This window comes from Emticicia fontis (genome assembly GCF_054779675.1).
Genome location: NZ_BAAGXU010000004.1, coordinates 1 through 115,343 on the forward strand (window position 1 = coordinate 1; position 115,343 = coordinate 115,343).

Sequence of the window (115,343 nt, forward strand, 5' to 3'; positions counted from 1 at the left end):
CTTTTCATTACTTCTCTTATAACTAACCATTTACAGTTTTGCCTTTTTCAAATGTTTATACTCTTTCTTGATATTGTCCTATCTATACTATTTTACCTATACCCAAATAGGTATATTTACTTATGGGTCCCGCCAGTCTATAATCTTTGATGTATTGGATCAAAGTGCTTTTACTAGTTCATTGATCTGGAATTTTACTAAGCGGCAATAGGCTTATAACACTTTTTTCAAAAGCTAATTTATGTGTTATGGTGTAATCCTGATAGGATTTTTACTATTTATATGATATTAATACTTCATCAGGTTTAAATTCTCCCAACAACAAATTACATTCTATAACATTAATGTGCTATTTACAGATCCTTATCTATACCGTTACTTTGTCGAACTTTGCTTCTGACAAGCAAATGCACTTGATTAAAATGATTCCTATTATACTAAACATAATCTTTCCATGAAAAAAACACTACTTTCTGTTGCAGTCTGTTTCTTTTGTTTTAACACATTCTCGCAAAGCTCTACCATTGACCCTAATCAGGGAGTTTCGGTGCCCCAGTTTACAACTTCCTTTATTAATGGGTTGATTAATCAGCCTAAAGGGACTATTGTTTTTGACAAAGACTTGAACGTAATGAAATACTGGGATGGTACTGCCTGGGTAAATCTCACAGCTAGTGGAGGCTCAGGTATTGGTTGGGCTGCAAATGGTACTCATATCAGTAATACTAATACAGGCAATGTGGGCATAGGTGTAAACTCTCCTACTGCCAAAGTTGCTATTGTGGGTACAGATACGAATGGGTCTTTAGCGGTATCCGGCTCCTCTCATACCTCTCATTTTAATTATCCGACGGGTGGTTTAGAGAATACTTATATAAGGGGTGGTAAGGCGGCCTCCCATGTTTTAATTAACGATTCGCAAGGATTAGGAAATGTAGGCATTGGAACGAATCTTCCAACGTCTAAGCTTGAAGTAAACGGAAATGGGAGTTTTTCTTATGCCCCAATCAGCTATAATAATCTTTTCAGCGAATATACGAATGGAGGCCTTATCATAAATAATTCTTCGGGATATTCGGGATTTATGAGAGTAGATGCCAGCAATCTTCAAGGATTTAGTGTTAATACGCTTACCAGTAAAAGCTCTCCAGGGAAATTAGTGCTGAATCCTTTTGGTGGGAATGTCGGAATCGGGACAAATTTTACTCCTGAATACAAACTACATCTTTATTCAACAGGTGAGCAATTAGTAAAGGTAGACGGAACAAATAGTCTTTTTGTATTTCATGATAGAACTTCTAATGCTCAATATGGTTTTTTTAGAGCCTGGACAAGTAGCCCTTTTAATCCGGCAGGGTATTATGGTTTTGAGATAGGAACACCACCCGCTACAGGAGGTGATCCGGCTAAGAGGTTATTATTTTCGACCAATTACAGTATCCGAATGGCTATCATGGAAAATGGTAATATAGGTATTGGTGTGAATGACCCGGGCGCTTATAAATTAGCAGTCAACGGAAGCATAAGAGCCAATGAAGTTGTAGTAGAAACAGGATGGGCTGATTATGTATTTGATAAGAAATTCAGATTAAAACCCTTGGAAGAAGTTGAACGCTTTATTGAAGAAAACAAACACCTGCCTGATATACCGAGCGCATCAGAAATACAAAAGAATGGCGCAAAGCTGGCTGAGTTAACTACCAAAATGATGCAGAAAATTGAGGAGCTTACCTTATATAGTATAGAGCAGAATAAAAGAATAGAAAAACTACAAGCCGAACTCACCCAACTCAAAGCCACAAACCGATGAGAAAGCTATTAACATTTATACTGATACTGATAACATTAGCATTGCAGGCGCAAAAAAAACAGCCGGATTGTGGCACAAAGGCTCCGGCTATTCCACGGCCAATTGCCGAAAAAGATATGCAACGCTTTTTACGTTCAATTAATGCCGTGTCTATACCTTATTGGGTTAAAGTGTATTTTACTGTTTTTGCAGATAATAATGGTAGTAATCGTGCGGCAACTGATGCGGATATTCTGAGACAATTTCAGAATATGGTGAATCAATATAATCCGCATGGGATATGCTTTACACTCATGGGGATTCGGCAAATCAATAATTCTGATTTTAATATTCAGGATGCTGACGATGAAGAATCTGAAATGCGCGATATCAGAGTAGCAGGTAATCTGAATATATTCATACACCAGGAATTAGTGTATGGAGCCGATACCCTTAATGGAATTGCGTATGATATACCGAATAATTATGCTTTTATCAGTATGAAGGGAGAAGCCATAGCAAGTACAAGTAACCTTACTACAATGGGGCATGAAGTAGGTCATGTTTTTGGCTTATATCATACTTTTGAAACTGCTTATGGCGCTGAAAGTGTTGCCCGAAGCGGTGGTTGTAAAGATTGTGACGAAGAAGGGGATCTTTTATGTGATACTCCGGCTGACCCTGACGATAGTGATGGTTTTCTTCGATTAAATACTAATGCGTCTTGTATGTATACCGGCACCAGATATGATGAATGTTCTGCCTTATATACACCTGCTGTCAATAATATTATGGCTTATGGCAGGCGTGAATGTAGAAATACATTTACCGCAGGCCAGGGAAATAGAATGCGGTATTTTCTTGCCAATGAGTCTGGACTACTGGATGTACTGGCACAAAATGACAGTGGTATTTATACGGCGGTGACATTTTCGAATACTTCAGGCATGGGTGTTGCCAGAGATAGCTATACTATTCAGACGTCTTCAGGGGCTGTTATATTTAATGGTACGAGTAATTATACTTTTCAATCAAAGAAAGTAATTCTTGGCAATGGCGCTCGCTTATCGCCAGGGAGTGGAGGAAAAGTTATACTCAAAACCAATCCTTATTGTAATTAGCCTGACATTCTCTACATATTCACAGATTTGGTCTAAACTTTAAAAACCAAATCGTTGTTATGACCCTACTGCTATCTTTTATAGAAGTTGGTAGGGTCATTTCTTTTACACCTGAACCAAATGATTTTCAATGATTACTTGTGGAGAATGACACCACAGTATGATTTTACCGAAAATCTTCCCAAACACTTTGGAAACAGGATGTTAAGTTGGAAATTTAGGGGAGGCCTAGTTGGGATGTCCAGTCAGAGACACTTAAAGCTTAGTTTTGGATAATTATTCGCAACTGGCCGTTCGCAACTAGCCGTTCGCAACTAGCCGTTCGCATAGCAACTATTGACATGAAGGAAGAGAAAAAGCTAAAAATGCAAGTAAAGTGGATTTGAAAAAGGTAGACGCTACGGTGACTACCTTTTTGAAAGAAGCGAAACAAGTTCATAGTATATATATAGTATAGTTTTCATTTAAACACCATTGCATGAAAATTCCCGTAAATCTGATTACCGGTTTTTTAGGAGTGGGCAAAACCACTGCTATCAAGCATTTGCTGGCAAGCAAACCCCAAACCGAACGTTGGGCTATTATTATCAACGAGTTTGGCGCAGTTTCTATCGACCACACAGCCATTGAAGAAAAAGATGGCCTGACGATTCGTGAAGTAGCCGGGGGGTGTATCTGTTGTACGGCCAATGTACCTATGCAATATACGCTTACTACTGTTTTGCGTCAGCAGAAGCCCGACCGCATTCTGATTGAGCCTACGGGTATGGGGCATCCTGAGAATATTCTGGATTTGCTTCGAGGTAAATTCATGAAAGATATATTAGATGTAAGAGCCACGATTTGTCTGGTTGATCCTCGTCGATGGGCGAATGCTGATGTTCGAGCCAATGAGACTTTTCAGGACCAGATTAATCTGGCTGATGTATTGATAGCGAATAAAACAGACCTGGCAGGCGAAGAATTAACTGAGGAATTTAAGGATTGGGCAGATTCTTTGTATCCGCCTAAATTATTGATAGCCGATGTAAGCAATGGCGAGGTTGATTTTAACTGGTTAAATATTGAACCATTTGGTGATAGAAAGGCACAGTTCGCGCATGAAGTTCATCATCACCATCCTGCACATGAGGAAGAATTACCTGTGCCAACAGTCGGGAATCCGGTTAAAAAGGAAAGTCACGGTTTAGGCTTGCATGGTTGCGGCTGGATTTTTTCGCCTGATGAGATTTTCAATCTTCCTAAGCTACGTCAGTTTTTTAGTACCCTCAATGAAGTTTACCGGGCCAAAGGAGTTTTCAGAACAGGTAAGGATTGGGTGTTGATCAATGCGGTTGGTGAAGAATTTACAGTTCAATATATTACCTATCGCCGCGATAGCCGGATTGAACTGATTGCACCGGCAAAACTGGATTGGGCTTCTTATGAAGAAAAACTGAATGCCTGTTTGCTTGAAGTTCCGGTTTCTTAGACCTCCATACTATATATATTATACTCGTTGTTGAAATTAATTTTAAGGATTTGATATATCGTCCCTACGAGACTTAGGTTTTAAAAATGACTATTTTTTCTACCGATATGTCGTCCCTCCAGGACTTAAAAAAATCCCGTAGGGATGCTATATCGGTAGAAAAAATAGACTTTTCAGAGATTAATATCCCGTAGGAATAATATATTTTTAATTTCACCTAACGAGTTATATATTATATGTAATACAGAAATTAGCTTTAAATTTGCATTGAGCTTTATAGATGGCCACACCATAACCAACGTTATACGATAGAATTAGAACATACGATATTGAACGACCTATATGCAAAACCTGAAGATTTATAATACACTTACACGCCAGAAAGAAGAATTTAAACCCCTTAGTCCACCTTATGTAGGAATGTATGTCTGCGGACCAACCGTTTACAACTATGTACACTTAGGGAATGTTCGCACCTTCCTGACTTTCGATGTGCTTTTCCGTTACCTGACTGAAATTGGTTATAAGGTTCGTTACGTAAGAAATATTACTGATGTGGGTCACCTGGTGGGTGATGGAGATGAAGGAGAAGACAAAATCGGAAAGATGGCGAAACTGGAGAAACTGGAGCCGATGGAGATTGTGCAACGCTATACCAACGATTTCCATAAGGTATTAGAGCAATTCAATTTCCTACCCCCAAGCATTGAACCTACTGCCACCGGGCATCTGGTTGAACAGATTGAAGCTGTAAAAACTCTGATTGATAAAGGTTTAGCGTACGAAGCAAACGGCTCGGTTTATTTTGATATTAATCAATATAATAAAGAAGGTAATGATTATGGCAAACTATCGGGTAGAATTCTGGAAGATTTGCTGAATGAAACCCGAGAGTTGGATGGACAATCGGAAAAACGCAATCCGCTTGATTTTGCTATCTGGAAAAACGCTAGTCCTGAACATATTATGCAATGGAAATCTCCATGGGGCATGGGATTTCCGGGATGGCATTTGGAATGTACTTGCATGAGCACTAAATATCTGGGTAAGCAGTTTGATATTCATGGTGGCGGTATGGATTTGAAATTCCCACACCACGAATGTGAGATTGCACAAGGGGTTGGTATTACCGGAACTGAACCTGTTCGCTATTGGATGCACTCAAATATGTTGACAGTGAACGGACAAAAGATGTCGAAATCATTGGGTAACTCATTTTTACCTTCTGAACTTTTTGCCGGAAGTCATCCATTACTTGATCAGGCATATAGCCCGATGACAGTTCGTTTCTTTATGTTGCAATCGCAGTATCGTAGTACGCTTGACTTCTCAAATGATGCGCTAAGAGCATCCCAAAAAGGGTATAGACGATTGATTAATGGCTTGCGGATTGTGAAGACTTTGACATTAACTATTAATGATAAAGTAGCAGATAAAATACCAAGCGAACTGATTGATGATACACAAGCGGGCAATGTAGCCATACAAACTGTAGCGGCTCCAGTTGTTAAGGTTGCTATTGACGAAAAGAAAAAACTGGATATCGAAAAAACAGTTCAGGCTTTTTATGAGGCGATGAATGACGATTTGAATACAGCAGTTGCTATCGCTCAATTGTTCAACTTGTTGAAGTATGTGAATATGATTTATATGAATCAGCTTGACCCAAGGGCTTTGGGTGAAGATACTTTCAACTTGTTGCAAGAGAAGTTTGTGTTATTTATGGAGCAGATTCTGGGTATTACAGAGGAACCTTTGACACAAGGCGATGGTATTCTGAGTGGGATGTTGTCTTTATATAAAGAATACAAATCAAGCCAGAGATATGATAAAGTAGACGAAATCAGAACTTACTTCAAATCAAACGGCATGACTATCAAAGATATGAAGCACCGTATTGATTGGGCTTGGGAGGAATAGGATTCCTTATTCGGTTATATAGAAAAAGGTGGCGCTTCTGGGCGCCACCTTTTGGTTGATATGAGTTTATATCTCTTATTCCTCTCCCAAAAACGGATACTTATAATCAGTGGGAGAAACGAAAGTTTCCTTGATTGTACGAGGTTGTACCCAACGGAATAAATTCAGGATAGACCCTGCTTTATCGTTTGTACCTGAGGCACGGGCACCACCAAATGGTTGTTGGCCTACTACGGCACCTGTTGGCTTATCGTTGATATAGAAGTTTCCGGCAGCATCAACCAGTTTTTTAGTTGCTAAATCAATAGCGTAACGATCTTTGGCAAAAATAGCACCTGTTAAAGCATACGGCGAAGTGGCATTCACCAATTCCAGCGTCTTTTCATAATCTGCTGCTTCATATACATAGATAGTGAGTACCGGGCCGAAGATTTCTTCGCACATCGTCACATAATTAGGGTCTGATGTAAGTAAGATGGTTGGCTCAACAAAGTAGCCTTTTGATTTATCGTAGTTACCACCGGCAAGTAAGCTTACTTTATCGCTTTTCTTCGCATTATCGATATAAGTGGCAATTTTATCAAACGATTTTTCGTCAATCACCGCATTCACAAAGTTGGTAAAATCTTCTGTGCCACCCATTTTTATTTCTTTCAGATCTGCTAAGACGTAGCCTTTTACTTCTTCCCAGATATTAGAAGGAATATACGCACGAGAAGCCGCTGAACATTTTTGTCCCTGATATTCAAACGCCCCACGAACTAAACCTGTCGCCAAAGCTTTTGCATCGGCAGATTCATGTGCCATTACAAAGTCTTTTCCACCGGTTTCACCCACAATACGTGGATAAGATTTATATAAATGGATATTCTCACCAATGGTTTTCCAGATAGTCTGGAATACTTTGGTACTACCTGTAAAGTGAATACCTGCAAAATCAGGGTGTTTAAAAACAACATCTCCTACTGTAGGCCCATCAACATATATCAGGTTAATAACCCCATCCGGCAAACCTGCTTCACGGAAAACCTCCATAATCACATTCGCCGAATAGATTTGCGGATAGGCTGGCTTCCAAACCGTTACATTACCCATCATCGCTACACAAGATGGTAAGTTTCCGGCAATGGCGGTGAAATTGAAAGGAGTTAAGGCAAATACAAAACCTTCTAATGGTCTGTATTCTAGTCTATTCCATAAACCGCGTACTGAATCAGGCTGACCAGTATAAACCTGCTCCATAAAAGCTACATTGAAGCGAAGGAAGTCTATCAACTCACAAGCTGAATCAATTTCTGCCTGATACGCATTTTTTGACTGCCCCAACATGGTGGCGGCATTGATTTTTGCACGATAAGGGCCTGCTAATAAGTCGGCCGCTTTCAGGAAAATACTGGCTCTTTGCTCCCATGAAAGCGATACCCAGGCCGGACGGGCAGCCAAAGCTGCTTCAATGGCTTTTTCTACATGAGAAGCGTCTCCTTCACTGGCATAGCCTAATACATGCTGATGGTCGTGAGGAGGAGAAAGTTTAATTTTATTGTTAGTATGTATTTGTTCACTGCCAATATACATCGGTACCTCTATTTGTTTCGAGCGAGCCTCTGCAATGGCTTTTTTTAATGCGAGTTTTTCGGGAGAACCTTTGCCGTAATTCAGAACCGGTTCGTTAACCGGCGTGGGTACTTTAAAGATAGTATTATTCATGATTTGATGAAGGGGATTTTTTGCCAAAATTAGCCGAATTTTTAGATATGTTCGAATAAATCTTTTGTCTGTTTCTATCTATTATAATTCTATAACATTTAAAAAGTAAATTCCGTTTAGTCAAGTCTCCTATTTTAGTTTTTACCTAAATCTTCAAATCTTGAATTTTTTAAGCTATAATCATAATGGAATATCCATTCGTCAATTTCCTTTTTCTTTATCAAGAACTCTTTCAAATTTATTTCTTTGTTCTCTCTTAATTTATTTAATTGCTCTTTTTCAATACGCTTCAATTGTCGTTTTTTAACAATTTCATACAGTTCCAAGTCGTTTTTCCTTTGTTGCAGAATATCTTCGCTATTTCTATTTGGGTTTTCCTGAGTTGTTGTCCTATCAAGACTAAACCCATATCTTTCTATATAATGTATCCTTTGCCCGAATTGATAGAATGGTTCTTGTCTTACATACTGCGTAAACCCTTCACTTATAAACTCAATTTCACCTTGGTGTGTTAGAATTGTCCAGAGTATATGATCTTCATTTTCTGTTCGCTCAATGTCTTCAATTTCTATCGCATCATCAAAGGCCGTTTTTAATTCAAAAGTCAAATGCTTAATCTGTCTGAAAACCAATGTACAAGGTGCTACCCAAAAAGTAAAGGGCAATCCTTCTACTTCTGGTTTAACCCATTGAAAAATATAGTCAATATCTAACTCCAGGTCTTCAGACACACGGATTTTATAGATATAGCTGTCATGCCATCCCATTTGTTCAAAATCAGCTTCTGTCCAGATAGATTTCTCTATTTTGTAGGTCATTTTTAACTATGCGTTGAAAGTGAATTCATCAGCAAAATACTAAGTTTTCATAATTCTTAAAGCATTATTCTTATTTAATTCTGCCTATTCTTAAACATAAAAAAGCCTTGAAAGATGGTATTATCTTTCAAGGCTTTTTTATGTTTTTCTCAATTCTACAGTTACACTATTACAACTTTACTCCCGATAATCTACTAATCTCAAGTTTCGCTAGTATTATCTGATAATCGTATTGTAGCAAACTGAATTTGGCATCTTCTACAGCTGTTTCGGAGGTCTGGATTTCTAGTGGTGTACTTACCCCGTTGGTCAGACGGATTTTAGCCAGTTTCAAACCGTATTCTGCCTGAAAGACATTACGTTCGGCTAGCGCTCTCTTTTGCGTAGCTACTTTTATATCATTAAAGGCATTTTCAATATCACGATTAATCTGCGTTTTTTGTGCTGCCGTATTTTCTCTGGCAGCATCCAGATTAATTTTAGCAATCTGGGTATTGTAAGCACTTCTCTTTCCTGTATAAATCGGGACAGTTAATCTTACACCCAACAAAGTATTAAAACGCCACGCATCAATATTTGGCTGGTAACCATTTTTGATACCCGCTGCTGCATTGGCAGATAATTGCGGCAAATTACCCATAGACGAAATCTTGATTTCTTGCGCTAAAGCATTTTCACGAGCAGCGGCAGTTCTTAAATCCAGGTTATTAACGGTTGCTTCACTGATAGCCCCGCGGGAATCTGCATAAGGATAATTGTATTGCAATTCAGCATTAGCCGGAATCTGATTATGTGCATCAGTACCAATCAAAGCGCTCAGGAAAATATATTGTTTTTCCAGTTGTCCTTGTAAATCTACTACTCTTATTTCGGCATTCTTATAACGAACCTGTGCCTGTACTACATCATAATCAAGGGCATCTCCGCTCTTTAATCTATTGCTGATAATCTTACTGTTTTCATCTACCAATTTTACCTGATCTTGTTGTACAGCAATGGCTTTTTGTAAGTAAATTATGCCATAATATAACTGCGCTACTTGATAAGCTAATGTCTGTTTCAGACCTTCGATGCCTTCACGTTGTTGCTGCATTTCAAGCAAGGTTTTCTGAACTCCAGCTTTGAATCTGCCCCAATCGTAAATCACGTAAGAAGCAGCCACATTAGTATTGTAGTTATTATGTGGTTGAAACTGTAGTTTACCATCAAAACCAGGAATCGGGATAACGGCCTCGGCAATAGGGTCAAGTCTTGTATAGCTGAGTTCTCCGTTTATCTGAGGCTTTGTTCCACTTTGCTGAACTTTGATGCGGTAATCACCTACGTTTAATAATTGTATTTGTTCTTTTATGCGCGACGAACCCTCTAAGGTCATTTTAACCAACGAATTCAGTGTTTCGTTCGGGCTTTGCGCAATGGCTCCCTGACCGAAAAGTAGTAAGATAGCTATGGATATTTTTTGAAATTTCATTTTCGGAAACTTAAATATTTTTTGATAAAATCTATCATTAATGAGATTCTGCAGCGGCTTTGGCTGCGGCAGCCGCTTCGGCGGCGCTTTTCTTTTTGGTTCTGAGCAATACCACTAATGGCAATACACAGATAAAGAAAATCGAGATAATACGGAACGTATCAAGATATGCCAGATAATACGATTGCCTGTCTAAAAGCAACTCTAATTGCCGATAAGCCTGCGCAGTAGCTTGCACCGCATCTCCTGTCCGCGAAAGGAACGACATCTTTATAGCATTGAATCGCTCCGTAAATAGCGGATTGTTCGGTACATAATTGGCTACTAGGTCTGAACGGTGTTGCGCATATTGTAAGGCTACATAGTTATTAGCTAAAGCAATACCGAATGCCCCACCTAACTGACGAATCATATTAGTCAGGGATATACCTGCGCCAAATTCATTGGGTTTTAAACCTGCTACCGAAGCATTAATCAATGGCAATTGCAGAAGTACTGTTCCTAAACCACGCAATAATTGCATTGGATAAAAATCCCAGCGACCCATATCGGTTGTAGCTGTTCCGCTATAAAAACCAAATGCCGCAAATATGATAATCCCAGCTACTACAAACGGAATGGGCGAAGCCCCTGCCGACATACGACGCCCCAGAATAGGAAACATCGGCAAAATGGTAAGCGTAGGAAATAGCAAGGAAAGTCCCGTTTCGTATGGCGTAAATCCATTAATCCGCTGCACCAAGACTGGATAAACGAATACTGAGGTAAATAAACCAAAACCTGATACCATTACGAAAATGCTGGAGAAGGCAAAATTTCTGTTACCAAATATCTTCAGGTTTACTACCGGATGATCGGTATTTAATTCTCTGCTGATAAATCCAACAATCCCAACCAATGCTAATAATGATACTATTGAAATCTCTCTTGATTGGAACCAGTCTTTCGATTCGCCTTTTTCCAAAACATATTGCAAAGCGCCAATTCCAATCATTAACAGAGCAATACCGAGATAATCTATCTTGATTTTATCCTTGTGTTTACCTTCATCGGCCTTTTTAGGAATGTAAAGAATAGTCAGGATCGTAGCTATGATACAGATAGGAACATTGATAAAGAAAATATCACCCCATGTATAATTGTCTACAATATAACCACCTAAAGTTGGGCCAAGGGTCGGGCCTAATACTATACCCATCCCAAAAAGCCCTGATGCCGTTCCTCTATCTTTGGGTGGAAAAGCATCGAACAAAATTGCCTGAGAGGTAGAAAGTAAAGCTCCTCCGCCTATCCCCTGAACAAAGCGCCATAAGACCAATTCCCATAAGCTACCCGAATTACCGCAGAGATAAGAAGCGATTCCAAAGAGTATCATAGAGCCCAGATAATAATTCTTTCGCCCAAAATACTCTCCTAAAAAGCCCGTCATCGGAATGATAATTACATTGGCAATGGCGTAAGACGTAATAACCCAGGCTATATCTTCGATGGTAGCTCCCAGTGAGCCAGCCATCTGGTTGAGTGCTACGTTTACAATCGTGGTATCCAGTAACTCCATAATAGCGGCAGTTACGGTGGTTAGAACGATAATAAACCTTGAAGCACCCTTCACGTTGTTTTCTATTTGATTTTCCATGAAAACGTGTTTATAGAGGTATCTTCAATACCTGCGTGGATTTATTTAATTTTCACCTCTACTTCAAGGCTCATGCCTGCACGAAGTTTATCACGGTATTTTTCTACGCCTTCAATCGCAATTTTTACAGGAATCTTCTGTGTTACTTTCACGAAGTTTCCACTCGCATTGTCAGGAGGAAGAAGCGCATATTTTGAACCTGTGGCATCTGAGAAATCAGCTATTTTACCTTTTAATTCCAAATCCGGAAAAGCATCTAATTTAATAGTAGCTTCTTGACCAATAGCCAGACGGCCGATTTGTGTTTCTTTAAAATTGGCAATTACCCAATATAAAGAATCCTGCACGATGGTGGCTAAAGTTTGTCCGGGCTGGATGTATTGACCAGGCTCAACGCTTTTTCTACCAATTTTTCCGTTTTCGGTGGCATATACTTTCGAGTAAGTTAAACGAAGTTTTTGTTGCTCAATTTTTGCTTTTTGAACATCTAAAGCAGCTTGTGCTTTATGTAGATTACTATTCAGAATATCCAGGCGCGATTTAGAAGCGGCAATATCTTGTTTTTGTCCTTCATACTGCGAATTCAATACATCTAAACTAGATTTGCTATCTTCTGCCTGACGTCTGGTAATGGCATTATCGGCATAAAGACGAGCATCTCTTTCCGAATCTTTTTGTGCTTTGTCTTTGCGCAAAACCGTAGTAGTGATATTGGTTTCGGCAGCACCGATAGTCATACTGGTATTTTTTATGTTAGCCCTTGCATTTTCAACATCTGTCAGCATTTGTTGATACGTTGCTTCCATTTCGGTCAATGCCAGTTGTTGTTCGCGGTCGTCTATATCTACTAATAACTGCCCTTTCTTTACTTGTTCAAAGTCTTTCATGCTTACGCTGCTTACATAACCGCCTACACGTGGCACAACCGGAACGGTATAGGTTTCAATCTGTGCATTATCTGTTGTTTCATACGCTTGGTTGTATTTGTAACGTTGGTAAGCATAGATACCTGCTCCTAAAAGGATTAGTACTAAAATAATACGTGGAATGTAATTTTTGAATGATTTTTTTTGTGGAGTTTCCATTCTTTTCTTTTAGGTAATATTAATGTATAGTTTTCGTTTTGTTAATTAGTCAACCATATTGACGATGCAAAGGTAAACTAAGTTTACTAAATTAGTCAAGCATATTGACTAATTTATTTTTTCTGTTTAGTTTTGTATCTGGAAAAAGAAATCGACAGAATTTACTAATTTTGCAATGCACTGATTATCAGCACATTGAATCTTAACAACACAATGAACGAGGATATATTAAAAGAAGTGGTTCTTTTTAAGGCCATTAAAGGAAAGCTTTTTGGCAAACTGCTGAGTAAAAGTTATCGCTTCATGAACGAGATAGCGAGTGAATATCTAGAAGGTATCGGATACAAAAACTTCAGAATCGGCCATGCTGTGGCTCTGCTTCATATAGATATAGAAGGAACTAATATTAATAATCTTTCTAATAGAGCCTGTGTAACCAAGCAAGCCATGAGTAAATTAATAAAAGAATTGCAGACAGAAGGATATGTTACTGTTGAAAAAGACCATACAGATGCCCGTGCATTGATTGTGCGGCACTCAGCGAAAGGTATACAAGCGATGGTAGACTGGAAGAGATGTATGGAATATGTGAATGAAAAATTTAAGGATATATTAGGTACAAATAAGCTGGAAACATTAAGAGAGATTCTCTATGAACTCGTAGACCACTATGAAGCCTCTACACAATATAATAAGGCCAATGACCTTGGTCATGCCATCATGAGAAAAGACTCGCTGATATTAGAGCCAAACGAAAGGTTCAATAAAAATTAGCAGATTCTTAAATACAGGATTTCTGATAATTCATAAAAACTATGTATGTTAGTAGCTGAAAACCAGTGTCTTAACGGGCAGTCTGATTTTCATGAAAATCAACCCTGACGTTGGACTCATGACAGTTACGCAAATCATACTACTAGTTATCGTTATTTATGTGGTTATCTGTATCATTGCTTATAAGGTACAGGAGTATTTCATATTTAAGCCCGAAAAACTCGCCCCAGATTTTAAATTCAGATACGATGACCATTTCGAAGAATTATTCTTTGATATGCCCGATGGTGCCCGCATCAATGGATTGTTGTTTTATGATATAGGTGAAACTACTAGAGGATTGGTCATTTATTTTCATGGTAATACCCGAAGCATCAAGGGTTGGGCGAAATATGCCAAAGATTTTTTTGCCCATGATTATGATGTATTAATGATTGATTATCGTGGCTTTGGCAAAAGTACAGGTAAACGGCATGAAGATATGATGTATGAAGACTCTCAGGTGGTGTATAATCAGATGCTGAAGAAAGGTTATTCAGAAAAGCATATTGTAATTTATGGCCGCTCTTTAGGTTCTGGATTTGCTTGTAAACTGGCCTCTCGGAATCATCCTAAAATGCTGATTCTGGATGCTCCTTATTATAGCTTTTCACAATTGACTAGTCGGTTTTTACCTTTCCTACCTGTTTCTATGATTCTCCGCTTTTCTATCCGCACAGATGAATACATCAAATTTGTGAAGTGCCCGATTTATATCATTCATGGCACAAAAGATTTTCTAATTCCTTTTCGTTCAAGTGTACAACTGGCAAAACTAGCTCCTCAACATACCCGTTTAGTACCTATCTATGGAGGAGGCCATAATAATCTACCTTCGTTTCCAGAGTATCATAAGCATCTGGAAGATATTTTATTGGATAGATTTGATTTAATTTTTGATAAACAATTCCGAATGGAATAGTTTTGTATTCTGAAATGCTTTTAAACCTACTCAGGAATAATTTCTGCAAATAACAAAAGATACAGTGGTTAAGAAACTTATTACAATTGCCCTTATTATTTACGCTTCCGTTTTCGGGTTGGCCGTCCTCTTTCAACGTTTTATTCTACTTCATCCCGATACCTTAGAGAGAGGTTATGCCTTTGAATTTCCCGATGCCCAAGAGTTTTATGTAGAACCTGAGCCGAAAATCAATCTTAATGCCTTGATGTTTCTCACCAAAGATACAACCAAAAAAGGCGTGGTGATGTACCTTCATGGCAACTCTCGCAACATAAAAACCTGGGGTAAATATGCTAAAGAATTTACTTCTCGTGGATACGATGTCATTATGTACGATTATCGTGGCTTTGGTAAAAGTAATGGCAGGTTAGATGAGGAGAATCTTTTGAGTGATGCCCAAACAGTATTAAAGGATATTCAGCGTCGTTATCCACCAAGAAATATGATTATTTATGGCCGCTCTTTGGGTACAGGCGTAGCAACTAAATTAGCTATGGATAATGAGGCAAAGGCTTTGATATTAGAGGCTCCATATACCTGTATCCCGGATGTAGCCTGGAGTCATGCACCGTTATTTCCCTACAGGAAAGTTTGTGAATTTCAGATACCTACCTATGAGTGGATAACTAAGGTAAAATGCCCAATCTATATTTTCCATGGTACTGAGGACCAGATTATTCCTTACGAACATAGCTTGAAACTGGCGCAGATATTAAAGAAAAACCCCAAGGACATTCTCACAACTTTGGAAGGAGGACATCATCGGGGTTTAGATAAATATAAAGAATATCAAGTCAAAATGGATGAGATTCTTAGATAATTGCTTATCTCAATTTCAAGGTTACCAGACAGGCTACCGCTAATACGATACCAATAATCCAGAAACGGGTAACAATTTTAGCTTCGTGGTAACCTTTTTTCTGAAAATGGTGATGCAATGGCGACATTAGGAAAAGACGATTTTTTTGGGCAAACTCGAGTCCTTTTCGCTTCCTCTGATATTTAAAATAGCTTACCTGCATAATCACAGACAGGTTTTCTATTAAGAATATCCCACACATTACAGGTATTAATAATTCTTTACGAAGCGCCAATGCCAATACAGCAATAATACTTCCCAACATTAAACTACCTGTATCGCCCATAAATACCTGTGCCGGATAAGCATTATACCACAGAAACCCGATACAGGCCCCTACAAAGGCTGTACAGAAAATTACAACTTCCCCTGAGTTAGGAATCATCATGATATTAAGGTATTGCGAAAATACTTTATTACCTGATAGATAAGCAAAAATGGCTAAGGTAAGGCCAATAATAGCCGAAGTACCAGCAGCCAACCCGTCAATTCCATCTGTGATATTAGCTCCGTTTGACACAGCTGTAATGATAAAAATAACGATAATTACATAAGGAATCCAGGCAAGGCTGTCCGGTAGAAAACTCCCAAGTAGTTGATAATCTATTTCATTATTTTTGAAGAATGGAAGCGTAGTTGTTAACGAATGAGTATCTACGTACTTTTGTACTTCACCCACAGCTGTGCTGATTCTGGCTTTTTCATACACTCTGATTTTCACATAGTCATTGAAATACAGAGTCAAGCCAACTATCAGGCCCAAGCCCACCTGCCCCACTATTTTGAAGCGGCCTTTTAAGCCTTCTTTATCTTTCTTGAAAACCTTGATATAATCATCGGCAAAGCCAATCGCACAGGTCCAGAGAGTTGCTATAATCAGCAATACAATATATACGTTATCTAATTTAGCAAATAGTAGAACTGGGATAAGCAGCGATGCTAAAATGATAAAACCGCCCATAGTTGGTGTACCTTTTTTTTGCATTTGGCCTTGCAGACCCAAATCTCGGATGGTCTCACCAATTTGTAATTTTCTTAGATAGTTAATGAGTCTTTTACCGAAAATTGCTGCAATCAAAAGTGAGAAAACGATGGCTCCCATGGCGCGAAACGTGATGTATTGAAACACCCCTGCACCGGGAAAATTAAATGTTTTGTCAAGGTAAGTAAAGAGATAATAAAGCATAGGACATTAAGTTTTAGGAAAGTGTAGCAAAGATAGTTTTTTTTGAAGTTTTCGAAAAAAAAACCTCCTTTTTTTGGGGGTTTCTGCATAATTAAGTTCGAATCCAGATGGATAGGAAATTTACACATTTGTTCTTCTATATGATATATAAAAATTGCAGTACCGAGTATGAGATTTCTAATTTTTCTAATACTTTTTTGACCAATACCTAATGCAAATTTAGCCTTCTCAAAAAAAACCGAATAAATATTTGCCTATACAACGTTTTTTATCTTTTTTTGTAGGGTATTCCATAGGTAGACTAGAATAATATATCAATATATTTAGTAAGCTTCTTTTAAGAAGTATAAAGATTTTGAGTTCCCCGCCAGTCGGGGTATTCATCATAGGTTAAAGTATTTTCGTCTTGGAAAGGCATTCGGGGATCCTGAGTGCCTTTTTTGATAAATAGAAGAGCAGAAAAATAGTGCTGATATCCAAAACCCTATTATTTTTGCATCTTTGTAAACCCGATATTTTAGCTCAAGGGTAATATTATGAAGATACCGCTTTATCGGCAAATCCAGGCTCATTTAAAAGAGAAAATTACTTCCGGGCAATATATAGAGGGGAGTTTACTCCCTTCTGAAAATGACCTTTGCGCTGAGTTCAGCGCCACCCGCATGACCGTTAGGCAAGCATTAAATGAGCTGGTAAAGGAAGGCTATATTACCCGCCAGCATGGCAAAGGAAGTATAGTCGCCTCAATCCGGAAGTCTTTAGGTTTACTTTCACTGAAAGGGTGGACGGAAGTAGTTGGTGCCAGCGACCGGCATGGTACTACTTCTATTTTAGAAGGACCGTTATTGCAAACTATTACCGAGCCTATTTTTAAACATTTACTTCATCAAGAGTTTCATACAGAATTTGTATTTTTGAAGCGTCTCCGGTCGGTAGAAGAATCCCCGGTGATACTCGAAGAAACTTACATTCCAAACGAAAGCCTTTCATTATTGACAGACGAGCCTTTGATTGACGGTTCACTATTTCGTACGCTTTTTATGCGTTACCAGATAGATGTCAATAGTATGCAACAGGAGGTACGGGCTATCGCTGCAACCAAAGAAATTGCTAGCTTATTAAAAACCAAAGTAAAGTCGCCAATTTTGCAGATTCTGAGGCGGTATGGAACCTCGAAAGAGGATTTCTATCTATATAGTCTGATTTATTGTAATACTGAAAAATACGCCATAAGTAGTTTTAACTAACGACACCCCCCACCCCTAAAGGGGGGTTATTATTTAACCAAACAAATTCCCCTTCAGGGGCCAGGGGTTTTTATTCAACTATGAAAAAAATTAAAGTTGCCGTTGTCGGAACGGGTTTTATCGGGCCAGCTCATATCGAAGCTCTACGCCGCTTACCAAATGTAGAAGTAGCCGCCCTTTGCGAATTCAACATTGACCTGGCTACGGAAAAAGCTGCCAGTTTAGGTATTGAACGAGCTTATATTTTTGACGATTTATTGAAACAAGAAGACATTGAGTGTATACATATATGTACACCTAACTTCTTGCATTATTCGCAATCAAAAGCAGCTTTATTAGCAGGCAAACACGTAGTTTGTGAAAAACCTTTAGCTACTAAAATTGAAGAAGCAGAAGAACTGGTAAAAATAGCAGCCGAAACAGGTTTAGTAAATGCAGTACACTTCAACTTAAGATATTATCCTTTAGTCCGCCAAATGAAAACCATGCGTGAAAAAGGCGATTTAGGAGAAATCTACTCAATCTTAGGTTCGTACTTACAAGACTGGTTATTCTATCAAACAGATTATAACTGGCGTTTAGAGCCGGATAAATCAGGTGATTCAAGAGCGATTGCTGATATTGGTTCACACTTATTAGATGTAACTGAATATATCACAGGTTTGAAAATCACTGAAGTAATGGCTGATTTCTCAACGGTTCATAAAACCCGTTTGAAACCATTGAAAGCCATTGAAACCTACTCAGGTAAAATGTTACAGGCTTCTGATTATCAGGAAGTACCTATCAATACAGAAGACCATGCCAACGTATTGTTAAGATTTGATAATGGTAATAAAGGTAGCGTAACGGTTAGCCAGGTTTCTGCAGGTCGTAAAAATCGTTTGAATATCGAAATCTCTGGCTCGAAAGCTAATTTCGAATGGTGTTCTGAAAAGCCAAACGAAATGTGGATTGGTAAACGTGATGGTGCAAATCAGGTTTTGATGAAAGACCCATCATTATTCTACCGTGAAGCAACCAGCTTAATTAGCTTCCCTGGTGGGCACAACGAAGGTTTCCCTGATACTTCGAAACAATTGTTCAAAGAAGTATACGCTGCAGTAGCAGAAGGCAAACAACCGGAAAACCCGACATATCCTACATTTGCCGATGGTCTACGTGAATTATTGATTTGTGAAAGAATCATCGAAAGCCATCGCAAACAAGCGTGGGTAACTGTATAATTCTTTAGTTATACTTATTAAGACGGCAGTCGTTCTTTCAAAAGAATGGCCGCCGTTTTTTATTTCCTTGTATATTTGTGCTTTTAAGAAAACAGGACGCGTAATGAAAATTGGTTTGTTTTTTGGCTCGTTTAACCCTATTCATGTAGGGCATTTGATTATTGCCAATACGATGGCATATACTACTGATCTGGAGCAGGTATGGTTTATCGTTTCACCACAAAATCCTTTCAAAAAAAATAAAGGACTTTTGCATGAGTTTGACCGACTGACAATGGTAGAAAAAGCTATTTCAGATAACTACCGCCTTAAAGCCAATGATTTAGAGTTTTCTATGCCTAAGCCAAGTTATACAATTGATACATTGGCCAAACTTACCGAACGCCACCCTACACACGAATTCAAACTGATTATGGGCGAAGATAATCTGGTTCAATTTGAAAACTGGAAAAACTACGATAAGATTCTGGAATATTACGAATTATACGTGTATCCAAGACCAAACACTCCTGACCATAACTTTAAAACTCACCCTAAAGTCAAATTTATAGAAGCACCTTTGCTAGACATTTCAGCCACCTTTATCCGTAATAGTATCAAAGCAGGCAAGCCCATCCGCTACATGGTGAGCGATGTGGTAGAAGAATATATCCGCTGGAAAAAATTCTACCTCTAATCAGGCATTCACACTTATCTGTTCTGCTAAAATACCGATACCTTCAGTAAAGCTTACAGGTTCATAACCTAACACCTGACGGGATTTGGTCAAATCAAAACCTGTTCTTGGCGGGCGTTTAGCTGGCTGCGTAAACGTAGTAGAATCTGCCTGAGATATGAGTGATTTATCCAGACCAAAATAATCGGCTGTCATTATAGCCATTTCATAAGGTGTCAGGAAGTCTTTGCCTGAAATATTATAAATGCCTTCTGCCTCTTGTTCTGCAATCAAGGCACAACCTTTAGCTAAATCCTCAGCTAATGTTGGCGTACGCCATTGATCAGTAACTACTTTTATATTCTTACCATCCTCCAACGACTTCTTCACCCACAAAATAATATTCGTGCGACTCATATCATGGGCAATGCCATAAACCAAAACAGTACGAGCGATAGCCCAACGAACGTTGCTATTGATCACTATCTTTTCAGCGGCATATTTGCTCCAACCATAAAAACTCAATGGATTGGCCTCTGCGTCTTCTTTATATGGCCCATTTTTACCATCAAAGATAAAGTCGGTCGATACGTGTAGTAAGAAACTATTATTTCTTTCAGCAGCTTCTATCAGGTATTCTACCGCATTTACGTTCTGCTTCCAACAATCATCTTTAGCGGTTTCGCATTGATCTACGTTGGTCATGGCTGCTGTATTAATAATTACAGTTGGCTTTACATGGTCAATTACCTCTTGAACTTGCGCCTTGTCGGTAATATCCATAGCGGTATACGTATAACCCGCTTTAAATGGCAGACGGTTCTCGCCTCTTGCAGTAGCTATTATTTCATGGCCGCCCGTTTTAATGAGTAACTCCACCAGTTTTTGACCCAACAAGCCATTTGAACCCGTAATTAGTATCTTTTTCATATGCAAAATACGTATCGCTAAAAAGCTGATTTTACTGAATTATTATAGAAAGCTCAATATTTTAACTATTAAAAAACAGATTACCAATCCATCTTACTGATACTTATACCCATACAATTTCGTAATCTTCTTCTTCTTCATTTTCTTCACGGTCATTGCCATTTTCACATCTTTCAACGGTCGGTCGGCTTCGTCTCTTGGCTGTTTGGCTATTGAGTCTATTACGTCTAAATTATCAATAACCTCGCCAAAAACAGTATAATTATTATCTAATCTTGGTGTACCACCTATTCCGATATAATCTGCCCGTTGTTCGGTGGTATAATTCATCTGGTTACGACTGGCCGCCATGCTTATTTCCTCATCGCTTAGTTTTTTACCTTGTACAATATAGAATTGACAAGCACTTGACTTTTTCTCAGGATTGCCGTCACGTGCGGCTGCTAATGCCCCTTTTTTATGAACATGATTAGGCTTAAATTCAAATGGAATACGCTCCATATCTCCGCCGCCGCTACCTAATCTATCTCCAGGCTTGGCCTTTCTTGAATCCGGGTCTCCGCCCTGAATCATAAACCCATCAATGACTCGATGAAACAAAAGGCTATCGAAAAATTTCTTATCGACTAATTTAATAAAATTCGCTTTATGGAGAGGAGCATCATCAAACAAAACCATATGCATGGTTCCATTGGTAGTTTTTAAGGTAACGAGGTAATCTTTTTTAGACTTCTTTTGGGCAAATGCTACAAGATTAACCAGCAAAAAACTAATAATAAACAGGCTTTTTTTCATGCTTTTATAGATAAGAGAAGCACAAAAATACAATAATTATCGAAAGGACAAGAATCCCACCAAATTAATCTTAATTCTGTCTGAAACGGCTCTTTTATATATATTAGATACCTTTAGGCGGCTCCCACAATTCTATTTTATTTCCTTCGGGGTCCAGAATCCAGCCAAACTTGCCGTATTCTGAATCCTGTACTTCACCAACAATCATTACCCCTTCTTCTTTCAATGCAGCCATGAGTTCTACCAGATTTTCTACCTGATAATTCACCATAAAATCTTTCTTACTTGGCTCAAAATAAGTCGTTTCTTTTTTAAAAGGGTTCCATGCGGTAGAGGTTAAATCATCCGGATTATCTTTTCTTCTCCATTCAAACACAGCTCCCCACGATTCAGCCTCAATACCCAGATGTTTGTTATACCAGTCTCTTAAAGCATTAGTATCTTCTGATTTAAAAAAGATGCCACCAATGCCTATTACTCGCTTTTCCATAGAAGATAATGTTTAAAAAGTTTTTTATGATAGAACAGGTTTAGACGCGACAAACTCCAGAAAGGCTTCGCTTTTCAGAATCTTCTTAAACCAGAAAGTATACTCCTGTGGGTTGTTTGCTACTTCTTCTATTATGCCTGCAACTGCAACCCACTTATAATCCAGCACTTCTGCCGGATTCACCTCGAAAGTATCGTTATAGACGCCTGTAAAAACATGGTCTATCTCGTTTTCGGTCAGCTGGTTTTCAAAAGTAGTTTTGTAATGAAACTTATACAAAAAATCTAAATCAGCTGTAAAACCCATTTCTTCACCCAACCGGCGTTCGGCAGCAGTTTGTATCTCTTCATCTACATTGGGGTGTCCACAACAGGTATTCGTCCATAGCCCTCCTGAATGGTACTTATCTAAAACCCTTTGATGAATCAATAACTCATGATTATCATTAAAAATTAAAACTGAAAAAGCTCGGTGTAACAATCCTTGCTGATGTACCCAGAGTTTCTCTCCGCTACCTACTTCCTCGTCCGATTCATTCACTAATATTATTTCTGTTGTATCAACACTCATATCTATCTTCTTTTTATACCCAAAACACTTAAGCGATGCAAAATGTTTATTAAGAAATTATTTTAAGATTTTTCCGCTAATAGCTTATCTATCAAACGATTAAAATCACTTACAAACTCATCGTAATAATGCCCCGTTCCCGGTCCTGAGAAACCTGTATGAATCTCTCTCACCTGGCCTTTCTTGTCAATAAAAATCGTTGTCGGGAAACCAATTACTTTATTGAGCATCGGTAAAGTCTTAGAGGCTTCATCTTTATTATTTGTCCCTGCTAGCAGCACTTCATAATCTATTTCAAAACGCTCTTTCATCTTTTTGATTTTCGGGAATGCGAAAGAAGTGTCAGCGCTTTTTTCATAAGCTAATCCGATTACCTCAACCCCTCTATCTTTGTTTTTCTTGTACCAAGGGGCTAAGAATCTGCTTTCATCCATACAGTTCGGGCACCATGAACCCATAATCTGAATAACCACTACTTTGCCTTTATAGGCGTCATCTTTCAATGAAACTTTCTTATTATCTGTATTCGCAAACGAAAAGTCAACAGTTTTATAGCCTTCTTTCAGATACGTCAGTTTTGTTTCGTCTGGCAGTTTAGCACTATCATTCTTTATACCAGTCCAGAATTCAAAGCCAGATGGAGCTGACCAATACCCGCCATTTAATTTATCGCCTTCAATTTTTGCCTTGAACAAATATACGTGTGTACCATCAAAGCATGAAAGTTTCAGACTATCACCAATAATATCACCAGCCAGATAACGATAATCGCCTGTGGTTGTCAGGAAACTACCTTGTACTTGTGACCCAGAAGTTTTAAAAACACCGACTGATTCGGTTGAATCCTGTTTATCTTCAGAGAGGAACAAAACTTCATATTTAGGAGCTAATGACACTTTGGGAGTCTCGTTTATTTCAGAAAAACGATAGGTTTTGCCATATTCTGCTTTAAAAGCACTTTGCACAAAGGTAAAATTCGAACGCATTTTTTTCCAGTAGCCTGTCATTTGGTCACCCTCTACCTTAGCCACAATTTCAGCATCAAAAATCTCCATCGGAATATGCAATGAATCGTCTTTTACGAACGCCTTGTCCATTTTTAGTTTTTCATCCCCATTCAATGCCTGAACTGCATAGCCATCACCTTCTTTTTGTATATCCAGGCCAAAAGGTAACTCGCCTCCGGTGGTTGCAATAGTAGCGCGCCAGATACCCGTTTTCAGGTCAGTAGAATTTTTACAGGAAGCTAAAGCAACCAGCGACAATAAGAGTATTTTTTTCATATTTTCTTCAGATATTGAAAGCAAAGATAAAGATTCGCTTCTATTAGTCAACCAAACAGATAGGCTTTATATTTATCTTTAATGCTATTCATTGAATATATTTCGTTTTGTTTGTCTGTATTATTCAAAAAGGTATACACCGTAGCGTCTACCTTTTCTGAGGCCGCTTGAGTGGCTGATACCTGAAAACCACTGCTGTACCCTACAAAAAGGTACCCACCATATTAGCTTCCTTTTCTGATGTCGGTTTGGTGGTTTGTACTCGGCTACAGAGATAGTTGTTATGCAAATTGTTATCCAAAACTTAGTGTCCCTAAATTTCCGATTTAGAATTGTGCTTTCAAAGCATTTAGGCAGGTTTTTGATATAATCAGACTGTTGGTTATTGCACATAGGTGTAATATTTATTAAAACTTAAAATCAATTGAACATATCAATTCGTCAACTCAAATCGTTTTTTTGTACATTGGTAGAAATAGAATAGTATAGTAGAAGATTAGAGACTAATTTTGAATTGTTTCAGTAGGTTTAACGTTATCAGTTACCGACAGTTATTTACTAACTAATTGCTAAATCTACTTTTGTATTTTTCTTAGTTGAAAAATCCTGAAACAAACCTAAGAGTTTAGAACTATTCTAAATTGCAAAAACTGATGAAAATCATACGTTTTCATAACACTCATATTGTTTTCTGAAGTAAATTTGCAGTGAATTACTGACAGACATGTACGGACACTTTAAAGCAATTACTATTTCTCATAAAAATGCCTCTCTGAATATCAGAGAGCAAATTGCACTTAATGAAGAGGAATGTAAGAATCTGATGCTCAAAATACGTGAGACATTTGAGATTTCAGAGACACTAGTTCTTTCGACTTGCAATCGTACTGAGATTTATTATTATTCGGAAAATAACATCAGCGAAGAAATCATTCGCTTACTAGCTAGTTTAAAAGTTCTCAATTCAAACGAGATTCTCCCATATTTCGATTTTATCAACGATCATAACGAGGCTGTAAACTACCTTTTTGAGGTAGCAATCGGACTACGATCACAAGTTGTCGGCGATTTGCAAATACCAAATCAGGTGAAACATGCGTATCAATGGTCGGCTGATATGCAAATGGCAGGGCCATTCTTACACCGTTTGTTGCATACTATTTTCTTTACCAATAAGAAAGTAGTACAGGAAACAGGTTTCAGAGATGGTGCAGCTTCTACGTCTTATGCTACGGTTGAAGTGTTAGAAAGTTTCTTGCCTTTACTGGCTAATCCTAAAATTCTGGTAATTGGTTCTGGTGAGATTGGTGAAGATGTTTGTAGAACTTTAGCAGATAAAAATTATAAAAATATCACTATCACGAACCGTACTGCGGCAAAAGCAGAAGCATTAGCACAAGAATTAGATTTTAAAGTTTCTGATTTCCTAACGGTTCATGAACAGATACTAGAAGCTGATATTGTGATTTCGTCGGTACGTGTAGAAGAACCTTTGATTACCAAAAATACGCTTAAAAAGAAATCATTAGCTGTAAAATACTTGATTGACCTTTCTGTGCCTCGTAGCATTAGCCCTGATGTAGAAGAACTGGCAGGTATTGTAGCATATGACCTAGATGAGATTCAGCGCCGTGCGAATGAAGCTTTACAACGCCGTATGGATTCGGTGCCACAGGTGCGTAGCCTTATTGCTGATGCTTTGGTTGAGTTCAACAACTGGTCGCAAGAAATGATTGTTTCGCCAACTATTCAGAAACTGAAAGGGGCATTGGAACAAATCAGAAAAGAAGAAATGGCTCGTTTCGTAAAAGATCTATCGGCAGAAGAGGCCGAAAAAATGGAAAAAATCACAGCAAGCATGATGCAGAAGGTAATTAAACTACCTGTATTACAATTAAAAGCAGCTTGCAAACGTGGCGAAGCCGAAACCCTGATTGACGTCTTAAACGACTTGTTCAATCTTGAAAAACAAACGGTCTAATAATCCTTGTATATAAATTGTAAGAAAGCCGATGTAATGTCGGCTTTCTTTTTTTGTGGCTATTGAGGGCATCCTTCTATCTCAGCTTTAAAAATTGCTCCGCCACCCACCACAAAACCTGCCCCATTCTGAGGGGCCAATAAAATAGATTTGGCCGATTTATAAATCACGTTCGCATTGCCCGAAATGATATTCGTAGCCGTAATAGGCTGATTACTTTGCTTTAATAGATATTGTCCATTATAATCGTCGGAGGAACTGGCTAGAGTAAGCGTCTGATTGCAATCGGCCATACAAGCATTTACTGTCAGGTAATCTGATTCAATGCCTTCTACTCCATTCGATGATTCTATTCTGACTTTATAATATTCTCCTTTAGCAATATAAGAGGGAATCACGCCATTGATAGTGGCATTTGTAGCACTACTTTCAAGATTTCCCAAGGCAATTTTCTCCGAAAACGACCCACTGGCATTAGAGATAAAAGCGGTGTATGTAACCGAGCCTGTATTATTGGTAACGAAATTGATAGCAATAGGCGCACCCAGACAAACCGGATTCGGTGCCGCATCAGCCATAATATGTGGAGCAGCCTTGACAATTCGTTTTGTAGCTACTACACTCCATTTACCTTGTTCATCTTTGGCTCTTATCCAAAGTGAATGTACGCCATTAGATAAACTACCATAATTCAGATTGAAATTAACCCCTATAAGCGTAGTTTGTCCTGCTATAACAGGAATATTAATACCTGAGCCCAAACCCGGGTCTGTATCTACAAAATATTCGGCTTTCACAATAGCCGGAGTTAAGCTTGGTAAATTATCCAGTTGTTTCATCAATGGCTCGCTCCATTTTCCCGTCTCATCCTTTGTACGGATATATAGATAATCTGTACCAACTGTCAGACTCGCTGATGGAATTGTAAAATTCACATTGTCTAAACTCGTTTGACCAGTTGTAATAGGAATATTTACTCCCAAACCAATACCCGGGTCGGTATTGATAAAATATTCAGCCTTTACGATAGCAGGTGCAAGTGGTACAGCAATGTTTTCTAATTGTTTCATAAAAACTTCACTCCATTTACCACTTTCATCTTTGGTTCTTATATATAGATAATCTACCCCCGCTGTAAGGCTACCTGATGGAATCGTAAAATTGATATTTGATAGCGTAGTTTGCCCTGCCGTAATAGGAATATTAACTCCTGAGCCAACGCCGGGGTCGGTATTAATAAAATACTCTGCTTTAATGATAGCAGACGTGGGCGCAACAACATTCTCCAGTTGTTTCATAAAAACCTCACTCCATCTACCTGTTTCATCTTTAGTCCGCACATAAACATAATCTGTCCCTGCTGTTAAACTTCCGGAGGGTATCGTAAAGTTTACGTTGCTCAGACTCATTTGTCCGGCTATGACGGGGATATTCACTCCCAAGCCAAAACCCGGGTCAGTATTAATGAAATATTCTGCCTTGACGATAGCAGGTGTAGGTGGCACAACCACATTCTCTAATTGTTTCCTGAAAACCTCACTCCATTTGCCAGTCTCATCTTTCGTTCGTACATATAGATAATCTGTTCCTGCGGTCAGGCTACCAGAAGGAATCGTGAAATTAACATTCGTCAGCGTTGTTTGCCCAGCCGTGATTGGGATGTTCACCCCTAAACCAAAACCCGGATCAGTATTAATAAAATACTCCGCTCTAACGATGGCAGGTGTAGGAGGAATAATAACATTCTCCAGTTGTCTCATAGAAACCTCACTCCATTTACCCGCCTCATCTTTGGTTCTCACATACAGATAATCGGTACCAGCTGTCAGGCTACCGGAAGGAATCGTTAAATTGATGTTGGTGAGCGTTGTTTGTCCGGCTGTAATCGGGATATTCACTCCCGAACCAAAACCCGGGTCAGTATTAATGAAATACTCAGCTTTTACAATGGCTGAATTCGGTGGCGTTACAACATTTTCTAGTTGCTTCATCAAAACCTCACTCCATTTGCCGCTTTCATCCTTAGTGCGCACATATAGATAATCTGTTCCCGCTGTAAGGCTACCTGATGGGATATTAAAACTTACATTATTCAGACTCGTTTGTCCGGCTGTAATCGGGATATTCACTCCTAAGCCAACACCAGGATCAGTATTGATAAAGTACTCTGCTTTTACAATGGCTGATGCGGCAGGACTCACAAGATTATCTAATTGCTTCATCACGGGCTCACTCCACCTACCCTTCTCATCTTTTGTTCTTACATATAAATAATCTGTCCCACCTGTCAGGCTAGCTGACGGAATAGTAAAGTTAACATTAGCTAGAGTCGTTTGTCCGGCTGTGACAGGGATATTCACACCCAATCCAAAGCCCGGGTCAGTATTAATAAAATATTCTGCCTTGACGATAGCAGATGCGGGAGGGTTCACAAGATTATCTAATTGTTTCATCAAAACCTCACTCCATTTACCCGTCTCATCTTTAGTTCTGATATACAGATAATCTGTGCCACCCGTCAGACTGCCTGATGGAATCGTGAAATTGACGTTTGATAAGCTTGTTTGCCCTGCTGTAATAGGAATATTTAGTCCCAAGCCTAAGCCAGGGTCAGTATTAATAAAATACTCTGCCTTGACAATGGCAGGAGTTGGTAGAGGTGTAGCGCCCTGAATCGTTTTTTCAAATACTATACTCCATTTCCCATCATCAGCGCGTGCCCTTATATAGAGTTTATGCGAGCCGGGCGATAAGCTGCCAACAGGAACATTGAAAGTCAGATTGTTAATCTGTTTTTGCAGAATTGGGCTAATCGGCACATTTGTCGCTAAACCTATGCCCGGGTCAGTATCAACAAAAAATTCAATTTTGTTGATATTCTGACCATAAGAATGGATTGTGATTAAAATGCCCATCATTAACCCCCAAAGGCTAATTTTATGATTCATTTTAATGTCGGTTTAGTTACGCTTGATACTGATTGTAATAGGGATATTTCCTCCTGAAGGCGCTCCTTGCGAAAATGCAGTAATCATAGGAAAAGGAGGAATACCCGACAATACATAAGGCTTGGTTCCTGCAAAAACTCCACAGTCAATCCCTCCTACTCCCTTAGTTTTTGCAGGAGAACTGGCATGAAGCACAAAATTATCATCTTCTAAATCATCAATTGTGCGTGGTTCAGGAACAACAAAAATTGTATTTGCTGCGGTAGTAAAAAAGTTATTATTTCCAGGTGTTCCTGTACATCCAACGCAAACATTATTATAAATAGAGGTAAAATTTGAGAATATCAAATTAGCATCTCCATTCTGATAAACGATGTTATTATAAACTAATCCTGAAAAAGTAGCCCCTCCAAAAATAATGTTATTCCTGATAATATTATCATTGCTGGAAGTCTCTACCGAACCCCAAACAATGTTATTGCTGATAACGGCACGATTTACGCTTAGACTGCTATTATCAATGCCCCCTATAATAAAACAATTGAAAACTGTTGAACCACTTAGCGTAGCACTTGAAATACCCCGAAGGTCATTGAATAGACAGTAAGCTATTTCTGTATCACTACCTGACTGACTAATAAGAATGTCTCCAAAAATACCATTCGGTGCTTTTACTTCTAATCCATAAACCTTTGAGCCGGTGGAACCAGAATTGAATGAAATTTGAGCCACTCTTGCTGAACGCTTATCAAATGGGGTATTAGGATTTTTATTAAGCAGATAGCCGGGACCAACGATAACTAATTTTTTACTAATAACTAAAGCTCCATAATTAATATCAGATGGTTCTATATAGATAGTATCGCCAGTAGTTGCTGCTGTATGTGCCGCATTAAAATCAGCAAAAACCAAATTAGTAACCAATGTCACTCCAGGATTATTATTTACCCGACGAATGGTAGCAAATAGCTGAGATACCGTTAACATTAAAAACAGAAGTAAAAGGGATTTTTTCATAGCATTAAATGATTAAATAAAGTTTAGAAATATGTTTTAGCTTCTAAAGCGCAGTTTTAATTACCGGATTTGATTTTTGAACATTCAAAAGTAGAGAGAGGAAAGATTCAAAAAAACTACTAAATGTAGTAGGAGGGTAGTATCTATATACACAAAAACCCCTTGTAAATTGGCCTTACCAGCTTCTTTACAAGGGATTTTATGATATTAATATCTAATATTCCTTACTTCAACTTTTCCAACTCCTCTTCAACAAATGCCATCAACTCCGCAATGTATTCTTTCGAAAAGTCGAATTTGATATTAGCTGCTTCGTAAATCTTACCGATTGGAGCAGTATAGCCCAACTTCAAGGCATTCAGATATCCGGCTAAGCCTTGTTGGGTATCTTGTTTATAATTTCTCCAGACACTAATAGCACCTAGTTGGGCCATACCATATTCGATATAATAGAATGGCAATTCAAAAACGTGTAGCTGGCGTTGCCATACATATTTTTTGAAACGCTCAAAGCCTTTCCAACTAGTCACTGAATCAGAGAATAACTCAAAAATCTTCAACCATGCTTCCTGACGCTCTTCCACGCTATGTGCAGGATTTTCATAAATCCAGTGTTGGAATTTATCAATAGTAGCAATCCACGGCAACACTTCCAGAATATCTTCCAGATGGTCTACTTTGGCACGTTTCAGATCTTCTTCATTAGCAAAATACGCATCCCAGTGTTCCATCGAAATCAGCTCCATCGACATAGAAGCTAATTCTGCTACTTCTGATGGGGTATTACGGAAACTATTGATTGGTAAATCTCTGGTTTCAAAAGAATGGATGGCGTGGCCGCCCTCATGTACCATCGTCACAACATCTCTCAGATTTGATGTAGCATTCATAAAAATAAACGGCACACCGATTTCTTCCAATGGATAGTTATAGCCACCCGGTGCTTTTCCCACACGCGATTCCACATCAAAATGCCCCATTGTACGCATAATACGAATATAATTAGCCAATCGGGCATCAATACTTGTAAAACATTGAACCGTTTTATCCAGCAGATCTTCTCCTCCGGCAAAAGGCTTTAAAGCAGGTTTACCGTCAGTATCAACTTTCAAATCCCACGGGCGCAACTCATCTACTTTCAGTTTCTCTTTTCTTTCTTTGGCCATTTTATCTACCAATGGCACTACAGTTTCAGCAACCGCCTCATGAAAATTGAAGCAGTCTTGTGGGGTATAATCAAAACGCCCCATCGCCGCAAACATATAATCACGGTAATTGGCAAAGCCTGCATTGATCCCCATCTGATGGCGTATGTCTCTTAGCTCATTAAAGAGATTATCCAGTTTTTCATGCTCCTGATAACGACGTTCTGAAATCTTTATCCAGGCATCTTCTCTCACTGCTCTATCTGGCGAAAGCAGAAAATCACCTGCTTTCTGCAAAGTCATTTCCTCTCCATTGATATTCACAGTCATACCGCCAGTAGTTACCTGATATTCAGTTTGTTTGGTTTGTACCTGCGTAGCCAACGGAATATTCTCTTCACAGAAAATCTCTACGGCTTTTTTCATGCCACGAACCGTAATATCAAAACCTTTATCCTGCAATTGGCTCAGGTACGGACTTTCCAAAGCCTTCTTATTCAGTTGGTCATCATACGCTGATGAGTTGGGTAGAATCTGCTCCACGAAAAAATGATAGTCTTTCTGTTTCTCTTCGCTTGCTGTATCACAAGTCATTTTGATATAACGCCAGGCCATATTTTCTGAGAGATAAGACTCTAATTCGCTACGGTCAATAAACCATTGGCGTAAGTCCTGCACATTGTTAATCGAACGACTAACCAGATTATCATATAAGGGTTTTACTTCTTCCCATGAAGTCAACAAAAACTCTTCTCCTATAAATTTGCGGGCTTTTCGCTGAGGGATTATTATTTCTTCCATAATTCTGTTTTTCAATGCTTAAAATGTGGCACAAATATATATCTTTCCAATAATGCTATTTCAATATACTGATATAAATAACAATCGGAGACCGATAAAGATTCGAATGTCTATGCTATCAGGTATTTTGCCTAGTTTTTTATTTTTTTCTACATAGTTTTTCCATTTTTCAATACTTTCGTAAAAATATCTATTAAACTATGAACAAAAAGCCTTTATTAGTAATCCTTACCCTTATCTCGCTGACTATTGCCTGTCATAAAACATTAACCCATACCCCAACCGGCGAAAAATACACACTCAATTACGAAGTCAATCGTTCTGAAAAAGAGATAGAAGCCTATGAAAAAGCTGATGCGGCCATTGGCTTAGATAAACTTCAGGGACAAACCATTTTCTACGGTAGTTCAAGCATTCGTCTCTGGAAAAGTCTGAAAGAAGATTTTGCTCCCCTACCAGTCATTAATCACGGTTTTGGGGGCTCTACTTTCCCTGAAATGACCTACTATGCCGACCGAATGCTGGTAGCCTATAAACCTAAAACAATAGTATTGTATTGTGAAAATGATATGTTCTCAGGCAAAGAAAAATCACCTGAACAAGTGTTTGACGCCTTTGCAGAACTGGCTACGCTGATTCAAAATAAGTTACCTAAAACTAAGGTCTACTATATTTCAATGAAGCCATCCATCTCAAGAAAAGATAAATGGAGTCTTGTTTCTAAAGCTGATGGGATGATTAAAGAATACATGGATAAGCATAAAAATTTCTCTTATATAGATATTGTGCCTGTGATGTATCGCCCGAATGGCACAGTAAATGGAGAATACTTTATCAAAGACAGTTTGCACATGACTCCCAAAGGCTATGCCCAATGGACTTCGGTTGTAAGACCTGTTCTTTTGAAAAACAAGAATTAATAACCACCTACATTCAACCTCTATTCAACATGAAAAAAAGTTTGCTTATTCTGGGTCTGAGCCTTCTGGCAACCCTGGCATTTGCTCAGCCAACCGAGAAACTCATTAAAGTCATTGTTGCTCCCGAGCACGACGACTGGACCTACAAAATCGGAGAACCTGTAAAATTTTCGGTAATGGTATTAAAATACGGGAATCCGGTAAAAAATGCCAAAATCGTCTATCAGATTGGACCTGAGAAATTTGAAACCAAAAAAGACAGTACAGTTTTAAAAGATGGTGTCATCAAATTAGACGGTGGTACCATGAACACCGCAGGCTTTTTAAGATGCACTGTCATTGCTAAGATTGATGGCAAAGAATACAGAAACCTGGCCACAGCAGCCTTCGAACCTGAAAAAATCCAACCTGCGGTAGAACTACCAACTGACTTTACACAATTCTGGGATAAAGCCAAAGCCGACCTAGCCAAAGTGCCTATGGATGCCCAAATGACCTTATTGCCTGAGCGTTGCACAGAAACAGTAAATGTTTATCATATAAGCCTGCAAAATTACCGCGAATACGGCACTGTCCGTTTATATGGCATTCTTTGCGTCCCTAAAAAAGAAGGTAAGTATCCGGCTTTATTGAGAGTACCGGGCGCAGGTGTGAGACCTTATGGAGGAGATATAAAAACAGCCGAAAAGGGAATTATCACCCTTGAAATAGGTATCCATGGAATCCCGGTTACAATGGATCCATCAGTATATACTAATTTAGGCGCTGGTGCTTTAAATTCTTACTGGACATACAATCTGGATAACCGGGACTTATATTATTTTAAACGTGTGTATTTAGGCTGCGTTCGTGCCAACGATTTCTTAGTAAGCCTGCCACAATACGATGGCAAAAATCTGGCAGTCACAGGCGGTAGCCAGGGCGGAGCCTTATCAATTGTTACAGCAGGGCTTGACCCACGTGTAAAATGGACAGCCCCTATTTATCCGGCGCTTTCTGACATGGTGGGTTATCTGAAAGGCCGTGCGGGTGGTTGGCCACATATTTTTGACAAAAACAATCCGCATAATAATACGGAAGCTAAAATCAAGACAGCTTCTTATTATGATGTGGTGAATTTTGCCAAGCAAGTCAAAGTACCGTGTTTCTACTCAATGGGCTTTAATGACGAAACTTGCCCGCCAACATCTATGTGGGCTGTTTATAATGTCATTAACTCAACCAAAACATTGAAACTCTATCAGGAAACAGGTCACTGGACTTTCCCGGAAGAAAATGAGATGGTGATGAACTGGTTATATGATAAATTACTAGTAAAATAACCCAATGAAATTCAACGCCTTTCCTGTGGTTAGATACCTACTGTGTTTGATTGCAGGAATAGTGGCGTATTTACAGAGTCATTATTTCAATACAATTTTCTATTATTCAGGTGCTAGTTTGCTTTTAATATTGCTAACCAGCATTTTTTTTCGTAATCCCCTGCCTAGAGGTGTTTCAGCCTGTTTGCTCTTATTTGTATGTGGTTGGATACTTATTTACCAAAAGACAGCTATTAACAACCCTGAGCATTTTACCAATCAAGGCACTTTTACGCATTATCAGGCGATAATCACTTCTAATGCCGAAATAAAGGCCAAAACTTATAAGGTCGAAGCAGAAATTCAACAGGTTAAAGTTTCAGAAAAATGGCAGAAGGCCACAGGAAAAATTTTGCTTTATTTCAACAAAGCAGAATCCAGAAGACCTCAATATGGTGATGTTTTCCTGATAAAGAATATGCCTTCAGAAATTGATCCACCCAAGAATCCAGAAGAGTTTGATTATCGGCAGTTTCTGCATAATAAAGGCATTTATGCCCATCAATTTTTATGGAATAAAGAATATTTGAAGATAGGCCATACTACGCCTTCGAAAACTCTGGATATTGCTTATAGAGCCAATATCTATGCCGACAGCGTTTTTAAGACTCACTTAAAGACAGTCAATGAATATGCCATCACCAATGCCATGGTAGTGGGTATTCGTGATGATATTGACAGTGATTTGCTAAATGCCTACTCTGCTTCTGGGGCGATTCACGTTTTATCAGTTTCAGGTATGCACGTCGGGATTCTATTCCTGGTTTTATCTGTGCTATTAAAATGGATAAAGACGAATGTAAAACACGGGAATTGGATTTTCACGATTATGGTGTTGCTTCTCTTATGGGCTTATGCTGTTTTTACCGGACTATCTTCTACTGTACTTCGGGCCACTGTGATGTTTTCATTTATACAGATAGGTACGACTATTAACCGACGGCATAATATCTATAATATTCTGGCGGTTTCGGCTTTAGTATTACTCTGTTATAATCCTTACTGGTTGGCTGATGTGGGTTTTCAGTTATCTTATCTGGCTATTTTAGGGATTGTTTACCTGCATCCCTATTTGAATCAGTTAATCAATCCAACCAATCTAATCATCCGGATACTATGGGAGGGGTCCATCGTTTGCTTTGCTGCGCAGTTATTTACAGCCCCTTTGAGTGTCTATTATTTCCATCAGTTCCCGACTTATTTTCTGATTGCCAACCCATTCGTAGCTTTATTTTCTTTTTTCATTTTGCCTGTGGGATTATTGCTACTCATTTTTGCATGGGTGCCTCTCCTCACCAATCTATTGGCTATCATATTAAAATGGTCGTGTTATTTACTAAACGAAACCATCTTTTTTATCGAAAAAATGCCTTTATCAACAATAAAAGGGTTTTCGATTTCAGTACCGGAATTAATAGCTTGGTATGCGATTATCTTTTTAATCATTGCTTTTTTCCGTTATTCTGAATTAAAGTATTTGCGGGTTTCGGTATTACTATTGATTGGCTTGGCATTGTTTAATATTTATGAAGATTATCAACAAAGTGAGCAAAAAGAGTTAACCTTTCACTTTATTCCTAAGCAAATGGGTATTAGTATGATTGATGGAAAATCGGTCGCTTTTATTTCAGATTCGACTGTGATTAATAACCAGAGATTATATAATTTCCATCTGAAAAACTATTATGACGCACAAGGTGTTTCTAATCAGAATCTATTGAATATTGCTCCTTACAGGAATAAACAGGGCATAACATTTCTGGATTTTGAAGGAAAGAAAATTATATGGCTACAAAAGCCTTTTAAAGGTGCTTTGCAAGGAAAAGCCAATTATGTCTTACTATCCAACAATGCCATCAGAAATCTGGCTCCATCTTTTGCTGGTTTTCAAACTGAACTGATTATTGTAGATGATTCAAACAAAAGCTATCTGGTAGAAAAACTAAAACATCAGGCCGATAGTTTGCGTTTAAACTTTATAGTATTGCGTGATGCTGGTGCCTATTCCGTTAAAGGCCATTAAGCATTTTCATTGGTTTATTAATTAACAATAGCGTAGCTTCTAACCCTAATATATGATGAAATTAGTACTTTTTACGATTCCTTTATTTACGCTCACCATCTCATTCGGAGCTTTAGCTCAGGAAGCAGATACCACTACGGCTACCAAACAATTAAGCGAAGTTGTTGTACGAGGCTTTGAAACCGAAAGAAAACTTACCGAAACGGCAGCTTCGGTGGGTGTGCTAACAATCAAAGACATTGAACGATTCCAGAATACAACCTTAGTCCCTGTCTTTAACACTTTGCCGGGGGTTCGTATGGAAGAGCGCTCGCCGGGAAGTTATCGTTTGTCTATCAGAGGTAGTTCTATCCGTTCGCCCTTTGGCGTTCGTAATGTCAAAATTTACTGGAATGATATTCCCCTGACTGATGGTAATGGCAATACTTTTCTGAATGCCATTGATATGAATACGGTGGGTAATATAGAAATAATCAAAGGCCCTGCCGGGAGTATCTATGGCGCTGGAACTGGCGGAGTACTTCTATTGGGGGGGAATAAAGCTGATGCCTCACAAAACACTAAAGAAAAATCAAGGAGTTATATCAGTACCTCATTAGGCTTTGGAAGTTATGGATTACAAAACCGTGCTGTTTCCTGGAATCTGGCTACTGCGAAAGTCAATTCTGTGGTAAGTTACGCCCATGTGCAATCTGACGGGTATCGCGAAAATAGTGCTTTGGTAAGAGATGTACTAAGCTGGCGTTCTAATTTCTTTGCCTCGTCTTATAGAACCTTCAACATTTCAGCTTTATATTCTGATATGCACTATCAGACACCTGGTGGACTTACACAAGCGCAAATGGACGCAAATCCACGTTCAGCCCGACCCTCCACAGCAACTATTCCGGGGCCCATTGCACAAAAAGCAGGTATTTACCAGAAGTTATTCAATCTTGGGCTTTCGCAGGAATATCGTTTTAATGAACACTGGACGAACGTAACGGCCATCTATGGTATGGTTTCGGAATTACAAAATCCATTCATTACCAATTATGAAATCCGTAACGAACAAACTTTTGGCGGACGTACCCGTACTACTTATGCTTTCCGCACAGGTAATTTATCTAATCGCCTGACAATGGGGGGAGAGTTTCAGAAATCAAGCTGGGTAATCCGTAATTTTGGTAATAGAGGAGGAAAGATCGATACGCTACAAACGAATGATAATGTAGGCGCTTTTAATTATTTTCTATTTACTCAGTTAGAAACAGACTTACCACAAGATTTTATTCTGACTATCGGTGCCAGTTACAACCGTGTGAAATATGATTTCTTACGCATATCAGATGCACCAAACATCAAACCAATTGATAATTTCTTACCATCAGCCTTTTTGCCAAGAGTGGCTTTATTGAAGAAAATTAAAGATAAAGTATCCATTTTTGCCAGCATAAGCAGTGGTTTCTCGCCACCTTTGGTGAGCGAGTTTATAGCAGGTTACCAAAGCACCAGTTTCTTACCTTCATTAGCTTCTGAAAGAGGTATCAACTATGAGCTCGGCACAAGAGGCTATTTATTCAATCGTCGTTTATCTTTTGATGCCACAGCCTATGCCTTCCGCCTACAAAATACAATTGTACGACGCGTAGACGAAGCAGGAAGAGAAATATTTACCAACGCCGGAGGCACTTTACAGAATGGGCTGGAAGTTTCCTTAAATGGTTGGCTAATAAAAAATACAGAAGCCAAGCCGATTCAGGAATTACGCCTCTTTACCAGCTATACCTTAGCAGATTATCAGTTTAAAAACTACAAACAATTGCAAACCGACTTATCAGGCAAAAGCCTGACAGGTGTACCTCGTAATGTATGGGTATCAGGCTTAGACATGACTACCAAACCCGGCTTTTATCTGAATTCAACCATCAATTTTACCGACCGCCTGCCAGTAAATGATGCCAATACTGTTTATGCCAATAGTTATTGGTTACTTAATGCAAGAGTAGGTTATCAGAAAACATTCAAGCCTCTGGCAATTAATCTGTATGTAGGCGGTGATAATTTGCTAAATCAACTATACAGTCTTGGTAATGACTTAAATCCTGTAGGAAACAGATTCTTTAATCCCGCTCCCACTCGAAACTGGTTGTTTGGGGGGAATGTGAGGGTATTTCTTTAAAATGAAATGGGGCTTTTGAAGCCCCATTTTTTATTTATTTACCCGCCTTCACCATCTTCAAACAAACCGGCATTGATACCTTTATCTCCTTACCTGTTGGCGTTAAAGTTCCTTTTACCGCATCGCGTTTAAAAAGTACAATATTATCACTATCCTGATTGGCAACCAATACCCATTTGCCACTTGGGTCAATCATAAAATTACGTGGAGTTTTACCAATAACTGGCTCATTAGTAATATACGTCAGTTTACCCGTTTTCTGGTCGATACTGTAAACTACCACATGGTCGTAAAAACGATTAGAACCATATAAAAACTTACCATCAGCCGAAATATGAATATCCGCACAAGAATTTTTGCCACTATAATCTGCTGGCAAGGTCGAAAGCGTTTGTTTTTCTTTTAGCGCTCCATTAGTATAATCATAAGCCGTAACGGTAGAATTTAATTCCTCAATCACATAAGCCCATTTGCCATTCGGGTGAATCGTAAAGTGGCGAGGGCCTGCGCCATCGGCTGTTTTAGTAGCCGCAGGTGTTCCGGCAGTTAAATGACCAGTTTTGGCATCCAGTTTATAGCTCACAATTTTATCAATGCCTAAATCCGGCACAAATACGTCAATATTATTAGGGGCAATGTTTACTGAATGTACGTGAGGCTTTTCCTGACGGCTGGTATTTGGGCCTTTTCCCTCATGGTTAATTGTTTGTGTGGGTGCTCCTAATGAACCATCCGCTTTTACAGGTAGTACCGTCAGGTTTCCACCCATATAATTACCCACTAAAGCCCATTTTCCTGTTTTGTCGATAGAAATATGGCACGGGCTACCTCCCTCTGCTGACTGCGTATTCAGTTTTGTCAGCTTGCCTGTTTTGTTATCAAATCCATAAGCGTTTACAGTACCGTCTTGTGTTTCACCTACGGCATAAACAAACTTCTGGTTAGGGGCAACAGCAAGAAAAGTAGGATTTTTAAGTCCTGTAGTTTTATCAACGACTTCTGAGAAATCTCCGGTTTGTGTATTGAATTTATACACATACATGCCATCGCTTCCTTTGTTAGTATAAGTACCTACGATTAAGTAATAATCGTTTCCTTGTGAATAGCTATCAAATGACATCATGAGCAGAAAAGATAAACAAGACAGACAAATATTTTTGATTGACATTTTGAAGATAGGTTGAATAGTTTTGAATATAAAATCTGTCAAATATAGAGACTTTTTCGTTTTTTTGTGTGTTTACCGCTTTCAAATACAAATATGCAAAACCTGATAATTACTACCGTACAAAGCGAAGCCGATGTGAGAGGAATTCTGGCGCTTCAACAAAAAAATCTAAAGAAAAATCTAACTGCTGAGCAGATTGAAAGTCAGGGGTTTGTAACAGTTGAGCATGAATTTTCTGTTCTGAAAGCCATGAACGATGCTCAACCTAGTGTCATTGCTAAAGATGGTGATACAGTAGTAGGCTATTGCCTGGCTATGTTGCCTAAATTCAGAAATGATGTACCAGAAATCAGAAGTTTGTTTGATACCATTGATTTGATTGAGTTTGAAGGCCGACCTTTAAAGGAGTTTAATTATGTAGTAATGGGACAAGTGTGCGTAGGCGACGGCTATCGAAGCATGGGTCTTTTTGATGGTATGTACAAGAAATTACGGGAAGAATTATCGGATAAATATGAGATGTGTATCACCGATATTTCATCAAGAAACCTGCGTTCGCAGAAGGCTCATACTCGTATCGGATTTCAGAATATCAAGGATTTTCATGATACTGAACTGAACGAAATATGGCGCGTTGTACTATGGGATTGGCGTGTTTAATGTCAGCAATAATCAGATTGTAGGGGTGCTGAAACCATCGTAATTTTGATATAACAAAACAATCAGAAAAGATGGAAACTATCGAAAATCAAGAAATTATAGATTATAACAGAATAGAACGCGCTATTCATTTTATTGAAGAAAACTTTCAGAACCAACCCAGTCTGAAAGAAGTCGCCGACCATGTAGCGCTTTCAGAATTTCATTTCAACAGACTTTTCAGCAAATGGGCAGGTACAAGCCCCCAACGCTTCATGCGTTTTCTGACAAAAGAATTTGCCAAAGAAAAACTGGCTCAAAGTGATAATTTACTGGATGCTACTTTTGAATCAGGCTTATCAAGCACAAGCCGTTTACACGATTTATTTGTAAACTATGAAGCTATGACTCCTGCCGAATTCAAGTCTAAAGGCGAAGGGCTGACAATTCATTATGGCATCCATGAAACACCTTTCGGCGAATGTCTGATAGCCGTAACGGGCCGAGGAATTACAGATTTGCGTTTCCTTGAAAATGAAGACAAAGAAGAGGTAATCCTGGAACTCAAAGAAGATTTTGCCAAGGCTGAAATCATTTTCGAAAATAACTTTACCAAGCCCTTTATTGAGCAGATATTCTATGAAACCGAGAATACAGATTCACCTGTTACACTCTTATTGCGAGGCACTAATTTTCAGATAAAGGTCTGGGAAGCATTATTAAAAATTCCTTTTGGACAAATAGTAAGCTACGAAACCATTGCCCAAACCATCGGTCAACCAACTGCGCAAAGAGCTGTAGGGACAGCTATTGGTAGCAATAGATTAGGTTATATTATTCCCTGCCATCGGGTATTGCAAAAAGTAGGAGGCATTGGCGGGTATCGTTGGGGTACCACTCGAAAAAAGGCTATCTTAGGGTGGGAAATGGCTAGAGCTTAAAAGCATTATGCTTTCCTTTCCAAAGGAGATATTCCTTTCTCATACAAACAGCACAGGGGCGATAACCAGCGTTAATCGCCTCTGTTTCGTTTTTAAAGAATACCCTGTTTTCTACTTTCATTCTTTTACCTGCTCTGCAATTCAGTTTGCCATAGATTTTCAGATTCTTATTTCCGCCAAAAGCTATTTCCCCATTTTGTATTTTTAAAAATAACGCCTTTGAACGTGCAAAAGCATTATCGCCTAAATCTTTATGTCGTATCATTGCGCATCATGAAAGATGATTCCCAGATTGATTCTTTCACCACTGCGTACCTCACTTACCCCATGCCGCATAATGGTGCGATAATAGCCTTTTGTACCCAAAACCGGACGAAAATTAGTAGTAAAAATCACAGCTTCACCCCTATTAGGTTGTAATACTATCGGTTTCGATTGCATACGCGGACGATTCTCTACTATCACAAACTCTCCACCTGTATAATCTATCTGTGCCTGCGTCAGAAAGAAAACTATCTGAAATGGGAAATAGACTTCCCCATACAAATCCTGGTGCAAAGCATTCCAATCGCCTTTATTGTATTTCAGTATTAACGGTGTTGGACGATTCTGTCCCACCTGATGGCATTTCTCTAATAGCTCATCTAATTGAGTTGGAAAAACCTCACTAATACCCAATTTAAACATCCATTCATTCGCCACCTTAGCTAAATGCGGATAAATAGATTGACGTAAGTCTGTGATAATATCAGGCAAAGGATATTTAAAGTACTTATACTCCCCACTCCCAAACTGATAACGCTTCATATTGATAGTACTTCTATAAAGTGTATTATCGTCATACGATGCCGCTAATTGCATACATTCTTCGTCTGAAAGAATTTCAGGTAAAACGGCATAGCCTTTCTCATTCAGGCTTTCCGTATGTAGCAACCAATCTAAACTTTCTATGCGTTGTATTATTGTTTCTGTCATGTTACCCGTATTTGTTTCAGCAAAAATGGAGAAAGGATTCGTGCGGGTCGAGCCGAATCTTGCTCTATTAGCAGAAAAAGCAAAAAACAGACTGCTATATTAAGTTCAGTATGCGTATTTTTGAAGGATAATCGACAAACGCATGAGTACAGAAAATTTACAACCGACAGAAGAAACACTTGACCCAGCCAATTGGGATAAGATAAGAGCTTTGGGCCACCGGATGCTTGACGACATGATTGATTATCTGCAAGGCTTACGCGACAAACCCGTATGGCAACAACCTACTGCCGAGGTAAAAGAAGTACTCAATCGCTCGCTCCCCCAACAAGGTCAACCCGTAGAAGAAATCTATCAGGAGTTTCTTTCTTATATCCTGCCTTATAACAAAGGCAATATCCATCCACGTTTCTTCGCATGGGTACAAGGCAACGGTACGCCTTTAGGTATGCTAGCTGATATGCTGGCATCAGGTATGAACCCTAATACAACCATAGGCGACCATGTAGCTATGTATGTAGAACAACAGGTAGTAAATTGGTCGAAAGAAATGTTTGGATTTCCTGAAACCGCCAGTGGCTTATTAGTCAGCGGCGCGACTATGGCGAATCTTACAGCCTTAACGACAGCCCGAAACTCACTACAAGACTTACATATAAGAGCAAAAGGAACAGATGATAAACTGACAGTATATTGCTCGGCAGAAACCCATATCTGTGTCATAAAAGCTACCGAGGTATTAGGCATAGGTAGTGAGCGCACAAGGATAATCCCTGTAACAGAAACTTTCCAGATAAATGTGCCTGCATTAGTAGCCAGGATTAAAGAAGATATTGAAGCAGGTTTCAGACCTTTTTGTGTCGTGGGAAATGCCGGAACAGTGAATACCGGAGCCATTGACCCATTAGAAGAACTCTATCAGATATGCAAAGAATTTGGCTTATGGTTTCATATTGATGGAGCATTTGGCTCATTAGCCAAACTCACGCCCACATTTGCAGAAAAACTAAAAACCATTGAAAAAGCCGATAGTCTGGCTTTTGATTTTCATAAATGGCTACACGTCCCTTATGAGTCTGCCTGTGTTTTAATCAGAGAGAAGAAATTACATCAGGCCGCTTTCTCTTCAGTGCCTAATTACTTGTCGGCACATGAACGCGGTTTAGCAGCAGGACCAGAGCCATTAACCAATTACGGTATTGAATTATCTAGAAGTTTCAAAGCATTGAAAGTCTGGATGTCGTTGAAAGAGCATGGTATTCAGAAATATAGCCGACTAGTACAACAGAATATCGATCAGGCTCAGTACTTAGGGCAAAAAGTATTACAAACGCCGCACCTAGAATTACTGGTTCCGGTAAGTATGAATATTGCCTGCTTCCGTTTCAATGATGGCAAGCATTCAGAAGAAGAACTGAATCAACTCAATAAAGAGATTCTGATGCGTTTGCATGAATCAGGCATTGCGGCACCATCTTATACCATTATTCAGAGTAAATATGCTATCCGAACCAATATTACCAATCATCGTACTCGTCTGGAAGATTTAGATTTATTGGTAAATACCATTTTAGACATTGCTATTAGCCTTTTGATAAAAGTCGTCGAGTTTGACACCAATAATCCAGCGCACTATCTAGCTTTCAAAGAAATCAACTATGCCTGGATTAATAAATATTTCAAAGTAGAACAAGGTGATTTGGATTCATTAGAAAATCCTGTAAAGTATTTCATAGCCACAGGTGGCGCAGTTTTATTGGCTTGTAGAGGTGATGAAATTTTAGGGACTACGGCTCTAAAACCAATTGGCGATAATAGCTTAGAACTTTGCAAAATGGGCGTAAGCGAAGCCGCCCGCGGCTTAGGCATTGGGCATGCCATTGGCGAAGCTGCCATTGCCAAAGCAAAAGAATTAGGCGCCAAAAGATTATATTTAGAAACCAATTCAAGCCTTAGTCCGGCTTTGAATTTGTATAAAAAACTGGGTTTTTCGAGGGTCGAAGATTTTACATCACCCTATGTAAGAGCTGATGTAGCCATGGAAATGTACTTATAGTTTTTCATGAAAAACTATTATCTTCGCACTTTCAAATAACCAAAGTAATCAAAGCTCTAAAGTAATGAGAAAAAAAATCGCCGCTGGCAACTGGAAAATGAATAAATCTTTTGAAGAAGGTCAAATCCTTTTGTCAGAAGTAGTTAATATGGTGAAAGACGAAGTGGTTAACCCAAATGTACAGGTTGTACTTTGTGTTCCGTTTCCTTACCTAAGCACTTTCGGAAAATTGATTGATACCCCTAAAGTTTCTTTGGGCGCACAAAACTGTTATCCAAAAGCTTCTGGTGCTTACACAGGTGAAGTTTCTGTACCAATGCTACAATCAGTTGGTGTGGGGCACATCATTATTGGTCACAGCGAACGCCGTCAGTATTTCAATGAATCTGATGCTTTCGTAGCCGACAAAGTGAATGCTATTTTAGAAGCAGGCTTAACGCCGATCTTCTGCTGCGGTGAAACCCTTGAACAACGTAACGAAGGTATTCATTTCGATTTCGTGAAAGGTCAGTTAACTAATAGCCTTTTCCATTTATCATCCGACGATTTGAAAAAAGTAGTCATTGCTTACGAACCAATCTGGGCTATCGGTACAGGTGTAACAGCATCGAACGACCAGGCACAAGAAATGCACAAAGTTTTAAGAGACCATTTAGCGGCTAAATACGGTGCAGAAGTAGCTGAAGAAATCAGCATTCTATATGGTGGTAGCGTAAATGGTGCCAATGCACAAGAGCTTTTCGCTTGTCCTGACGTAGACGGTGGTTTAGTAGGTGGCGCTTCTCTGAAATCAAGAGAATTTGTGAATATCGCTAAGTCATTCTAAGATATATAAAAGCGTGCTATGGATGCCATAGCACGCTAATCAATCTTCTTTTTCCTCCGCGGCTGCAAAAAATACAAAATACCTCCTACCGAAGCTACCAAGAGCACAATCAATAATATCTTCTGCAAATTCCCCTCATTCGGGTTCTCTAATAGTCTTCTGATTTCTTTGGCCTGATAACCCGTCCAGATTGCTAAAACCGTGCGTGGAATCATTCCTAAGAAACCGCCCAAAAGTATATTTTTCAACTTTGCGCCTGATAAGGCAAATACAAAGTTTGTTAAAGCAAAAGGCAAAACAGGTGATAATTTGGCGAAGAAAATAATCTTCAACTCCTGCTCCTTGATATTCGTCAATATCTCATTAACCCGTCTATTCTCTGATAGATAAGTCTTGAAACGGTCTTTATCTAACCAGCGGGTTACCATATTTACCAGAAATATAGCTGCCATATTTAATACAAATACAGGCAGAATGGCGTGCCAACCTAAGAAATAGCCAAAAACTAATGCTAAAAACGTAGGTGGTGTAATGGCAATTGCAGAGGTAATGCAGCAGATAAATGTGATAATTGCCCAGATTTTCCCATCATATCCGCCAATTTCTGTTTCACGAGAAACTACCCAAAAGGTAATAATAGAAGTAAAGATAAGGGGAACAATCGTTAAGAAAACCGATGAAATAAGAGCAAAGGAATATTTTCTGATTTGTTTCAAGCGTGGCAAGGAATTTAAGCCGCAAAATTACAAATTAGAAAAATCGAATGCTATAATTAAAACAGAAATCCATAACGTATCACAATAGGTGAGTTGTTACCACCTAAACCTTGTGGACTAATAAATCCTTTATTTGGATAACCAAGATTATACATTAAAGCAAGATAGCCTCCTCGCTGCCCTTGGCGCCCCTGGTAGAAACCTGCACCTATGAGTGGAGAGCCTTCCCATTTCTTTTTACCATCAGGAAAAGGATTTGTCGGATCTGGAATATATGAATAGAACTGATGAGTATAAGCATTCATCATTTCATATTCGGCTTGTGCGAAAATCGACCGGAATATTGGCTGACGAACAAAAAGTTTCGGACCATATACAAAACTGCCACTACCATTGAATACGCCCTGATAAATCAGATTAGCTCCTAATCCGACTACGGTTCCTTTATTGCTCACCTCATAACCCACCATCGGTGAAACATCTATATAGAATGCACCCCAGAAGCCCAACCAGAAGTTTCCACCATAGCGTAATTTATCTTTCCAGGCGGGTTTGGGTTGTTCAAAAAATGCAGGTTTTTCTTTTTCTTGTGGTTCTTCTTCCTGCGCAAATGCAATAAATGTACAGGTAATGAGGGTAATGGTTAAAAAAATTTTACGCATGTGTCAATGCAGTGGTTTCTTGTAAAAAATCAGGCAGTTTAATGGTCTCTAACAATCGTTCTTCGAGCATATTTGCCCACTCTTGTAAATAAACGATTACATCTTCCCGAACATTGTGGCGCAAAGAACGTTTTTCTACAGGTAAACGCATTAAGATTTCATTATCTGAAAGCTTTTCCAGATTCTGTAAATCCTCAATTGAAAAGCCTGACGTTAATAGATCAAAAATTATCAGATCAATTGGCATCGTACTGGTTTCGCAATAGTCGTTTAACTGTTCATTCCAGTCTCCGTTGCCCTGCATGGCATAGGCGTGAATCTCGGCTTTGGTTCTATGCGTAACTTCTTGTGCCAGATTACCGCAATTGCAACTACCCATGTGTCCCCACATATATTGGCTACCACTTTGCAATTTAGCAGCCGTGCGACGAATCGCTTCTATGATTTCTGTTTTTGCTTGTGCCATGATTACATCTATTTAACACCTTTATCTGCCTCCCAGGAACCTTGTAATTTACGGATATATATAATCTGCCCTGTGTGATACGCATTATGCGTACCAATATGAGCAATAGTCGAATACTTTTCTTTCAATTTAGCCTCATCTGCCGTCTCTACAAACTTCTCTAAATCTGCCAGAACTACATCTAATCTTTTAACGACATCCTCCCAACTTTTTTTATCAAAATTAGTAAATGTTCTATCATTATCCCCATCAAATTTAGCCACCTCATCTCCTTTAAAACTGGCTAATACACGCGCATTCCAGAATAATAAGTGATGAGCCAATTGCCCGATTGAGTGATTGCCTTTGCCATCATTCCAATTAGCTTGTTCAGCCGTTACACCTTCTAAAGCAATATTCACAGGCACAAACCAGTCTTTATCGGTATGTGTTGTTTTCAATTGCTCTAACAAAATAGATTTGAGTGTTGGTTCAGTTTTGCTTTGTGCCATAGCCAATTGAGTGATAAGGAGTAGTAGAAGTATCTTTTTCATAATAATAAGGTTTTAATTATGAAATTACGATTTCTACTGGATTGTGGCAAGAAGGGAGTAAAAAAATTATATAGACATTACTAAATTACTGTTCATCCATTATCGTAGAGACGACTGGCCTATGAATATCAGGCAAATGTATATTGTCTCATTCTTCAAATAGTATTTCCAGGAAGGCAAAGACCAATGAAGACGAGGTAGCGACCTACCGCAGCATGTCGTCTCTACGAACTGCAAAAAAACTAAATCAAGACAATATCATTGGCATTAGCCACCTCAAAATTCTGGGTTTTCAGGTTCTCTAATAATTCGATTGATGGTACTTTGGTACGCGCTACCCCAACCATCACGCCATGACTATCAGTTATCTCTACAACCTCCCCTGCTTCGAAATCGCCTTTTACTTTTTTGATACCTACGGCCAGCAGGCTGCTACGCTTCTGTAAGGCTTTCACAGCTCCGGCATCTATCTGCAAGGTACCTACTGCAACACTTCCGCTAGCCAACCATTTATTGCGGGATGACAGATTAGCCGCCTGCGCCGAGAACTCGCTTCCTGCCTCACCTTTCATGGCTTTCAGGATACCATCTTCGGTTTTCATACCAAAGATTATTACCCGGATACCCATGCGGGTTGCCAGTTTGGTAAAGGTAAGCTTAGATGCCATCCCACCAGAGCCCAAAGCAGATTTACTATTATCAACCAGCCCTAGTATCTGATTATCAATCATTTCTATTTTTCTGATGATGTTTTTCTTCTGGTCTAGTAAACCACCTACAGATGTACAAATCATCAGGGTTTCGGCGCCAAAGCCAGTAGCAATCAGCGTTGCCAGCTCATCATTATCCGAAAATCTTAGCTCACGGTTACTTACTACGTCATTCTCATTAGCGATTGGAATAATGCCATTCGCCCATAATTCCTGATAGGTTTCTTTTAATTGTAAGAATTGCTCGCGGTTCCCAAAATGCTGGCGCTCGCATAAACTCTGGGCAATCTGGATATTGTATTGAGAGAAATATTTAGAATAGATATTCAAAAGAAGCGGATTCCCGATAGCTGCGGCAGCTTTTCGCTCAGCAATTTCGCCCGAATAGTTTTTAATAAAATGTTTCCCTGCCCCAACTGCTCCTGACGATACGAGTACGATTTGATAACGGGCATGGAGTTCTGAAACCTGGCGGGCTATATCGGCAATGATGGTTTCGTCTGGCTCGCCATTGCTTTGAGTAATAGAGGCTGTTCCGAATTTAATAACAAGGGTAGGTAACTGACTCATGTAATAGGGTGCTTAACGAAGGTTTTATCCTTTAACGACTGTTGTTGTCTCTCTATAATCAAAAAAGACGCAAGGTATTGCGTCTTTTTTGATTTATTGTGATGATTTGATCTCTAAACTTTCGCAGGCTCTGCGAGCGGCTTCCTGTTCGGCTTTTTTCTTGTTCCAACCACCACCAGTACTGATGGCCTCACCGTTTACTTTTACCTGAGCCACAAATTCTTTGTGGTGGTGTTTACCGTTTTCCTGCACAATCTCAAAAACAATTTTTTTGCCTTCTTGCTGTGCCCAACTTAAGAGAATACTCTTATAATTGGTATTGGTCTGAATAACCGTATCAAGGTCGAAGTAATTGGCAATCAGTTTTTTCAGAATAAAAGACCTTGTAAAGCGGAAACCTTTATCTAAATAAATGGCACCAATGAGGGCTTCCATCGCATCACCATACATCGACGTACGATTATGGGCAATACGCTGGCCATCAAACTGAATCAGTTTTTCCAAGCCAATTTTACGAGCTACCTGATTCAAAGATTCCCGGTTAACAATTCTTGAACGAATCTCAGTCAGAAATCCCTCGTCTTTAAAAGGGTATTTTTTGAACAGATATTCGGCTACTATCATACCCAGCACCGAATCGCCCAGATACTCTAATCGCTCATTAGATTCGCGAAAACCACCGATATTTGTCTCTTTTGAGGCAGAGGTATGTCTAAAGGCTAACTGGTAAAGCAAAGGATTACTCGGCTTTTCACCAATAATTTGCTCTACTGCTTTCCTAAACTCACGTTCTTTAGAACTTGATTTGAAAATTCCCCAAAAATTACTAGCCTCCGACAACACGATTCGAAATTAGATTTTCTTAAATATTAGCGTAGCATTATGACCGCCAAAGCCAAAACAATTACTCAAAACTACATCTATTTTTTTAGATTTCGCTACATTCGGAGTTAAATCTATTCTTGGGTCGATTGTTTCATCGACATTGAACAGATTTATGGTTGGTGGAACCATCTGATGTTGGATGGCTAAAACCGCCGCAACAGACTCTACTGCGCCTGCCGCTCCAAGTAAATGGCCTGTCATTGACTTGGTCGAACTAATACTCATTTTATAAGTATGATCGCCAAATAATTGCTCTATGGCTTTGATTTCCTGTGGATCACCCAATGGTGTTGATGTACCATGCGTGTTGATGTAGTCAATCTCTTCCGGCTTCATATTGGCATCTTCCAATGCATCCTGCATCGACAAGAACGCACCGTATCCTTCCGGATGTGGCGCCGTAATATGATAGGCGTCTGAAGACATACCACCACCCACAATTTCACAATATATTTTGGCTCCACGGGCTACGGCATGCTCATATTCTTCCAGAATCAATGCTGCACCACCATCGCCTAATACGAAACCATCACGGTCTTTATCGTAAGGGCGAGAACCGGTTGCCGGATCATCGTTTCTTTCAGACATGGCGCGTAAGCCATTAAAACCACCGATACCCGCTTGGGTAATAGCGGCTTCTGAACCTCCTGAAATACAAAGATTGATTCTACCTAAACGGATATAGTTAAAAGCGTCTATAATCGCATTATTGGTAGAGGCACATGCCGATACAGTAATGTAGTTAGGCCCACGGAATCCATATCTGATAGAGATTTGTCCCGAGGCACTGTCGGCAATCATTTTTGGAATAAAGAACGGGTTAAATTTCGGAGTACCGTCGCCACCAGCAAAGTTGATTACTTCTTCTTCAAAAGTTTTCAACCCGCCAATACCTGAACCCCAGATAACACCGGCTTTGTTTTTATTGATTTGTTCTAGGTCCAGTCCTGAATCTTTAATAGCTTCATCTGATGCTACTATAGCGTACTGGGCGAACAAGTCCATTTTACGGGCTTCTTGCCTTGGAATAAACTGTGTAACGTCAAAATTTTTGACTTCACAAGCAAATTTTGTACGGAATTTACTGGCATCAAATTTCGTGATAATGGCTGCGCCACTAACACCGTTTGATAATCCGTGCCAGAATTCTTCTACCGTATTCCCGATAGGCGTTATAGCCCCCAATCCTGTTACAACTACTCGTTTGAAAGCCATAAAATGAGGTTTGAAGTTTCAAAGTTATAAAGTTTCAAGTTTCAGGCTAATATCATGAAACTTGAAACCTGCAACTCGAAAATTATTTAGAATTTTCTTCCAAGTAAGTAATAGCCTGACCAACGGTCTGGATATTTTCTGCTTGGTCGTCTGGGATTGATACGTTGAATTCTTTTTCAAATTCCATTATCAATTCCACAGTGTCTAATGAATCTGCTCCTAAATCATTTGTGAATGATGCTTCTGGAGTTACTTCTGACTCATCAACGCCGAGTTTTTCTACGATAATTTTCGTTACTTTAGATGCAATTGCTGACATTTTGAACTGTAGTTTGGTGAAAAACGACTGCAAAGAAAATGCTTTTAACTGAAAACAACAAAATACACGAAAGTTTTTTAGTATCAGAAAACTTCCGACCTTTGTATTTGTTTTGTATTAAAACAAATAAATACGAAAGAAGTTTTGGGAAAAAGCATTAGAATAAAAATATTTCATTACTTAATTCCGAAAAACCAATTAAATAATAGGTTTAAAAATTTATTAAAGTGCTGAAAGTCAATCAATTAAAAAATCAAGATTTAGGAAATTTTTTCCTGATAGCCGGGCCTTGTGTAGTAGAAGGGCGAGATATGGCTCTGGAAATTGCCGAGAAAGTAAAAGCCATAACCGACCGTCTGGAAATTCCTTATATTTTTAAGGCTTCTTACCGGAAAGCCAACAGAACCAAATTAAATTCGTTCACAGGCATTGGCGACGAACTAGCCTTAGGCATTTTAAAGGAGGTTGGTGAGACTTTCTCTCTGCCAACTATTACTGATATTCATGAGTCACACGAGGCAGCTCTGGCGGCACAATATGTAGATGTTTTACAGATTCCTGCTTTCTTGTGCCGCCAAACTGAATTGCTGATTGCAGCGGCAGAAACAGGCAAAGCAGTCAATGTAAAAAAAGGACAGTTTATGCATGGCTCAGGAATGGGTTTTGCTGTAGAGAAAATCAACGCCATTAATCCTGATGTACAGGTAATGCTTACCGATAGAGGCAACTCTTTTGGTTATTCTGATATAGTAGTTGATTACAGGAATATTATTGAAATGCAGGCTTTTAACGTGCCCGTAGTAATGGACTGTACGCACTCGCTACAACAGCCTAATCAATCGTCTGGTGTAACAGGAGGGAATCCTGCTATGATAGAGACCATTGCCAAAGCGGCCATTGCCGTGGGGGCTGATGGAATTTTTATTGAAACGCACATGAATCCATCAGTGGCAAAGTCTGATGGGGCTAATATGTTGGCTTTAGATAAGCTTGAGGGGCTATTGGAGAAACTCGTGAGAATACGAGAAGTTGTTCGCAAAAACTAGCGAATTAATAATAAAAAAGCCTCCTTAAAGCGTTTTTTTTCATTTCGGGTCTATATTTCGCCATTAAATAACAAATAGGAATTGTATTTCTTTTTTTCAGAAAAGATTTTTTATTTTTGTTAGCTTAATGCCCAATATGACTCCCAATCACTTAATATTTCTCATGCAAATGGCAAAAAAGAAAGATGCTCAGGAAGAGCCGGAACAACAAATTAATATCGAACTATCAGAAGAAATGGCAGAAGGGGTGTATGCGAATCTGGCAATGATTGCCCATTCAAATACTGAGTTTGTGATAGATTTTATTCGTCTGATGCCCGGTGTACCAAAAGCAAAAGTAAAGTCACGCGTGATTCTGACTCCAGAGCATGCGCAACGTTTACTGACTGCGCTACAAGACAATATTTCGAAATACGAAGATAATTTTGGCACGATCCGTCAGACTAACGAACCAATGCCATTCCCGATGAATTTTGGAGGCCCGATGGGTGAAGCTTAATTCTGGTTTCATACTATAAAACAAAAGCCTTAGAAGTGATTCTAAGGCTTTTGTTTTGAGCAACAAGGCGCTACTCCTCTGTAATCTATAAATTTTATTTTTGACCTGAAAGAGGTCACAAGTTCAGTCTTTCTTGCCTCCAATATATTTTCAATGGCCGAAAAAAGATCAGTATTTATCATATTGACAATGAGGTTTTAGTGGGTACTAATAATTGTTAAATTTAGATTCCTTATAAAAACATCTGTGTCTTTATAAGCCAATAGTGCCATATATCTGATTTTCGACCAGATTCAAATCCATGCCAATGCTGATTCGTTTTACCTAAGCCAGCGTTTTATCATGCCCTCTTAGTATATTAGTTTGATGCGATAAAATATCAGTATTACTAATACTAGTTTCAATGAGGATAGTATTTAAGTATTTTTACTTATTTTTTCTTAATAAATGGCATAATTTTTGCTTATTTTCTCAAAACGCTGCCATTATCCCATACACAATTCTATAAAGACTCCACCTCTGAGTTTACTAAAGCCCCACTTCCTAAGAAACACCTTAGATTATTGCTTGAAGCTTACTTAATCTATATACATAATACTTAAAAGATTACTTTGTGTTGACGACGATAAAATTACTTTAACCTTTATTAAAGCCTCTTCCGCTGAACAATTAATCAATAGAATGAATGGCAAAGAAGCCATTGATTATTACAGCAGCAAAAGCTAAGAAACCGAATTATCCGATGGTTATTGATTTTTTAACGAAACCTCTAACTACTCATGCACTGAAACCCCTGCCTTCAGGGGAGTAGAAATTTTATGATTATTTTTTCTTAGAAATTAACCTCAAATACCCCTATCACCTTCAAAGTTTTAGCAAGGCTGATAATTAAAACAATCTTTTTGCTCGTATGAAAGTTAACACTCTTCAACAGAATCTTCCCTCTTCTTCATTAAAAAATCCCGATTATGAAGATTTGCTGATCCACTACACTGAAGACAGTTTTTTGATTATAGATACAAACTTAATCATAGTCAATTTTGGCCTGAACTTTAAAGAACAATACCAGAAATACTTCGGTAGGATAGTGAAAAAAGGTGACAGTATTCTGGACTATGCACCCGAAGGCAGAAAAGAAATCGCCAGAAGTTTTTATATGCAGGCTATGGAAGGTCAAGTACTCGAAATCGAGGTAGATTTACCAATGGCCGATAATACAATAGTGAATTGTAGAAATAAGTACAAACCTATCTATAACAAAAAGAAGCAAATTGTAGGCATTTTTGTCTCGGCTTTTGATATATCTTTTATCCGAAAGGTAGAAACAGAACTCCAGCAGAATGAGAATAAATACAGGACAATTGTAGAAAACTCATTAGATGCGTTCTTTTTGGGTAATCTTGAGGGCGAAGTTCTCGACGTCAATGATTCTGCTGTTGATATGTTTGGGTATAACAAAGATGAACTTAAGAAATTAAACAGAAAAGTATTGATTGACCACTCTGATGAAAAGTTTTTACATTATTTGGAAGAAAGGAATAAAACCGGGAAGATACATGGTGAGGTTACCGCTATAAGAAAAAATGGCGAGCGATTTCCAGTTGAACTTTCATCAGTTACCTATAAGGAAATCAATGACGAGGTAAAGGTTGGTACTTTTATTCGCGATATAAGTATCAGGAAAAAAAGCGAAATGCTATTAGAAATAAGTGAAAAGCGTTTCAGGGCTTTGGTAGAAAACTCTTCTGATATTCTTATTTTAAATGAGGGAAGCGGAATTATACAATATGTAAGCCCGGCATTTGAAAAAATCACCGGAATTACCTATTCAGCACTTCAACAAAACCCGAGATTATTTGCTTTACGTTTACACCCTGATTATGCTGATCAGGCCAGAAAGATTTTTTTGGAGGCGCTTGCAAAACCTGGTGTTCCCATCGCTTGTGTTTTACAATTTCAACATGAAGATGGTTATTGTATATACTTGGAGGGTTTTGTGACCAATATGCTGAACGATGAAAACGTAGGGGCGGTAGTTTCAAATTATCGGGACGTTACCGAGCGGAAACTAGCCGAGGCACAGGTTATTAAAAGTGAAAACCGTTTCAGGGCACTGGTTGAAAACGCAAGTGATGTGATTATCCTAGGCAACGAAAAGGGTATTGTACAATATGTGAGTCCTGCATTTGAAAACATAACAGGCTTCACACTAGAGGATGCTAAAAACAACCCTGACTTATTAAGGGAAAGTTTACATCCGGATTTTCAGGAAGAAGCCATAAGAACTTCTTTAGAAGCGATTCAAAAGCCGGGCGTTCCTATTCCCCGCTTGTTGCAGGTAAAGCATAAAGATGGCCATTATCTGTGGCTTGAAGGTTTTATTACCAATCTTCTGCACGATGAGAACGTAGGTGCTATGGTTTCTAATTACAGAGACATCAGTGAACGAAAAGTAGCCGAAGATAAACTGATTAAAAGTGAAAATCGTTTCAGAGCCTTGGTTGAAAAAGGGGAGGATATCATTGTCATGACCAACCCGGATGGAATCATCACTTATGTGAGTCCTGCATTTGAAAAACTAACGGGCTATGACAGCGACGAAGTGAAAGGCAAACTGAACCTGTTATTCATGCATGAAGAGCAGGCCAAAGCAACCAACACTATTTTTGAAAGCTTATTGAAACAGCCGAAGCTTTCTGTACCAAGGCTAAACCGCCTAAAATGCAAAAACGGAGAATACAGATGGGTAGAAGGATATATCACTAATCTTTTACATGATGACAATGTACAGGCTATTATTTCGAACTACATAGACGTTACAGAGCGCAAAAAGACTACAGAGCTGATCAGACAATCTGAAACTAACCTGAAAACTATTTTTGAAAATACTTCCGAAGCATTTGTATTGTCAGATACCGATGGGGTGATAAAAGCGTTTAATACTAATGCCCGGTTGTTTGGTTTTCTCAATACCGACAATGAAATGATTGAAGGAAAGCATATTTTAGATATTGTTGCCAACGATAGAAAAGTTTTCATTCAATCTCTCTTCGATAAAGTATTGCAAGGTGAGATTATTCAATATGATCGGCCATATATACAAGGTGATAGCACACTATGGATTGATTACACGATCAGGCCTGTCATTGAAAATGGGCAGATAAAAGGTATATGCACTACAGGTAGGGATATTACAGCAAGAAAAGTGGCAGAAGAGGAAATAGCGAAAAGGGAGATAAAGCTCAGGTCTATCCTTGCAAACAGTCATGACTTACTGTTCCTTTTTGATGTTGAAGGTAAAATTGAGTTTCTCAGTCCGGCTATTCAGAAGGTCTTTGGCTACACGAATTCTGAAACAGAAATACCTAATATTCTTGAAAGAATTCATCCTGATGATTTAGAAAATGTAATGATGCACTTAAACAGGGCTTTCACCATTCCTGAAGTTCCGGTTTTAGTTGCACTAAGAATACTTAATAAAGACGATCATTATCTCTGGCTTGAAGGAAAAATAACCAATATGTTAAACAAACCTGAGATTAAAGCCTTTGTGGCTAATTTCAGAGATATAACTGAGCGTAAAGTATTTGAAGAACAGCAGACACTTCTGGTCTCAATTATTAATAGTTCAGATGATGCCATAGTGAGTATTAATGCTGATAAAAATATACTAAGCTGGAATAAGGGAGCAGAAAAGATGTTTGGCTATAACGATAAGGAGGTAATCGGTAAAAGTATTTATCAGATAGTTCCAACTAATCGTTATTACGAAGAGGAGGAAATTTTTGGCAGGATACGAGAAGGCAAGCCTGTCAATCATTATGAAACCCAACGGCTAAATAAATGGGGAAGATTGCTGGATATATCATTAACGGCCTCGCCTATTAAAGATAGTAAAGGAAATATTACAGGAATATCAAAAATTGCCCGTGATATTTCTGAAAAAAAGAAAGCTGAAGAACAAATCAGCAATAATGAAAGACGTTTCAGAAGCCTTTTACAAAACAGCAATGATGGGTTGAGCTTGCTGGGTGTTGATGGGGTAATGCTTGAAATAAGCCAGACAGGGAAGAAAATTCTGGGTTATGATGACAGTGAATTGATCGGAAAAGCCAGATTTGACCTGATTCACCCCGATGATCTGGAGCTCGTTTCTCAAGCCTTTGTAGATGTAGTAAATGACCCTGAAAAAACCAGATTCTTCGAGTATCGTAGTCTTTGCAAAGATGGTCTGTATAGCTGGCTGGAAGCCAGTTGCCAAAATTTGCTGAATGATGCGGCTGTGGGTGCTATTGTGGTGAATTTCAGAGATATTACCGAGCGGAAAAATCAGGAAATTGAGCGTGAACAACTGATAATTAACCTGAATCAGAACAACAAAGATTTAAGAAACTTCTCGTTCATTACGTCTCATAATTTAAGAGCGCCTTTATCTAATCTGTTAGGATTTACTCAATTGCTCGAAGATATACCTATTGAAGACAAAACGCTGAACGCCATTATTGATGGCTTCAGAACATCGACAGTTCAATTGAATAATACCGTTAACGACCTCATAAATATTCTGATAATCAGAGATAATAATTCTATTGAGCAAAAAGAGATTGGTTTTGATCAGATGCTATCTCAGGTTAAAAATCAACTAAACTATCTGATTCAGGAAGCGCAACCTGATATCGAAACCCTGTTTGTGGATGCGCCAAGTGTCACGTTTAATGAGACTTATCTGGAAAGTATCCTGATGAACCTCATAACCAATGCCATTAAGTTCAGATCCAATGATCGTAAGTTAAGAATTAAGATTGAAACCCAAAAGACCGACGAAGGCATAGTACTTACTTTTGCTGATAATGGCATCGGGTTTGATGCCGAACGCCAGAAAGACAAAGTTTTTGGCTTATATCAGCGTTTTCATGTCCATCCCAACGGCAAGGGCTTAGGCTTATACTTGATTAAATCTCAAATAGAGAGTCTGAGTGGTACGATTGAAGTTGATAGCGCTGTAGATATAGGTACTACCTTTAAGCTGAGATTTAAATCATTTTAGAATTAATGATGAATGGAATCAGTACATTTTCAGAAACATTGGCAACAATAATATACAATAATCAAGACCGCTTCTGAGGTGTCAGGTCTTTCTACCTAAATAAATGTCTCAAAAAATATACCATTAAAGTAAAAATCTGGCACAAGAATTACCAATAATTGTATAATTGTTGGTAGTTCTTATGCCAGATTTTATACTAATAAAATTCGTAGACCCCTTTTTAGGAATTAACATCTTTAAAACTCAATTCCTAATCTTAACACTATTCGCTTATATTTCCTTACCTCATTGGACTCCGACCAATACACTTCATTTCCATTTCTCTCCATCTCATACTCGGCCCTCTGGAAACGATAACCTATATTAATCAACCAGGCAGAGCCGTTTCGCATTGGCAATCTATACCCTATGGTTGGGCTTATTAATAAACCACCTTTTGTATGAAAACCTGTATTATCTTCATTTAGCCAGATAGTTGAATAGCCTGCGTCTATTCCTGCCTGTAAACTGCTTCCTCCTTCTTTTTTCTGTAGTAGACTTCTGCGTACGCCCACCGCTAAAGGCATTAGTACAGTTTCTCCGTAGCCATCAACGCCTATAGTAATCCCTGCTGCTGTTTTACGGTCGAGATAAACGCCGTTGAACGTCTGCATTGACATATTTACTTTATTCTTTATTTGATACTGATCAGGATAGTTACCAGGATAAGTATAAGGATACCACCCTCCATAATAATTGCTCTGAAATTTGAGTCTTCCGAATAATCCTCCGAATTCGGTCATGTTCACAAACTTATGCTTGCGGAAGAAACTTCCTTTTTCATCCTGTGCCTTTGCGGTATATGTGCACGCCAATAACATCACGAAAATCAGGATGATTTTACCTATATATATATGTATGTTCTTCATTTTGATGCTGATTCAAGGTTTAGGATGCTGTTTTCACCGGGATTTTACTTATCAACTTCATATCTTTCGGATTCGAAGTATCGTATTGGTATAACCCATCTTTACCAACCATCAATAAGTGCTTCCCTCCCAACGGAATCACATCAAAGGCATTAATATCTTTAATATGCTGTTGTAGTTGTATACTCATGGCACTGCTTGCATCAAAAGATTTCAAGCCAAACTCGCCTTCACAAATAAACAGGCTCGGAAAATCTACGCCTAATCCGGCAGGATGCTGCATTTCATAAGTTTTAAGTAACCGTGGAGAATAGATATTTGTTACATCAATTACATCCAGACGATTAGGCGCTACACCACATAAACCCGTGCGCAGCGTAACATAGGCAATATCGTTGGCTACCACTACAGGGTCACAGGCGCGGGCGTGTTCAAACATCGTTACACGCTCAGGTTTAGCAGGATTCCTATTGTCGAAGATATACATACCTGTGGTTGAACCAATGAATAGCTTATCCTTGTATGGGAAAATAGTCTCAATACCCCACCCCAGATTGATTTTATTCTCCTGAACGGGTTGAGTTAAGTCTTTGATATTGAAAAGAATCAAATCATTCTGCGAAACCGTATAAAGAAAATCATCATAGATAGTAAATCTTGCCATTGACCCACCCTGACCTGTACCACTAGCCGAAGGGCTAGTAGGGCCTTTGGAGCCAGCATAAAAACTATTAAGATCATAGTAGATAGGATTAGGATTCACTATCTGAAAACCGCAATTGGTACGGATTTTATCCGTAATAATCTTTGTCTCGTAATCCGTTACAGTCTGATTGCCGGAATTGTACGACCAGCTAATGCCATCGGCTGTTCCGTAATTAAAGACATCTTTTACTCTACCTGTTTGTTTGATATTCTTCGGGTCTGTAATATCAAAAGTTACAACATCCATATAATTATCGGCGTAGAGAATATTGTCTTTTACTGCCATATCTATCACTCCCGGAATTTTCAGAAAGGCGATATTCTGTGGTTGTTGCGGATTAGAATTATCAATGATATGCAGGCCTTTCTTTAGCTCATTAATAAAGATAAAATTATCTTTTACATAGATTTTGCCAAGGTTCACCAACTCCTGTGGACCTTGTGAAGAAATCTCATTCCGAATCTTGTCTACCGTTAGCACAAAAGGTGCAGTTGTGCGGTAGGTGCGGGTTGTCTCGCAGTCGTCAGTGCAAGAGATATTGCCAATAGCTGTGGCAATACTCAGCATGAACGCAAGACATTTGAAGTAGTTTTTTCTCATAGTTTATTGTAGGTATAGAAAAGAAAAAATGCCATGCGTAGAGATAAGCATCTGTATACGACATGGCACTTTAACGAATTTATTTCAATTTAATCTTGGTCAGTTTCAGTGGTATTCCTGGATATAAAACAGTATTATTTGTTTGAACCACTTGTTTTACTTCTCCGCTGAATATGATTCTGGTCTCGTGTTTGCCTTTTAATTCAGCTGGCAGATTAGCGGCTGTAAATCTGTGAGAAGGTAGCGCCGCACACGACAATGGATCCATCACTCCTTCCACTACAATCACTGTCAGTTGGTCGTTTACTTTCATCAGATACCCTTCTTTATTATTAAAGGTCTCGATAGTTGGCAAGTTGTCAATATCACTTACAGGTGATACGTCTATGTCTTTTTTTGTGCAAGCCCAGAAGAGCATCGTGCACAAGCCGAGCATCCAGAGTTTTTTCATACGTTTAGTTTATTATTTTATTAGAGGTTCGAGATTTTTCCTGTAAACAGAATTGTATTCGATTGTTTTTCGCTGATAACAAACAAAAACGGACGATTACAAACCACTGTCGGATATACCGGAACAGAGGTAGTTACCACACCTATTGTTGTTACGGCCGCTGCTTCTGTTCCTTTTTCATCAATGCCTACATAGGTATTTTGTTTTACCATCCCTACCATGAGTTTGCCGGCAGGGCTCGCAATTTTTGATAAATCAGCACCCGTAGTGAAAGCTGCTTTAATACCCATATCCATCAACACTTTTTTCAAATCTGTTTCATATTCTAAAGTGAATTTTGGTAAGCCTACAATCACTTTTTGCTCACGTAATGCCCCATTCAATGCCTGCCACTCACCTGTTGAAAGGCTAGCTAAAGCGGCATCTGTCGATTTATCCGGAAGAATGACTGTCATTACATAGTTGCCATCACCATACGGCAATTCAACGGCCTGATAATTATCACGTTTGGCATACTTCACATTTTCGGTCATGTTCATCATCTTCACGCTTTTCACACCTTTTGTACCTGTGAAGTTTTCATCCTGCGTATTCGCTTCTTTAAATTGTGTTTTCCAATCGCCTTTGAAATACAGGGCATTCATCAGGAATAATACCTGATCATTGTTAATCTGGTCTAATACTTTCTTTATTTTACCATTTGTATTATCGCTCGCCCAATTATTGATCTTATTTACTGTCGCTTTATCATCAAAGTTTTCGCCGAATACACCTGCATTGAAATTGGTTTTCAGGTTATCCAGATAAGATGGCTCTACCTTGAAAGTATTTCGATACCAAACCGAGTTGGCAATCGTATTTTTTACTTTCGGATCGCTCAATGGCAGGTTATCAATCAGATCTTTGTAGATACCGTTGGTAGTAGCCATATCAGACGATACTCTCAAAGCTTTCTGAATCTCCTCTTTTGTCTGATTGTCAGCCCCATTCAGCAACATACCTAAAGCAATGTGCAAACTCAGTGGAGAAACAAAGTAGCTTTTATCAGCTTCCTCAATGGCATTATGTTTTTTCCAGAAATCAAAAGCGAATTCGCTCGTCTGGTCTGAAAAAGCAGCCGGAATAGCCTTTAGCTCATTATTGGCTTTTATGGTGTTGGGGTCTACTGTATTACCTTTATTATCACAACTGGCAGCAGCTAGAGAGCAAACAGCAGCGAGTATGGCAATTTTAAGCGTTTTCATATTTGGTTTATTTAATAAATTAGGTTATTGAATTTACTTACTTTTTCTCAAAATACATCACTTCGCCGGCAGGCTTAGCCAAATAAAGCACCAACGTGTTTTTATCCTTAAAATCATATCTGTCTACATTTCTCAGACTCTCATAATAAGTCATTTCAAAAGCATTGGCTTCGGGAGTACCTGCTATTTTGGTTGTGCCTAATACCGGAAATTTGATTGTTTTTTTCCCTTCATCTAAGTCTGCATCAGCAAAATAAAAGTTTACCGAGCTTCTGCCATTGATGGTTACTTTATTCTGCTCTTCATTCTTAATCTCCAACGACACATCATATTTAGGCGTTACCCCATCAGTATAGCTCTTGAATTTCCATTGCCCTAACAGACTTGAAGCCCTTAAAGCATCAAACGACGCACTGGGTGCATCTATTTGTTCACTTTCGCATGAGGCCAGAAATAAACTGCTGGCCATCAATAAGATCATTACTTTTTTCATTTTACCGAATCTCTAAATTTTTATGTGAATTCCTGACAAATTAGGTATAACCGCTGTATCATAGGATAGCCTTTACTCAGTCGGTCAAGGGAATAAACAAACGAGAATGTTTTTCCCCTGACATAAACAATCGTTTTGACTGAGGCTCAGTACCCTTTTCAATGATATAGATACTTATTATTTAAAAATGGTTGGAAAGGAAATGATTTTTCTGATTGAAAAACTAAAAAGTAGATATTGCCAACAAAAATAGATGCAGAGACCACTCTACTCTAATTGAGAATTTGAAGGTATTACTTTACGGTTTTGCCACAATGTACACAAGGTTATCACAAGACTACAATATATGAAAAATCGTTACCTAAATAGAATTATGTAACATCGTGCATATCGTGTACTTTGTGGCAAAATTTTATAGGTAAGTATGAGTATAGGTAAATTCTGACGATTTGAAAAATCGTGATACATTTATCAAAACCGCTTCAAAACCAACTCACTAACCGTCTTCCCGATAGATAATGAAGAAGTCGCCGCAGGAGATGGCGCGTTACAAACGTTCACAGCGCGCTCGTTTTCGAAGATGGCAAAATCGTCGAGCAAGCCCCCATCATAATCACAAGCCTGGGCTCTTACACCTGCTCCGCCCGGAATCAGGTCGTCTTCCTGAATTTCAGGGATTAATTCTTGTAAAGCTTTGGTAAAGGCACTTTTTGAGAAAGAACGATACATTTCGCCTAAACCTGTGCGCCAGTATTTAGCTGCTACTTTCTGAAAACCTCTCCAGGTAAGGGTCTCAAACAGTTCGCCGAAATGAATATCCAGTTTCTTATATCCCTCACGACGGAAAGCTAAAACAGCATTAGGCCCAGCCTCAACTCCTCCATGAATCATACGTGTAAAATGCACACCCAAAAACGGGAAATTAGGGTCAGGCACCGGATAAATAAGGTTTTTAACCAGATATTGTTTTTCAGGTTTTATCTCAAAATACTCCCCTCTAAAAGGGGTAATTCTTAGTTTATTAGCTCTCGCATCAGTCATCTGGCCTACTTTATCAGAGTAAAGACCCGCACAGTTTACTACCAGTTTGGTTTCGTAAGCACCTTTATTGGTATTGACTATTGATGTATTGCCTTTATCAGTGATACCTTCTACTTTTTCGCCAAAAACTATTTCGCCGCCCAATTCCTGGGTTTTCTTTAGGTACTTTTCACAAACTTCGGTGTAGTCGATGATTCCGGTTTGGGGCACAAAAAATCCTTTTAGTCCGTTTACATGTGGCTCATATTCTTTCAATTGTTCTTTATTCAGCATCTTGAAACCATCCAGACCATTTTGTGCACCTCTTTCAAAAAGTCCATCAAGAATAGAGATTTGTTCAGGGCGGGTGGCTACAACCACTTTTCCACACAAGTCGTATTTAATTTCTTCTTTGTTGCAGAAATCCAATAGCATTTCGTAGCCTCTGATACAATTGATAGCTTTTAAACTACCCGGCTTATAATATAGACCCGAATGTATAACCCCGCTATTATGTCCTGTCTGGTGTTGGGCAACCTTATTTTCTTTTTCGATAATCAATAATTTCAATGCCGGATTCCCCTGTTTGATTTTCAAAGCAGTAGCCAGCCCGACAATTCCTCCACCAATAACAATTACATCGTAGGTCATATTCAAATATAGAGAGTAGTTTTTTATGCAAATATAGGGCAAAACCACCTTTTTATTTCTGAACTTGTTCAAGGTTTTATTTTTCTATTCGTTTTTCCAATAATAGGCTGTCAGAAAAGTTTAATAAATAAACCACAAATACGTATGAAATACTTATTATTTATCAGCCTTGGGTTATATACCATTAGCTGCACTCAAACCCTGGCCAAAGAGAAAATATCACGAGATACATTGACTGATAAATCAATTGTAGCAATTATTCCTTATAATCCGACTGAAGTTTGGGTATTTGAAAATGGGAAGTCCACTGAATTAACAACTATTGAGATGGACAAAATTGAAAGATTATTAGAGGCTTATATACGTGAATATAATGTCCCACAACTAAAACGATATAATCAGTGGAATGAAGCATTTCCTAAGGAGCATTATAAAAAAGAAAAATTTATTATTGATTTAAAGCGCTATAAACGACAGTATGTAGCTATTATTAATGCTAAAGGAGAAAAAGAAGTATGGATTAATTGCTTTTGTAGTAATCCCAAATACTGGGAAAAGTATATCGTAGAAGTGCTAGATGGAGGAAATTGTTATTTCAATCTTAAAATTAATCTAACGAAAGATACCTATTATGACTTAATAGTCAATTGAGATGCTTAAATATCTAACAAAAAACGCCATCCATAAAGACAGACGACGTTTTTGCTGAAGTTTAGGGTAAACAGAATTCTAAGGATCAAGCGGATCGTATGGATCCATGTGCAAACACTCAATTACCGGGTAAAACTCAATCACATGATTTGATAATTGTTTTTTACGGGTATAAGGCGTATAACCTAGTTCGCGCATATTTCGCGCATCAAAACTGTCTGCAGCAGAGTATTTAGTTTGGGATAGTGAAGTAACAAATAACGATGGCATATCCACTGGAATACCATAATGAATCATCAGACGAACCGAGTTTCTGATATTGGTCGTAGTATGTCTTGCCTGTGGCTCAGCAATAATGGCTGAAGCCGGAATATTATATTTCTCCATCAGGTATTTCTTCATTTCTACCGCCTCGCAATAAGTCGTTTTGAAAGGATAGCAATAACCACCTGTAGGGATAATGAATGGTGCCTCGCCTCTCAAATAGCTGCGGGCAGCCGCATCAGCATGCAGTTTTCCTTCATGGCCGATAGGTATTTTTAGCTCAGGGCCAGCTCCCGGAAGTACGATAGCAGCATATTTATACTTCTTAAAGTCAGTTTTCTGAATCTGGTCATAAGCTGCTTTATTGACACCTTTCTCTAAAGGTTCCAGACGTGCTGGCTCATCACGGTCATTCGCCTGCATCAATTGCATGGCTACGGCCAAAGATGGTTTATAGAAAACATCCAGGCTATTACTGCTTTCATCAAGAGATGCCATCATGTCTTTCAACATGATACGATAAGAGCGAGAAGTTACGATATAGCTCGCTGAATCAATGTGCGGGTATCTCATTTTCTTACCTAAACCAAACTGATTGATGATATAGTCCATCCCATAAAAACATTGATTCCATGCTTTGGCTAATAATACTTCATTTGATAAACCAACAAAACGTTGATAATAACCTGAAGGACGTAAATGTCCGTCAATGATTTTATCAAAAGCCTTTTTATTGGCAGCATAAACTGCGCTCAGTTCTTTAGCTAATGCAGCGGTATCTGGTTTCCAGAAGAAATCACTTAACAACGATACCGGATGGTAACAGGTATCTGCCACGTGAGCTTTTATTATCTCAACTTTCTTTTGCAAAAAGTTTTTAAAGGTTTCGTTACCTATCAATATGGTTTTAACTTCAGGCGTTTTCTCGATAACTGTAATCAGATAGAAGTTTTTATCTACTGTTAAATCACCTGAAGAAAGCGGGCGGTAATTCTTATTGTATCCCTGCCCTGCCACATTCATGATGAACAGGATAGAGAAAGAGAGCGTGTAGAATAATTTTGTTTTCATAATGGGTCGATATTAAAATTAAAGAGGGTAATGCTGAATCAGCATTACCCTCTTATTAAAATCAATAACCTGGATTTTGATACATTTTTACAGGATCCAATTTCTGCTCATCAAAAGGAATCGGGAAAAGAACATCCTTTGTTGATACGTTTTTCAAATCCGAAATACCATAATCAGCTGCATTTTTAGCCTTCATATAGTCTACAAAACCTTGAGGATTATCACCAAAGGCACGAAGCAAATCAAACAATCTATGGTTTTCAAAAGCCAGCTCAGATCTGCGCTCGTGAAGGATAGCCAATTTCAAGGTAGGGTATTTTGCATGATAAGCTGCATCAGCGTCTGACACGGCGTATTCCGGCAAGCCTGCACGTTTACGAGCCTGGTTCAGATAACCAATTGCTTCGTTCGTGTTTCCTAATCTTTCGTTTACTTCAGCCAACATTAATATGATGTCTGCATAGCGCATCAGAATAAAATCATTGCCCCCCCAACCATTGGCAGCAGCTGCATCGCTTAAGTCACGATATTTGGTAATAAACCAGGCTTTTGCACTAGCATGATCTGCATATTTCACCGAGAAATCTTTTCTGATATCACCAGTTTCATATTCATTTACTACATCAGGATTAATAAAGAATCCACGGCCGGTTGATGGTCTCTTAGAGTTGATTGTTTCACCAATCGATTGATTACGATAAGCCAGACCAGAGGCATAGTTCTGATCGCCTTGTCTATAAACAATCTGGAAAATAATTTCAGGATTCGTATTCTTTTTTGCTACATCAAATACATCAGCATACGGAATCTCCGATAATTGTCCAAAAGTTCTCATGCCATAAGCAGCTTCCAGATATTGTTTCGCTTTTGCAAAGTTTGCTGGTTTTTCAGCAGTCAGATTAGACCCCATTGTCAAATAAACCTGTCCTAATAAACCATTGATAGCTGCTTTACAAGTACGGCCTTTATTTCCTGCATCCTGAATATTCGGCAAGTCTGAATTTAATGCCGCTAATAAATCTTCTGTGATTTGTTTATAAACCAATCCTTTTTCTACTCTGAATGTACTAGCAATGATTTCGTCATACGAAGTGGCAAATTTAGTTACCATCGGTACATCTCCCCATTTGCGCACCAAGTGGAAATAGGCTAAAGCACGAAGGAAAAGCGCTTCTGATTTATAGATAGCACGGTTCTTTTCGGTAGTAAATTTAATTGCCGGATTGTCAATATTTGACAATACATAGTTAGCACGTGACACGATTGTATACAAAGCATTCCAGTGGCCTGTCATTTCAGGGTTCGTAGGTACTAAGGTAAAGTTAGTAAACTGGAATGGTGTACCTGCATTCGATTGGTTATCTGTACGACCTGCGTTATCCGAGCGTTCTTCGCTATACAAATCGCTACCTTCTCCAATAGCACTATTGCTACGGATGGCATTATATACACCTGCTACTGCTTTCTGAACATCTATTTCTGAAGAGAAATATTTATCGCTGGTAATCGCATTCGGGTTCTCTATCTGCAGATAATCTTCGCACGATGAAGATATCAATGCAATAAATATGAATAGTAAACTAATTTTTTTCATGATCTAAGCTTGTTTTAGAATTGTACTTTTAATCCGGCGTTGAATGATCTCATCAACGGATATTTACCATAATCAACACCCGGAGTCAAGTTTGATCCGTTGTTATAATCTACCTCAGGGTTATAGCCTCTGTATTTCTGGAATGTGAACACGTTATCAGATGAAACGTAGATACGTACATTTGAAATCGTATTTTTTGTCAACTCAGCCATGTTCCAGTTGTAACCTAGTGTGATATTGGTGATTCTTAAGAATGAACCATCATTCAGATAGAATGTCGACAAACGTGTACTATTACTTTGAGTACCACCACGTGCCGCACGATATATTTCGCCATTACCAGGGTTTTCAGGCGTACGGAAACGTTGATCTACAATCGCATATTGGTTACCCGAACCTTCCATGTTCAGGTTATAATAGTTTTGGCCATCCAATACCATATTGCCTTGTGTACCGTTAGCAGAGATAGAAAGGTCAAATTTCTTATAACGTCCTGAAACGTTGAATGCATAAATGAAATCTGGATAAGGATTCCCAATGATAGTTTTATCAAGATCATTCACAATACCATCTTTGTTTGTATCTTCAAACAACAAGTCACCCGGTTGAATTTTAGTACTTTGTGAAGCAGAGCGGGCAGGAATATTATCGTTTACATCAGGGCTGTTGTTGATAGCATTTGCCTCTTCCTGATTTTTCACCATACCTATTACTTTAAATCCATAGAACATACCAACTGGTTGGCCTTCCATTGTGATATGGGTATCATAACCACGTTCAGCACCACGGGTAAGGATAGTAGAAGCACCACCCAGGTCAAGTACTTTGTTACGGTTTATTGAGATATTTCCACTGGCACGTAATTCAAAATCTTTAGATGATAAGATAATTCCATCCAATTGTAAATCGAAACCACGGTTGTTGATTTTTGAATCAGGCAAGTTGGTCAACATAGTTGTAGAACCCGATACCGCCGTAATTGATTTTGAGAACAAAAGGTTATAAGTATAACTATCGTAATAGTTAGCAATTACTTGTAAACGGTTGTTGAACAAGCCTAAATCTAAACCAATGTTTGTTTGTGAAGTTGATTCCCAACCTAATTTATCATCACGGAAGGCGCCCGGATACATCGCTGTCTGTACAGTATTTCCAATCACAGTACCTGATTTACCTACTACCTGTTGGAAGTTGTAAGCACCAATACCATTATTTCCACTTATACCCCAGCTGGCACGGAATTTCAATGAAGATTTTTCGCCTAGCATATTTTTATAGAACGCTTCGTCAGAAATTGTCCATCCACCAGAGATAGATGGGAAATAAGCCCAACGGTTTTTAGGACCAAATAATGAGGAACCATCTCCACGGAAAGAAGCTGTAATATGGTAACGATTCAAATAATTTGCATTGAAACGTCCGAAACCAGAAGCCATTGCATATTGGGTAATACCAGTACTGCCACCTCTTGTAAAGTTTGCAGGATCAGAACCACCACCAGTGATATAAGGTACTTTATCATCCGTAAATCCATTCGCTGTTACGTTGATTACATCAGTAATATGCGATTGAGACGAAGCACCTAACACACCACTAAGGTTAAAATCTTTCAGTCTTTTATTGTAGTTCAAAGTAAATTCAGTCAGATAATCTCTTTCATCTGTACGGGTATTTTGCGCATTAGCTGCGGTAATTGCCTGTGGAGAGAAAGGAGGGTTCACACCTGAAGTGATACTTGTCGGACGATAGTATTCCCAGTTATTGGTATAATTATAGGTTCCAAAAGACAATTTAGCTGTCAATGCATCCATGATTTTATACTGTCCGTACACGTTATACGTAGATCTCGTTGTTTTACGGGCATTTTTTACCATTTGCGTATATGCCATTGGGTTCTCGATGTCACTCTGGAAAGCATAGTCGCTCGACTGAGATGACATTTCGTATTGTGCCAAGGTACCATCAGCGTTATATGGTTTCAGGAATGGCAGGTAAATCAAAGCTGCCATCGTTGGGCTTTGGTGGAAACGACCTTCAGTTACCTCATTGCTTTTGGTATCTGTATATGCCATATTAGCACCAATAGTTATTCTTTTAGAAATATCCAGATCAATGTTCGAACGCAAGTTGTATTTTACCATATCAGTATTACGCATAATACCATCCTGATTCTGATAACCTCCTGAAACGGCATAACGAACGCCTGTACGTCCACCAGCAATCGATAGATTGTGTCTGTGGTTTCCTGCATTACGGTATAACTCATCCTGCCAATCAGTATCGTATTCAGGTTTTTTGATTGTACCCGAAGCAAAATCATACATATAATCAGGAATTCTGATAGTATTCGCGTTTACGTTGTTTGTACGTGTGGTACGAACAGTGTTGTTGTCTTTTACGTATTCGTCAGACCAAACTTTACCTTGCGAAATCATCAAATCTTTGTACGTCTTATTGTGTGCATCTACGAATAAGTCAAAGAATTGTGCGGCATTTAATACCTTTACTTTACGAGCCAATTGGTTGATACCAAACTGATAATCGTAAGTTACCATTGTTTTTCCTTCTTTTCCTCTTTTGGTTGTAATCAAAACCACACCACCCGAAGCTCTTGAACCGTAGATAGCGGCCGAAGCAGCATCTTTCAATATTTCAACCGACTCGATATCTTCCATATTCAGGAATAAATCTCCGTTAGCTGGATATCCATCAATTACATATAATGGATCTGAGCTCGCATTGATTGAGCTGGTACCACGCACACGGATTTTTGTAGTACCGTAAGGAGCACCACTTACCTGCGAAATCTGAACCCCGGCTACTTTACCTACTAAAGCCTGACCAACTGTTGGAGTAGTAAGGTTTAGCTCACTTGCTTTTACACTGGCAATGGCGCCAGTAATGTCGCTCTTACGCATCGTTTGGTAACCTACTACTACAACTTCCTGCAATGAACGTGCATCCGCTTCTAATGCCACGTTTACATCTGAACTCACAGGTACTTCTGCTACTTTGAAACCTATAAATGAAATGACAAGTGTAGTTGCATTTGCAGGAACGTTTATTGTAAACTCCCCTTTTGCATCAGTCAGTGTTGCTGCCGATGTTCCTTTTGCTTGTACCGAAGCTCCCGGCAACGGTTGTCCTGTTTCTGCCTCCGTAACTTTACCTTTGACCTGACGACCTTGCGCGGCCGCAGGTAACGTATAGCATGCAAAAATTACGAAGCATGCCAACGTTTTGAGAATTGTTTTGAATACTTGTTTTTTCATTGTTAGATGATTTAAAATAAACCGCAAAACAAGCAAGCTACTATTAACACGAAATGACCTCTATGTAATCTAATTGTTATGAAAATGGCCAAAAAAGGGCAAAATAGTAGTAAAATCAGAGATAGTATGAATAAAAAAAGAGGCCGCTTTTTGGGCGGCCTCTTGTGCTATTTTTATTGTTATGGAGTACTCTGTTTATTATGCTGGAACAGCTTAATTTTTAACAGCCATTCCTTTTTGCTGAATCATGTCGTCCATTACATTGATTGACTCGTTCAGGTAGACATCTTTTTTAAGGTATTTTACCCAGAAATCGTTGCGGTCTTTTTTCAATGTATCCGAATTAATGACAGTTAAATCTACCGGAAGATTCTCAACCGATAAATCATCTTTCAGTTTCGTTAAGTCACGCACTTTGCTCGAAACGTCTTTGATTTCTTTTAACTGTACTTTGTATTTGGCCAATTCTAACGAACGTGAAGTTTTACGATTATCAGCCAGAATATTGGTATTGTCTTCAATGGCTTTAAATACATTATTAGCGGCCAGACGGTCTTTGCTTTTTTGTTGTAACAAGGTTACATCCGGAGCCGCTTGCCATGTCTGATAGCTTGCTTTCGGCATCTCGTCCCAAACCAATGCGGTTGGAGAATCTTTCTCGCGCATTTTGTAGGCTTCATATAAACCTGTCAATACAATGTCTGATTCTACGCCTTTCAATTGCGTAGCACCACCATTCACACGGTAATATTTTTGCAAAGTTAAATGCACTGCCCCTAAATCGCCTGCGCCACTGCCATTGCCCTGACCACCTACCGGGAACGCTCTTTGTACAGTGCCTTTACCAAAAGTAGACGACGAACCAATGACGATACCACGTTTATAATCCTGAATAGCCGAAGCGAAAATTTCAGAAGCCGAAGCACTACGCTCGTTTACTAATACTGCCAACGGGCCATCATATAAAACAGATGGGTCATTATCTCCCATTTGCGATGGGCGACCAGCACGGTCACGGATTTGAACTACCGGACCAGTTTTGATAAATAAACCTACCATATTTACTACTTCCTGCAAGCTTCCGCCACCATTATCACGAATATCCAGAATGATGCCGTCTACGCCTTCTGCTTTCAGTTTTTCTACTTCTTTCGCTACATCTTTCGAGCAACGCGCTGCTTGTGGGCGATTAAAGTCTGCATAGAAAGCCGGTAGATCAATCAAACCGATTTTATTTTTACCTGATTTGATAACAACGCTTCTGGCAAAGGTTTCGTCAAGTTTCAACTCTGCACGGATAATCGGCACTACTTTATGTGTACCATCAGGTTTCTGAATAGTCAATCTCACTTCTGAACCCTCTGCTCCACGAATCACTTTCACGGCATCATCTGTTGTAAAACCTGTAATATCCTCCGGCTCACCAGCACCCTGCGCTACTTTCAGAATAATATCATTGGCTTGAATCTCTCCCGATTTCCAGGCTGGGCCTCCGGCACTTACACTTCTGATTTTAATTTTATCATCTTCCTGCATCAACAAAGCACCGATTCCAAAGAAACGACCACTTAGTTTCTCATCAAAAGCACGTTTTTCTACTGGTGGGAAGAAATCAGTATGCGGATCCATCTGGTTGGTAATGGTATTCACCAATACGGCAAACCTTTCGTTTTCGTCAAATTTGTTTTTAAGACGATCAAAATACTTATCCATGGCCTTTTTCACTTTCGCACGAGATTCTTTCTCTAAGGTTTCATTGTTTTTGGCAACAAAATCTTTTTTATCTTTATTCTTCTCCTGTTGGTCGAGCAAGTCGTTGTATCCTTGTAATACCTGCCATTTCAGGTATTTTCTCCAACGGTCTTTTCTTTCGTTTTCGTTCGAGGCAAAATCTACTTTATCCCAGTCCAACTCAATGTTTTCGTCTTTATCAAACGTAAACGGTTTTTCGATGAGTTGTTTGTAAATATCTTCTGCTTCTACAATACGAACTTTATAAATCTCATCCAGTGCTTTGAAGAAATCTAAAGACGCGCCATGAACCTCATCGTCAATCTGGGTATCGTATTTACGAAGTTTGCTAATATCTTTTTCTAATAACACCCTTTTGCTCGGGTCTACACGTTTCAGATACTCAGTAAATATTTCTTTAGAGAATTGGTCGTCAATTTTTTTCGGACTATAGTGCCCTTGTTCAAGCATGGCACCTACCGTGCGTAGGATAGTTTCGTTTTTGGTTGGTGGATCATCGTTTAATGACTTGGCTGAAATAAACACAGACGCAACGATACCACCCAGAAGAGCTAATGACAAAATATGCGGCTTTCTCATAGATTAAATCTCCTTCGGTTAAGTTATACTTTCAATTAAATTTTCCTGACTCAAAAATCAATCCAATTTATAACGAAAATTTAACAAATAAATTTCCTTTGATTGGTGAAAAATGATAAAAGGACATTTTTATGTATAAACGCCTACTGGAAACATTGCAGGGTACTCTCAAGCCCCATACCGCGAGAGCCTTTAATCAGGACAAAAGAGTTTTGTATCTGCTTGTCTAATAACCAGTTATGTAACGAAAATTTATCAGGAAAATAATAGGCTTTCGGAAGCGGTTCAAGGGCTGATGCCATCAGTTTTCCGGCTAAAACTACCAGAGCAAAATCGCCTTTAGCTACTAATTCACCGATGGCTTTATGCTCGGCCGGAGCTTCATCTCCCAGCTCCAGCATATCACCCAGAATCACTATTTTTTCCTTGTCTGTTTTCAGGTTAATAAAGTTCTGTATCGCTGCCGACATTGATGATGGGTTAGCATTATATGCATCCAATAAAATACTATTAGTTCCCTTCTGAATTATCTGCGAACGGTTATTATCAGGGTTATATGCACTGACTGCTTCTGAGGCATCTTTAAGACTCACGCCAAAGAAATTACCGATAGCGATGGCGGCCGCGATATTCTCAAAATTATACCAACCGGGTAGATTGGTAGTATAAGTATGTGGGTCAAGATGTGGCTCCTGCGTAGAGAAAATAACCACAGGAGAATCTTTGACTAATACAATTTTATTGTCTTTCAGGTATTCAATAGTTTGATTGAATTTTCTGGTATTTGCCATAGAAACCAGCGTTTCATTCTTCGCATTCAGAAAAACAGTTCCGCCTGATTTCTCTAAAAAATCATATAATTCGCCCTTGCCTTTTTTTACACCTTCTACCCCACCAAAGCCCTCTAAATGCGCTTTACCCACATTGGTAATAAAGCCATGTGTAGGCTCGCAAATTGTACATAAATCTCTGATTTCGCCCTGGTGATTAGCTCCCATTTCTACGACTGCTACCTCGTAACTATCATCCAATCCTAAGAGTGTAAGTGGTACTCCTATATGGTTATTCAGATTTCCCTTGGTATAATACGTCTTATACTTTTTTGATAAAACTGCCGCTACTAATTCTTTAGAAGTAGTCTTCCCATTAGAGCCAGTCAAGCCAATAAATGGAATACTGAATTGCTGACGATGATAATTGGCCAACTTCTGCAAAGTATACAATACATCATTTACTAATATACAAGCCGGATCAGTAGCATATTTTGCTTCGTCAATCACCACATATTTTGCCCCTTTTTCGAGTGCTTCTTTGGCAAACTCATTAGCGTTGAATTTATCGCCTTTGAGTGCAAAAAACATCACTCCCTCATCAATCTTACGTGTATCTGTCGAAACACCTGTACAGGTCTTAAACTTCTCGTATATTTCAGCTATTGACATTACTTTCTATCTTGTATAATTTCAGAATATATTTTGCTGTAAATTTAGAAACTGTTTGAGTTAAATTTTATGAATCAAAATGAATTATTTTTTGTAAAGACAAGACAATAAAAACGGAGTTTAGCAGAGCTAAATGAGGATTTTAATAGCGCAGGATTTACGGAAAATAATCATTTTGAGCATAACAAGATTAACTCAAACAGTTTCTTACTAGTAAACTTGAAAATTGCGTTCAAAGGTTTATCCTTTTATTAAATTCACATACCCTAAAAAACAAAAAGCCCCCGAAAACTCGGAGGCACTTATGTCTATTAACAAAAAACACGATTGCTATTTATTGCTCACTATTCCCTTAGGGTCAACAACTTTATCAAATACTTTAGAGCCATTGGATAGTAAGATGTGGAGCTCCTGCGTATCATAAACCGCTCCGAATTTCTCTTTTAGATTTATCTCAAGTAAGTGATCCATTTCTGCTGCACATTCTACTCCTGTACCTTTTTCTAAAGTAACGACAAGAAAAACTGTTAGCGGATATGATTTCCGCATAATTCCATCCCACACTACTTTATAATTGCTTTTGTCGCAACCCCCACTCACCCATATCTTTAAAATGTCATTTTCACGTTTGATGTCTTTTATTTCAAAATGGCGCGGAGCACTGCTGGTACGTGCGCTCAATAATCTGTTATACTCTGCTTCATTTACCTGGAAAGCCACTCCATTGGGAATTGGCTCAGTACCTTTCGATTTACAAGCAGCCATGACTATTATTAATAACAGGCAGGCAAGTAACAGGATTTTTTGTCTGGTGTTTTTCATAATTATATGTGTAAATAATAGTTAAATGTATATTTTAATGAAGGATACTTTTTTAGGTGAAGTAGTTGGAACTATGTATCACGATTTTTTAAATCATCGCCAGAGATGATGCGATCTGAATAATAAAATTCTGCCGAATTTTAACGATTTGAAAAATCGTTATACAATTTTAAAATGCCTATTTTTGTCTTTCGTTTCCTAGCTGCCCACATTAATATGTATTATAAAGTACTCTTTCTCCTGTTCTTCATTCATTTCCATTCGTTTTCCCAGCGTATTCCGGCCGATTCAATTCAGGCAGATATTAAAGCGAGTCTACAATACCTGAGTGCCAAACAATGCACACAAACCATTGAGGGAAAACAATACGCAGGTGAATGGGAAGCGCATATGCGCATGGAAGGTTTTATCTTGCTGCTAGGCCATAAAAGCAATTATCGGGATTCCAACTGTTTTACAATGGCAGGCATTCATAATATTCTGGCTGAAATGTATCTGGCAGATACTTCTCAGAAAATGATTCTGCCGATGTTACAAAAAGTATTTCCTGAAGTTTTGAGTTATTCTACCGGAATAAGATTCAATTTCTGGAAACAGCTTCCCCCTAACCGTGATTTACTATTAGGAGCTGAGCCAAATCCTGCGCCATTGGTCAGACGACCAACTACTTTTAAACTGGAAAAGAGATTTATTAATAAAGCAGCCAACGTAGAAAACGATGCCGACGATACCTCTATGGGAAATTTGGCAATCTGGTATCATAAAAAAATATTCGGTGTAGATTCTCTGAAAACCGTTAAACCTAATTTATTCGACAGCTATCTTGATAAAGACCGCAAGAACAGGCATTGGTACAATTATCTCTATCACGGCTTCAAAAAATCAGGCGCTTATCTGACATGGTTGGGCGATGAAGAAGAATTTGATAACTGGAATATCACTAAAGCAGTCTGGCATAATCTGGTTTTTTATCTTCCTTACAGCGTTTGTTTTCCGCATGCCTATCAACCTTATATTCCCTGGGGAACGAATGATGTGGACGTAGTAGTGAATGCCAATGTACTTACTTACCTTGCCAAAAGCGGATTGACACAAAAAAGTAAAGGCAGTGAGGCTGCGCACCAATTAATTGAAAAACACGCCAAACGAGGCAGATGGGCACGTATGGGTATTTATTATCCGAATCGCTTTCATTTTCATTATGCTGTCAGTAGAGCTTTTGCTGCCGGAGATACGGCTTTAGCAAAAACAGGTCAATATCTCTTAGATAACCTGACTAAAACTCAACAAGCAGACGGAAGTTATAAAAGCGATAAAAAAGTAAATAACCACGATCGGATACAATCTACGGTTTATGCCGCATTGAGTTTATTATATCTGAAAGAAGCAGGTATGAATGTGCCCTCAACTTTAATTGATAAATCAATGGCTTATTTACGTTCACAAAGAAATTCTGAGAATCAGGAAACTTACTGGCAAGGAGGTGTATTTTTTTCAGGAGGAACAGTGGTGAGGAAAACCCTTTTCTTTACTTCCGATGCGTATACTACGGCTTTAGTAGCATTGGCATTTCAGAAATATAGGCAATTGATGTGATTACATATTATTCATCACCAACTTCGTTTTGTCGGTTATTTTAATCATTAATACCGTGCGGGCGCTACCAATGGCAATGGCAGTATTATCAGAGGTAAAAACGGTTTCGTAGATATTAAAAGCCTTATTCAATTTTACACCATGCACCTGATAATTACCTGACTTATCATCAAGCACTATTTGTCCGTTTCCAGCTGAATAAATATCGTATTTATTACCTTCTACTCGTCCCCAGATAAGCCCGGATGTTGGCAATATCTTTTTCTCGTAATTGCTATAAATTCTTCCTGTCTTACCCATCCAACCACCTGTTACTACATAGTTGTCGGCATCCAGAAACTGGATTTCATGGAAGATACTATTACCAATCTTGTTTTTACGCTGCCACTTCTCCCCTTTCAATTCGTATAAATGGGTTTTATTCGGGGTATACATCAAAGCATATACCTTTTTATTAAAAGGATTGTATTTGACACACCAAACCATCTTGAAAGGATTCGAATAGATTTTCCTCCAGGTAATTCCACCATCAACCGATTTCAGAATAAAACCATTCGGAACTGTCTTTTTTGAATGTGCAATGGCTGAGCGCCCTCCACAAATATAAATTTCCGATTCACTCACCACTACCATATTGTAGAAACAGGCATTTTCATAGCCTTTTACTTTGATAGTCTCCCAGTTTTTTGTCAAGAGGTTATGTTTGTAGATAATCCCTTTATCACCACAGGCAATAATCGTTTGCTCGTCAAACTTATCGAGTTTATAAATATCCAGTTGCTGACTTGGGTAAGATATATTAGAAAGGTTTCCTTCTGCATCTATAGATTTCAGCGTACCATATTTACCTCCAATCCAGAATTTATCTTCTACAGGGATAATATCGTAGTAAGAAGAATCAGCATAGGTGATTCCCTGTTGAAGAACTTTAATAGACACATCTTGTGCTTTAGTATGTAAGCATAAGAATAGCATTAAAAAGCCTAACGCTATTTGAGCGGCAAATTTCAAAAAAGGTAGAAGTCTGTTATATAGGGTATATTTAGTGTTTAGTTACAAAAATAGGTATATACCGCGACTCTTCAAAGTGCAGAATTAATTTTCATGGCCGTATTTATTATAAGGCAGGAATATTATTAAAATAAAGCTATTTTTGTCTTCGTACTCAATAAAAGTCTAATTGTATGGTTCTTCTTCACAAACGACTTACCTTTGTCTTAACAGCTTATTTTATCTTATTTAGTATGCCAGGCTTTGCACAAATGCAGGATTTTTCAAAAGCTTTATTCGATCAGTACGAAACCTATAAGGAAATGGCCATTACCCATCGCCGCTTCAAGCATAAAGACCTTGTGCCCTTGATTCAAAAATTACCCTTTGAAAAACAGGTAGTCGGAAAATCGTTTGAAGAAAGAGATTTATACCAGATAAAATTAGGTACGGGCAAAACCAAAGTATTATTATGGTCGCAGATGCATGGCGATGAGCCAACGGCTACCATGGCATTATTAGATATATTCCGCTTTTTTCAAGCAAAAAATGATGGTTTTGATGCATTAAGACAAAGTATTTTAACTAATACTACGCTCTACTTTGTACCCATGCTCAATCCTGACGGGGCTGAACGTTACCAAAGACGCACGGCTACCGAAATAGATATGAACCGCGATGCGCTACGTTTCCAAACGCCAGAGGGAGCTTTATTGAAGAAATTGCAGGATGAGCTAAAACCTGAATTCTCGTTCAATTTGCATGATAAAAATACTCGTTACAGCGCAGGTAAAAGTAATAAACAGGCAACTGTTTCTTTCCTGGCAACGTCGTTTGATATGAATAGAAGCTGGAATCCTACCCGCATCCGGGCCATGCAGGTAATCTGTGGTATGAGTGAAGCATTGAAAAAATTTATTCCGGGGCATTTGGGGCGTTGGAATGATGAACACGAACCCCGTGCTTTTGGAGATAATGTAGCTAAATGGGGTAGCAGCTTAATTTTGATAGAGTCAGGTGGATACAAAGAGGATACGGAAAAACAGTTTATAAGAAAGCTGAATTTTGTAGCAATTCTGACAGGTTTACAGGCCATTGCTGAGCAATCGTATACACATTATCAACTGGCAACTTATGAAGAGCTACCTAATAATGACCGTTATCTATACGACTTATTGATTCGTAATGCGGAGTTTAATTATCACGGTAAAATAGTAATCAAAGATATTGCCATTGACCTGATAGAAAAAAATAGCAACAATGCCACGAGTTTTACCATAAAGAGCGTTATTGAGGATATGGGCGACCTTTCTACCTTCTGGGGTATCAAAGAAATTGATGCTACCGGACTACAGGTGAAACCTCTGGCCGATTTTCCTGACTTAATAAAGAAATACGCTTTGTCAAAAGAAGACATTCAGGATAGAGAATTGAACTTAGACGAGAAAGCAAACTTTGTATTGACGCAGGGCAACGAAGTTAAATACGTAATTTTGAATGGACAAATTAAATAGCATGCCCGGCAAAAGCCGTGTGGGTAAGTATTATTACCTTTTCTTCTTTTTACTCTTAGCAAACACCACTGTTTTTGCGCAAAACGGCTATGTATTAGGTAGAGCCATTGACAAAACCACTAAACAAGGAATTCCGTCGGCTACTGTGGTCAATAAAAATACCAAACAAATCACCAGAACCAGTGATAATGGTAATTTTCTGGTAAAAGCATCAAAAGGGGATTCTATCAAGATTTCGTCTGTCGGGTATAAAAATGCAGGTATCGCGTGGGATGGGGTAAATATGGAGCCTGTTATTGAGATGCCACAAGATGCCATTGTATTGCCGGAAGTAACCATCAAAGACCGACGTATAGAAATCATCAGAAAACAGATTGATGATTTATTGGCCGCGCCGGAAGCCTCTACTAAATTGAAATGGAAAGATATTTCTAACCTGATTACGACTAATACCTCCTCGCCTGGTGGAGGCATAGGTATTTCAATAGATGGCTTATATGACCTTTTCAGTAAAGAAGGCAAGAGCAGACGTAAACTGGAAGCGATGAAACAGGAGGATCTACGCAAGCTTCTGGTAGAATACAGATATAGTTCTGAATACGTATCTTATGTAACGAAACTAAAAGGACAGGAATTAAAAGATTTTATGAAATTCTGTAATTTGCCGGATAATTTTGTCTTGACTGCCAATGATTACGACCTGACTTTTCAGGTATTCAGATGCCTGGACGAATTTAAGCATCGCTACCGTTTTTAAACAAACCATTACACAATCCATTTATACAATGTCCATGAAAAAACTCGCGTTTTTCCTTTGCTCTATTCTATTGGTTAACTTTACCTATGCTCAGACTATCGAAAGACTTCATTGCGAATACTTCGATAATCCTATTGGTTTAGATACGCAAAAACCTCGCTTATCGTGGCAGATTAACGCTACAACTCGTGGTACCAAACAAACCGCCTACCAGATATTAGTAGCAGATACCGAAGAAAACCTGAAAAAAGATAATGGCAATGTATGGAATTCGGGCATGGTAAAATCTGACCAGTCTTTATGGATTACCTATGCCGGAAAAGCCTTGGAATCGCGCAAAAGATATTTCTGGAAAGTAAAAATATGGAATGAGAAAAATAAACCCACTATTTATAGCGAAACTGCCTGGTGGGAAATGGGACTCTTACAAACAAGCGATTGGTCGGCACATTGGATTGGGAAGAAAGGTACAGAAGGCAAGCCCCCTAAAGCAGTTGAATTACAAAAAGAATTTCAGTTAGCCAAAAGAGCCACCAGAGCTAGAATCTATGTGACAGGCCTAGGGGCATATCATCTGATATTTAATGGTAAAAAAGTCGGACAAGATGTATTGACACCCGGTTGGACAAATTATCTGAAAACGATTCATTACCAGACTTATGAAATTGATGGAGAAGACCTGACCATCGGCACAAACTTTATTACGGCAACACTTGGCAATGGCTGGTGGAGTAGTGGCTTAGGCTGGGGCGGCGGCAAATTTGCTTATAGCGAAGGGCCTTGCCGCTTGTTGTTTCAATTAGACCTAGAGTTTTATGATGGCTCCCGCCAGACTGTTATATCTGATGGTAGCTGGAAAACCCGTTTATCGCCTATCGTATCCAATTCATTATATAATGGAGAAATATACGACGGGCGACTAGAATACGGCAAGGAATGGGAGAATGCCACAATACTAGACGATTCAGAAAATAAAACCACTTTATTCGGCCCAAAACCGGAAGATAACCGCAATGATGAAGCGGAGACATTTAGCACCAAAAACACAAAGTTAATTGCCTCTGTTGCACCACAGATTCAGGTGATGCAGGAGATAAAAGCAGTGAAAATCACAGAGCCTCGCAAAGGGCATTATGTATTTGATTTTGGTCAGAACTTAGTAGGCTTTACCCATCTAAAAGTTGAGGGCAAGGCAGGAAAAGAGGTAGAAATGAAATTTGCTGAATTACTGACAGATAAAGGCTTAGCCGACCAGGCCAATTTGCGTAGCATCAGACCTACTGATAAGTATATTCTGAAAGGTTATGGTGTAGAAGAATGGGAGCCTAAATTTACCTACCATGGCTTTCGCTATTTAGAAGTTGAAGGTTTGCCTAAAAAACCGGATGAAAATACATTAATAGCAAAGGTTATTCATAATAAAGTGCCGTTTACAGGTAGTTTCACTACTTCAAACGATTTGCTCAACAGTATCTATAAGAATATTACCTGGGGGCAACGAGGGAATATGCACAGTGTGCCTACTGATTGCCCACAAAGAGATGAGCGTTTAGGCTGGATGGGAGATGCACAGATATTTGCGCCAACGGCCAGCTATATCATGCAGATGAATGGCTTTTTCGCCAAATGGGTGAGAGACATTGCTGATTCACAGCATTCATCAGGCTATGTATATGATGTAAATCCTAAAATTGTGGTAGGTGGGCCATCAAAACCTGCATGGGGAGATGCGATAGTGATTGTACCTTACCGTATGTATCAGTTTTATGGCGATAAACGCATCATTGAAGAGAATTATGAGGCGATGAAAAACTGGGTTGAATACATGAATAATCACCCGAACACCAAGAAAGACGGCATCTACTATTTTCAGGCAGGCGATTTTTATGGCTATGGCGACTGGGTACCAGTAGAGGCTTCTCCTACTAAGCCTATCGGTGGTAGCTATCAGTTTTATTCAAATAAATTATTAGCTGAAATGGCCAAAGCCATTGGCAAAACTACCGATGCTCAGAAATATGCCGATGTGGCACAAAAAGTAGCGGATAAGTATAACGAGATTTATTTTGATGCCCAAAGCAAAAACTATGAAGGCAAAACTCAGGGAGCAAACCTGATTCCGCTAAGCCTAGGCATTACAAAACCTGCCGACCGCCTGGCAGTGGCTCAAAACGTAGCGGCAAATGTAAAGGCTAAAAATGACCATTTAACCACCGGATTCCTTTCAACAGAAATGCTTTTGCCAAGCTTGAGCGATGCCGGAGAACATGAACTAGCGTATAAGGTAGCCACACAAAAAACTTATCCAAGTTGGGGTTATATGGTAGAAAAAGGCGCCACTACCATGTGGGAATTGTGGAATTCAGACACTGAAAAACCTGAAGGCATGAACTCTCGCAATCACTTTGCTTATGGTTCAATCGGAGAATGGTTTTATTCTTATCTGGCCGGTATCAAGCTCGACCCCACAAGTGCTGCATTTAAGCATTTTATCATTGCGCCAATGCCCGTGGGAGATTTGAAATGGGTAGAGTGTCAATATGAGTCAAGCTATGGCCCTATTACTTCGGGTTGGAATTTACAAGGCGCAAAATTCGTATTAAAGGTAACTGTTCCGGCCAATACATCAGCCCAGATTCAATTGCCATTATCGGGTAAAACGAATGCTATTATTAAAGAATCTGATAAATTGATATTATCAGGCAATAAAGCCCCTAAAATCAAAATTCCGGGTATTACCTTCGTAAAAATTGAAAATAACAGGGCCATCTTTGAGGTATTGAGTGGGAATTATGCCTTTTCGGTGGAATAGATAAATGACAAATCCTGTCAATCGACGGGCGGATAAATTTTATATGTAATATATTTGTCAGCAATTACCAACATCATTTCAAACATATCCTATGATCCTAAGCGACATCCTATATAAAGTATCGTTAAAAGCAGTTTCGGGCAAAACTGATATTGAAATCAACAATATCGTTTTCGATTCCCGTCAGGTAAAAGACGGCAGTCTTTTCGTAGCCATTGGAGGCACGCAGGTAGATGGACATAATTTTATCGGGAAAGCGATTGAATTAGGTGCCTCAACTATTCTTTGCGAACGCCTGCCAGAGGAATTGAACGAAAGTATAACCTATCTGCAGGTAGAAAACTCAGCTCGTACGATGGGTTTAATCGCTGCTAATTTTTATGGAAATCCATCAAAGAAATTGAAACTGGTGGGTGTAACTGGTACCAATGGCAAAACCTCAAGTGTAACCTTACTTTTCCGTTTGTTCAGAAAACTCGGCTATCGTTGTGGTTTGCTTTCTACCGTACAAAATCAGATTGATGATGATATTATCCCTTCTACCCATACGACCCCTGATTCTGTAAAAATCAATGAACTATTATACGATATGGTTCAAAAGGGAGTTAGCTATTGTTTTATGGAAGTTAGCTCTCACTCAGTAGTACAGGAACGCATTGCAGGTCTTCATTTTGCCGGAGGAATCTTTACCAATATCACCCACGACCATCTTGATTTCCACGAAACTTTTGATAATTATATAAGAGCTAAAAAAGGTTTCTTTGACCAATTACCAGCTTCAGCTTTTGCCTTGGTTAATACCGATGATAAAAATGGCAAAATCATGATTCAGAATACTGCTGCCCGCAAAGAATCTTATTCTTTAAAAAATATCGGCAGTTTCAAAGGTAAAATTCTGGCTTGTGGTTTATTTGGTCTGCAAATGGATATCGATGGCCGCGAAGTATGGTTTAAATTAATCGGTGCTTTCAACGCGTATAATCTCTTGGGAGTATATGGAGCTGCTGTTCTTTTAGGCGAAAATCCTGATGAAGTGCTGATGCAATTGTCAGACATTCAACCGCCAGCAGGTAGATTTGAGCAAGTGGTTTCACAAAATCATATTGTTGGGATTGTAGACTATGCCCATACACCTGATGCACTGAAAAACGTTCTGGAAACAATAGTAGATTTACAACAAGGCGGTAATCAGCAGATTATAACCGTAGTAGGTTGTGGAGGTAACAGAGATGCCACCAAACGCCCGATTATGGCCGAAATTGCCTGTAAATTGAGCAACCGTGTGATTCTGACATCTGATAATCCCAGAAATGAAGACCCGTTCGCTATTCTTGGGCAAATGGAGAGTGGTGTACCTATAATCTATGTCAATAAAGTACAAACGATTGAAGACAGACACCAGGCTATTTTTGAGGCAGTAAAAATCGCCCGTCCACAAGATATTATTTTAGTAGCAGGCAAAGGCCACGAAACTTATCAGGAAATCAAAGGCGTGAAACACCATTTTGATGATAAAGAGGTGCTTCAGGAAGCCTTTGATACAATCTGGAAGAAGTAGTTTTAAAATATAAAAAGCTTAAACGGGGTTTGGTATGACAATATCAAACCCCGTTTTTTTTTGTATCCTGTAACCTTCTATAAAACAGGAGGTTTCCAGAAAAATTATGAAATAGACTACTCAAAACTTATTCTGTATGAAGCTTTACCTATCATTCGCTAGCGTATCTTTTTATCTCTCAATATTTCTAGTTTCTTCGGGCATCAAAGCACAAAACAAATCTAATGAAATTGATAGATACGTTCAACAATATGTAGCGAATGACTTATTTAATGGTAATATCTTAGTCGTTCAGAATGATAAAACAGTCTTTCAGAAATCATATGGTTTTGCGAATAAAGAGTGGAATATTGCCAACGATGCAGATACAAAATTCCGGATTGGCTCAATAACCAAGCAATTCACAGCTATGCTGATTATGCAATTGAAACAGGAAGGAAAATTGAATCTTCCGGATAAAATCACTACCTATCTACCCTGGTATCCTAAAGAAAATGGCGATAAAATTACGATTCATCATTTATTGACACATGGTTCAGGCTTACCTAATTATACAGAAAGTGCCGATGCGATGAATGATATTAATACGCATAATTATTCGCCAGAAGAAATTGCTAAAAAATACTGCATCGGACAACCCAGATTTGAACCCGGAACCAAATTTGAATACTGTAATACGGATTACTTCTTGTTAGGATTAATCATAGAAACCTTAACCAACAAGCCCTATGCAGAAGTAATACATGAAAAAATACTGAATCCGGCAGGGATGAAGAATACAGGCATGGATAGTCCAAAGCAATTGGTAACGAATCGTGCTTCGGGATATACTTTTGGTTTTGATGGGTATACCAATTGCGATTATATCAATCCGGCAACGGCGACTTATGCAGCAGGAGGCTTATATTCTACTACACAAGACCTTTATTTATGGCAAAAAGCTTTATATGGCGATAAGCTGCTTTCGAAAGAGAACAGAGAAATCATGTTTACACCTAATCTGGGTAATTATGGTTATGGGCTTTACATCGTAAAAACAAAAGCAGACACCATTATCGGGCATAATGGTGGGCTACAAGGTTTTTCATCAAGTATGCTGCACTTTTCTAAAGATAAAATAACAGTCATCGTTTTTGATAATACAAGAGTAGATAAGCGTGGCAATCTAGAAAATATAACAGCGGGCGTCGTAAGTATCTTACAAAACAAAGAACCTGTTCCATTTCTAAAGTCGATGCAAGTAGCCATTATTAAGAAAATGGACAAAAGTAGTGGCGAAGAGTTGATAACATTTTATAAAAAACTAAAGGGGGAAAAAGCAGCATACGATTTCTCAAAAGCAGAGTCTTTTCTGAATAATCTAGGCTATCATTTATTACAGAAGAATCGGGTAAAAGATGCTATAGCTTTCCTGAAATTTACGACGGAGGAATATCCTGAATCTTCTAATGCCTTTGATAGCTATGGAGAGGCGTTAATGAAAGACGGGCAAAAAGATATGGCGATACAAATGTATAAGCACTCACTTGAATTGAATCCTAAAAATAATAATGCTGATGCTCAATTAAAAATCCTTGAGCATCAGCTAAAATAAAAGAGTATCTCTTATGGTTTCTTAGGCGCTGGTTTCTTTGCTGCTGGTGTAGTGGCAGCAGGAGTTACTGGTTTTTTGGGTGGTGGTGTAGTGCCCATTTTAATCAGAATAGCATCTGATAGATTGTCTCTATCATTATCGTTGGCATATAACAACACCGGAGTTGACTCTCTGTTGGCTTCATCAGGATTTCTTCTGAAAACGATTTTATATCCTTTTTCAGCAGCTACTTTCTTGGTAGCGTCTGTTACTTTATCTCGAATATCTTTGTACTTGGTCTGAATAAGGGTTTGTAGCTCTGTTTCAGCAGCACCCTGAAAATCGTCCATTGATTTTTTCAGCTCCTGCACTTCTTTTAATGAGGCATTTAAGGATTCAGTCGTAAGTCCTGTTATATCTTTTAATGACTTCTGATAGGCAGCAAATTTTTCCTGATAAGTCAAATTCTTCGCCTGCAACTGTTTTGACAATTCCTCTCGTTTAGTACCTACTTCAGTCTGTAAATCTTTTATTTCTTTCAGATTTATCATGACATAATCATCATATACATAACCGATTTTAGGAATCTGAGCAAAGGATACCTGACTAACAAGAGCGACAATCAGAACAAGAAATATCTTTTTCATTGGGAGGGTTTAAGTAATTTTTTATCAAAATTAACTAATAAATCTGATGAAAAAAAGAACACGCCACATAAGGCTTATGCGACGTGTCTATTAAATAAGAAAACGATATAAATGCTTAAATTCTCTTCAAAATTTCTTCACCGATAGCATCTGTACCCAAAATCATGTCTTTTGGTGTAGAAGCATCTGCAATATCTCCAGTGCGGAAACCTGCTTTCAATGTTTGCTCAACAGCTGAAATAATAGCTTCGCTTTCAGCTTTCAAGCCAAAAGAAATATCTAACATTAAAGCGGCTGATAGAATCGAAGCCATTGGGTTAGCTAATCCTTTACCTGTAATATCATGCGCCGAACCGTGAATTGGTTCGTAAACACCTGTGCTATCACCAACTGATGCCGAAGCCAACATACCCATTGAACCTGCAATCTGTGATGCTTCATCGGTCAATATATCACCAAAAAGGTTGGCAGTAACGACCACATCAAATTGTTTTGGATTTTTGATTAGCAACATGGCAGCTGAATCAACAAACTGATGCTCAACTGTTACTTCCGGGTATTCTTTGGCTACTTTTTGTACAGTTTCTCTCCACAAACGGCTGGTTTCTAATACGTTTGCTTTATCTACCGACATTACTTTTTTACCACGGGTCATAGCAGCATCAAAAGCTTTGCGGGCAATACGTTCTACTTCATAACGGCTGTATTCAGCAATATCGTAAGCAGTATCACCATCGTTTTTGCGGCCTTTTTCACCGAAATAGATATCTCCTGTTAATTCACGGAAAAATAGAATATCAGAACCTTTCAGAATTTCGGGTTTGATGCTTGAAGCACCTAATAGTTCATCAAATAATTTGATAGGGCGTAGGTTGGCATAAAGACCTAGTTCTTTACGCATTTTCAATAAACCTTGCTCCGGACGAACTTTGGCAGTTGGGTCATTGTCGTATTTCGGGTGACCAACGGCTCCAAAAAGTACGGCATCAGAAGCACGCATTTTTTCCAATGTTTCTGCTGGTAGTGGATCACCAGTTGCTTCGATAGCTACGTGACCGATCAGGGCTTCGTCATAAGTAAATTCATGACCGAATTTCTGAGCGATTTTTTCAACTACTTTTTTTCCAACGGCTGTTACTTCTTGCCCGATACCGTCTCCGGGAACAACTAAGATATGTTTTTTCATTTATTTTTGATTATTTTGACTCGCCTTAAAAAAGCTAAAGCTAATAGGATTTACTATTTTTTTATCCCATTTGATTAGACCTCAAAAAATAAGTGCTCTTAAATCTATGATAAAAACATCGTTAATGACACGCAACGTAGAGACAGGGCAATGCTCTGTCTCTACCAATTCAGGCATTCGATGGAACGTTTATTTCTTGAAACCTAATCAAATGGGGTCTATTGATTCAATTGCCTCCTGCTTTAGCTGGAGGATTAATAAATTGTATTCTCTTAATTGGCTTTGTCCAAATTTTGTATTGAAACTCCGTGGTTAAAACTCTATTTTAAAATTGAATCAAATTAAGCATTTTTTGAGTGGCTTTAATGGCTGAAACCGTCTGGTCAGAATCAAGGCCACGAGTTTTGAATTCTTTATTGTTATGCTCCCATGTAATGATAGTTTCACAAAGCGCATCGGTTTTACCACCAGGCGGAATACGTACAAAATAATCTGTCAGCATCGGCAAAACTACCTTCTTTTTGACATAAATCTTTTTCAACGCATTCATAAAAGCATCATACTGACCATCACCCTGTGCACTTTCTTCAAAAATATGACCATCAATTTTAACCATTAGGGTAGTAGACGGACGAAGATTTTTTGAGTGAGTTAGCACATAGTTGATAACTTCTACCCTTTCTTCAATAGCATTAGAATCTAACACATCAGAAATAATATAAGGTAAGTCTTCTTTAGTAACCACCTCTTTTCTATCTCCCAATTCAATGATACGCTGCGTAACTTTCTTTAAATCCTCCTGAGAGAGTTTAATCCCCAATTCTTGAAGATTCTTCTCAATATTAGCTTTACCAGAAGTTTTACCTAAAGCATATTTACGGGTACGCCCGAAGCGTTCGGGCATCAGATCATTGAAATAAAGGTTATTTTTATTATCACCATCTGCATGAATACCTGCCGTTTGAGTAAATACATTCTCCCCTACTACCGGTTTATTCACAGGCACACTAAACCCTGAAAATGTTTCTACAATTTTACTGATCGAATACAGAGATTCTTCCACAACAGAGGTTTCTATCTCGGGGAAGAAATCATTCAATACAGCAATAGTACTGGCTAAAGGGGCATTGCCAGTTCTTTCGCCCATACCATTTACAGTCAGATGTAAGCCTTTAGCTCCTGCTTTGATAGCCTCCATCACATTGGCTACGCTTAAATCGTAGTCATTGTGCGCATGAAAATCAAAATGTGTATTGGGGTAACGCTGAACTATAGCGTATATAAATTCAAACGATTCTTTAGGGGTTAATACGCCTAAAGTATCTGGTAAAAGCACCCGTTCAATCGGTTGTTGAGTAAGAAAATCCAGGTATTGAAACACATAGTCAGGAGAATTTCTCATGCCGTTGCTCCAATCTTCCAGATAAACATTGCATTTGATTCCCTGCGATTTTGCTAAGGCAATTACCTGTGCTATTTCTGCAAAATGCTGTTCTGGTGTTTTTTTAAGCTGATGGGTCAGATGATTCAATGAGCCTTTAGTCAGCAGGTTCATTACCCTAGCACCTGCTTCCAGCATCCATTTTACCGAAGTATCTCCATCAACAAAGGTTAGTACCTCTATTTTATCCAACAATCCGTTTTCCGCTGCCCATGAAGTGATTTTTTTTACTGCCTGAAACTCACCATCCGATACCCTTGCAGAAGCCACCTCCAGGCGATCAACTTTTACTTCTGTTAATAATATCTGAGCAATGGTTAGTTTCTCGCTGGAAGAAAAAGACACTCCGCTGGTCTGTTCGCCATCGCGGAGTGTTGTATCCATTATTTCTATATATTTCATTTTGCTGTTGCTTAAAGCAGTGGTTTTGTTGTCTCCTTTATGAGTTATTCTTAATAGAGACTTGCCTCAGCAAATGTTTTTATCTCGCTTTTCATGGCTTGCAGATAATCAATATCATCGTAGCCATTAAGCATATTATGTTTTTTGTATCCGTTGATAGCAAAACTTTCGTTTTCACCTGTCGATAAGATAGTAATCGTTTGCTCAGGTAGGTTTACTTCTAATTCTGCTTTCGGGTCAGCTTCTATCGCTTTGAAGATTTTGTCCAGAAACTCAGGACTTACCTGTACCGGCAATAAACCAATGTTGATAGAGTTTCCTTTGAAAATATCGGCAAAGAAACTAGACACCACACAACGGAAACCGTAATCGTAGATAGCCCAGGCAGCATGCTCACGGCTTGAACCACTCCCGAAGTTACGGCCACCTACAAGGATTTTACCGGAATAAATCGGGTTATTCAATACGAAATCCTGTTTTGGGGTATCATCACCATTATAACGCCAGTCTCTGAATAAGTTATCGCCGAAGCCTTCACGTTTGGTTGCTTTTAAAAAACGTGCAGGGATAATCTGGTCAGTATCTACGTTTTCGATAGGCATAGGTACTGCTGTGCTCGTAAGCACGGTAAATTTATCGTAAGCCATTTGTCGTAATATTTTTGAGCCAATGCAAATCCCGTTGAAGCACTTGCATTGAGCAGTAAGTTAATGTTTAGATTAATTCTCTTGGGTCAGTTACTTTACCTGTAACAGCGGCAGCGGCAGCTACTAATGGACTAGCCAATAAAGTACGTGCGCCTGGTCCCTGGCGACCTTCGAAATTACGGTTTGAGGTAGATACCGCATATTTACCTGCAGGAATCTTGTCGTCGTTCATAGCCAGACAAGCCGAACAACCTGGTTGACGTAATTCGAATCCGGCTTCGTTCAAGATATCTAAAATTCCCTCTTCTTTAATTTGCGACTCTACAATATGAGAACCCGGTACTAACCATGCCGTTACGTTATCTGCTTTTTTACGTCCTTTTACAATAGATGCAAAAGCACGGAAGTCTTCAATACGACCATTGGTACAGCTTCCTAAGAAAACGTAGTCGATTGGTTTACCAACAATCTGCTCATTTTCTGCAAAGCCCATATAACCCAATGATTTTTTGTAGCTGGCTTCACCATCTTTTACCTGATTAGCCAATGGGATATTTTGAGAGATACCAGTACCTAAGCCAGGGTTTGTACCATAAGTGATTTGTGGTTCAATATCCGCGGCATCGAAATTATATTCTAAATCGAATGTTGCGCCTTCTTCTGTTGGTAAGGTTTTCCAGTAAGCTACTGCTTTGTCCCATGCTTCACCTTTTGGTGCTAATTCTCTTCCTTTCAAATAAGCAAATGTCGTTTCATCAGGAGCAATCATGCCACCTCTGGCACCCATTTCGATAGACATATTACAAACCGTCATACGACCTTCCATCGACATATTTTTGAATACATCTCCAGCATATTCTACAAAATAACCTGTTGCACCTGCAGCAGATAATTGAGCAATAATATATAAAGTTACGTCCTTAGGCATTACCGCAGCACCTAATTTGCCATTAATCGTCACACGCATTTTCTTAGGTTTAGGTTGCATGATACATTGCGAAGAAAGTACCATTTCAACCTCTGAGGTACCAATACCAAAGGCAATTGCGCCAAAAGCACCATGCGTAGAGGTATGAGAGTCACCACACACAATCGTCATACCCGGTTGAGTGATACCATTTTCTGGTCCAACTACGTGTACGATACCATTTTTTGCATGCCCTAAACCCCAGTGAGAAATACCGTATTTAGCAGTATTCGTTTCTAATGCTTTTAACTGGTTAGCTGAAAGCGGGTCTGCCACCGGGAGGTGTTGGTTGATAGTTGGCGTATTGTGGTCGGCAGTAGCAAATGTACGTTCAGGGAATAATACATTGATTCCTCTGGTTTCAAGGCCAAGGAAAGCTACCGGGCTGGTTACTTCATGAATAAAGTGACGGTCGATGAAGAATACATCTGGACCATCTTCGATTTTACGCACAACGTGAGCGTCCCATACTTTGTCGAATAGTGATTTTGGTGTTGACATTTTATATTTAAGCGTTTTTTTCTGTTAGTGTATAGGCCAAATCCTTTTACGGAAATTGAACAATACAAAATTGAGTATAAAAACTCAATAAGGATTAACGAAATACGCCCAAAAAATAGTGTTTTTAGCTCAATGGTTTTTCTTGGGCGTAAAACCGTATTTTTCTTTGAATGCTTTGATGAAGTGAGAAACGCTCTCGTAGCCTATTTCAAGACTTATTTCAGAGACGTTTTTAGAAGTGTTTTGTAAAAGAAAAGAAGCATATTCCAGCCGTTTGTTTTTTATCCAGGCTGCGGGAGAAGTATTAAATTGTTGCTCAAAATCTCTTTTGAATACCGAAAGGCTTCTGCCGGAAATACGGGCTAATTCTTCAATTGATAAAGGTTTCAGATAATAGGTTTCAAGCAAATAGCCCAAATCTATTTTTTGCCCCTGATATATCTTGAACAATGTTCGTTTAAATTGATTGCTGCGGTCGAGTTCTAGTAGGTGAAGCATCAATTCGGTGAATTTCAGTTTTAGAAACTGATTCATCAGATTAGTTCTGGCGCTGAAAAAAGGGATTAATGAATCGACGAATTTGTCGAAGTTTTCTGTGCTTTCTAAACTTAATATCTGTTCAAATGGCCCCTCGGTTGCATCTTCAAATAGAGAGAGGTTTTGCGCAACAAATTCTTTTAGCAGATTTTCGGGAAAGAAAAAAACAAGGCTACGGTAATTGGTATCAATCGATTCATTCATCGAATAACAACCTCGCTGAAAGAAAAGAATCTGCCCTTTTTGTACATGAATATCCTGTGTAGGAGAAATAAACTTCTTTTCGCCTTCCAAGACATAAACAATGGCATGTTCTTCAAAAAAAATTTCATTACGAGATGGATAGACATTATTGCGATAGGCTACGAATGTCATATCCTGAATCTTTAATGATTCAAACTCATTAGAACTGATGGAAGAAGGAACCCGAAGCATGGCTAACTAACGTTTTTCAGCCCTCATTTTCATCAAGGCTTTATTTGAGAAAACGAATTCTTCTAATTCCGGCACGGTAGTGTCGAGTATAGTCTGGCTATTGCCCTCCCATAATTTCTTACCTTTATAAAGAAACATAATGTAATCACCAATTGAGAGTACAGAGTTCATATCGTGCGTAATGATAACCGTAGTTGTGCCATATTCTTCTGTTATCTCTTTAATTAGCTCATCAATTTTGATAGAGGTAAGTGGGTCAAGGCCAGAGTTGGGCTCATCACAAAACAGATATTTCGGGTTCATGACAATTGCCCGCGCAATACCAACCCGTTTTTTCATACCACCAGATATTTCAGAAGGCATACGGCTGCCTGTTCCCTCCAAACCTACACGCTGCAAACAAAACTCCACTCGGTCTTTCTTTTCGCTTTCCGGCATTTCAGTAAGCATATCCAATGGAAACTGGATATTCTGATGTACTGTCTGCGAATCAAATAATGCCCCCCCTTGAAAGAGTACACCCATTTCACGACGAATCGTTTTCTTTTCTTCTTCTTCGCCTATATAGAAATCACGGCCATCATAAAGCGTAGCACCGAGTTCCGGGCGCACCAGATCGAGCATACATTTCAGCAATACACTCTTTCCTGTACCACTGGCGCCAATCACGAGGCTCGTCTGACCTTTTTTAAATACACCACTAACATTATCTAATATCTTACGGTCGTTGAAAGACTTCGAAATGTGTTTGATTTCTATCATATAATCTACTATCTTCTGATTTGACTTTAACTATAAAACCGACATTCTACGTTAATAATTCTGCCAATAAGTAATCGGCTATTAAAACCGCGATACAGCTATTTGTTACGGCAGCAGTACTCGCCTGCCCTACTTCCAATGCCCCACCACTGGTATAATAACCTTTAAAAGCCGAGATAGTAGAAATAAGGAAACCAAATACGAAGGCTTTGATAATAGCTATGAAAACATTAAAAGGAATAAACGAGTATCGGATACCGTAGATATAATCTTCCGGAGTAATAATGCCTGTTAAAGTTCCTGCCAGATAACCACCCATAATACCTAAGAAGCCGGAGAGTATAGCTAATAAAGGAAAGGTAAAAATAGAAGCTAAGAGTTTAGGTAATACCAGATAAGAAGCTGAATTGATACCCATTACTTCCAAAGCATCAATTTGCTCCGTAATTTTCATCGTTCCTAATTCGCCTGCAATATTAGACCCCACTTTTCCGGCCAATACCACACACATAAATGTTGAAGAAAGTTCGAGGAGGGTCATATCCCGCACGATATTACTTACAATGTATACGGGTATTAACGGGCTTACTAAGTTTGCCCGGGTTTGCACGCAGGTTACCGCACCGATAAAAATCGCTACGATAGCCACAATAAAAATAGAACTAATACCAATATTTAAACATTCGTCTAAAAACCTATTCCAGTATACTCTGAACGTCTCTCGTCTGGTAAATAGTTTTCCCAGAAATATTAAATACCTTCCTACAATAGAAAACATAATTTTAAGCTAAGTTTTTAACGATATTTGCAAAGATAAGCAATTGTTTAATAACGCATTTTAGTTGATGAATTTATATTCAAAAACCAATCCAATCATAAAAATCAATAAATAACCAGATAATGAGCCAGAAACTAATAGTTGTTACAGGAGGTACAAGAGGAATTGGCCGGGCAATCATTAAAATATTTGCCAGAAACGGGTTTGACATAATAGCATCCGCCCGTAAAAGAAAAGATTTGCAAGAATTGCAGAGTTTCATCAATACTGAATTTAAAGTTAACTGCTTCACCTATGCGGCTGATCTGGCTAAAAAAGAACAAGTAGTCGGCTTGGTAAATTTTATTTACTCTCTTAACCGACCTGTTGATATTCTGGTAAATAATGCTGGTAACTTTATTCCCGGGAATATTTATGAGGAAGAAGATGGCGTATTAGAAAATCTTATTGAAACCAATCTTTATAGTGCTTATCATCTGACACGGGGCTTGGTAAAAGGCATGATTGCACAAAAAAACGGACATATATTTAATATGTGTTCGGTGGCAAGCCTGATGGCTTATCCGAATGGCGGATCCTATAGTATTTCTAAATTTGCCTTATTGGGTTTTAGTAAGGGCTTAAGAGAAGAAATGAAACCATACAATATAAAGGTTACCTCGATTATGCCCGGAGCAGTATTAACTGATAGTTGGGCAGGCGTAGATATTCCGGAAGAAAGATTTATGAGTGCGGATGATGTAGCTAAAACTATCTGGACAGCTTATAATTTATCGGATAGTGCCGTGATTGAGGAGATTGTGATGCGACCGCAGAAAGGGGATTTATAATTCGGAAGACGATTAAAAAATCGTTATAAACAACAAAAGCCAGCTCTGACGCTGGCTTTTGAATATATGAATTACCAATAAACTATTCTCTCAAGAAAGGATAATCCGACTGCACATAAATATCATCAAATGCAGTTTCTGCTTTAGGGAATGGAGATTCTTCAGCAAATTTCACGGCTTCTTCTACCTTCGCTTTCACACGGTTGTCGATTTCTTCCAATTCTGCTTCTGTAGCAATACCATTCTTTAAAATACGATCTTTGCAAAGTTCCAATGGGTCACGGCTTTTCCACTCTTCCACTTCGTCTTTTGTACGGTATTTTTGTGGGTCAGACATTGAGTGTCCACGGAAACGATACGTTTTGAACTCTAAGAAAGTTGGGCCTTCGCCTGATCTTGCACGATCAGCCGCACGTTTTACGGCTTCGTGTACCATTTCAACGTCCATCGCGTCAACTGGCTCTGCCGGCATATCGTAAGACTCGCCGATAGTATACAACTCTCTTACGTTAGATGTACGAGCTACAGAAGTACCCATCGCATAACCGTTGTTTTCAACAATGAAAATAACCGGTAATTTCCAGGTCATCGCCATATTGAAAGCTTCGTGTAAAGCTCCCTGACGAACGGCACCATCACCAAAATAACACATACAAATGTTTTGTGTGCCTTTATATTTTTCAGCGAAAGCGATGCCTGCACCTAAAGGAATCTGCGCACCTACGATACCATGACCACCGATAAAGTTTTTCTCTTTATCAAAAATGTGCATCGAGCCACCCTTGCCTTTGGTTGTACCTGTTTCTTTACCATAGAGTTCGGCCATTATTTTATTAGGGTCTGTACCTAATGCTAATGGATGACCATGATCTCTATAAGCAGTAATCCACTTATCGTCTTTAGTTAAGGCTGAAACCGCTCCTGAAGAACAAGCTTCCTGCCCGATATATAAGTGACAAAATCCACGAATCTTTTGCTGACCATACAACTGTCCGGCTTTTTCTTCAAATTTTCTTTGAAGATACATAGACTCGTACCAATACATATATGTTTCCTTGCTGTATTTTACCTTTGGTGCTTTTTCTTTCGTAGCTGCCATCTGAATCTATTTTGCTTAAAATTTATAAATGCTTTTTTGCTTAGATGACAGCAAATTTAGGAATTAAATCATTATGGATGAAAAATATTGAGATATTCTATTGATTTATGTAGGCAATTCAGGCGAATTAGTGCATTAATTTTTTCTAAATTCTACCGGAAAGGCATAAAAAAAGCCTCTGAACAAATCCAGAGGCCTCTCACATCAGTATTAAGAGATAACTATACTTTGATCTCTACGTCAACACCACTTGGTAATTCCAATTTCATCAACGCGTCAACAGTTTTCGGGCTAGCCGAGTAAATGTCGATCAGACGTTTGTAAGTACATAACTGGAACTGCTCACGTGATTTTTTGTTAACGTGCGGAGAACGTAGTACAGTGAAGATTTCTTTGCGAGTAGGCAATGGAATTGGTCCGCTTACAACGGCTCCTGTAGATTTTACAGCCTTCACAATTCTCTCAGCCGATTTGTCCACTAAGTTGTGGTCAAATGACTTTAATTTGATTCTGATTTTTTGTGACATTGGTTCAAAGATTTTTAGATGAACCCCTCCGAAAGAACCATTTGCTTCAGAAAAGGGGCAAAAAATACGTCGATTTTTTCAACGCGGGTGCAAAGGTAAGAAAAATTTTGGAAAAAGAAGAATGGAGAAAGAAAAAAGTGAAATAAAAAGGTGAGAAATAAGCGATTACAATTTATGAATTGACAGTCTTATGTTCCGGTGTAATCCTAAAATATTTCACCTCAGCTTTCACCTCCTCTAAAATCTTTTGTGTCCTTTCAGGGCGAGCATCCGTAATAAACACCTGTCCGAAAGTATGGTTATTAATACTTTCTACCAGACTATGAATTCTTCTATCATCCAGCTTATCGAAAATATCATCTAATAGCAGAATCGGCTTGGTCTCTCTCAATGTTTCAATCATTTCGAATTGAGCCAAACGAAGCGCCATCACAAATGATTTCTGTTGACCTTGTGAGCCAAATTTTTTGATAGGATACGTATCAATCTCAAATATATAATCATCCTTATGAATCCCTTTGGTTGTTCGTTGCGCTCTTACATCCGTTTGTCTGTTCAGGCGGAACTCCTGTGGAAACTCACCGCTTGCTACCTCAGATTCATAAATAATCTCTACTTCTTCCCTGCCATCGCTGATAATTGAATAGTGTTTCTTGAATATCGGCAGAAAACTATCTATAAAGTTTCTTCTTTGTTTATAAATACGTAAAGCTAATTTTACCAAAGGGTCAGAGTAGGTATCCAGTAAATCCTGGTCGATGAAGTTTCGCTCAGCAAATATTTTCAGCAAACTGTTTCTTTGCTCTAAAATGCGGTTGTATTGCTGATAGTCATTCAGGTACTCATTATCCATCTGTGAGAGTACACCATCAAAAAAGCGTCTTCTTTCGTCGCTTCCTTCTTTTATGAGTTCAGTATCATCCGGCGCAATCAACACTACTGGAAATTGACCGATATGGTCAGAAATCCGCTCGTAAGGTTTCTTTTCGTGCATTAGTATTTTACGCTGACCACGTTGAATAGAGCAGGTAATCTGATGGGTGCGGTTGTTTTTTTTGAAAATCCCATCAATCAGCATAAACTCGGTATCATGATTGATATTGTGTGCATCCTGGTGATGGATAGAGCTTTTGCTAAGGGCAAGAAAATAGATGGCATCGAGCAGATTGGTTTTTCCACTTCCATTTTCACCAACAATACAGTTTACTTGTGGAGAGAAATTAAAAGAGGCTTCTTCGTAATTTTTAAAATTAGAGAGATAGATTTTTTCTAAAAACATTCTGCGAGTTTCAATGACCAATATTTAACGCTATGGAGACTATTTATTCCTTAACAATCCGTACTACGAAATTACGAAATTTTTCCCAAATTTTTACTTTATTTGTACTCAGACATTAACTTAACCTATGCACTTATGAACAAAAACACCCTCCTTTATTTCATTGCTGCCGTAGCCGCTACCGGCGGACTCTTATTTGGTTTCGATACAGGCGTTATCAATGTAGCGCTTCCTTCATTGAGAGCACAATTTAAATTTGACGAACAAACAGAGGGCTGGATTGTAGGCGCTGTTTTAGCAGGTGGTATGCTAGGTCCTTTTATCAGCGGGCCTTTAACCGATATTTTAGGTAGAAAGAAAATAAACGTTGTTGCTTCTTTGGTCTTCATATTGGGCTCTGTTATTACCGCTGTTGCACCGAGTATTGCCTTTCTTATTATTGGTCGCTTATTTCTGGGCTTAGCCATTGGTATTGTAGCTTCTACTGTGCCCTTATATCTGGCCGAAATTGCCCCGACCAATATGCGAGGGCGACTAGTAACTTTCTTTCAACTGGCTATTACATTGGGTATTCTGCTTTCTTTTGTAGTAGGTTATTTCTTTGCTGAGCATGCAGATGGTTGGAGAAGTATGTTCTGGGCAGGTTTTGTTCCGGCTGCTATCTTGTTTCTGGGTATGTTATTCGTACCTGAAAGTCCTCGCTGGCTCATTACCAAAGGGCGGGAAAAAGAAGCGCTTGAGGTATTGAATCGCTTGCGTGACCCCGATCAGGCTAAACACGAAGTTGCTCAAACCAAGAGAGTGATAGAAAACGAAAAGCATAATAAAGGCAGTTGGAAAATGCTATTCAGCAAACGTCTGCGTACGCCTTTATTTATTGCCATTGGTATTTTCTTTATTCAGCAGTTTTCAGGGATTAATGCGATTATTTATTTCTCGACTGATATTTTCAAAAAAGTATTTCCCGAAGGTAATATCGCGGCTCTGGCTACGGTTGGAGTTGGGATAACTAATTCAATCGCTACAGTATTTGCCATTATGTTTTTAGATAGATGGGGACGGAAACCACTTCTTTATACGGGACTTATTGGTACGGCAATTTGCCTTTCTACTGTCGGATTAGCTTTCTTCCTGAAGGATTCCTTAAATCCAGGCTTGCAACAGATTATGTTAGTAGGTGGAGTATATACCTATATTATTTTCTTTGCCATTAGCTTAGGGCCTTTAGGCTGGTTATTGATTTCGGAGATTTATCCATTAAAAATCAGAGGGTTTGCTTCAAGTATGGGTAGTTTCAACCACTGGGTTTTTGATTTTTGTGTAGCTTATACCTTCCCGATTATGGCGGCGACCTCTTTAGGTACTAATGGCGGCATATTTGGTATTTATGCAGTAGTAGTAGTTTTAGGCCTACTTTTCGCCAAATTTATTGTTTTTGAAACTAAAGGCATGAGTCTGGAAGATATTGAAGAGAAATGGAAATATAGTTGAACTTAAAAGAAGACTGATGGTTTCAAGATGTAAAAAAGAGATTTACAAGAAATGAAATATTTAAGCATCAAATATTTAAAAAAGTATTTTATACTGGTTTTAAATATTATTTCACTTTGTGGAGTGTATGATGGCATCCATTATATACTTATCCATTATTATCAAATACAAATATTTAACATACCTGGTAGTTTTCCTGTAATTTGTTGGTTATTATCTTATTTTATTATTCCTTTTTTAATGTATTATTATACTCTAAAAAAGGAGATGTTAATGAAGATACCCGGTATAATTTATCTATTTTTTTGGATTGGAAATCTATGGCTGTTTTATAATACTGCTTTGCAAAAGTAGTATTATAATTTAATTGTTTGATTTATTCTTCGCTATAAGCAACCGTACCTTTTTTACGTTATATTTTAATTCAGCTTTAATACACCCTTCTTTCACAAGCCAGGAGACTACTAATAGTGTTTCTTGGCTTGTTTATCTAGTAAATTCTCCGTTTTATACCAAAATAATATTCTACTTTTATTAATAATATTGTCCTGAAACAGGGGGGCTATCTAAAAAAAATACAAAATCCTTGCGTAAGATTTTGCTTTTGCAAATCAGAAGTATTAATTTTGCGTCCCAAAACGGGATGGTAATGTTTTCATGCCTCATTTCGTTTCAATCTATCTAAATTTTAAAATACTCCATAAATGGCTAATATTGGTAAAATCTCACAAATTATCGGCCCCGTGGTTGACGTGAGCTTTGAGGGTAAAGATTCTTTTATCCCCCCTATTCTTGACGCCTTGTCAGTAGAAAAGGCAAATGGTCAGAAAGTTATCCTTGAAGTACAACAACACCTTGGCGAAGACCGCGTTCGTACTATTGCGATGGACGGAACAGAAGGTTTACAACGTGGAATGAATGTCACTCACCTTGGATCACCGATCACTATGCCAACAGGCGATGCGATCAAAGGTCGTTTGTTTAACGTAGTTGGTGAAGCGATTGACGGTTTACCACAAGTTACTACTCCGGGTATGTCAATCCACCGTGCGGCACCGAAATTTGAAGAATTAGCAACTTCAACTGAAGTTCTTTTTACTGGTATTAAAGTAATTGACCTTCTTGCCCCTTACGTAAAAGGTGGTAAAATCGGTTTGTTTGGTGGTGCGGGTGTAGGTAAAACCGTATTGATTCAGGAGTTAATTAACAATATTGCCAAAGCTTACGCAGGTCTTTCAGTATTTGCCGGTGTAGGTGAGCGTACACGTGAAGGTAATGACCTGCTTCGTGAGATGATTGAATCTGGTATCGTGAAATACGGTGACGCATTCAAACACTCAATGGAAGAAGGTGGCTGGGATTTGAGCGTAGTAGATAAAGAAGCTTTGAAAGATTCACAAGCAACGTTTATCTTCGGTCAGATGAATGAGCCTCCGGGAGCACGTGCACGTGTAGCTTTATCGGGTCTTACAGTTGCGGAACACTTCCGTGATGGAGATGGCGAAGGCAAAGGTCGTGATATTCTTTTCTTTATCGATAATATCTTCCGCTTTACCCAAGCTGGTTCAGAGGTATCTGCCCTTTTAGGTCGTATGCCATCTGCGGTAGGTTACCAACCAACATTGGCAACCGAAATGGGTAACATGCAAGAGCGTATCGCGTCTACCAAACGTGGTTCAATTACATCAGTACAAGCGGTATATGTACCTGCCGATGACTTGACTGACCCTGCTCCTGCAACAACCTTTACCCACTTAGATGCTACTACTGTATTAAGCCGTAAAATCTCTGAGTTGGGTATCTATCCTGCCGTGGATCCACTAGATTCATCTTCACGTATTCTTTCTGCTGCTGTATTGGGCGACGCTCACTATAACACAGCACAACGTGTAAAAAACATTTTACAACGTTATAAAGAGTTACAAGATATCATCGCTATCCTTGGTTTGGAAGAGCTATCAGAAGAAGATAAATTAATCGTATCTCGTGCACGTCGTGTACAACGTTTCTTATCTCAACCATTCTTCGTAGCTGAACAGTTTACAGGTTTAAAAGGCGTATTGGTTGATATCAACGATACAATCAAAGGCTTTAACGCAATTATGGACGGCCACCACGACAATCTTCCTGAATCAGCTTTCAACCTGGTTGGAACAATTGAAGATGCCGTTGTGAAAGGCGAAAAATTGATTGCAGAAGCGAACAAACAATAATCATGAATTTAGAGATAATTACCCCCGATAAAAAAGTCTATACTGGCGAAGTAAACGCTGTTTCTTTCCCTGGTAGCGAAGGTCGTTTTCAGGTTTTGAAAGACCATGCTCCTATTGTCAGTACACTTGCCAAAGGTGATTTGGTGATCGAAGCAAATGGCAAAAAACAAACATTTGTTGTAGATGGTGGCGTGGTAGAAGTAGTAAAAAATAAAATTCTGGTACTTGCCGAGGCAGTAGCTTAATTTTCTTTATAATATTCAAAGAGGCGTGGACACCCATGCCTCTTTTGTTTTTTATAGGATTGTGAGTAATTTTAGGAAAAAAATTAGTGATTTAGTGAATGAGCGAATTAGTGATTATTTTTAATTGCGAATCATTAATGGTTAATAATTGTTTTATCTGTGTTTACTGTGCAAGATTCACTTTGTGAAGTGATTAATCATCGCAACGACCTAATCACTCATTCACTAAATTGTTCAATCACTCAATAGTTCATCATGCTCATAGACAATCATGGCAGGCCTATCAATTATCTGAGGTTAGCAGTTACAGACCGCTGTAATCTGCGATGCTTTTATTGTATGCCCGAAGAAGGCATTCAGTATCTGCCAAAGCCTCATTTATTGAGCTATGAAGAAATGATTAGATTAGTGAGCATTCTGGCCGAAATGGGTATCAGTAAAGTACGGATTACAGGAGGTGAGCCCTTCTTAAGAAGAGATATTATGCCTTTTCTCTGGAAACTATCAGAGATAGACGGGATTAATAAAATCAATATTACGACTAATGGGGTATTAACCGCTCCCTTAGTGCCAGAATTGAAAAAGCTGGGCGTAAACTCAGTAAATCTAAGTTTAGATTCTCTTGACCGCCAACGTTTCTATGAAATTACTCGCCGGGATGAATTTCCGAAAGTATGGGAAACATTAGAGACGCTCTTAGCGCATGATATTCCTGTAAAAATTAATACAGTAGTCATGTCCGGTAAAAATGACGAAGATATTCTATCAATGGTAGAGCTGGCAAGAGATCAGAATGTATCCGTAAGGTTTATTGAAGAAATGCCTTTTAATGGCGCAGGTCTTCGCCCTGACCAGATTCAGAATTTCTGGAGTTATGGACGGATAATGGATTTAATCCGTTCAGATTATTCTGAAATCTATCGTTTACAAGACGAGCCTAATTCTACCTCTTATAATTACCAGATTCCGGGCTTTAAGGGGAGCATTGGCGTTATTGCTGCTTTCAGCCGCACTTTTTGTGGCACCTGTAATCGTATCAGGGTAACGCCTACTGGTGTTTTCAAAACCTGTTTGTATGATGATGGTGTTTTTAATATCCGAGATATGATGCGTCAGAAACTTTCTGATGAGCAAATTAAGTTATTAATTAGCGAAGCACTTCAAAGCCGTGCTTTGGATGGCTTTGAGGCCGAAAGAAACCGTAAAAATCTGGTTTCAGAGTCTATGACAACCATAGGTGGTTAGAATATTCGAAAAAATTTATTCCATATAATTCTTAAATTTCAAACGGGTCGCCGTAACGAAAACAAACACATGTTAAAAGCTGAAATGATTACCGATAAGGGAACAATGCTTATCGAATTCTACGAACAAGATGCACCTATCGCAGTCAATAATTTTGTAACACTTGCTAAAAAAGGATTCTACGATGGTTTGAAATTCCACCGCGTAATTCCTGATTTCATGATTCAGGGAGGAGACCCAACCGGAACAGGCGCAGGTGGCCCTGGCTATACTATTGAGTGTGAATTAACCGGAAATAATCAATATCACGACAAAGGCGTGCTTTCAATGGCACACAGAGGCCGTAATACAGGTGGTTCGCAGTTCTTTATCTGCCACAACCGCTCTAACACCGCTCACCTTGACCGTAACCATACTTGTTTCGGAAAAGTTGTAGAAGGTCTTGATGTGGTTGACGCGATCCGTCAGGGAGATAAAATTCAAAAAATCAACATCACTGAAACAGAGGCATAATATTTGTAAAAGTTTTGTTAAAAGCTGCCTGAGATGAAATTTTTCAGGCAGTTTTTTGTTTAATTAGAACAACGGGGTTTTTCATACCCAACAACAAACTACTCTATGCAAGAAAGTAATACATTGATTGGATTTCTACTCACTGCGTTCTTAGCAGGCTTCGCCTCTATCTTCATGCCTTGTATTTATCCGATCATGCCTATGACGGTTAGTTTCTTTACGAAACAATCGCAAGGTACCAGCAAAGCTACATTCTATGGTTTATCTATTATGTTTGTCTTTGCGTTGATAGGGTTGGTTGCTACACTTTTCGGTGCACCATTCCTTAATTTCATCAGTACACACTGGATTCCCAATCTTATATTTTTCGTCATTTTCATCATCTTTGGTATTTCTTTGTTAGGAGCGTTTGAAATTGTGCTGCCACATAATATGGTGAATAATATTGATAGAATGTCTGAAAAGGGTGGGCTATTAGGTATCTTTTTCATGGCACTTACATTGGTAGTAGTTTCTTTCTCTTGCACAGCCCCATTTGTAGGTTCTTTATTAATTCTGGCAGCGAAAGGTGAAGTATGGAGACCACTTTGGGGTATGCTAGCTTTTGGGCTACCATTTGCGGCTGTTTTTACTTCATTAGCGATGTTTCCACAATGGTTGAAAAGTCTGCCGAAATCAGGTGGTTGGATGAATGAGATGAAAGCCGTTTTTGGAATTCTGGAGTTTGCTCTGGCTTTAAAGTTTTTGAGTAATATTGATTTAACCTATCACTTCAACCTTATTTCGCGTAATCTTTTCTTAGGTATCTGGATTATTATTTTTGCAGCAATTGGTTTGTATATATTAGGTGTTATCCGCTTGCCAAAAGACAATAAGGTTACTAAATATAGTGTGCAGAGAGTTGTTTTTGCGCTTATCTTTTTTGCCTTTACAGCTTATATGGCTTCGGGCTTTATCAAAGGTCAGGAACTAAGCCTTTTATCGGGTTTATTGCCTCCTAAGACTTTGAATACTGCCGTGGCAGATGGTTCTAAGCTTCGTGCCCTTCCGCACGATTTACAGGGCTTTTATGACTATGACGATGCCCTGGCTTATGCCAAAGAAGTAAATAAACCTATATTCATTGATTTCACCGGTTATGCTTGTGCCAATTGCCGGAAGATGGAAGAGAATGTATGGCCAAAACCAGAGGTACTTGAAAGGCTTAAAAATGAGTTTGTGATTGCCTCTCTGTATGTAGATGATAAAAAGGCATTACCAAAAGAAAAACAGTATACTTCTAAATACGATGACGAGTTGAAAGAAACCATCGGCGATAAAAACATGGACTTAGAGATTACCAAGTATAACAACAATGCACAACCCTATTATGTGATTGAAGATACTAATGGTAAGCTGATTGTGAAACAAGCTATTGGTTATAGCTCAAAAGAAGACTTTGTTAAATTTCTGGACGAGGGGATTAATAACTTCAAGAAGTAAGAGGAGTAAACAAATGTTCAACTTCTAATTCGGTAAACCTTGCCTTGTGGCTGATAGCTTTTTTAAGCTTCCGCATATAGTCTGCCTTGCTGATTTCTATGGCTCCAAAACGGCGTACGTTATCGTTGATGAACTGAGTATCCAATAACTCAAACTTTTGTTTTCTGAGCAATTCCATCAGGTAATTGAACGCTATTTTGGAGGCATTCGGCTCTGTATAAAACATCGATTCACCAAAAAACGCTGCGCCTATAGATACACCGTATAATCCTCCAACCAAACGGTCATCCAGATAGGCCTCTACGCTATGCGCAAAGCCAATCTGATGCAGACTTGTATAGGCATCTATAATTTCATCTGAAATCCAGGTATCCTCAGAGTCTCTGCGTGGTTGAGAGCACGCTTCCATTACTCCCCGGAAATCATGATTAATACGTATCTCGAATAGATTTTTATTAATAACCGGCCGGAGTGATTTGGGTGGTTTATAAGTGTCTATCGGTATAATAGCACGTGGGTCAGGAGAGTACCAATAGAGCGTACCATCAGAATCGGCCATCGGGAAAATTCCATTGATATACCCATAAATCAAATCATCAGCGGATAGTGTAGTCATTTGGTTGTTAGCAAGAACACTAACAAAGATAAGAAAAAATTTGAGAAAAACTATAAAAATCCACCTTTTCTTCTGCAAGAATCCTTAGTTTTTCTTCACTTTTGGCGACTCAAAAATCATCTTCCCGCGCTCATCATATTCTCTGATAGTATAGGCTTCAAAGGCAGTATCAAAGCAGTCTTTGCCATATTGTACTTCTTTTTTACGACGGTTTCCGGTAGGATAATACTCTACCCATTGGCCTACTCTCACGCTATCATCCATCATTCCCTGCTCTGCCAATGTTCCACTTTCATTAAATAAGAAGTATTCACCCGTCACCTTATCAAAATTTCTAGGAAGCACTTCTTTAATTTTCTTTTGTGATTCATCATAATAAGTGATACTAGCATCACGAGAAAAACCTTTATCGTAATATTCTTTATTCAGTAGATTGTAATTTTTATCATATACTTCCCAGCGACCGTGTTTCGTACCCATATAGTACCATCCTTCTTCTACTAATAAATCGCCTAAATATTTCTTGAAAGGCCCGTGCATCAGGTCATTTTTTTCTTTATCTCTTCCAATCCCCTCTACAATCCTATTTGCTTTGTGGTCGTACCAATATAAACGGCGGCTATATAAATCAGGTTGTTTGTATTCTCTTAATGTATAAAACTCGCTATAAGTCATTCGGCTGCCACTTCCCTGGCGAAGCACTTGTTTTTCTACTTTCAAACCCTCATAATCGCGCCCATTAAATTCTTTCTTCATGCTTTTCAACTCCTTCTTTAGCTTCTTGAAGTTCTTTGAGATTTTCAGACCTAAATCAGGCAAAGTTTCAGTAGCAAATTTCTTGGCATCTTCCGGGTTCGAAACACTTAGATTAGGAGAAGCTAATGAACCGTCTTTGGAGCCCAAGGCAGAGGAGGAAACACCACCAGAAGCGGAAGCACCTGCTGATAGCTTAGGGCCACCACTTACCTGAACAGCATCTTTTATAATATCTTTCGCCTTTCTTTTTTTTGCAGTCGGAACCGAACTCGGAACAGTACTTGGGCTCGTTGTTTGTGCCACAGCATCAAGGCCACTAATAATGCCTGCACTTAATATGATAATGGGTAGAACTCTCATTTTTTGATAAACGCCATTTTACTTCTAAACTTAAACGACCGGAGTTGAAAAAAATTTTAACTATACCCATTTTTTGGGATATGTCTGTAAAAATAACACGTTTCATGCCAGATTCCCTCAAAAATAAACAAAAAAAGCAGAAGCACATGCCTCTGCTTTTTATCACTACACTTACCTAAACCCTAAAACTCCATGGGAACACTCACTTGAGTGGTATCCCAGGCGATGGTTAAAACCTTATCATCAGTAGTGATTGTTAGCTTTTCAACCGGAGTCGACAATGTTTTGGTAGGTACTGTTACTTCCGCTACGTTTTTGTCTTTGATTTTTTCGTAACCATAAGCACCCCATTGTTTCAACTCACTGTTTAATATGATTGTCCACTCTTTCTCTCCTAATTTAGAGAAAAGTGTATAAGTACCTGCTTTTACTGCTTTGCCACCAAATTTAACGTCTTTGGCAAATGTAATTTCTGTTGCTTCATCTGCACCTGTTCTCCACACTGTTCCAAATTTTTCTAAGCCTCCAAAAATTACACGTCCTTTCTTTGATGGTTGTCCATAACTTACTTTCACGTTTTTACTTTCAGCTGTCACATGTGGACTTGCCTTTTGAGCAAAAACTAATGAAGTAATCGAAAATAAGAATGAGAGTAGTAATACTGTTTTTTTCATAGTAAAAAGTTAAATTAGTTATGGTATTTGATATATGATTGATTAACGAAAAAATATGACATTTAGTTTATACTCCTCTGGAATTAAAATTATTTATCCGGAAAGCCTAGTCCCTACTTTGTCTGTTTTTCACAAAAGCTATTTCTTGTGTTTATTCTTTGGTCTTTTCGGCAAACATTTTTGCCATTTCTCTCGGATTGGTCGGCGTAGCATTAATTTTATCCGATTCAACCAGACCATCTCTTAAACGAACAATTCTATGAGAATATCTGGCAATATCTTCTTCGTGTGTTACCATCACAATCGTATTACCCTTTGAATATAGCTGGTCGAACAGCTCCATGATTTCGTAAGAAGTCCTGGTATCAAGGTTACCAGTCGGCTCATCGGCTAATAAGATACTCGGGTCGTTCACCAGTGCTCTGGCAATAGCCACACGTTGGCGCTGACCACCGGATAATTCATTCGGTTTATGATGTGCTCTGGTTTCAAGTCCAACGCTTTTGAGTATACTCATGGCCTTTTCGGTGCGTTGAGATTTGGTATAACCTGCGTAAATCAAAGGCAAGGCCACATTCTCTAAAGCAGATTGACGAGGCAAAAGGTTGAATGTCTGAAACACAAAACCAATTTCTTTATTTCTTACCTCCGCAAGCTCGTTCTCACTCATACGGCTCACATCATTATTATTTAATACATATCGCCCACCTGTCGGAGAATCCAGACAACCGATGATGTTCATGAGTGTAGACTTTCCAGAACCTGATGGTCCCATGAATGCGACATATTCTCCTTTATCGACTGAAATGGTAACTGACTTTAGGGCATCAATTATTTCGCTACCCATAATGTAGCGTTTAGAAATATTGGTAGTCTCAATTATTTTCATTAGATACTATGAATGAGTGAGTACGTGAGTGCATGGAGTATTTAGGTGCTACCCCACTATTTCAATTCAAATATATTTCATCATTCAAAACCAACCTTGTTTTTTTCCATCAATGCTTTTTGGGCTTGATAGGTGGAAAGAAACGCTTGATAATCGGTAGCGCTTGTCAGTAAACGGAGTTTCTCCAACCCATCTTCTGCATAGTTGTCTACGCCTATTTTTAAAGATTGCAGCACATATAACTTCCATAATTCTGCACTATTATCATTTACCTCCAAGGCATTAAAAACAAGTTTATACGCATCATTGGGCTTATTGAGTTTTGTATTGTAAAACTCAATGGTCTTGCTGATAATAATTGGATTCAGCGGACTGTTTTTTAATGCCTTATCAAAATCAGCTTTGGTTTTAGCATTTTTCAATAGTTCTTCTGCCTGAGCCTGTTGGTATTCAGGTATACTAACCACGTAATCCTGTTTTTGTAAAATATCTACCGATGCCTTATCTCCGGCTCTCGTCAGATGCACGATGGCTTTATCGAATACGCCTTGTTGCAGATACCACATTCCCACTACCTGGTTATACAATTGTTTTTTCTTAGTTGAATCATTAGCCAGAACTGTCAATTGTTTAATACCTTCTATCGTATTCTCTCTATAATAATTCTGCGAAGCAATGGCAAACGCTAAATCTTCATAAAAACTCTGGTTAATCTCTTTCTGTTGAATTTTCTGTAAATCTTTACCTGAAAACGGCGCTTTCGCAGAAGCCACTGTAGTAAGATTATAAATTAAAGCAAATTGACTTACGTTTAATGCGGAATCATTTCCTAGCTTTAATGTAGAAGTACTTATATCCTTTTTCTCTTGAGCCGAGGCCGATTGGTTAGCCAATAGGCTAAGAGAAGTATTTTCATTTTTTAGGCTATCTCCTTTACCATATTTTAAACGAAAAGCTAATAAATTGGCATCAGCCAAATCACAATCTATACAATTCTCCTTTGCTTTGTTAAGATAATAAAAAGTTGAATCCGTTACTTTGGTTTTTTCATATAACCATGCCAGATTAGTTAATAATTGCTGATTCTCCGGGAATTTCCGAACACCCTCCTGCATTGTAAACAGGGCATCAAAAAACATATCTTTCTCCTGCAAGACTTTGCTCAGTCCTGCATAGGCATAAGGACTTGGAGTCTTCTCTAAAGCATTTTTCAGAAAAGCCCCCATATTATCTTTATCATTCGCTTCCATTGCCAAGGTAGCCAGCGCATAATTTGATTTATGATTTCTTATATCGTTATGTGTGGCTTCTTTATAAAAGGTTTCAGCATAGGCTAAATCACCGCTAGCTTTGTAGAAATCGGCAATGGTATTATAATAGCCCGCTGTTGCCTGATAATAGGCATAAAAGTTTTTTAAAGAAAGCAAGGCAACAATACCCACCAATGCACCTAAACGAAACAGAGAAAGCTCTAAAAATTGTGGTCTGTACAGGATTCTATGAATAGGCAAACCTTTCTGCATGGCTTGTATAAAGTTAAGCACCACATACATAAAAAAGGCAATACCCACTACCAGATGAGCTGTGATAATAAAACTTTCGACGGCATCTATCAATGGGTCATTTCCGGTAGCATAGGCCAGGCTGATAGTTGCAGAAGCGATAATAGCCAAACCAAAATATAACCAGGCACCGATAGTTCTGAAATTAAAATGTGCTGATTCGTCCGTAGCCTCTCTGAAACCCCAGACACCTAAAACCGTTGAAATCACAAATAATACAATCGGGCTTATCGCAAGAATATTCCAGTCGATATACTTATGTCTTTCTAAATAAATCAGTAAAATATTAAGCAGATAGATTGACGAAACAATAATGAATTGATTCAAGGAGCTTTTCCCTCTGATACCCGAATTGGAAACTATCCAAACTAAAGAAGCAACAATCTCATGGGAGATTAATAAAATAAATAATACAGTAAAAACAACGGCAGACAATAACCCATAAGAAGCCACTGCTAAGAACGGATGGCTGATTTTAGAGAAATACTGAATGATACCTCCGGCTAGAATTGTCATTATCAAAAAACCTGTAAACCTTTTAGTAAAGCTGGCTTTAACTGCATAATTATTAAAGTAAAAAGCTAATCCGGCAAATCCGGCAAACGCCACCAGAAAACCAGCCTGATTTGTCAGGTTAAAAACATTTTCTATTCTGAAAGTGACAAACACGGCCGCTAAAGCTACCATTCCACCTAAAAACCAATAACGTGGCAAAGCAGAGAAGGCTGCAAGTAATAGATTAAGCCCTAGAATAAAGAAGGCCAAAAATATATAGGTTGCCACCGTATTGGTTTGCATGAGAGAAGCCAGAAAGCGCTCTTTCACCAAATAGGCATTGCCGTTAATCGTATATTTTAGTTCACCATCTGAAAAGCTATTGGTAACAGTAGGTATCTCATCTAACTCACTCAGCACATCCCAATGGATCACATTATTCAGGCCACGATACCAGTATAGACCCAATAAAGCTAGTGAAAGCAATAAGACAGTTAAAAAACAAACGCATATCAATTTTTCTGTTTTAGACCAATTTTGCCAAAAAAACAAACGATACATAGAGGTTTAGAAAGTTTTCCACGTGAAACACCCACTTATCCACAGGTTATTCACATGGCATGATAAATATTTGAGCCGTGAAGATAACGCAAAATCTTTGCGTTGATTATATTTGTGCTTCTAAAAAACCAGCAGACTGACAATGACATTACACAAAGAGGGTACAGGAACCATTTCTCTAACAATTATCGGCTTAGTGATTCTTAACGGATTAGTAAGATACTTTTTACCAGACAATGCTCTTGTGCATAATATCCTTATTGGAGTTAGCATTGTTTTTCTGATTATTATTCTTCAGTTTTTCCGCAAACCTACACGCCGGACAACCATTAACTCTAAACACGTAATTGCCCCTGCCGATGGCAAAGTGGTAGTGATTGAAGAAGTAGTTGAGACCGAATACTTTAAGGGCCCACGCCGCCAGGTTTCTATTTTTATGTCGCCTATTAATGTGCATATCAATTTCAATCCTATTTCAGGTGTTGTTTCTTACTTTAAATATCATGCCGGAAAATATCTGGTGGCATGGCATCCGAAATCAAGCACGGATAATGAAAGAACAACTATCGTAGTAAAACATGATAATGGTACAGAGGTACTTTTCCGCCAGATAGCCGGAGCATTAGCTCGTCGCTTGTGCTGGTATGTAAAAGAAGGACAAAAAGTAGAACAAGGTACTGAATTTGGTTTTATCAAATTCGGCTCGAGAATTGATATTTTCTTGCCACTTGATGCTAAGATATTGGTTAATATCGATGATCGTCCTGTAGGCGGTGAGACTGTAATTGCTGAGCTTGCCGGACAATATAAATAAAACCTCTTTTTAATTCTGCTGACCCATGGCGCAACACAATGAGACCGGAAATAAAGCAGAAGAAATGGCGGCAACCTTTCTACAAAAGGAAGGGTATATGATTCTGGACAGAAACTATGTATTTGGCAAAGGAGAAATAGATATTATTGCCCAGAAAGACAACTGGTTGATTTTTGTAGAAGTAAGAGCCCGAACCGAAGTTATATATGGTTTCCCGGAACAGACCATTTCAAAAGCCAAAGCCAGTCTTATCATGAAAACAGCCGAAAACTATGTGTATCAGAAAGACTGGCGTGGCAAAATACGTTTTGATATTATAGCGATTATTGTCGGAGAAAATTTTGAAATCCGACAATTTGAAGATGTGTTCTTCTAAAACAACTCTCCCATTCTATACTTCGGCAGAATATTCAAATGTTTGTAGGCTTTTTCAGTAGCTTCTCTTCCACGTGAGGTACGTTTCAGATAGCCTTCCTGAATCAGGAATGGTTCGTAAACCTCCTCAATTGTTTCAGCCTCCTCTCCTACTGCCGTGGCAATGGTTGATAAGCCAACGGGGCCACCTTTAAATTTCTCAATGATAGTTTGCAGAATACGGTTGTCCATATCATCCAATCCATCGTGGTCAACATCCAGCGCCGTTAAAGCTATTTCTGCAATTTCAATCGTAATTTTCCCATTCCCTTTTACCTGTGCAAAATCGCGGGTACGTCTGAGCAGATTATTGGCAATACGTGGTGTCCCGCGGCTTCGGCGTGCGATTTCAAACGCACCCTCGTCTGTAATCGGTGTATTGAGTATATACGAAGAGCGTTTGACAATTTTAGAAAGCAACTCAGCATCGTAATATTCCAAACGGGAGTTGATACCAAAGCGGGCACGAAGCGGAGAGGTCAATAAACCTGCACGAGTAGTTGCACCAATCAAAGTAAATGGGTTAAGGGTAATCTGCACACTTCTAGCATTTGGCCCTGAATCCAGCATAATATCTATCTTATAGTCTTCCATAGCCGAGTAGAGATATTCTTCTACTATCGGATTCAGGCGATGGATTTCATCAATGAATAGTACATCAAAAGGCTCAAGGTTAGTCAGTAAGCCAGCCAGATCGCTGGGTTTGTCTAAAACAGGACCTGAGGTTATTTTGATATTGGTGCCTAGCTCGTTAGAGATAATCAAAGAGAGCGTAGTTTTACCTAAGCCCGGCGGACCATGTAACAGTACATGGTCAAGGGCTTCTTTTCTTTGCTTAGCAGCTAAAACAAAGATTTTTAAATTTTCAAGAATTTTATCCTGTCCTGTAAAATCATCAAACGAAAGAGGTCTTAATGCTTTTTCTATTTCTTTTTCTACAGGCGAAAGCGCTTCCTTATCTCCTTTTATATAATCTTGTCGCATGAAATCTGTGAGAAACCTCTCTTTTTATTTATCAAATATACAATTTTTCTGCTGGTTTCTACACAAAACCCTTTTAAATGATCGTGTAAAAGGGTAATCAGCTAAATTCAATCATTAGCTAATTACCCTTTCAAAGATATAAACAGAGAAGAATATACCTGATGTGTTTTTTGAAGAATTTCTATTTCACCAGTAGAATGCCCCCCGTCTTGGTTATTTTCGGTCGGTATGGAAAATAGAGACTTTTATAACTTACTGTAAAGGCATAAAGCATCGGTGCCATCATTTTGCCTTTATAGGTACCATCCCAAAGTCTATCGGGTTCTAGCGATTCAAAGATAATCTCACCCCAACGGTTGAAAATCTTCAAATCAAATTCTGTGATAAACTCATTAGGTAATTCAAACTTATCATTAATTCCATCACCATTAGGTGTAAAAATTTCCGGCACAAATACCTGTGGTTCACAACCTTCTTTTACTAATGTCGTATCAGACGTAGCACAGAATACATTTCCACTTCTTGAAACAAACTTATTCGCAACCTGAACACTATATCTTGCCAAGGCACTTACGGTGATAGTTGGAGTGGTTTCAGACGTTGGTCTCCAAAGGTATTGAGGATCATAGGTTCTTTGGGCTTTCGGGTCTAAAACCATAGTAGCTCCCTTAAGTACACAAACAAAAGCAGAATCCGGAAGATTGATTATTGGAAGCGGCTTAATATAAACCGTATCTGTTACTACAAATGTATTACATTTCTCTTTGAGCGAATTTCCTAAAACCTGAGTAAGAATAGGGATATTTAAATTTTTACTAATGAAGGTTTCAGAGAATACATCTACAGTCATTTTAATGATGTATCTACCCTCCTTTTCGTAGGTATGAGACGTTTCGGTTCCTTTTCCGGTTGCGCCATCACCAAAATCCCAGGCTACCTCACTTTTCATAGGGCTACATATCCCCTGAGTTTTAAAGATCGTTGGTTGCCCTTGACACGTACCTTCAAAGGTTGCACTTAGTTTTTCACCTTCCTGTATTTGTTTGGCATGTACTACATTCGGAAAACCAAAATGGCTTGTCCCTAATACGTCGGCTCCGAACCCATCTTTAATAGGCACATACCCTACCAGAGCGGCACCACCCACTACTTCGGGTTGTGAGATATAAGGAATCAGGTCACTACCATCTATAGCCATATAGATGGCTCCGCCCCCACCTGCATTGGTTGGCCCCATCTGTAAAGCTCCATAAGCATTCGTTGCCGACTCATCAATCTTAAATTTATTGGCATTAATAGCAACCGGATCTTTCAGATTCAGATTCAGTTGATACAAATACGATTTTATATTTTTAGAGGGATCTCCTCTTAATGTCGTATAAAGTTTCTCTCCATCCTGCGAAAACTCCAGCCCATATACCATCGGTGGCGCTTCCGTTTTTAAATCTATAGTCAGGCTCAATTTCAATTCTCCCGTTTCACCGTCTATATCATAGACCTCGATGTAGTTTTTTCCATCTTTTACTATTGCCATTGCCAGCTTATCACCACCCGGTGATATACGCATATAGCCTGTTGTATCTGATGGAACCATTCCTAAAGTCTGAATTTTCTCGGTTGCACCAGTGGAGTCAACTTTCAGTACTCTGAACTCATTGGTTTTACTATCGTGGGTGTAAACAAAGAAACCTGATTCGTCCTGTGTTTTCTTCGCCGTAATCTGCTGACTTGTGGTAAGGCTTACAGGAATGTTTTTTTCTACTACTGCTCCTTTCCCATTGTCTCGCCGTAAATCAACGATACTATAAGACAACAAACCAGTATCTTTATTTAGTGTATATACGTAATACAAATGATGGGGACACTCATTACAAGAACTCTTTGGAATAATAAGCGACGATTGCGTAGAGGTATTTGTCCCACCCAGATCGCTACTGGTTAAAGGCGCAACAAAGGCCAGCGGTTTGTCGTCACTACCATATATTTTTATACCATCTGTATAAAA

Annotated in this window: 95 protein-coding genes (1 of these 95 running past the window's edge); 39 read left to right on the forward strand and 56 right to left on the reverse strand. The window is 38.7% G+C overall.

The features are described 5' to 3' along the window. The first annotated feature begins 454 nt into the window (after positions 1-454). The 4 genes from ACYVFA_RS02655 (at position 455) to cysS (ending at position 6,301) form a co-directional block, all read left to right on the forward strand. Positions 455-1,810, forward strand: coding sequence for a hypothetical protein (locus ACYVFA_RS02655; RefSeq protein WP_460470246.1), 1,356 nt, complete (start codon positions 455-457; stop codon positions 1,808-1,810). Continuing rightward, positions 1,807-2,910 carry a zinc metalloprotease gene (locus tag ACYVFA_RS02660; protein WP_460470247.1) on the forward strand — a complete coding sequence of 368 codons (1,104 nt, stop codon included), beginning with the start codon at positions 1,807-1,809 and terminating at the stop codon, positions 2,908-2,910. The genes ACYVFA_RS02655 and ACYVFA_RS02660 overlap by 4 nt, the downstream gene beginning before the upstream one ends. 478 nt (positions 2,911-3,388) lie before the next feature. Continuing rightward, positions 3,389-4,381, forward strand: a complete 993-nt coding sequence (locus ACYVFA_RS02665) for a CobW family GTP-binding protein (RefSeq protein ID WP_460470248.1) — start codon at positions 3,389-3,391, stop codon at positions 4,379-4,381. Positions 4,382-4,723: 342 nt separating this feature from the next. Further along, entirely contained in the window at positions 4,724-6,301 is a 1,578-nt protein-coding gene (cysS, locus tag ACYVFA_RS02670) for a cysteine--tRNA ligase (RefSeq protein ID WP_460470249.1), read from the forward strand. Between the two features lie 75 nt (positions 6,302-6,376). Here the strand turns inward: cysS and pruA are convergent, their stop codons facing one another. The 5 genes from pruA to ACYVFA_RS02695 all read right to left on the reverse strand — a co-directional run bounded on the left by pruA (position 6,377) and on the right by ACYVFA_RS02695 (position 13,018). Next, positions 6,377-8,008 (reverse strand): L-glutamate gamma-semialdehyde dehydrogenase, encoded by a 1,632-nt coding sequence (pruA, locus tag ACYVFA_RS02675; RefSeq protein ID WP_460470250.1) that lies wholly within the window; start codon positions 8,006-8,008, stop codon positions 6,377-6,379. Positions 8,009-8,142: 134 nt separating this feature from the next. Beyond that, entirely contained in the window at positions 8,143-8,826 is a 684-nt protein-coding gene (locus ACYVFA_RS02680) for a hypothetical protein (protein WP_460470251.1), read from the reverse strand. Between the two features lie 169 nt (positions 8,827-8,995). Continuing rightward, a complete protein-coding gene (locus ACYVFA_RS02685; RefSeq protein ID WP_460470252.1) occupies positions 8,996-10,297 on the reverse strand; it encodes a TolC family protein in 1,302 nt (433 codons plus the stop codon). A gap of 37 nt (positions 10,298-10,334) precedes the next feature. After that, positions 10,335-11,933, reverse strand: coding sequence for an efflux MFS transporter permease (locus tag ACYVFA_RS02690; protein WP_460470253.1), 1,599 nt, complete (start codon positions 11,931-11,933; stop codon positions 10,335-10,337). A gap of 41 nt (positions 11,934-11,974) precedes the next feature. Beyond that, a complete protein-coding gene (locus tag ACYVFA_RS02695; RefSeq protein ID WP_460470254.1) occupies positions 11,975-13,018 on the reverse strand; it encodes an HlyD family secretion protein in 1,044 nt (347 codons plus the stop codon). A gap of 213 nt (positions 13,019-13,231) precedes the next feature. Between ACYVFA_RS02695 and ACYVFA_RS02700 the strand changes: the two genes are divergently transcribed. From ACYVFA_RS02700 to ACYVFA_RS02710, 3 genes are all read left to right on the forward strand, one after another. After that, positions 13,232-13,792 (forward strand): MarR family winged helix-turn-helix transcriptional regulator, encoded by a 561-nt coding sequence (locus tag ACYVFA_RS02700; RefSeq protein WP_460470255.1) that lies wholly within the window; start codon positions 13,232-13,234, stop codon positions 13,790-13,792. A gap of 118 nt (positions 13,793-13,910) precedes the next feature. Continuing rightward, a complete protein-coding gene (locus tag ACYVFA_RS02705) occupies positions 13,911-14,753 on the forward strand; it encodes an alpha/beta hydrolase (protein ID WP_460470256.1) in 843 nt (280 codons plus the stop codon). Between the two features lie 64 nt (positions 14,754-14,817). After that, positions 14,818-15,615 (forward strand): alpha/beta hydrolase, encoded by a 798-nt coding sequence (locus tag ACYVFA_RS02710; RefSeq protein WP_460470257.1) that lies wholly within the window; start codon positions 14,818-14,820, stop codon positions 15,613-15,615. 4 nt (positions 15,616-15,619) lie between these two features. On the opposite strand, the gene mraY is transcribed toward ACYVFA_RS02710, so the two are convergent. After that, positions 15,620-16,840, reverse strand: coding sequence for a phospho-N-acetylmuramoyl-pentapeptide-transferase (gene mraY / locus ACYVFA_RS02715; protein WP_460470258.1), 1,221 nt, complete (start codon positions 16,838-16,840; stop codon positions 15,620-15,622). Between the two features lie 536 nt (positions 16,841-17,376). Here mraY and ACYVFA_RS02720 point away from each other — a divergent pair. The 3 genes from ACYVFA_RS02720 (at position 17,377) to nadD (ending at position 19,989) form a co-directional block, all read left to right on the forward strand. Further along, on the forward strand, positions 17,377-18,087 hold the full coding sequence (locus ACYVFA_RS02720) for a GntR family transcriptional regulator (protein WP_460470259.1): 711 nt from the start codon (positions 17,377-17,379) through the stop codon (positions 18,085-18,087). A gap of 80 nt (positions 18,088-18,167) precedes the next feature. Then, positions 18,168-19,313 (forward strand): Gfo/Idh/MocA family protein, encoded by a 1,146-nt coding sequence (locus tag ACYVFA_RS02725; RefSeq protein WP_460470260.1) that lies wholly within the window; start codon positions 18,168-18,170, stop codon positions 19,311-19,313. A 103-nt stretch (positions 19,314-19,416) separates the two neighbouring features. Then, positions 19,417-19,989: a nicotinate-nicotinamide nucleotide adenylyltransferase gene (nadD, locus tag ACYVFA_RS02730; protein WP_460470261.1), complete on the forward strand. Its 573-nt coding sequence runs from the start codon at positions 19,417-19,419 to the stop codon at positions 19,987-19,989. Here nadD and ACYVFA_RS02735 read toward each other — a convergent pair whose 3' ends face one another. The 5 genes from ACYVFA_RS02735 to ACYVFA_RS02755 all read right to left on the reverse strand — a co-directional run bounded on the left by ACYVFA_RS02735 (position 19,990) and on the right by ACYVFA_RS02755 (position 24,036). Continuing rightward, positions 19,990-20,898, reverse strand: coding sequence for an SDR family oxidoreductase (locus ACYVFA_RS02735; protein WP_460470262.1), 909 nt, complete (start codon positions 20,896-20,898; stop codon positions 19,990-19,992). It lies immediately after the preceding gene. 93 nt (positions 20,899-20,991) lie between these two features. Then, the gene (locus ACYVFA_RS02740) at positions 20,992-21,693 is read right to left on the reverse strand and encodes a peptidylprolyl isomerase (protein WP_460470263.1); all 702 of its coding nucleotides are present in this window, start codon (positions 21,691-21,693) and stop codon (positions 20,992-20,994) included. A gap of 103 nt (positions 21,694-21,796) precedes the next feature. Continuing rightward, entirely contained in the window at positions 21,797-22,183 is a 387-nt protein-coding gene (locus tag ACYVFA_RS02745) for a VOC family protein (protein WP_460470264.1), read from the reverse strand. Positions 22,184-22,207: 24 nt separating this feature from the next. Beyond that, the gene (gene idi / locus ACYVFA_RS02750; RefSeq protein WP_460470265.1) at positions 22,208-22,753 is read right to left on the reverse strand and encodes an isopentenyl-diphosphate Delta-isomerase; all 546 of its coding nucleotides are present in this window, start codon (positions 22,751-22,753) and stop codon (positions 22,208-22,210) included. 62 nt (positions 22,754-22,815) lie between these two features. Then, positions 22,816-24,036 carry a peroxiredoxin family protein gene (locus ACYVFA_RS02755; protein ID WP_460470266.1) on the reverse strand — a complete coding sequence of 407 codons (1,221 nt, stop codon included), beginning with the start codon at positions 24,034-24,036 and terminating at the stop codon, positions 22,816-22,818. Between the two features lie 724 nt (positions 24,037-24,760). Between ACYVFA_RS02755 and hemA the strand changes: the two genes are divergently transcribed. Beyond that, positions 24,761-26,017, forward strand: coding sequence for a glutamyl-tRNA reductase (hemA, locus tag ACYVFA_RS02760; protein WP_460470267.1), 1,257 nt, complete (start codon positions 24,761-24,763; stop codon positions 26,015-26,017). 59 nt (positions 26,018-26,076) lie between these two features. On the opposite strand, the gene ACYVFA_RS02765 is transcribed toward hemA, so the two are convergent. From ACYVFA_RS02765 to ACYVFA_RS02775, 3 genes are all read right to left on the reverse strand, one after another. Beyond that, on the reverse strand, positions 26,077-28,965 hold the full coding sequence (locus ACYVFA_RS02765; protein WP_460470268.1) for a 3-coathanger stack domain-containing protein: 2,889 nt from the start codon (positions 28,963-28,965) through the stop codon (positions 26,077-26,079). Between the two features lie 12 nt (positions 28,966-28,977). Beyond that, positions 28,978-29,982, reverse strand: coding sequence for a hypothetical protein (locus tag ACYVFA_RS02770; protein WP_460470269.1), 1,005 nt, complete (start codon positions 29,980-29,982; stop codon positions 28,978-28,980). A 224-nt stretch (positions 29,983-30,206) separates the two neighbouring features. Continuing rightward, a complete protein-coding gene (locus ACYVFA_RS02775) occupies positions 30,207-31,928 on the reverse strand; it encodes a M3 family oligoendopeptidase (RefSeq protein WP_460470270.1) in 1,722 nt (573 codons plus the stop codon). A gap of 200 nt (positions 31,929-32,128) precedes the next feature. On the opposite strand from ACYVFA_RS02775, the gene ACYVFA_RS02780 reads away from it, so the two are divergent. The 4 genes from ACYVFA_RS02780 to ACYVFA_RS02795 are packed head-to-tail and all read left to right on the forward strand — an operon-like array spanning position 32,129 to position 38,393. Then, positions 32,129-32,848: an SGNH/GDSL hydrolase family protein gene (locus ACYVFA_RS02780; RefSeq protein WP_460470271.1), complete on the forward strand. Its 720-nt coding sequence runs from the start codon at positions 32,129-32,131 to the stop codon at positions 32,846-32,848. A 29-nt stretch (positions 32,849-32,877) separates the two neighbouring features. Further along, a complete protein-coding gene (locus ACYVFA_RS02785) occupies positions 32,878-34,170 on the forward strand; it encodes an acetylxylan esterase (RefSeq protein ID WP_460470272.1) in 1,293 nt (430 codons plus the stop codon). Positions 34,171-34,174: 4 nt separating this feature from the next. Then, positions 34,175-36,232, forward strand: coding sequence for a ComEC/Rec2 family competence protein (locus ACYVFA_RS02790; RefSeq protein ID WP_460470273.1), 2,058 nt, complete (start codon positions 34,175-34,177; stop codon positions 36,230-36,232). A gap of 52 nt (positions 36,233-36,284) precedes the next feature. Beyond that, positions 36,285-38,393 (forward strand): TonB-dependent receptor, encoded by a 2,109-nt coding sequence (locus ACYVFA_RS02795; protein ID WP_460470274.1) that lies wholly within the window; start codon positions 36,285-36,287, stop codon positions 38,391-38,393. 34 nt (positions 38,394-38,427) lie between these two features. Here ACYVFA_RS02795 and ACYVFA_RS02800 read toward each other — a convergent pair whose 3' ends face one another. Further along, positions 38,428-39,561 carry a lactonase family protein gene (locus tag ACYVFA_RS02800; protein WP_460470275.1) on the reverse strand — a complete coding sequence of 378 codons (1,134 nt, stop codon included), beginning with the start codon at positions 39,559-39,561 and terminating at the stop codon, positions 38,428-38,430. Positions 39,562-39,654: 93 nt separating this feature from the next. Between ACYVFA_RS02800 and ACYVFA_RS02805 the strand changes: the two genes are divergently transcribed. Both ACYVFA_RS02805 and ACYVFA_RS02810 read left to right on the forward strand, forming a co-directional pair. Continuing rightward, positions 39,655-40,221: a GNAT family N-acetyltransferase gene (locus tag ACYVFA_RS02805; RefSeq protein WP_460470276.1), complete on the forward strand. Its 567-nt coding sequence runs from the start codon at positions 39,655-39,657 to the stop codon at positions 40,219-40,221. Between the two features lie 71 nt (positions 40,222-40,292). Beyond that, a complete protein-coding gene (locus ACYVFA_RS02810; RefSeq protein WP_460470277.1) occupies positions 40,293-41,141 on the forward strand; it encodes a methylated-DNA--[protein]-cysteine S-methyltransferase in 849 nt (282 codons plus the stop codon). Here the strand turns inward: ACYVFA_RS02810 and ACYVFA_RS02815 are convergent. Next, the gene (locus ACYVFA_RS02815) at positions 41,131-41,406 is read right to left on the reverse strand and encodes an Ada metal-binding domain-containing protein (protein WP_460470278.1); all 276 of its coding nucleotides are present in this window, start codon (positions 41,404-41,406) and stop codon (positions 41,131-41,133) included. The two genes, ACYVFA_RS02810 and ACYVFA_RS02815, sit on opposite strands and share 11 nt — an antisense overlap. Then, positions 41,403-42,116: a 2OG-Fe(II) oxygenase gene (locus tag ACYVFA_RS02820; RefSeq protein ID WP_460470279.1), complete on the reverse strand. Its 714-nt coding sequence runs from the start codon at positions 42,114-42,116 to the stop codon at positions 41,403-41,405. The genes ACYVFA_RS02815 and ACYVFA_RS02820 overlap by 4 nt, the downstream gene beginning before the upstream one ends. 142 nt (positions 42,117-42,258) lie before the next feature. Between ACYVFA_RS02820 and ACYVFA_RS02825 the strand changes: the two genes are divergently transcribed. After that, on the forward strand, positions 42,259-44,172 hold the full coding sequence (locus ACYVFA_RS02825) for a GNAT family N-acetyltransferase (RefSeq protein ID WP_460470280.1): 1,914 nt from the start codon (positions 42,259-42,261) through the stop codon (positions 44,170-44,172). Between the two features lie 64 nt (positions 44,173-44,236). Next, positions 44,237-44,998 (forward strand): triose-phosphate isomerase family protein, encoded by a 762-nt coding sequence (gene tpiA / locus ACYVFA_RS02830; RefSeq protein ID WP_460470281.1) that lies wholly within the window; start codon positions 44,237-44,239, stop codon positions 44,996-44,998. Between the two features lie 35 nt (positions 44,999-45,033). On the opposite strand, the gene ACYVFA_RS02835 is transcribed toward tpiA, so the two are convergent. The 8 genes from ACYVFA_RS02835 to ACYVFA_RS02870 form a co-directional block, all read right to left on the reverse strand. Then, positions 45,034-45,714 (reverse strand): TVP38/TMEM64 family protein, encoded by a 681-nt coding sequence (locus ACYVFA_RS02835; RefSeq protein WP_460470282.1) that lies wholly within the window; start codon positions 45,712-45,714, stop codon positions 45,034-45,036. A 56-nt stretch (positions 45,715-45,770) separates the two neighbouring features. Beyond that, the gene (locus ACYVFA_RS02840; protein WP_460470283.1) at positions 45,771-46,376 is read right to left on the reverse strand and encodes a hypothetical protein; all 606 of its coding nucleotides are present in this window, start codon (positions 46,374-46,376) and stop codon (positions 45,771-45,773) included. Further along, positions 46,369-46,842, reverse strand: a complete 474-nt coding sequence (locus ACYVFA_RS02845) for a hypothetical protein (protein ID WP_460470284.1) — start codon at positions 46,840-46,842, stop codon at positions 46,369-46,371. The genes ACYVFA_RS02840 and ACYVFA_RS02845 overlap by 8 nt, the downstream gene beginning before the upstream one ends. 8 nt (positions 46,843-46,850) lie before the next feature. Then, entirely contained in the window at positions 46,851-47,375 is a 525-nt protein-coding gene (locus tag ACYVFA_RS02850; protein ID WP_460470285.1) for a DinB family protein, read from the reverse strand. Between the two features lie 242 nt (positions 47,376-47,617). Further along, the gene (gene proB / locus ACYVFA_RS02855) at positions 47,618-48,655 is read right to left on the reverse strand and encodes a glutamate 5-kinase (RefSeq protein WP_460470286.1); all 1,038 of its coding nucleotides are present in this window, start codon (positions 48,653-48,655) and stop codon (positions 47,618-47,620) included. 93 nt (positions 48,656-48,748) lie between these two features. After that, a complete protein-coding gene (gene rnc, locus ACYVFA_RS02860) occupies positions 48,749-49,468 on the reverse strand; it encodes a ribonuclease III (RefSeq protein WP_460470499.1) in 720 nt (239 codons plus the stop codon). A gap of 39 nt (positions 49,469-49,507) precedes the next feature. Beyond that, a complete protein-coding gene (gene fabF, locus ACYVFA_RS02865; RefSeq protein WP_460470287.1) occupies positions 49,508-50,755 on the reverse strand; it encodes a beta-ketoacyl-[acyl-carrier-protein] synthase II in 1,248 nt (415 codons plus the stop codon). 82 nt (positions 50,756-50,837) lie between these two features. Then, entirely contained in the window at positions 50,838-51,074 is a 237-nt protein-coding gene (locus ACYVFA_RS02870; protein WP_116983079.1) for an acyl carrier protein, read from the reverse strand. Positions 51,075-51,304: 230 nt separating this feature from the next. Between ACYVFA_RS02870 and kdsA the strand changes: the two genes are divergently transcribed. From kdsA to ACYVFA_RS02890, 4 genes are all read left to right on the forward strand, one after another. Next, complete coding sequence (gene kdsA, locus ACYVFA_RS02875; protein WP_460470500.1) at positions 51,305-52,120, forward strand: 3-deoxy-8-phosphooctulonate synthase; 816 nt, start codon at positions 51,305-51,307, stop codon at positions 52,118-52,120. Between the two features lie 169 nt (positions 52,121-52,289). After that, positions 52,290-52,619 (forward strand): DUF3467 domain-containing protein, encoded by a 330-nt coding sequence (locus ACYVFA_RS02880; RefSeq protein ID WP_116983386.1) that lies wholly within the window; start codon positions 52,290-52,292, stop codon positions 52,617-52,619. A gap of 685 nt (positions 52,620-53,304) precedes the next feature. After that, positions 53,305-53,430, forward strand: coding sequence for a hypothetical protein (locus ACYVFA_RS02885; protein ID WP_460470288.1), 126 nt, complete (start codon positions 53,305-53,307; stop codon positions 53,428-53,430). 99 nt (positions 53,431-53,529) lie between these two features. Next, positions 53,530-57,666 carry a PAS domain S-box protein gene (locus ACYVFA_RS02890; RefSeq protein ID WP_460470289.1) on the forward strand — a complete coding sequence of 1,379 codons (4,137 nt, stop codon included), beginning with the start codon at positions 53,530-53,532 and terminating at the stop codon, positions 57,664-57,666. A 236-nt stretch (positions 57,667-57,902) separates the two neighbouring features. On the opposite strand, the gene ACYVFA_RS02895 is transcribed toward ACYVFA_RS02890, so the two are convergent. The 6 genes from ACYVFA_RS02895 to lhgO all read right to left on the reverse strand — a co-directional run bounded on the left by ACYVFA_RS02895 (position 57,903) and on the right by lhgO (position 63,739). Further along, positions 57,903-58,574: a hypothetical protein gene (locus ACYVFA_RS02895; RefSeq protein ID WP_460470290.1), complete on the reverse strand. Its 672-nt coding sequence runs from the start codon at positions 58,572-58,574 to the stop codon at positions 57,903-57,905. Positions 58,575-58,593: 19 nt separating this feature from the next. After that, the gene (locus ACYVFA_RS02900; RefSeq protein WP_460470291.1) at positions 58,594-59,880 is read right to left on the reverse strand and encodes an LVIVD repeat-containing protein; all 1,287 of its coding nucleotides are present in this window, start codon (positions 59,878-59,880) and stop codon (positions 58,594-58,596) included. A 79-nt stretch (positions 59,881-59,959) separates the two neighbouring features. Next, positions 59,960-60,331 carry a hypothetical protein gene (locus ACYVFA_RS02905; protein WP_460470292.1) on the reverse strand — a complete coding sequence of 124 codons (372 nt, stop codon included), beginning with the start codon at positions 60,329-60,331 and terminating at the stop codon, positions 59,960-59,962. Positions 60,332-60,351: 20 nt separating this feature from the next. Next, positions 60,352-61,575 carry a serpin family protein gene (locus tag ACYVFA_RS02910; RefSeq protein ID WP_460470293.1) on the reverse strand — a complete coding sequence of 408 codons (1,224 nt, stop codon included), beginning with the start codon at positions 61,573-61,575 and terminating at the stop codon, positions 60,352-60,354. A gap of 37 nt (positions 61,576-61,612) precedes the next feature. Next, the gene (locus ACYVFA_RS02915; RefSeq protein ID WP_460470294.1) at positions 61,613-62,068 is read right to left on the reverse strand and encodes an META domain-containing protein; all 456 of its coding nucleotides are present in this window, start codon (positions 62,066-62,068) and stop codon (positions 61,613-61,615) included. A 471-nt stretch (positions 62,069-62,539) separates the two neighbouring features. Next, positions 62,540-63,739 (reverse strand): L-2-hydroxyglutarate oxidase, encoded by a 1,200-nt coding sequence (gene lhgO, locus ACYVFA_RS02920; RefSeq protein ID WP_460470501.1) that lies wholly within the window; start codon positions 63,737-63,739, stop codon positions 62,540-62,542. A gap of 144 nt (positions 63,740-63,883) precedes the next feature. Between lhgO and ACYVFA_RS02925 the strand changes: the two genes are divergently transcribed. Continuing rightward, positions 63,884-64,390 carry a hypothetical protein gene (locus tag ACYVFA_RS02925; protein WP_460470295.1) on the forward strand — a complete coding sequence of 169 codons (507 nt, stop codon included), beginning with the start codon at positions 63,884-63,886 and terminating at the stop codon, positions 64,388-64,390. A gap of 78 nt (positions 64,391-64,468) precedes the next feature. Here ACYVFA_RS02925 and ACYVFA_RS02930 read toward each other — a convergent pair whose 3' ends face one another. The 6 genes from ACYVFA_RS02930 to ACYVFA_RS02955 form a co-directional block, all read right to left on the reverse strand. Beyond that, positions 64,469-65,725: a YdcF family protein gene (locus ACYVFA_RS02930; RefSeq protein WP_460470296.1), complete on the reverse strand. Its 1,257-nt coding sequence runs from the start codon at positions 65,723-65,725 to the stop codon at positions 64,469-64,471. Positions 65,726-65,786: 61 nt separating this feature from the next. Continuing rightward, positions 65,787-67,319, reverse strand: a complete 1,533-nt coding sequence (locus tag ACYVFA_RS02935; RefSeq protein WP_460470297.1) for a RagB/SusD family nutrient uptake outer membrane protein — start codon at positions 67,317-67,319, stop codon at positions 65,787-65,789. Positions 67,320-67,333: 14 nt separating this feature from the next. Further along, the gene (locus ACYVFA_RS02940) at positions 67,334-70,591 is read right to left on the reverse strand and encodes a SusC/RagA family TonB-linked outer membrane protein (RefSeq protein ID WP_460470298.1); all 3,258 of its coding nucleotides are present in this window, start codon (positions 70,589-70,591) and stop codon (positions 67,334-67,336) included. A 213-nt stretch (positions 70,592-70,804) separates the two neighbouring features. Further along, positions 70,805-72,922 (reverse strand): carboxy terminal-processing peptidase, encoded by a 2,118-nt coding sequence (locus ACYVFA_RS02945; protein WP_460470299.1) that lies wholly within the window; start codon positions 72,920-72,922, stop codon positions 70,805-70,807. 143 nt (positions 72,923-73,065) lie between these two features. Beyond that, the gene (locus ACYVFA_RS02950) at positions 73,066-74,364 is read right to left on the reverse strand and encodes a UDP-N-acetylmuramoyl-tripeptide--D-alanyl-D-alanine ligase (RefSeq protein ID WP_460470300.1); all 1,299 of its coding nucleotides are present in this window, start codon (positions 74,362-74,364) and stop codon (positions 73,066-73,068) included. A 330-nt stretch (positions 74,365-74,694) separates the two neighbouring features. After that, positions 74,695-75,186: a hypothetical protein gene (locus ACYVFA_RS02955; RefSeq protein ID WP_460470301.1), complete on the reverse strand. Its 492-nt coding sequence runs from the start codon at positions 75,184-75,186 to the stop codon at positions 74,695-74,697. 174 nt (positions 75,187-75,360) lie between these two features. Here ACYVFA_RS02955 and ACYVFA_RS02960 point away from each other — a divergent pair, with 174 nt between their 5' ends. Continuing rightward, positions 75,361-76,782 (forward strand): prenyltransferase/squalene oxidase repeat-containing protein, encoded by a 1,422-nt coding sequence (locus tag ACYVFA_RS02960; RefSeq protein WP_460470302.1) that lies wholly within the window; start codon positions 75,361-75,363, stop codon positions 76,780-76,782. On the opposite strand, the gene ACYVFA_RS02965 is transcribed toward ACYVFA_RS02960, so the two are convergent. Next, complete coding sequence (locus tag ACYVFA_RS02965) at positions 76,783-77,721, reverse strand: WD40/YVTN/BNR-like repeat-containing protein (protein WP_460470303.1); 939 nt, start codon at positions 77,719-77,721, stop codon at positions 76,783-76,785. Between the two features lie 245 nt (positions 77,722-77,966). Between ACYVFA_RS02965 and ACYVFA_RS02970 the strand changes: the two genes are divergently transcribed. From ACYVFA_RS02970 to ACYVFA_RS02990, 5 genes are all read left to right on the forward strand, one after another. Beyond that, positions 77,967-79,286 carry a M14 family zinc carboxypeptidase gene (locus ACYVFA_RS02970; RefSeq protein WP_460470304.1) on the forward strand — a complete coding sequence of 440 codons (1,320 nt, stop codon included), beginning with the start codon at positions 77,967-77,969 and terminating at the stop codon, positions 79,284-79,286. Further along, on the forward strand, positions 79,270-80,043 hold the full coding sequence (locus tag ACYVFA_RS02975) for a peptidase associated/transthyretin-like domain-containing protein (protein ID WP_460470305.1): 774 nt from the start codon (positions 79,270-79,272) through the stop codon (positions 80,041-80,043). Before ACYVFA_RS02970 ends, ACYVFA_RS02975 begins: the two co-directional genes overlap by 17 nt. A gap of 34 nt (positions 80,044-80,077) precedes the next feature. After that, complete coding sequence (locus ACYVFA_RS02980; protein WP_460470306.1) at positions 80,078-82,855, forward strand: family 78 glycoside hydrolase catalytic domain; 2,778 nt, start codon at positions 80,078-80,080, stop codon at positions 82,853-82,855. 91 nt (positions 82,856-82,946) lie between these two features. Beyond that, positions 82,947-84,413, forward strand: a complete 1,467-nt coding sequence (locus ACYVFA_RS02985) for a Mur ligase family protein (RefSeq protein WP_460470307.1) — start codon at positions 82,947-82,949, stop codon at positions 84,411-84,413. Positions 84,414-84,549: 136 nt separating this feature from the next. Further along, positions 84,550-86,007 carry a serine hydrolase gene (locus ACYVFA_RS02990; RefSeq protein ID WP_460470308.1) on the forward strand — a complete coding sequence of 486 codons (1,458 nt, stop codon included), beginning with the start codon at positions 84,550-84,552 and terminating at the stop codon, positions 86,005-86,007. Between the two features lie 11 nt (positions 86,008-86,018). Here ACYVFA_RS02990 and ACYVFA_RS02995 read toward each other — a convergent pair whose 3' ends face one another. The 8 genes from ACYVFA_RS02995 to ACYVFA_RS03030 all read right to left on the reverse strand — a co-directional run bounded on the left by ACYVFA_RS02995 (position 86,019) and on the right by ACYVFA_RS03030 (position 94,289). Then, positions 86,019-86,633, reverse strand: a complete 615-nt coding sequence (locus ACYVFA_RS02995) for an OmpH/Skp family outer membrane protein (RefSeq protein ID WP_460470309.1) — start codon at positions 86,631-86,633, stop codon at positions 86,019-86,021. Between the two features lie 115 nt (positions 86,634-86,748). Beyond that, entirely contained in the window at positions 86,749-87,819 is a 1,071-nt protein-coding gene (gene leuB, locus ACYVFA_RS03000) for a 3-isopropylmalate dehydrogenase (RefSeq protein WP_460470310.1), read from the reverse strand. Between the two features lie 325 nt (positions 87,820-88,144). Beyond that, positions 88,145-89,662 carry an alpha-isopropylmalate synthase regulatory domain-containing protein gene (locus ACYVFA_RS03005; protein WP_460470311.1) on the reverse strand — a complete coding sequence of 506 codons (1,518 nt, stop codon included), beginning with the start codon at positions 89,660-89,662 and terminating at the stop codon, positions 88,145-88,147. A 50-nt stretch (positions 89,663-89,712) separates the two neighbouring features. Further along, on the reverse strand, positions 89,713-90,309 hold the full coding sequence (gene leuD / locus ACYVFA_RS03010; RefSeq protein ID WP_460470312.1) for a 3-isopropylmalate dehydratase small subunit: 597 nt from the start codon (positions 90,307-90,309) through the stop codon (positions 89,713-89,715). A 67-nt stretch (positions 90,310-90,376) separates the two neighbouring features. Continuing rightward, the gene (gene leuC, locus ACYVFA_RS03015; protein ID WP_460470313.1) at positions 90,377-91,777 is read right to left on the reverse strand and encodes a 3-isopropylmalate dehydratase large subunit; all 1,401 of its coding nucleotides are present in this window, start codon (positions 91,775-91,777) and stop codon (positions 90,377-90,379) included. Between the two features lie 129 nt (positions 91,778-91,906). Continuing rightward, the gene (locus ACYVFA_RS03020; protein ID WP_460470314.1) at positions 91,907-92,749 is read right to left on the reverse strand and encodes a helix-turn-helix transcriptional regulator; all 843 of its coding nucleotides are present in this window, start codon (positions 92,747-92,749) and stop codon (positions 91,907-91,909) included. Between the two features lie 6 nt (positions 92,750-92,755). Further along, positions 92,756-93,511, reverse strand: a complete 756-nt coding sequence (locus ACYVFA_RS03025; protein ID WP_460470315.1) for an ABC transporter ATP-binding protein — start codon at positions 93,509-93,511, stop codon at positions 92,756-92,758. 46 nt (positions 93,512-93,557) lie between these two features. Continuing rightward, positions 93,558-94,289, reverse strand: coding sequence for an MlaE family ABC transporter permease (locus ACYVFA_RS03030; protein WP_460470316.1), 732 nt, complete (start codon positions 94,287-94,289; stop codon positions 93,558-93,560). Between the two features lie 122 nt (positions 94,290-94,411). Here ACYVFA_RS03030 and ACYVFA_RS03035 point away from each other — a divergent pair, with 122 nt between their 5' ends. Then, positions 94,412-95,119 (forward strand): SDR family oxidoreductase, encoded by a 708-nt coding sequence (locus ACYVFA_RS03035; protein ID WP_460470317.1) that lies wholly within the window; start codon positions 94,412-94,414, stop codon positions 95,117-95,119. A gap of 82 nt (positions 95,120-95,201) precedes the next feature. Here ACYVFA_RS03035 and pdhA read toward each other — a convergent pair whose 3' ends face one another. The 3 genes from pdhA to recF all read right to left on the reverse strand — a co-directional run bounded on the left by pdhA (position 95,202) and on the right by recF (position 98,024). Next, positions 95,202-96,218 carry a pyruvate dehydrogenase (acetyl-transferring) E1 component subunit alpha gene (pdhA, locus tag ACYVFA_RS03040; protein WP_460470318.1) on the reverse strand — a complete coding sequence of 339 codons (1,017 nt, stop codon included), beginning with the start codon at positions 96,216-96,218 and terminating at the stop codon, positions 95,202-95,204. Positions 96,219-96,439: 221 nt separating this feature from the next. Then, complete coding sequence (gene rpsJ, locus ACYVFA_RS03045; protein ID WP_101724935.1) at positions 96,440-96,745, reverse strand: 30S ribosomal protein S10; 306 nt, start codon at positions 96,743-96,745, stop codon at positions 96,440-96,442. 172 nt (positions 96,746-96,917) lie between these two features. Further along, positions 96,918-98,024 carry a DNA replication/repair protein RecF gene (gene recF / locus ACYVFA_RS03050; RefSeq protein ID WP_460470319.1) on the reverse strand — a complete coding sequence of 369 codons (1,107 nt, stop codon included), beginning with the start codon at positions 98,022-98,024 and terminating at the stop codon, positions 96,918-96,920. A 135-nt stretch (positions 98,025-98,159) separates the two neighbouring features. Here recF and ACYVFA_RS03055 point away from each other — a divergent pair, with 135 nt between their 5' ends. The 6 genes from ACYVFA_RS03055 (at position 98,160) to ACYVFA_RS03080 (ending at position 105,213) form a co-directional block, all read left to right on the forward strand. Further along, the gene (locus tag ACYVFA_RS03055) at positions 98,160-99,515 is read left to right on the forward strand and encodes an MFS transporter (protein ID WP_460470320.1); all 1,356 of its coding nucleotides are present in this window, start codon (positions 98,160-98,162) and stop codon (positions 99,513-99,515) included. Between the two features lie 704 nt (positions 99,516-100,219). Further along, on the forward strand, positions 100,220-101,728 hold the full coding sequence (gene atpD, locus ACYVFA_RS03060) for a F0F1 ATP synthase subunit beta (RefSeq protein ID WP_460470321.1): 1,509 nt from the start codon (positions 100,220-100,222) through the stop codon (positions 101,726-101,728). Positions 101,729-101,730: 2 nt separating this feature from the next. Further along, a complete protein-coding gene (atpC, locus tag ACYVFA_RS03065) occupies positions 101,731-101,973 on the forward strand; it encodes an ATP synthase F1 subunit epsilon (RefSeq protein WP_116983117.1) in 243 nt (80 codons plus the stop codon). 255 nt (positions 101,974-102,228) lie between these two features. Then, positions 102,229-103,218, forward strand: a complete 990-nt coding sequence (moaA, locus tag ACYVFA_RS03070) for a GTP 3',8-cyclase MoaA (RefSeq protein WP_460470322.1) — start codon at positions 102,229-102,231, stop codon at positions 103,216-103,218. 69 nt (positions 103,219-103,287) lie between these two features. Continuing rightward, positions 103,288-103,731 carry a peptidylprolyl isomerase gene (locus ACYVFA_RS03075; protein WP_460470323.1) on the forward strand — a complete coding sequence of 148 codons (444 nt, stop codon included), beginning with the start codon at positions 103,288-103,290 and terminating at the stop codon, positions 103,729-103,731. 105 nt (positions 103,732-103,836) lie between these two features. Continuing rightward, positions 103,837-105,213: a protein-disulfide reductase DsbD family protein gene (locus ACYVFA_RS03080; RefSeq protein ID WP_460470324.1), complete on the forward strand. Its 1,377-nt coding sequence runs from the start codon at positions 103,837-103,839 to the stop codon at positions 105,211-105,213. On the opposite strand, the gene aat is transcribed toward ACYVFA_RS03080, so the two are convergent. From aat to ACYVFA_RS03105, 5 genes are all read right to left on the reverse strand, one after another. Continuing rightward, positions 105,203-105,829, reverse strand: coding sequence for a leucyl/phenylalanyl-tRNA--protein transferase (gene aat, locus ACYVFA_RS03085; RefSeq protein ID WP_460470325.1), 627 nt, complete (start codon positions 105,827-105,829; stop codon positions 105,203-105,205). The two genes, ACYVFA_RS03080 and aat, sit on opposite strands and share 11 nt — an antisense overlap. Before the next feature lie 84 nt (positions 105,830-105,913). Then, positions 105,914-106,945, reverse strand: a complete 1,032-nt coding sequence (locus tag ACYVFA_RS03090) for a toxin-antitoxin system YwqK family antitoxin (RefSeq protein ID WP_460470326.1) — start codon at positions 106,943-106,945, stop codon at positions 105,914-105,916. 182 nt (positions 106,946-107,127) lie between these two features. Beyond that, complete coding sequence (locus ACYVFA_RS03095; protein WP_460470327.1) at positions 107,128-107,619, reverse strand: DUF2911 domain-containing protein; 492 nt, start codon at positions 107,617-107,619, stop codon at positions 107,128-107,130. A gap of 151 nt (positions 107,620-107,770) precedes the next feature. Continuing rightward, on the reverse strand, positions 107,771-108,508 hold the full coding sequence (locus tag ACYVFA_RS03100; RefSeq protein ID WP_460470328.1) for an ABC transporter ATP-binding protein: 738 nt from the start codon (positions 108,506-108,508) through the stop codon (positions 107,771-107,773). Positions 108,509-108,588: 80 nt separating this feature from the next. Beyond that, positions 108,589-111,051: a tetratricopeptide repeat protein gene (locus tag ACYVFA_RS03105; protein WP_460470329.1), complete on the reverse strand. Its 2,463-nt coding sequence runs from the start codon at positions 111,049-111,051 to the stop codon at positions 108,589-108,591. Between the two features lie 217 nt (positions 111,052-111,268). Here ACYVFA_RS03105 and ACYVFA_RS03110 point away from each other — a divergent pair, with 217 nt between their 5' ends. Continuing rightward, entirely contained in the window at positions 111,269-111,940 is a 672-nt protein-coding gene (locus ACYVFA_RS03110) for a phosphatidylserine decarboxylase (protein ID WP_460470330.1), read from the forward strand. A gap of 25 nt (positions 111,941-111,965) precedes the next feature. Next, positions 111,966-112,316 carry a YraN family protein gene (locus tag ACYVFA_RS03115; protein WP_460470331.1) on the forward strand — a complete coding sequence of 117 codons (351 nt, stop codon included), beginning with the start codon at positions 111,966-111,968 and terminating at the stop codon, positions 112,314-112,316. Here the strand turns inward: ACYVFA_RS03115 and ruvB are convergent. After that, on the reverse strand, positions 112,313-113,338 hold the full coding sequence (gene ruvB, locus ACYVFA_RS03120) for a Holliday junction branch migration DNA helicase RuvB (protein ID WP_460470332.1): 1,026 nt from the start codon (positions 113,336-113,338) through the stop codon (positions 112,313-112,315). The genes ACYVFA_RS03115 and ruvB overlap by 4 nt on opposite strands. A gap of 181 nt (positions 113,339-113,519) precedes the next feature. Then, positions 113,520-115,343, reverse strand: the 3' portion of a protein-coding gene (locus tag ACYVFA_RS03125; RefSeq protein ID WP_460470333.1) for a PKD domain-containing protein. The gene runs 861 nt beyond the window's last position; 1,824 of the gene's 2,685 nt are visible here — the last part of the coding sequence; its start codon lies beyond the right edge, outside the window — the gene reads right to left on this strand; the stop codon is at positions 113,520-113,522.

Excerpts from the sequence above, each read along its gene's own strand:
- ACYVFA_RS02980 (WP_460470306.1), top strand. The coding sequence starts at position 80,078 with ATGAAAAAACTCGCGTTTTTCCTTTGCTCTATTCTATTGGTTAACTTT.
- ACYVFA_RS02720 (WP_460470259.1), top strand. The coding sequence starts at position 17,377 with ATGAAGATACCGCTTTATCGGCAAATCCAGGCTCATTTAAAAGAGAAA.
- ACYVFA_RS03075 (WP_460470323.1), top strand. The coding sequence starts at position 103,288 with ATGTTAAAAGCTGAAATGATTACCGATAAGGGAACAATGCTTATCGAA.
- ACYVFA_RS03025 (WP_460470315.1), bottom strand. The coding sequence starts at position 93,511 with ATGATAGAAATCAAACACATTTCGAAGTCTTTCAACGACCGTAAGATA.
- ACYVFA_RS02725 (WP_460470260.1), top strand. The coding sequence starts at position 18,168 with ATGAAAAAAATTAAAGTTGCCGTTGTCGGAACGGGTTTTATCGGGCCA.
- cysS (WP_460470249.1), top strand. The coding sequence starts at position 4,724 with ATGCAAAACCTGAAGATTTATAATACACTTACACGCCAGAAAGAAGAA.
- ACYVFA_RS02700 (WP_460470255.1), top strand. The coding sequence starts at position 13,232 with ATGAACGAGGATATATTAAAAGAAGTGGTTCTTTTTAAGGCCATTAAA.
- ruvB (WP_460470332.1), bottom strand. The coding sequence starts at position 113,338 with ATGCGACAAGATTATATAAAAGGAGATAAGGAAGCGCTTTCGCCTGTA.
- ACYVFA_RS02845 (WP_460470284.1), bottom strand. The coding sequence starts at position 46,842 with ATGGCACAAGCAAAAACAGAAATCATAGAAGCGATTCGTCGCACGGCT.
- ACYVFA_RS02815 (WP_460470278.1), bottom strand. The coding sequence starts at position 41,406 with ATGATACGACATAAAGATTTAGGCGATAATGCTTTTGCACGTTCAAAG.
- ACYVFA_RS02790 (WP_460470273.1), top strand. The coding sequence starts at position 34,175 with ATGAAATTCAACGCCTTTCCTGTGGTTAGATACCTACTGTGTTTGATT.
- rpsJ (WP_101724935.1), bottom strand. The coding sequence starts at position 96,745 with ATGTCACAAAAAATCAGAATCAAATTAAAGTCATTTGACCACAACTTA.
- ACYVFA_RS02660 (WP_460470247.1), top strand. The coding sequence starts at position 1,807 with ATGAGAAAGCTATTAACATTTATACTGATACTGATAACATTAGCATTG.
- ACYVFA_RS02905 (WP_460470292.1), bottom strand. The coding sequence starts at position 60,331 with ATGAAAAAACTCTGGATGCTCGGCTTGTGCACGATGCTCTTCTGGGCT.
- ACYVFA_RS02850 (WP_460470285.1), bottom strand. The coding sequence starts at position 47,375 with ATGAAAAAGATACTTCTACTACTCCTTATCACTCAATTGGCTATGGCA.
- ACYVFA_RS02810 (WP_460470277.1), top strand. The coding sequence starts at position 40,293 with ATGGAAACTATCGAAAATCAAGAAATTATAGATTATAACAGAATAGAA.
- leuB (WP_460470310.1), bottom strand. The coding sequence starts at position 87,819 with ATGAAAAAACATATCTTAGTTGTTCCCGGAGACGGTATCGGGCAAGAA.
- ACYVFA_RS02745 (WP_460470264.1), bottom strand. The coding sequence starts at position 22,183 with ATGGAAAAGCGAGTAATAGGCATTGGTGGCATCTTTTTTAAATCAGAA.
- ACYVFA_RS02780 (WP_460470271.1), top strand. The coding sequence starts at position 32,129 with ATGAACAAAAAGCCTTTATTAGTAATCCTTACCCTTATCTCGCTGACT.
- ACYVFA_RS03035 (WP_460470317.1), top strand. The coding sequence starts at position 94,412 with ATGAGCCAGAAACTAATAGTTGTTACAGGAGGTACAAGAGGAATTGGC.
- ACYVFA_RS02665 (WP_460470248.1), top strand. The coding sequence starts at position 3,389 with ATGAAAATTCCCGTAAATCTGATTACCGGTTTTTTAGGAGTGGGCAAA.
- tpiA (WP_460470281.1), top strand. The coding sequence starts at position 44,237 with ATGAGAAAAAAAATCGCCGCTGGCAACTGGAAAATGAATAAATCTTTT.
- idi (WP_460470265.1), bottom strand. The coding sequence starts at position 22,753 with ATGAGTGTTGATACAACAGAAATAATATTAGTGAATGAATCGGACGAG.
- ACYVFA_RS02915 (WP_460470294.1), bottom strand. The coding sequence starts at position 62,068 with ATGAAAAAAGTAATGATCTTATTGATGGCCAGCAGTTTATTTCTGGCC.
- ACYVFA_RS03115 (WP_460470331.1), top strand. The coding sequence starts at position 111,966 with ATGGCGCAACACAATGAGACCGGAAATAAAGCAGAAGAAATGGCGGCA.
- proB (WP_460470286.1), bottom strand. The coding sequence starts at position 48,655 with ATGAGTCAGTTACCTACCCTTGTTATTAAATTCGGAACAGCCTCTATT.
- ACYVFA_RS03095 (WP_460470327.1), bottom strand. The coding sequence starts at position 107,619 with ATGAAAAAAACAGTATTACTACTCTCATTCTTATTTTCGATTACTTCA.
- ACYVFA_RS02705 (WP_460470256.1), top strand. The coding sequence starts at position 13,911 with ATGACAGTTACGCAAATCATACTACTAGTTATCGTTATTTATGTGGTT.
- ACYVFA_RS02755 (WP_460470266.1), bottom strand. The coding sequence starts at position 24,036 with ATGAAAAAAATACTCTTATTGTCGCTGGTTGCTTTAGCTTCCTGTAAA.
- ACYVFA_RS02820 (WP_460470279.1), bottom strand. The coding sequence starts at position 42,116 with ATGACAGAAACAATAATACAACGCATAGAAAGTTTAGATTGGTTGCTA.
- ACYVFA_RS02840 (WP_460470283.1), bottom strand. The coding sequence starts at position 46,376 with ATGCGTAAAATTTTTTTAACCATTACCCTCATTACCTGTACATTTATT.
- lhgO (WP_460470501.1), bottom strand. The coding sequence starts at position 63,739 with ATGACCTACGATGTAATTGTTATTGGTGGAGGAATTGTCGGGCTGGCT.
- ACYVFA_RS02940 (WP_460470298.1), bottom strand. The coding sequence starts at position 70,591 with ATGAAAAAACAAGTATTCAAAACAATTCTCAAAACGTTGGCATGCTTC.
- ACYVFA_RS03080 (WP_460470324.1), top strand. The coding sequence starts at position 103,837 with ATGCAAGAAAGTAATACATTGATTGGATTTCTACTCACTGCGTTCTTA.
- moaA (WP_460470322.1), top strand. The coding sequence starts at position 102,229 with ATGCTCATAGACAATCATGGCAGGCCTATCAATTATCTGAGGTTAGCA.
- ACYVFA_RS02890 (WP_460470289.1), top strand. The coding sequence starts at position 53,530 with ATGAAAGTTAACACTCTTCAACAGAATCTTCCCTCTTCTTCATTAAAA.
- leuD (WP_460470312.1), bottom strand. The coding sequence starts at position 90,309 with ATGGCTTACGATAAATTTACCGTGCTTACGAGCACAGCAGTACCTATG.
- ACYVFA_RS02985 (WP_460470307.1), top strand. The coding sequence starts at position 82,947 with ATGATCCTAAGCGACATCCTATATAAAGTATCGTTAAAAGCAGTTTCG.
- ACYVFA_RS02695 (WP_460470254.1), bottom strand. The coding sequence starts at position 13,018 with ATGGAAACTCCACAAAAAAAATCATTCAAAAATTACATTCCACGTATT.
- ACYVFA_RS02950 (WP_460470300.1), bottom strand. The coding sequence starts at position 74,364 with ATGTCAATAGCTGAAATATACGAGAAGTTTAAGACCTGTACAGGTGTT.
- ACYVFA_RS02680 (WP_460470251.1), bottom strand. The coding sequence starts at position 8,826 with ATGACCTACAAAATAGAGAAATCTATCTGGACAGAAGCTGATTTTGAA.
- ACYVFA_RS02880 (WP_116983386.1), top strand. The coding sequence starts at position 52,290 with ATGGCAAAAAAGAAAGATGCTCAGGAAGAGCCGGAACAACAAATTAAT.
- ACYVFA_RS02685 (WP_460470252.1), bottom strand. The coding sequence starts at position 10,297 with ATGAAATTTCAAAAAATATCCATAGCTATCTTACTACTTTTCGGTCAG.
- ACYVFA_RS02800 (WP_460470275.1), bottom strand. The coding sequence starts at position 39,561 with ATGTCAATCAAAAATATTTGTCTGTCTTGTTTATCTTTTCTGCTCATG.
- ACYVFA_RS02990 (WP_460470308.1), top strand. The coding sequence starts at position 84,550 with ATGAAGCTTTACCTATCATTCGCTAGCGTATCTTTTTATCTCTCAATA.
- ACYVFA_RS02995 (WP_460470309.1), bottom strand. The coding sequence starts at position 86,633 with ATGAAAAAGATATTTCTTGTTCTGATTGTCGCTCTTGTTAGTCAGGTA.
- ACYVFA_RS02960 (WP_460470302.1), top strand. The coding sequence starts at position 75,361 with ATGCCTATTTTTGTCTTTCGTTTCCTAGCTGCCCACATTAATATGTAT.
- recF (WP_460470319.1), bottom strand. The coding sequence starts at position 98,024 with ATGTTTTTAGAAAAAATCTATCTCTCTAATTTTAAAAATTACGAAGAA.
- ACYVFA_RS02825 (WP_460470280.1), top strand. The coding sequence starts at position 42,259 with ATGAGTACAGAAAATTTACAACCGACAGAAGAAACACTTGACCCAGCC.
- ACYVFA_RS02770 (WP_460470269.1), bottom strand. The coding sequence starts at position 29,982 with ATGAAAAAATCCCTTTTACTTCTGTTTTTAATGTTAACGGTATCTCAG.
- ACYVFA_RS02935 (WP_460470297.1), bottom strand. The coding sequence starts at position 67,319 with ATGAAAAAAATTAGTTTACTATTCATATTTATTGCATTGATATCTTCA.
- fabF (WP_460470287.1), bottom strand. The coding sequence starts at position 50,755 with ATGGCTTTCAAACGAGTAGTTGTAACAGGATTGGGGGCTATAACGCCT.
- mraY (WP_460470258.1), bottom strand. The coding sequence starts at position 16,840 with ATGCTTTATTATCTCTTTACTTACCTTGACAAAACATTTAATTTTCCC.
- ACYVFA_RS02740 (WP_460470263.1), bottom strand. The coding sequence starts at position 21,693 with ATGAAAAAAAGCCTGTTTATTATTAGTTTTTTGCTGGTTAATCTTGTA.
- hemA (WP_460470267.1), top strand. The coding sequence starts at position 24,761 with ATGTACGGACACTTTAAAGCAATTACTATTTCTCATAAAAATGCCTCT.
- ACYVFA_RS02795 (WP_460470274.1), top strand. The coding sequence starts at position 36,285 with ATGATGAAATTAGTACTTTTTACGATTCCTTTATTTACGCTCACCATC.
- ACYVFA_RS02805 (WP_460470276.1), top strand. The coding sequence starts at position 39,655 with ATGCAAAACCTGATAATTACTACCGTACAAAGCGAAGCCGATGTGAGA.
- ACYVFA_RS02930 (WP_460470296.1), bottom strand. The coding sequence starts at position 65,725 with ATGAAAACAAAATTATTCTACACGCTCTCTTTCTCTATCCTGTTCATC.
- ACYVFA_RS02925 (WP_460470295.1), top strand. The coding sequence starts at position 63,884 with ATGAAATACTTATTATTTATCAGCCTTGGGTTATATACCATTAGCTGC.
- pdhA (WP_460470318.1), bottom strand. The coding sequence starts at position 96,218 with ATGGCAGCTACGAAAGAAAAAGCACCAAAGGTAAAATACAGCAAGGAA.
- ACYVFA_RS03055 (WP_460470320.1), top strand. The coding sequence starts at position 98,160 with ATGAACAAAAACACCCTCCTTTATTTCATTGCTGCCGTAGCCGCTACC.
- ACYVFA_RS03020 (WP_460470314.1), bottom strand. The coding sequence starts at position 92,749 with ATGCTTCGGGTTCCTTCTTCCATCAGTTCTAATGAGTTTGAATCATTA.
- atpD (WP_460470321.1), top strand. The coding sequence starts at position 100,220 with ATGGCTAATATTGGTAAAATCTCACAAATTATCGGCCCCGTGGTTGAC.
- ACYVFA_RS02765 (WP_460470268.1), bottom strand. The coding sequence starts at position 28,965 with ATGAATCATAAAATTAGCCTTTGGGGGTTAATGATGGGCATTTTAATC.
- ACYVFA_RS02885 (WP_460470288.1), top strand. The coding sequence starts at position 53,305 with ATGGCAAAGAAGCCATTGATTATTACAGCAGCAAAAGCTAAGAAACCG.
- ACYVFA_RS02655 (WP_460470246.1), top strand. The coding sequence starts at position 455 with ATGAAAAAAACACTACTTTCTGTTGCAGTCTGTTTCTTTTGTTTTAAC.
- ACYVFA_RS02690 (WP_460470253.1), bottom strand. The coding sequence starts at position 11,933 with ATGGAAAATCAAATAGAAAACAACGTGAAGGGTGCTTCAAGGTTTATT.
- ACYVFA_RS02870 (WP_116983079.1), bottom strand. The coding sequence starts at position 51,074 with ATGTCAGCAATTGCATCTAAAGTAACGAAAATTATCGTAGAAAAACTC.
- ACYVFA_RS03030 (WP_460470316.1), bottom strand. The coding sequence starts at position 94,289 with ATGTTTTCTATTGTAGGAAGGTATTTAATATTTCTGGGAAAACTATTT.
- ACYVFA_RS03005 (WP_460470311.1), bottom strand. The coding sequence starts at position 89,662 with ATGAAATATATAGAAATAATGGATACAACACTCCGCGATGGCGAACAG.
- ACYVFA_RS02970 (WP_460470304.1), top strand. The coding sequence starts at position 77,967 with ATGGTTCTTCTTCACAAACGACTTACCTTTGTCTTAACAGCTTATTTT.
- ACYVFA_RS02785 (WP_460470272.1), top strand. The coding sequence starts at position 32,878 with ATGAAAAAAAGTTTGCTTATTCTGGGTCTGAGCCTTCTGGCAACCCTG.
- ACYVFA_RS03090 (WP_460470326.1), bottom strand. The coding sequence starts at position 106,945 with ATGAGAGTTCTACCCATTATCATATTAAGTGCAGGCATTATTAGTGGC.
- ACYVFA_RS02945 (WP_460470299.1), bottom strand. The coding sequence starts at position 72,922 with ATGAGAAAGCCGCATATTTTGTCATTAGCTCTTCTGGGTGGTATCGTT.
- ACYVFA_RS02775 (WP_460470270.1), bottom strand. The coding sequence starts at position 31,928 with ATGGAAGAAATAATAATCCCTCAGCGAAAAGCCCGCAAATTTATAGGA.
- ACYVFA_RS03110 (WP_460470330.1), top strand. The coding sequence starts at position 111,269 with ATGACATTACACAAAGAGGGTACAGGAACCATTTCTCTAACAATTATC.
- leuC (WP_460470313.1), bottom strand. The coding sequence starts at position 91,777 with ATGTCAACACCAAAATCACTATTCGACAAAGTATGGGACGCTCACGTT.
- ACYVFA_RS02975 (WP_460470305.1), top strand. The coding sequence starts at position 79,270 with ATGGACAAATTAAATAGCATGCCCGGCAAAAGCCGTGTGGGTAAGTAT.
- ACYVFA_RS02895 (WP_460470290.1), bottom strand. The coding sequence starts at position 58,574 with ATGAAGAACATACATATATATATAGGTAAAATCATCCTGATTTTCGTG.
- ACYVFA_RS02900 (WP_460470291.1), bottom strand. The coding sequence starts at position 59,880 with ATGAGAAAAAACTACTTCAAATGTCTTGCGTTCATGCTGAGTATTGCC.
- ACYVFA_RS02735 (WP_460470262.1), bottom strand. The coding sequence starts at position 20,898 with ATGAAAAAGATACTAATTACGGGTTCAAATGGCTTGTTGGGTCAAAAA.
- aat (WP_460470325.1), bottom strand. The coding sequence starts at position 105,829 with ATGACTACACTATCCGCTGATGATTTGATTTATGGGTATATCAATGGA.
- ACYVFA_RS02910 (WP_460470293.1), bottom strand. The coding sequence starts at position 61,575 with ATGAAAACGCTTAAAATTGCCATACTCGCTGCTGTTTGCTCTCTAGCT.
- ACYVFA_RS02955 (WP_460470301.1), bottom strand. The coding sequence starts at position 75,186 with ATGAAAAACACCAGACAAAAAATCCTGTTACTTGCCTGCCTGTTATTA.
- nadD (WP_460470261.1), top strand. The coding sequence starts at position 19,417 with ATGAAAATTGGTTTGTTTTTTGGCTCGTTTAACCCTATTCATGTAGGG.
- pruA (WP_460470250.1), bottom strand. The coding sequence starts at position 8,008 with ATGAATAATACTATCTTTAAAGTACCCACGCCGGTTAACGAACCGGTT.
- atpC (WP_116983117.1), top strand. The coding sequence starts at position 101,731 with ATGAATTTAGAGATAATTACCCCCGATAAAAAAGTCTATACTGGCGAA.
- ACYVFA_RS03100 (WP_460470328.1), bottom strand. The coding sequence starts at position 108,508 with ATGAAAATAATTGAGACTACCAATATTTCTAAACGCTACATTATGGGT.